Annotated in this window: 94 protein-coding genes, 3 pseudogenes and 1 riboswitch (2 of these 98 cut by a window edge); of the genes and pseudogenes, 52 read left to right on the forward strand and 45 right to left on the reverse strand. The window is 64.9% G+C overall.

Annotated elements, in window-relative coordinates; all coding sequences use genetic code 11:
- The 3 genes from CR105_RS13575 to CR105_RS13585 form a co-directional block, all read right to left on the reverse strand.
- On the reverse strand, positions 1-56 hold the start of the coding sequence (locus tag CR105_RS13575) for a hypothetical protein (RefSeq protein WP_131021728.1). 388 nt of this gene lie to the left of the window's left edge; 56 of the gene's 444 nt are visible here — the first part of the coding sequence; the start codon lies at positions 54-56; the stop codon falls past the left edge of the window.
- 42 nt (positions 57-98) lie between these two features.
- On the reverse strand, positions 99-1,217 hold the full coding sequence (locus CR105_RS13580) for an HlyD family secretion protein (protein WP_180288186.1): 1,119 nt from the start codon (positions 1,215-1,217) through the stop codon (positions 99-101).
- Positions 1,218-2,114: 897 nt separating this feature from the next.
- On the reverse strand, positions 2,115-3,287 hold the full coding sequence (locus CR105_RS13585; protein WP_099788998.1) for a glycerophosphodiester phosphodiesterase: 1,173 nt from the start codon (positions 3,285-3,287) through the stop codon (positions 2,115-2,117).
- 177 nt (positions 3,288-3,464) lie between these two features.
- On the opposite strand from CR105_RS13585, the gene corA reads away from it, so the two are divergent.
- Positions 3,465-4,430: a magnesium/cobalt transporter CorA gene (gene corA, locus CR105_RS13590; RefSeq protein ID WP_099788999.1), complete on the forward strand. Its 966-nt coding sequence runs from the start codon at positions 3,465-3,467 to the stop codon at positions 4,428-4,430.
- Between the two features lie 550 nt (positions 4,431-4,980).
- On the opposite strand, the gene CR105_RS13595 is transcribed toward corA, so the two are convergent.
- The 3 genes and pseudogenes from CR105_RS13595 to CR105_RS13605 form a co-directional block, all read right to left on the reverse strand.
- Positions 4,981-5,808: a choice-of-anchor I domain-containing protein gene (locus CR105_RS13595; protein ID WP_180288187.1), complete on the reverse strand. Its 828-nt coding sequence runs from the start codon at positions 5,806-5,808 to the stop codon at positions 4,981-4,983.
- A 240-nt stretch (positions 5,809-6,048) separates the two neighbouring features.
- The gene (locus CR105_RS13600) at positions 6,049-6,498 is read right to left on the reverse strand and encodes a DUF2244 domain-containing protein (protein ID WP_099789000.1); all 450 of its coding nucleotides are present in this window, start codon (positions 6,496-6,498) and stop codon (positions 6,049-6,051) included.
- A gap of 13 nt (positions 6,499-6,511) precedes the next feature.
- Positions 6,512-6,796 (reverse strand): annotated as a pseudogene (locus CR105_RS13605) (cytochrome c oxidase subunit I); the annotation flags it as partial.
- A 609-nt stretch (positions 6,797-7,405) separates the two neighbouring features.
- On the opposite strand from CR105_RS13605, the gene CR105_RS13615 reads away from it, so the two are divergent.
- Positions 7,406-8,218, forward strand: a complete 813-nt coding sequence (locus CR105_RS13615) for a MipA/OmpV family protein (protein ID WP_099789002.1) — start codon at positions 7,406-7,408, stop codon at positions 8,216-8,218.
- A 329-nt stretch (positions 8,219-8,547) separates the two neighbouring features.
- On the opposite strand, the gene CR105_RS13620 is transcribed toward CR105_RS13615, so the two are convergent.
- The 4 genes from CR105_RS13620 to CR105_RS13635 form a co-directional block, all read right to left on the reverse strand.
- On the reverse strand, positions 8,548-9,714 hold the full coding sequence (locus CR105_RS13620) for an ABC transporter substrate-binding protein (protein WP_099789003.1): 1,167 nt from the start codon (positions 9,712-9,714) through the stop codon (positions 8,548-8,550).
- A 26-nt stretch (positions 9,715-9,740) separates the two neighbouring features.
- Complete coding sequence (locus tag CR105_RS13625; protein WP_099789004.1) at positions 9,741-11,588, reverse strand: feruloyl-CoA synthase; 1,848 nt, start codon at positions 11,586-11,588, stop codon at positions 9,741-9,743.
- A gap of 12 nt (positions 11,589-11,600) precedes the next feature.
- Entirely contained in the window at positions 11,601-13,046 is a 1,446-nt protein-coding gene (locus CR105_RS13630; RefSeq protein ID WP_099789005.1) for an aldehyde dehydrogenase, read from the reverse strand.
- Between the two features lie 76 nt (positions 13,047-13,122).
- The gene (locus tag CR105_RS13635; RefSeq protein ID WP_099789006.1) at positions 13,123-13,956 is read right to left on the reverse strand and encodes a p-hydroxycinnamoyl CoA hydratase/lyase; all 834 of its coding nucleotides are present in this window, start codon (positions 13,954-13,956) and stop codon (positions 13,123-13,125) included.
- A gap of 91 nt (positions 13,957-14,047) precedes the next feature.
- On the opposite strand from CR105_RS13635, the gene CR105_RS13640 reads away from it, so the two are divergent.
- On the forward strand, positions 14,048-14,515 hold the full coding sequence (locus CR105_RS13640; RefSeq protein WP_099789007.1) for a MarR family winged helix-turn-helix transcriptional regulator: 468 nt from the start codon (positions 14,048-14,050) through the stop codon (positions 14,513-14,515).
- 103 nt (positions 14,516-14,618) lie between these two features.
- The gene (locus tag CR105_RS13645) at positions 14,619-16,082 is read left to right on the forward strand and encodes a catalase (protein ID WP_099789008.1); all 1,464 of its coding nucleotides are present in this window, start codon (positions 14,619-14,621) and stop codon (positions 16,080-16,082) included.
- A gap of 125 nt (positions 16,083-16,207) precedes the next feature.
- Here the strand turns inward: CR105_RS13645 and CR105_RS13650 are convergent, their stop codons facing one another.
- Entirely contained in the window at positions 16,208-17,383 is a 1,176-nt protein-coding gene (locus CR105_RS13650) for an ABC transporter substrate-binding protein (RefSeq protein ID WP_099789009.1), read from the reverse strand.
- A gap of 248 nt (positions 17,384-17,631) precedes the next feature.
- Here CR105_RS13650 and CR105_RS13655 point away from each other — a divergent pair, with 248 nt between their 5' ends.
- On the forward strand, positions 17,632-18,723 hold the full coding sequence (locus CR105_RS13655; protein ID WP_099789010.1) for a porin: 1,092 nt from the start codon (positions 17,632-17,634) through the stop codon (positions 18,721-18,723).
- A 146-nt stretch (positions 18,724-18,869) separates the two neighbouring features.
- Positions 18,870-19,322 carry a GNAT family N-acetyltransferase gene (locus tag CR105_RS13660; RefSeq protein WP_099789011.1) on the forward strand — a complete coding sequence of 151 codons (453 nt, stop codon included), beginning with the start codon at positions 18,870-18,872 and terminating at the stop codon, positions 19,320-19,322.
- Between the two features lie 440 nt (positions 19,323-19,762).
- Here CR105_RS13660 and CR105_RS27800 read toward each other — a convergent pair whose 3' ends face one another.
- Both CR105_RS27800 and CR105_RS13670 read right to left on the reverse strand, forming a co-directional pair.
- Positions 19,763-19,969, reverse strand: coding sequence for a hypothetical protein (locus tag CR105_RS27800; protein ID WP_131021729.1), 207 nt, complete (start codon positions 19,967-19,969; stop codon positions 19,763-19,765).
- A gap of 105 nt (positions 19,970-20,074) precedes the next feature.
- Positions 20,075-20,920 (reverse strand): IclR family transcriptional regulator domain-containing protein, encoded by an 846-nt coding sequence (locus CR105_RS13670; protein WP_099789013.1) that lies wholly within the window; start codon positions 20,918-20,920, stop codon positions 20,075-20,077.
- Between the two features lie 210 nt (positions 20,921-21,130).
- Between CR105_RS13670 and CR105_RS13675 the strand changes: the two genes are divergently transcribed.
- The 7 genes from CR105_RS13675 (at position 21,131) to CR105_RS13705 (ending at position 27,083) form a co-directional block, all read left to right on the forward strand.
- Positions 21,131-21,796, forward strand: a complete 666-nt coding sequence (locus CR105_RS13675) for a 3-oxoacid CoA-transferase subunit A (RefSeq protein ID WP_099789014.1) — start codon at positions 21,131-21,133, stop codon at positions 21,794-21,796.
- Entirely contained in the window at positions 21,793-22,452 is a 660-nt protein-coding gene (locus tag CR105_RS13680; protein WP_370660683.1) for a CoA transferase subunit B, read from the forward strand. Before CR105_RS13675 ends, CR105_RS13680 begins: the two co-directional genes overlap by 4 nt.
- Positions 22,449-23,651, forward strand: coding sequence for a 3-oxoadipyl-CoA thiolase (gene pcaF / locus CR105_RS13685; RefSeq protein WP_099789015.1), 1,203 nt, complete (start codon positions 22,449-22,451; stop codon positions 23,649-23,651). Before CR105_RS13680 ends, pcaF begins: the two co-directional genes overlap by 4 nt.
- A 94-nt stretch (positions 23,652-23,745) precedes the next feature.
- Complete coding sequence (locus CR105_RS13690) at positions 23,746-24,612, forward strand: branched-chain amino acid ABC transporter permease (protein WP_099789016.1); 867 nt, start codon at positions 23,746-23,748, stop codon at positions 24,610-24,612.
- Complete coding sequence (locus CR105_RS13695; RefSeq protein ID WP_099789017.1) at positions 24,609-25,619, forward strand: branched-chain amino acid ABC transporter permease; 1,011 nt, start codon at positions 24,609-24,611, stop codon at positions 25,617-25,619. The genes CR105_RS13690 and CR105_RS13695 overlap by 4 nt, the downstream gene beginning before the upstream one ends.
- Entirely contained in the window at positions 25,616-26,389 is a 774-nt protein-coding gene (locus tag CR105_RS13700; RefSeq protein WP_099789018.1) for an ABC transporter ATP-binding protein, read from the forward strand. Before CR105_RS13695 ends, CR105_RS13700 begins: the two co-directional genes overlap by 4 nt.
- A complete protein-coding gene (locus CR105_RS13705) occupies positions 26,382-27,083 on the forward strand; it encodes an ABC transporter ATP-binding protein (protein ID WP_099789019.1) in 702 nt (233 codons plus the stop codon). The genes CR105_RS13700 and CR105_RS13705 overlap by 8 nt, the downstream gene beginning before the upstream one ends.
- A 125-nt stretch (positions 27,084-27,208) precedes the next feature.
- Here CR105_RS13705 and CR105_RS13710 read toward each other — a convergent pair whose 3' ends face one another.
- A complete protein-coding gene (locus tag CR105_RS13710) occupies positions 27,209-27,697 on the reverse strand; it encodes a MarR family winged helix-turn-helix transcriptional regulator (RefSeq protein ID WP_099789020.1) in 489 nt (162 codons plus the stop codon).
- Positions 27,698-27,819: 122 nt separating this feature from the next.
- Here CR105_RS13710 and CR105_RS13715 point away from each other — a divergent pair, with 122 nt between their 5' ends.
- From CR105_RS13715 to CR105_RS13725, 3 genes are read left to right on the forward strand one after another with little or no spacing between them, the layout of a single operon-like run.
- Positions 27,820-28,851, forward strand: coding sequence for an aromatic ring-hydroxylating dioxygenase subunit alpha (locus CR105_RS13715; RefSeq protein WP_099789021.1), 1,032 nt, complete (start codon positions 27,820-27,822; stop codon positions 28,849-28,851).
- Positions 28,848-29,804, forward strand: a complete 957-nt coding sequence (locus tag CR105_RS13720; protein WP_099789022.1) for a PDR/VanB family oxidoreductase — start codon at positions 28,848-28,850, stop codon at positions 29,802-29,804. Before CR105_RS13715 ends, CR105_RS13720 begins: the two co-directional genes overlap by 4 nt.
- A gap of 35 nt (positions 29,805-29,839) precedes the next feature.
- Positions 29,840-31,036 (forward strand): ABC transporter substrate-binding protein, encoded by a 1,197-nt coding sequence (locus CR105_RS13725; RefSeq protein WP_099789023.1) that lies wholly within the window; start codon positions 29,840-29,842, stop codon positions 31,034-31,036.
- 78 nt (positions 31,037-31,114) lie between these two features.
- Here the strand turns inward: CR105_RS13725 and pcaCD are convergent, their stop codons facing one another.
- From pcaCD to pcaH, 4 genes are read right to left on the reverse strand one after another with little or no spacing between them, the layout of a single operon-like run.
- Entirely contained in the window at positions 31,115-32,377 is a 1,263-nt protein-coding gene (pcaCD, locus tag CR105_RS13730) for a bifunctional 4-carboxymuconolactone decarboxylase/3-oxoadipate enol-lactonase PcaCD (RefSeq protein ID WP_099789024.1), read from the reverse strand.
- Between the two features lie 7 nt (positions 32,378-32,384).
- Positions 32,385-33,779 (reverse strand): lyase family protein, encoded by a 1,395-nt coding sequence (locus tag CR105_RS13735; protein WP_099789025.1) that lies wholly within the window; start codon positions 33,777-33,779, stop codon positions 32,385-32,387.
- Positions 33,780-33,794: 15 nt separating this feature from the next.
- The gene (locus CR105_RS13740) at positions 33,795-34,307 is read right to left on the reverse strand and encodes a peptidase associated/transthyretin-like domain-containing protein (protein WP_099789026.1); all 513 of its coding nucleotides are present in this window, start codon (positions 34,305-34,307) and stop codon (positions 33,795-33,797) included.
- Between the two features lie 10 nt (positions 34,308-34,317).
- Positions 34,318-35,010 carry a protocatechuate 3,4-dioxygenase subunit beta gene (gene pcaH / locus CR105_RS13745; RefSeq protein ID WP_099789027.1) on the reverse strand — a complete coding sequence of 231 codons (693 nt, stop codon included), beginning with the start codon at positions 35,008-35,010 and terminating at the stop codon, positions 34,318-34,320.
- A gap of 152 nt (positions 35,011-35,162) precedes the next feature.
- Here pcaH and CR105_RS13750 point away from each other — a divergent pair, with 152 nt between their 5' ends.
- A complete protein-coding gene (locus CR105_RS13750; protein ID WP_229413936.1) occupies positions 35,163-35,948 on the forward strand; it encodes an IclR family transcriptional regulator domain-containing protein in 786 nt (261 codons plus the stop codon).
- Here the strand turns inward: CR105_RS13750 and CR105_RS13755 are convergent.
- A complete protein-coding gene (locus CR105_RS13755; RefSeq protein WP_099789029.1) occupies positions 35,945-36,841 on the reverse strand; it encodes a helix-turn-helix domain-containing protein in 897 nt (298 codons plus the stop codon). The genes CR105_RS13750 and CR105_RS13755 overlap by 4 nt on opposite strands.
- A 124-nt stretch (positions 36,842-36,965) precedes the next feature.
- Between CR105_RS13755 and CR105_RS13760 the strand changes: the two genes are divergently transcribed.
- The gene (locus tag CR105_RS13760; RefSeq protein ID WP_099789030.1) at positions 36,966-38,132 is read left to right on the forward strand and encodes a 4-hydroxybenzoate 3-monooxygenase; all 1,167 of its coding nucleotides are present in this window, start codon (positions 36,966-36,968) and stop codon (positions 38,130-38,132) included.
- Here CR105_RS13760 and aroD read toward each other — a convergent pair.
- Together aroD and CR105_RS13770 are read right to left on the reverse strand one after the other, a co-directional pair.
- The gene (gene aroD / locus CR105_RS13765) at positions 38,114-38,911 is read right to left on the reverse strand and encodes a type I 3-dehydroquinate dehydratase (protein WP_099789031.1); all 798 of its coding nucleotides are present in this window, start codon (positions 38,909-38,911) and stop codon (positions 38,114-38,116) included. The genes CR105_RS13760 and aroD overlap by 19 nt on opposite strands.
- A gap of 1 nt (position 38,912) precedes the next feature.
- Positions 38,913-40,520, reverse strand: coding sequence for a carboxylesterase/lipase family protein (locus CR105_RS13770; RefSeq protein ID WP_218968696.1), 1,608 nt, complete (start codon positions 40,518-40,520; stop codon positions 38,913-38,915).
- A 396-nt stretch (positions 40,521-40,916) separates the two neighbouring features.
- On the opposite strand from CR105_RS13770, the gene CR105_RS13775 reads away from it, so the two are divergent.
- From CR105_RS13775 to CR105_RS13810, 8 genes are all read left to right on the forward strand, one after another.
- The gene (locus tag CR105_RS13775) at positions 40,917-43,853 is read left to right on the forward strand and encodes a TonB-dependent receptor domain-containing protein (RefSeq protein ID WP_099789033.1); all 2,937 of its coding nucleotides are present in this window, start codon (positions 40,917-40,919) and stop codon (positions 43,851-43,853) included.
- Positions 43,853-44,920: an alpha/beta hydrolase gene (locus CR105_RS13780; RefSeq protein WP_099789034.1), complete on the forward strand. Its 1,068-nt coding sequence runs from the start codon at positions 43,853-43,855 to the stop codon at positions 44,918-44,920. The genes CR105_RS13775 and CR105_RS13780 overlap by 1 nt, the downstream gene beginning before the upstream one ends.
- A gap of 108 nt (positions 44,921-45,028) precedes the next feature.
- Positions 45,029-45,673 carry a TetR family transcriptional regulator gene (locus tag CR105_RS13785; RefSeq protein ID WP_229413937.1) on the forward strand — a complete coding sequence of 215 codons (645 nt, stop codon included), beginning with the start codon at positions 45,029-45,031 and terminating at the stop codon, positions 45,671-45,673.
- Between the two features lie 127 nt (positions 45,674-45,800).
- Positions 45,801-46,682, forward strand: coding sequence for a shikimate dehydrogenase (locus tag CR105_RS13790; protein ID WP_099789036.1), 882 nt, complete (start codon positions 45,801-45,803; stop codon positions 46,680-46,682).
- Positions 46,679-47,554 carry a VOC family protein gene (locus CR105_RS13795; protein WP_099789037.1) on the forward strand — a complete coding sequence of 292 codons (876 nt, stop codon included), beginning with the start codon at positions 46,679-46,681 and terminating at the stop codon, positions 47,552-47,554. The genes CR105_RS13790 and CR105_RS13795 overlap by 4 nt, the downstream gene beginning before the upstream one ends.
- Before the next feature lie 13 nt (positions 47,555-47,567).
- Positions 47,568-48,455: a sugar phosphate isomerase/epimerase family protein gene (locus tag CR105_RS13800; protein ID WP_099789038.1), complete on the forward strand. Its 888-nt coding sequence runs from the start codon at positions 47,568-47,570 to the stop codon at positions 48,453-48,455.
- 61 nt (positions 48,456-48,516) lie between these two features.
- Positions 48,517-49,818, forward strand: a complete 1,302-nt coding sequence (locus tag CR105_RS13805; protein ID WP_099789039.1) for an MFS transporter — start codon at positions 48,517-48,519, stop codon at positions 49,816-49,818.
- 15 nt (positions 49,819-49,833) lie between these two features.
- Positions 49,834-50,169 carry a hypothetical protein gene (locus CR105_RS13810; protein ID WP_099789040.1) on the forward strand — a complete coding sequence of 112 codons (336 nt, stop codon included), beginning with the start codon at positions 49,834-49,836 and terminating at the stop codon, positions 50,167-50,169.
- A 218-nt stretch (positions 50,170-50,387) separates the two neighbouring features.
- Here CR105_RS13810 and CR105_RS28340 read toward each other — a convergent pair whose 3' ends face one another.
- A complete protein-coding gene (locus tag CR105_RS28340; RefSeq protein ID WP_180288188.1) occupies positions 50,388-50,555 on the reverse strand; it encodes a hypothetical protein in 168 nt (55 codons plus the stop codon).
- Between the two features lie 276 nt (positions 50,556-50,831).
- Here CR105_RS28340 and CR105_RS13815 point away from each other — a divergent pair, with 276 nt between their 5' ends.
- Positions 50,832-51,479 (forward strand): PEP-CTERM sorting domain-containing protein, encoded by a 648-nt coding sequence (locus tag CR105_RS13815; RefSeq protein WP_099789041.1) that lies wholly within the window; start codon positions 50,832-50,834, stop codon positions 51,477-51,479.
- Positions 51,480-51,545: 66 nt separating this feature from the next.
- Here the strand turns inward: CR105_RS13815 and CR105_RS13820 are convergent, their stop codons facing one another.
- Positions 51,546-53,291 (reverse strand): S8 family serine peptidase, encoded by a 1,746-nt coding sequence (locus CR105_RS13820; protein WP_229413938.1) that lies wholly within the window; start codon positions 53,289-53,291, stop codon positions 51,546-51,548.
- Between the two features lie 142 nt (positions 53,292-53,433).
- A riboswitch (cyclic di-GMP riboswitch) is annotated at positions 53,434-53,522 on the reverse strand.
- Between the two features lie 938 nt (positions 53,523-54,460).
- On the opposite strand from CR105_RS13820, the pseudogene CR105_RS29485 reads away from it, so the two are divergent.
- From CR105_RS29485 to CR105_RS13850, 7 genes and pseudogenes are all read left to right on the forward strand, one after another.
- Positions 54,461-54,802 (forward strand): annotated as a pseudogene (locus CR105_RS29485) (S8 family serine peptidase); the annotation flags it as partial.
- Positions 54,803-54,894: 92 nt separating this feature from the next.
- Complete coding sequence (locus CR105_RS28660; protein ID WP_218968699.1) at positions 54,895-55,032, forward strand: hypothetical protein; 138 nt, start codon at positions 54,895-54,897, stop codon at positions 55,030-55,032.
- Positions 55,026-55,289 (forward strand): Ig-like domain-containing protein, encoded by a 264-nt coding sequence (locus tag CR105_RS27805; RefSeq protein WP_131021730.1) that lies wholly within the window; start codon positions 55,026-55,028, stop codon positions 55,287-55,289. The genes CR105_RS28660 and CR105_RS27805 overlap by 7 nt, the downstream gene beginning before the upstream one ends.
- A 552-nt stretch (positions 55,290-55,841) precedes the next feature.
- On the forward strand, positions 55,842-56,258 hold the full coding sequence (locus tag CR105_RS13835) for a YsnF/AvaK domain-containing protein (protein ID WP_180288189.1): 417 nt from the start codon (positions 55,842-55,844) through the stop codon (positions 56,256-56,258).
- 30 nt (positions 56,259-56,288) lie between these two features.
- Entirely contained in the window at positions 56,289-57,434 is a 1,146-nt protein-coding gene (locus tag CR105_RS13840) for a YsnF/AvaK domain-containing protein (protein ID WP_099789043.1), read from the forward strand.
- A gap of 113 nt (positions 57,435-57,547) precedes the next feature.
- A complete protein-coding gene (locus CR105_RS13845; RefSeq protein WP_099789044.1) occupies positions 57,548-58,438 on the forward strand; it encodes an alpha/beta fold hydrolase in 891 nt (296 codons plus the stop codon).
- Between the two features lie 151 nt (positions 58,439-58,589).
- On the forward strand, positions 58,590-60,497 hold the full coding sequence (locus tag CR105_RS13850) for a hybrid sensor histidine kinase/response regulator (protein ID WP_099789045.1): 1,908 nt from the start codon (positions 58,590-58,592) through the stop codon (positions 60,495-60,497).
- 34 nt (positions 60,498-60,531) lie between these two features.
- Here CR105_RS13850 and CR105_RS13855 read toward each other — a convergent pair whose 3' ends face one another.
- From CR105_RS13855 to CR105_RS13865, 3 genes are all read right to left on the reverse strand, one after another.
- Complete coding sequence (locus CR105_RS13855) at positions 60,532-61,908, reverse strand: ATP-binding protein (RefSeq protein ID WP_180288190.1); 1,377 nt, start codon at positions 61,906-61,908, stop codon at positions 60,532-60,534.
- Between the two features lie 157 nt (positions 61,909-62,065).
- Positions 62,066-62,455: a hypothetical protein gene (locus CR105_RS13860; protein WP_131021731.1), complete on the reverse strand. Its 390-nt coding sequence runs from the start codon at positions 62,453-62,455 to the stop codon at positions 62,066-62,068.
- Between the two features lie 98 nt (positions 62,456-62,553).
- Positions 62,554-63,132: a GNAT family N-acetyltransferase gene (locus CR105_RS13865; RefSeq protein WP_229413940.1), complete on the reverse strand. Its 579-nt coding sequence runs from the start codon at positions 63,130-63,132 to the stop codon at positions 62,554-62,556.
- A 338-nt stretch (positions 63,133-63,470) separates the two neighbouring features.
- Between CR105_RS13865 and CR105_RS28895 the strand changes: the two genes are divergently transcribed.
- From CR105_RS28895 to CR105_RS29375, 3 genes are all read left to right on the forward strand, one after another.
- On the forward strand, positions 63,471-63,971 hold the full coding sequence (locus CR105_RS28895) for a hypothetical protein (RefSeq protein WP_229413941.1): 501 nt from the start codon (positions 63,471-63,473) through the stop codon (positions 63,969-63,971).
- A gap of 244 nt (positions 63,972-64,215) precedes the next feature.
- Positions 64,216-66,630 (forward strand): catalase, encoded by a 2,415-nt coding sequence (locus CR105_RS13875; RefSeq protein ID WP_099789048.1) that lies wholly within the window; start codon positions 64,216-64,218, stop codon positions 66,628-66,630.
- 378 nt (positions 66,631-67,008) lie between these two features.
- Positions 67,009-68,724: a methyl-accepting chemotaxis protein gene (locus tag CR105_RS29375; RefSeq protein ID WP_307189626.1), complete on the forward strand. Its 1,716-nt coding sequence runs from the start codon at positions 67,009-67,011 to the stop codon at positions 68,722-68,724.
- Between the two features lie 250 nt (positions 68,725-68,974).
- Here the strand turns inward: CR105_RS29375 and CR105_RS13885 are convergent.
- Positions 68,975-69,815: pseudogene (locus tag CR105_RS13885) on the reverse strand (IS1595 family transposase); the annotation flags it as partial.
- A 417-nt stretch (positions 69,816-70,232) separates the two neighbouring features.
- On the opposite strand from CR105_RS13885, the gene CR105_RS29380 reads away from it, so the two are divergent.
- On the forward strand, positions 70,233-71,930 hold the full coding sequence (locus tag CR105_RS29380) for a methyl-accepting chemotaxis protein (RefSeq protein ID WP_099789051.1): 1,698 nt from the start codon (positions 70,233-70,235) through the stop codon (positions 71,928-71,930).
- Here the strand turns inward: CR105_RS29380 and CR105_RS13895 are convergent.
- Together CR105_RS13895 and CR105_RS13900 are read right to left on the reverse strand one after the other, a co-directional pair.
- On the reverse strand, positions 71,927-73,129 hold the full coding sequence (locus CR105_RS13895; RefSeq protein ID WP_099789052.1) for a hypothetical protein: 1,203 nt from the start codon (positions 73,127-73,129) through the stop codon (positions 71,927-71,929). The two genes, CR105_RS29380 and CR105_RS13895, sit on opposite strands and share 4 nt — an antisense overlap.
- Before the next feature lies 1 nt (position 73,130).
- The gene (locus tag CR105_RS13900; protein ID WP_180288191.1) at positions 73,131-73,799 is read right to left on the reverse strand and encodes a ribonuclease T2 family protein; all 669 of its coding nucleotides are present in this window, start codon (positions 73,797-73,799) and stop codon (positions 73,131-73,133) included.
- Positions 73,800-73,996: 197 nt separating this feature from the next.
- Between CR105_RS13900 and CR105_RS13905 the strand changes: the two genes are divergently transcribed.
- Positions 73,997-76,084, forward strand: a complete 2,088-nt coding sequence (locus CR105_RS13905; RefSeq protein ID WP_099789053.1) for a DUF6600 domain-containing protein — start codon at positions 73,997-73,999, stop codon at positions 76,082-76,084.
- A 61-nt stretch (positions 76,085-76,145) separates the two neighbouring features.
- Here the strand turns inward: CR105_RS13905 and CR105_RS13910 are convergent, their stop codons facing one another.
- Genes CR105_RS13910 through CR105_RS13925 form a run of 4 tightly spaced genes read right to left on the reverse strand, consistent with a single transcriptional unit; the run spans position 76,146 to position 82,579 of the window.
- Positions 76,146-79,268, reverse strand: coding sequence for an efflux RND transporter permease subunit (locus tag CR105_RS13910; protein ID WP_099789054.1), 3,123 nt, complete (start codon positions 79,266-79,268; stop codon positions 76,146-76,148).
- Between the two features lie 9 nt (positions 79,269-79,277).
- Positions 79,278-80,432, reverse strand: coding sequence for an efflux RND transporter periplasmic adaptor subunit (locus CR105_RS13915; RefSeq protein WP_099789104.1), 1,155 nt, complete (start codon positions 80,430-80,432; stop codon positions 79,278-79,280).
- Between the two features lie 45 nt (positions 80,433-80,477).
- Positions 80,478-81,866: an efflux transporter outer membrane subunit gene (locus CR105_RS13920; protein WP_099789055.1), complete on the reverse strand. Its 1,389-nt coding sequence runs from the start codon at positions 81,864-81,866 to the stop codon at positions 80,478-80,480.
- Complete coding sequence (locus CR105_RS13925) at positions 81,863-82,579, reverse strand: CerR family C-terminal domain-containing protein (protein ID WP_099789056.1); 717 nt, start codon at positions 82,577-82,579, stop codon at positions 81,863-81,865. Before CR105_RS13925 ends, CR105_RS13920 begins: the two co-directional genes overlap by 4 nt.
- 164 nt (positions 82,580-82,743) lie before the next feature.
- On the opposite strand from CR105_RS13925, the gene CR105_RS13930 reads away from it, so the two are divergent.
- Complete coding sequence (locus CR105_RS13930) at positions 82,744-84,366, forward strand: DUF1800 domain-containing protein (RefSeq protein WP_099789057.1); 1,623 nt, start codon at positions 82,744-82,746, stop codon at positions 84,364-84,366.
- A gap of 16 nt (positions 84,367-84,382) precedes the next feature.
- Positions 84,383-85,615: a DUF1501 domain-containing protein gene (locus tag CR105_RS13935; protein ID WP_099789058.1), complete on the forward strand. Its 1,233-nt coding sequence runs from the start codon at positions 84,383-84,385 to the stop codon at positions 85,613-85,615.
- Between the two features lie 135 nt (positions 85,616-85,750).
- On the opposite strand, the gene CR105_RS13940 is transcribed toward CR105_RS13935, so the two are convergent.
- The 6 genes from CR105_RS13940 to CR105_RS13965 form a co-directional block, all read right to left on the reverse strand.
- The gene (locus CR105_RS13940) at positions 85,751-87,106 is read right to left on the reverse strand and encodes a hybrid sensor histidine kinase/response regulator (RefSeq protein ID WP_099789059.1); all 1,356 of its coding nucleotides are present in this window, start codon (positions 87,104-87,106) and stop codon (positions 85,751-85,753) included.
- A gap of 41 nt (positions 87,107-87,147) precedes the next feature.
- Complete coding sequence (locus tag CR105_RS13945; RefSeq protein WP_099789060.1) at positions 87,148-87,891, reverse strand: 2OG-Fe dioxygenase family protein; 744 nt, start codon at positions 87,889-87,891, stop codon at positions 87,148-87,150.
- A gap of 50 nt (positions 87,892-87,941) precedes the next feature.
- Positions 87,942-89,984, reverse strand: coding sequence for a TonB-dependent receptor (locus CR105_RS13950; protein ID WP_099789061.1), 2,043 nt, complete (start codon positions 89,982-89,984; stop codon positions 87,942-87,944).
- Between the two features lie 26 nt (positions 89,985-90,010).
- Entirely contained in the window at positions 90,011-90,502 is a 492-nt protein-coding gene (locus CR105_RS13955; protein ID WP_099789062.1) for a DUF6702 family protein, read from the reverse strand.
- On the reverse strand, positions 90,502-92,892 hold the full coding sequence (locus CR105_RS13960) for a M1 family metallopeptidase (protein WP_099789063.1): 2,391 nt from the start codon (positions 92,890-92,892) through the stop codon (positions 90,502-90,504). The genes CR105_RS13955 and CR105_RS13960 overlap by 1 nt, the downstream gene beginning before the upstream one ends.
- A gap of 80 nt (positions 92,893-92,972) precedes the next feature.
- Entirely contained in the window at positions 92,973-95,357 is a 2,385-nt protein-coding gene (locus tag CR105_RS13965) for a M1 family metallopeptidase (protein ID WP_099789064.1), read from the reverse strand.
- 169 nt (positions 95,358-95,526) lie between these two features.
- On the opposite strand from CR105_RS13965, the gene CR105_RS13970 reads away from it, so the two are divergent.
- The 3 genes from CR105_RS13970 to CR105_RS13980 all read left to right on the forward strand — a co-directional run bounded on the left by CR105_RS13970 (position 95,527) and on the right by CR105_RS13980 (position 99,611).
- A complete protein-coding gene (locus CR105_RS13970) occupies positions 95,527-96,624 on the forward strand; it encodes an HD-GYP domain-containing protein (protein ID WP_099789065.1) in 1,098 nt (365 codons plus the stop codon).
- 10 nt (positions 96,625-96,634) lie between these two features.
- Complete coding sequence (locus CR105_RS13975) at positions 96,635-98,599, forward strand: CHASE domain-containing protein (protein ID WP_099789066.1); 1,965 nt, start codon at positions 96,635-96,637, stop codon at positions 98,597-98,599.
- A 100-nt stretch (positions 98,600-98,699) separates the two neighbouring features.
- Positions 98,700-99,611, forward strand: a complete 912-nt coding sequence (locus CR105_RS13980; RefSeq protein ID WP_099789067.1) for an alpha/beta fold hydrolase — start codon at positions 98,700-98,702, stop codon at positions 99,609-99,611.
- Between the two features lie 327 nt (positions 99,612-99,938).
- Here the strand turns inward: CR105_RS13980 and CR105_RS13985 are convergent, their stop codons facing one another.
- Both CR105_RS13985 and CR105_RS13990 read right to left on the reverse strand, forming a co-directional pair.
- A complete protein-coding gene (locus CR105_RS13985) occupies positions 99,939-100,778 on the reverse strand; it encodes a phytanoyl-CoA dioxygenase family protein (RefSeq protein WP_099789068.1) in 840 nt (279 codons plus the stop codon).
- A 15-nt stretch (positions 100,779-100,793) separates the two neighbouring features.
- Positions 100,794-101,849, reverse strand: a complete 1,056-nt coding sequence (locus CR105_RS13990) for a M29 family metallopeptidase (protein ID WP_099789069.1) — start codon at positions 101,847-101,849, stop codon at positions 100,794-100,796.
- A 125-nt stretch (positions 101,850-101,974) separates the two neighbouring features.
- On the opposite strand from CR105_RS13990, the gene CR105_RS13995 reads away from it, so the two are divergent.
- The 8 genes from CR105_RS13995 to CR105_RS27810 all read left to right on the forward strand — a co-directional run bounded on the left by CR105_RS13995 (position 101,975) and on the right by CR105_RS27810 (position 111,335).
- Entirely contained in the window at positions 101,975-102,454 is a 480-nt protein-coding gene (locus CR105_RS13995; protein ID WP_180288193.1) for a DUF3828 domain-containing protein, read from the forward strand.
- 78 nt (positions 102,455-102,532) lie between these two features.
- On the forward strand, positions 102,533-102,817 hold the full coding sequence (locus tag CR105_RS14000; protein WP_099789071.1) for a prevent-host-death protein: 285 nt from the start codon (positions 102,533-102,535) through the stop codon (positions 102,815-102,817).
- Positions 102,814-103,236, forward strand: a complete 423-nt coding sequence (locus CR105_RS14005) for a PIN domain-containing protein (RefSeq protein ID WP_099789072.1) — start codon at positions 102,814-102,816, stop codon at positions 103,234-103,236. The genes CR105_RS14000 and CR105_RS14005 overlap by 4 nt, the downstream gene beginning before the upstream one ends.
- 195 nt (positions 103,237-103,431) lie before the next feature.
- Positions 103,432-104,913: a hypothetical protein gene (locus CR105_RS14010; RefSeq protein ID WP_099789073.1), complete on the forward strand. Its 1,482-nt coding sequence runs from the start codon at positions 103,432-103,434 to the stop codon at positions 104,911-104,913.
- Positions 104,910-106,400, forward strand: coding sequence for a hypothetical protein (locus tag CR105_RS14015; protein WP_180288194.1), 1,491 nt, complete (start codon positions 104,910-104,912; stop codon positions 106,398-106,400). Before CR105_RS14010 ends, CR105_RS14015 begins: the two co-directional genes overlap by 4 nt.
- A 46-nt stretch (positions 106,401-106,446) precedes the next feature.
- Complete coding sequence (locus tag CR105_RS14020; RefSeq protein ID WP_099789074.1) at positions 106,447-106,875, forward strand: hypothetical protein; 429 nt, start codon at positions 106,447-106,449, stop codon at positions 106,873-106,875.
- Positions 106,876-106,899: 24 nt separating this feature from the next.
- A complete protein-coding gene (locus CR105_RS14025) occupies positions 106,900-110,514 on the forward strand; it encodes a tubulin-like doman-containing protein (protein WP_099789075.1) in 3,615 nt (1,204 codons plus the stop codon).
- A complete protein-coding gene (locus tag CR105_RS27810; RefSeq protein WP_131021846.1) occupies positions 110,511-111,335 on the forward strand; it encodes a hypothetical protein in 825 nt (274 codons plus the stop codon). Before CR105_RS14025 ends, CR105_RS27810 begins: the two co-directional genes overlap by 4 nt.
- A gap of 6 nt (positions 111,336-111,341) precedes the next feature.
- Here CR105_RS27810 and CR105_RS14035 read toward each other — a convergent pair whose 3' ends face one another.
- From CR105_RS14035 to CR105_RS14050, 4 genes are all read right to left on the reverse strand, one after another.
- Positions 111,342-112,715, reverse strand: a complete 1,374-nt coding sequence (locus tag CR105_RS14035; protein ID WP_099789077.1) for a hypothetical protein — start codon at positions 112,713-112,715, stop codon at positions 111,342-111,344.
- Positions 112,712-113,557, reverse strand: a complete 846-nt coding sequence (locus tag CR105_RS14040; protein ID WP_180288195.1) for an ABC transporter ATP-binding protein — start codon at positions 113,555-113,557, stop codon at positions 112,712-112,714. The genes CR105_RS14035 and CR105_RS14040 overlap by 4 nt, the downstream gene beginning before the upstream one ends.
- Positions 113,544-113,942, reverse strand: a complete 399-nt coding sequence (locus CR105_RS14045) for a GntR family transcriptional regulator (RefSeq protein ID WP_099789079.1) — start codon at positions 113,940-113,942, stop codon at positions 113,544-113,546. Before CR105_RS14045 ends, CR105_RS14040 begins: the two co-directional genes overlap by 14 nt.
- A gap of 189 nt (positions 113,943-114,131) precedes the next feature.
- Positions 114,132-115,343, reverse strand: partial view of a molybdopterin-dependent oxidoreductase gene (locus CR105_RS14050; protein WP_099789080.1) — the 3' portion only. It continues 1,005 nt past the right edge of the window; only the last 1,212 of its 2,217 coding nucleotides appear in the window; its start codon lies off the right edge, out of view; it ends in the stop codon at positions 114,132-114,134.

Here is a 115,343-nt window from a genome sequence, read left to right on the forward strand (position 1 = left end):
ATGCGCGAACACTGGCCGGTTGTGAGCCGGGTGATACCAGTACGAATTGTCTTCATGCAGAACTCCTTGCTCTCACATCGAAAAAATAGCGGGCGCTATCAGAGTGCCCGCCCCTTCGCGGCGCCGATCAGTGGCTCAAACAGCCATTCAAACAGCCTCCTGCGATCCTGGAGGATGGCGGCGTCCAGCCGCATTCCCGCTTCTACTGGTCTTGTCTTACCGTCCATGTGGACGGTCTGCGCCGCGAGCGTGACCGTCACCCGGTACATCGGGTCGGTACCCGGCGCAACATCGGTGGCCGGGCTGCGGTCCACCTGCGCCACCGTACCGGCTTGAAGGCCGCATTTTTGATAGGGGAAGGCGTCTATCCGCAGCCACACCTGCTGGCCCGGCGCGATCTGAGCCAGCGCCCGCGAAGGCACTAGCAGCACCGCCTCCATCTTGCTGCCCGCAGGCAGGACGGTGGCCAGCGGCGCTCCGGCCGCCACCGACTGTCCCGGCTTGTAGGCGATCGAGGTGCTGGTGCCGATAACGGGGGAGGTGACGCGCATGGTGAGGCGGCCGTCATGTTCGGCGATTTGCTGTTCCAACTCGGCGAGTGCCTGGCGCGATTCATTGCCAGCCAGCTTGAGCTGGCCGGCGTTGGCTGCAGCGTCCTGCCGCAACTGGGCCAAGGCGCGCGTGGCGGCAGACAAATTCATGGTCATGGCGTCGCGCTTGACCAGTTCGGCGTTCAGGTTGTTTTTGATCTGTTCGAGCTGCGCAGCCGCGATGAACCCTTGGCGACGCAGCTTCTCGTAGCGCTGGAGGTTGGCCCTGGCGCTGCGGATCTGGTCGTTCTGGATCGTGATGCTGCCGCTGTGGGTGACAGTGTCTGCTTCGACTATTCGCTGCTGTGTGGCGAGCGCCCCACCGCGTTCGGTAAGCTGCGCAAGATGCAAGTCGAGCCGTTGCCGCAGTTCGCCGCGGCGCGCGGCCAGCGCGGCGGTGATGCGCGCATCGACCGAGCGTTCACCGCTGACCTCAAACATTACCTGACCAGCCTTGACGGCTTCGCCATTACGCACATGCTGGGCGACGATCCGGCCAAGTTGCGGCGCAACCACGCGGATAGCGCCCGCACTCGGTTCGACCGTACCTGTCACATGCACCTTGCGGGTGTATTCGCAGCAGCCGAGGACAAGAGCAAGCGTGGCCAGCGTAACAGCGGCGGACAAGGCGGCCCGCTTGGCTAGCCTAGGGCACGGCAGCACAATAGTGCTGATGTGGCGCTGGCCGCGCGCTCGGAGCACTTCGTGGCGGATCGGTACGGAGTCATCATCGCGTGGAATGGCAATTCTCCCCAAAAAGCGCACATCCACTTTGCAAGATACGCACTCACGTGGCATGACCAAATAGTATGGCTAGCTCGCGCTGTTACGATTAAATTAATATAGAGAATAAAGGTATTCTTTCAGACATCACACCGGTTTCCGCAAGTCTGGTTAATTTGAGCTTCTGATCTGTACAGGTTGCCGCTTTCAAGGCATTCGGTAGCAGCGGGAAAATGATTCCCCTGGCCGTAGAAAACAGGACAGTGGGGCGATACACATTGACCAGTGAGCGACTCGCCAGATTTGATGACCGAAGCTGCGAGAGCCGTTTAAGGGCTGCGAACGCTTAAAGGGGGCAAGCCCGCTAAGCCGACCAACTTGGCTAGCTCGTTTATCGAATTGGGGAAGCTGCAGCCGGGGGCGGCAACGAAGAAGATGGGGGGCGATCAGTTTCGCGTCGGAAGGTGGGCACTGACCGCTTGGCCGTTACGTCTATGCCGAGGAGGCGCTCATATCGTGGCCGGGTCTGGTCGGCCGAGTCCGCGAGGCCGCCGTCGCCGCCGTGCTGAAGGTTCCCGTCGAGGGAGTAGCAGTAGTCGACGATGGTGTCTGTGTCGCGCCGAATCTGCGCGCGCAAATTTGGAACCCTACACGAATCTACTTTTTTCACACAGTCGAAACGTAGCCGCCGATCCGTTGCGGTGCGCCGCGGCGGCAGTCGCAGCACCACCAGGCGCCCTACTCGCGCCGGCCCAGTCGGCCGTGACCGCCCAATGACATGCTGCGCTCGGTCCAGGACCTCTACTTGTAGGCAGCCACGGCGGCGCGGCCCACCGCTGGATCGTCGGTGAAAAAGCCATCGATGCCGGCCTTCAGGTAAGCGTTGATCTCCGCCGCCGCATCGCCGCGTTGCGACAGGGATGCCACGTCAGGCCGGCGCATGCTCACCGGCAGGAACGGATTTTCCGGCCGCAATGTCCAGGTGTGCACTTTCAAGCCGGCTGCCCGGGCATCGGCCACGAAGCTGGTCGCCGCGCCCAGTTCATTGTTGGCGGTGCGCGCAATGATCACTTCCTTGTACGGCGACACCACGTCGGCATACAAGGCGATTTCCCGCAAGCCGGCCGGGGTCACCAGGTCGGCGTACGTGCGCGTGCTGCCCGACGCCACGAAGTCGTAAGGCGCATTGCGCGGCGCGCCGTTTGGCGCCGGCGGATTCTTCGGATTGTCGATCAGCTGCACGATGCGCATGTCGGTCAGGCTGCGCAATTCCTTCAGGTTGGCCACCTCGAACGACTGGAGGAAAACCGCCGCCGCCTTGCCGCGGTAGCCGCTCGCAACGAGCTGGTCGACCAGGCGCTTTTCCAGCGGCAGGCCGATCGACTTGAAGTAAGTGGGGTGCTTCGTCTCCGGATATATCCCGATGACCTTGCCGCGCGCAACGCTTTCCTTCTTCACCAGGTCGATCACTTCCTGCAGGGTCGGCACGTCGAACTGGCCGTCGTAGGCGGCGTTCGCGGGCCGGTTGGCGGGAATGCGTTCCTTCGCCCTCAGCGTCTTGAGTTCGGCCAGCGTGAAGTCTTCGGTAAACCAGCCGGTGACAGGGATGCCGTCGATGTTCTTGGTCGTTTTGCGCGCGGCGAACTGGCTGGCGGTGGACACGTTGGTGGTGCCGGTAATATCGTTCTCGTGGCGCGCGACCAGCACCCCGTCCCTGGTCGCAACCAGGTCGGGCTCGATGATATCGGCGCCGTCTTCGATGGCCTTGAGGTAAGCGGCCAGGGTGTGCTCCGGACGCAGCGCGGACGCACCGCGGTGCGCGGTGACGGCCTGCGACGGCGGCCAGGCCGCGCCCGGGTTTTGCAGGTCGACCGGCTCGCCGCCGCAGGCGCTCAGCAGCACGGAGGCGAGGACGGCCGCAAGGCTGGTGAGCGTGGGATGGGACGAAGACTGGGCGAGTAGGGCGTTATTCATGGTGGCTCCGTTCAGCGATTAGAAAGTTTGCATACGCTGAGAAGCCTAACAAGCGTTCGTTACCGTAGCGTGACGAGCGCGAGGGTTTGCGCGCCGACCCGTGAAAGCACCCGCCATGCCCCCTGCGTGTAAACTGCACGGCTATCATCAGACTTACTTTTTACTGCAAGGATATCAATGCTCATCAATTGCGTCGCCTACCAGGACGGCAAAAAACTATCCGATATCCCGGTCGTGGATATCAGCGAATTCATCATTTTGCCGAACGCCTTTGTGTGGGTTGCGCTTAAAAATGCCGAGCCGGCCGAACTGGCGGAAATGCAGCACGAGTTCGGCTTGCACGAGCTGGCGGTTGAAGATGCGCGCTCAGGACATCAACGTCCCAAGATCGAGGAGTACGGCGAATCGCTGTTCGTCGTCGTCCACTCGGTCGAGCTGACCGGCGGCGAACTGCGTATTGGCGAGGTCGATATTTTTGTCGGCGACACCTATGTCCTGTCGAACCGGAATAACTACGACCAGGGGTTTGCCGATGTCCGTGCGCGCTGCGAACGCGAGACCAAGCACCTGGAACTAGGCCCGGCGTTCGTCCTGTACGCCCTGATGGACGCGATCGTCGACCGGTATTTTCCTGTCGTCGACGCGCTCGAAGCGGAATTGTGGACAATCGAGGAAAAGATATTCTCCTCGCCCGCGCACCGGTCCACGCTTGAACAGCTCTATCAGCTCAAGCGCAAGGTGGTGCTGTTCAAAAACGCGGTGGCGCCGCTGATGGAAACCGTCGGCAAACTCGATGGTGGGCGTGTGCCGCGGGTGGTGGCCAACACGACCGAGTATTTCCGGGACGTCCATGACCACCTGCATCGGATCAACACCGCCATCGATTCGATCCGCGATACGATCAGTACCGCAATCCAGGTGAACCTGTCGATGATCAGCCTGGAGGACAACAACATCAACAAGCGCCTGGCTGCATGGGCAGCCATCTTCGCTGTCGCAACTGGCCTGGTCGGAGTGTGGGGCATGAATTTCGAACATATGCCCGAACTGAAATGGAAGTACGGCTATCTCGTTGCGGTGTCGGTTGTCGTGACCACCTGCGGCTATCTGTACTATCGCTTCAGGAAATCCGGCTGGCTGTGATCGGCTTGTCCGTTGTCGGTTGATCCGGGAACAGCGTCGATTTTCCCTGGTGGAGTTTCGAAGCGCCTCAATTGGCCAAACTGCGCGGTTAATGCCGTGCAGCCTCGCCTGGAGTCTGGACCGTTCGATGCATACTTTGCAAGGTCAAGTTCGCAAGGTTTGGCATCAAGCCATGCGGTCTTCGCTCTTAAATTAATCGAAAGGACATGTATGAATGCGCTCACCGTCAGTAAATCAGGCACTGCCTGGATACAACACATGCATGCCCACCGCAAGTCACCGGCTGCCAGCTGGAGCTCCAGTCCCAATGCCGCCTACTACGCGTCGCTCGATGAGAATGGTCCGAGCTCGACGTTGCCGCCAGGCCTGCCCAGCTCGTTAGTCGAATTGATGAAGTTGCGGCAAAGCGCCGCGGATGAGAACAATGGGCTGCTTGAAGAGCTGATCAGCAAGGAAATGGCGAGCGTCGCCTCCGGTCGTGGCATAGCGCCGACTGGCAACGTCATCAATGTAAAGGCGTCACCGCAGTGGCCATTGTGGCCTGACCAATCTACAATATGGTCAGGCCAAATAATACCAAGTCGGGCAGGTACATGCCTTTCAACGGCTGCGGACCAATCTTGATCGCCGGCGTGCCGGTGTTGGTATTGACGCCGCCGTCTTCGTCGCTGGGGTCAGGTCCGAAGTGGACCACGTTGTGGTTCTTGATGCCGAGCGGCTTGAGGGAGCTGACCTTGGCGGCGGCGATATCGACGACGGCGATCGCATTGTTTTCCTGCAGTGTGACATACGCCGTTTTGCCGTCGTCGCTAACGGCGATGTATTCCGGCTCGAGATCCTGGGCGGCGTTGGCGCCGGGACTGGCAATGCGAATGCCGGCAGTGCGCAGCGCTGCTTCCTGGCCGATGAACTGTTTGAAGTCGGCGGTGGCGACAGGCGGCGTGGCGCCGCGATTGACCGTGATGACGCTGACCGAGCCTTCCGGGTCGACCGAATCGGTCAGGCCGTAGCGGTTCGGCTCGCCTTCGTTGGCCACCAGCAGGGTTTTGCCGTCGGCGGTGAAGGTCACCATGTCGGGCAGGGCGCCGACGGTGGCGGTATTGAGCAGCTTCAGGTCGGCCGCGTTGTAGAAGGCGACCGCGCCGGCTGACGTTTTCACCTTCGCTTCGACCGCCAGGGCGACCAGGCCGTCATGCACTGCGACGCTGTTGATGCCGCCGCCAAACGCGGACACGTTGATGGTGCCGATCAGCTTCGGCGTGGCAGGATTGGCCAGGTCCAGCACGTCGACCGTGCCGTTGGCGCCGTTGACGACGAAAAGGGCGCTTGCTGCCAGCGTCGTAAGCGGAAATTTCAGCGGCGCCCAGCACGGCGCCATCGTAGGCGCCAATTTTTTTCAGCGCCAGCGATACCGGCGTGGGCGCGGCGGGAGCATCCTCGCCGCCGCACGCCGTCAGCACGCAGGCCGTGAGTACGAAGGACAGCAAATGGCATGGGCTGCGAGTGAACATGATGACCGTATCTTGATTGAAACGTCCAGTATGGTCGCCGTGCAAGACCGGCATATGACACGGCGCGCACCGCAGCTGGCGGCACGCCGGGGTCGACCGCTGCGCCGTCAGGCAAGGTAGGAGCTGCCGCGCAGTTCCTGCTTCAGTTCCGTGGCGACCTGCTGGCGCAGTTTTTCCGACACGAAGGCGCCGATCTCGACTCTCACGCCGCGCGACTCGAGGTGGATCAGCTGGCGGCGCCGCGTCGGCACGGCGATCCTGGTCCAGCACGGATCGAGGTGGATGCGCTGCACCTGGCCGGCCTGCACCCGTTCGACCAGCAGGCAGCCGTCGCCGAGGGCGATATACTCATGATCGGTGGCGTGGCGGGCATAGTGCAGCAGGGCGAACCCCACGCCCGCTGTCTCGAGCACGGCGAAGACAAGCATGAACCACAGCCCGTACAGCGCGAACACCAGGCTCACGCCGAGCACGCCGGCACACAGCGAGCCGTACGCGAGCGCCGACTGGCGCGGCGACATGGAACAGTTGCGCTTCAGGTGCCATTCGCGCTTCATGGCTCGCTGAGGCCTACTTGACCACCGGCGGCGTTTCGAAGGTGTGGAACGCGGCAGGGCTGGGCACTGTCCACTCCAGCCCCTCGGCGCCGTCCCACGGTTTGGCGGCGGCCCTGGCGCCGCCGCGAATGTTGGGCAGCACGATGAAAAACAGGAAGTACGCCTGCGCCAGGCCGAACAGGAAGGCGCCAACGGACGTGAACGCATGGAAGTCGGTAAATTGCGTCGGGTAGTCGGCATAGCGGCGCGGCATGCCGGCCAGGCCGAGGAAGTGCATCGGGAAGAACGTCAGCCGCCAGCCGTGCGGGTGGTCGTGGCATGGACGTCGGCATGTGCGTCGCTGCGGACAAAGCCGTGCTCGCTGGAGCCTGGAATCGAACTCATGTGTCTCTCCGCGCGACTGGTGGAAGGGTGAACGGCGACTATAGCGGCGGGAGAAACGGGCACGATTGCGCTCCGGTGGCGCTTTGAGCGCGATCAAACTTTGACCGCATCCGACCAGAGCCAGGGATGGATGCGCTGGGCGGCTTGCCACACTGGCCATTGCGTAGCCACCGCGCCGATCGTTGTCTTGCAGACAATGCGGCAAATTTACCGGAACGGCAAATCACGAAGATCCAACTCAAGAAACTCAACGAGCGGGTCTGGTGATTACGGGCGCAGCCAGTGGTATCGGCCTGACGACGGCGCGGATGGCCGCGCAACGCGGCGCCGAAGCGCTCGACCAGCTGGCCGGCGATCACGCTTGACCAGATTCGCGCCGTAGCGGCGCTGCACGCGGAGTGATTGCGGCTGCCGCGTGGAACGGTGCAGCCGGGTCATTCTGATGTCCTGGACAGCCGGGCGACGACAAAACGAAACCTGTTGTATTCTCTACATCACGAATCTCTCCAGACTAGGTAAATCAATGAAGCGCTTCTTATTCTCGTTCGTCGCTCTGCTGGCGGCGGCCGGTGTCGCCAGTGCCCAGCAGTCCGGCGCTCCCACTGACGCTGCCGGTCCATCGCAGGGGCAAGGCGCACGCTGGGCGCTGGGCATCGGCACAGCCGTGTCGAGCAGCGTGTACGCAGGCGAAGACACGCGCGTTATCCCGCTGCCTTTGGTGAGCTATCAGGGCGAGCGCTTTTTCTGGCGTGGCATTAGCGGTGGCGCCCACTTGCTAAGGAGCGGCAGCCTTACAGTCGACGTTATCATCGCCGCACGCATGGACGGCATCGATCGAGACGATTTCGGCGCGGCAGAACTGGCCGCGCGCGGCATCGACCGGGCACGGCTCCAGGATCGCAAACGCGGACTGGACCTGGGCGTCGCGGCCACTTGGCGCGGAGCGTTGGGACAGCTGGAGTTGGAGGTCAGGGGCGATGCAAGCGGCACCAGCGAGGGGTACGAAGCGGGCGTGAAGTACGCTTATCCCTACCAATGGGGTAGCACGCGTGTGTCCCCGCATATCGGCATGGCCCATCTGTCGAAAAAGCTGGCCAACTACTACTACGGTACGCTGCCTGAAGAAGTGGCGCGCGGTGTGATCGACTACAAGCCTGGCAGCGCGACGGTGCCGCGCATCGGCGTCGATGTCATGCACCCCTTCGCTGACCGCTGGGCGTTCATCGGTAACGTCTCATACAAGAAACTGCCGGGTCAGATCTCCAACAGTCCGCTGATAGAGAAGGACACGGACGGCACGCTATCGGCTTTCATCGGCGTCTCGCGCGGTTTCTGACGCCACCCCAACGGCGAGCGAACTCGGGTCCGCCGCCAGAGGTACGTCATGGATATCACAGAATGGCTGGATGGGTTTGATGTCGCAGCGTCCCAGCAGATCGCAATCAGCGCCACAACGCCAGAGTCGCCCCGGCGTGCTCGCCAGCGTGGCGCGAGCCTGGATTACCGACCAGGAAGCCGTCGTACAAACCGGCATAGCGCGACGTTGCGGGCGTGATGGTTCGCGCAGCGTTCTGTCGCTGCGTCGGTATCTGGTTTGTTTGCGTGGAATTCTGGCCGCAGCCGGAGCTACAGACCTATAAGCAGGCAGAACTTGCTGCAGGAAGATCAATTCGGCATGACGTCCTTGAGGACGCCGACCGGCTGGTTAATCAGCTTGCCGTTGACCTTCTTGACTTCGCGGATGTACATGTTCTGGATGATGTCGCGGGTGGCCGGGTCGATGCTGATCGGGCCGCGCGGGCTCTCCCACTTCATGTTCGACAGCACCTGCATCGCCGCGTCGCCGGTGACGTTGCCATTGAGCTTGCGGATCGTTTCGTAGATCATGCCCATCGTGTCGTATGCGGCGACGGTGACGAAGGTCGCCGGCGGACGGTTCGGATTGGCGACGGCGTAGGCCTTCAGGAAGGTCTTGTTGGCTTCGTTGTCGAGCGCGGTCGAGTAGTTCAGCACCGTGATGGCGCCAAGCGCCCGCTCGCCCAGCGACTCGAGGGTAGGGGAGTCGCTCGTCATGTCGCCGACGCCGAGGAACTTGACGCCCGCCTTGTCGAGCCCCTTGTCGCTGAACGCCTTCAGTACGCCGATGCCGTCTTCTGCGCCAGGGGCGAAGAAGAACAGCGCGTCCGGCTTTTCATCCTTGACGCGCTGGATGAACGGCGAGTAGTCGGGATTTGCCAGCGGCACCCGCGACGAGCCGACGATCTTGCCGCCGCCGGCGGTAAAGCCCTTGGTGAAGCGCGCCTCGGCGTCGATGCCGGTGCTGTAGTCGCTGACCAGTGTGTAGACCTTGCCGACCTTGTTTTTTGCGGTCCAGGTGCCGAACGGCTCGGTCATCTGCTGCATCGTCATCGCGGTGCGCAGCATGTACGGCGACTTCGACGTAATGCCGGTGGTGACCGCGTTCATGACGATCATCGGCATCTTGGCCTGGGTAGCGATTGGCGCCACCGCCAGCGCGCTTGGCGTCAGCGAAAAGCCGACCAGGAAGCTGACCTTGTCGCGCGAGACCAGCTCCTGCGCGGCGCGCTTCGACAGTTCGGCGTTGGTGCCGCCGTCGTCGCGGTAGATGATCTCGATCTTCTTGCCGGCCACCTTGTCGCCGTTTTGCTGCAGGAAGGTCTTGATGCCGTCTTCGAACGGCTTGCCGGTATTGGCAAAGGGACCGGTGAGCGCGGCGATGACGCCGATCTTGATCGTATCCTGGGCGTGCGCCAGGTTACTGGCAAACGGCAGGGCAGCCAGCACGACGCAGGCGAGGGTTTTCATTTTCATATCGTCTCCTTTTATAGTTATGCTGGTCATGCCAGCTTTGCTGCGAATATCGTCTGAGCTTCGGTTCCTTCGTACATCGATTCGATCAGCGCCGCGCGCCGTGTCAGCACGGCAGCCTGGTTGACCGACCCCTTGTCGGTCAGCTCGCGCTGGTCGATCGACGGCGGCTCCGCCAGCAGCAGCAGGCGGTCGACCCGCGTAGCCGATCCACTGGCGTCGGCGTTGAGGGCGTCGACCAGCTGCTGGAAAAATGCGCGCACCGGCGCGCTTGCCAGCACGTCGGAAGCGCTTGCGCCGGCCGGCAGGCCTGACAACGCGTGGCAGTTCTCCTGCCGCGGAAAAATCAGCAGACCGATGGCGTCGCGGTCGATGCCGGTGACCACCGCCTCCATCACGTACGGCGCGCCCTGGCTGATGACGCGCGCCCGCAGCGGCCCGACGCTGACGAATGTTCCGGTGCTGAGCTTGAAGTCTTCGGCGATGCGGCCGTCGAACATGAAGCCGAGCTCCGGGTGCTGGTCGTCGGCGAAGCGCAGCGCGTCGCCGGTGCGGTAAAAGCCGTCGTCGTCGAACGCTTCAGCGGTCAGGCCAGGCGCGCGCCAGTAGCCGGGCGTTACATGGGGGCCGTGGAAACGCGCTTCCATCTTGGCGCCGACCGGCACCAGCTTGACCTTGCAGCCAGGCGCGGGAACGCCGACGTAGCCTGCCTTGACGATGGCGCCGGTGCCGAAGGTGCAGGACGGCGACGTCTCGGTCATGCCAAGCCCGGTCATAATGCGGATCGATTCGCCGCAATGGGCCACGGCGATGGCGTCGAGCCGATCCCACGCCGCCTGCGACAGGCCGGCGCCGGCGCAGAAGAACAGCTTCACGCGCGAGAAGAACGTCTCGCGCAGCGCCGCGTCGCGTTCCAGCGCTTCGGTCAGCATCTCCCAGCCTTTCGGGATGTTGAAGTAGATGGTCGGCGCGATCTCGGTCAGGTTGCGCAGCGTGACGGGAAAGTCGCGCGGCATCGGCTTGCCGTCGTCGAGGTACAGCGTGCCGCCGTTATACAGAACGATGCCGACATTGTGGCTGCCGCCGAAGGTGTGGTTCCATGGCAGCCAGTCGAGCAGCACCGGCGCTTCGTCGGCCATGAACGGGAACGTCTGCAGCAGCATCTGCTGGTTACTGCACAACATGCCGTGCGTCGTGATCACCGCCTTCGGCTTTTTGGTCGAGCCGGAGGTGAAGAGGAACTTGGCGATGGTGTCGGGCCTGATGGCGGCGTTGGCCTGGTCGACGCTGCCCGTGCTGGCGCCGAGCAGGCTGGCAAAGCGCGTGACCTCGCGGCCGGAAAAGTCGCCTTCGTCGAGAATGAGTTCGGCGTCGGACGGCAGCACGGCCGACAGCGCGCGCCCGAACGCGGCGCCATCGGTGGCGTACACCGCGCCGGGCGTGAGCTGGGCGATCAGTTCGGCCAGCTTGCCGTAGTCGGTCGCCACCAGCGAGTAAGACGGCGACAACGGCGCGTACGGCACGCCGGCATACATCGCGCCGAGCGCCAGCTGGAAGTGCTGCACGTCGTTACCGGACAAGATCACCAGCGGCCGCTCGGCCGACAGGCCGCGATCGAGCAGCGCCTGGCCGATGCGGCGCGCGCGAGACAGCACGTCGGCATACGACAGGCGGATCCATTCGCCGTCGGCGCCGCGGCGCGCGACCAGCGTGCGCTCCGGATGGGCCGCGGCGCCCTGCACCAGGCGGTCGGTAAAGCGCGCCGGAAAGTCGCCCAGCGGCGTTACGGCGTCGACATGCCAGACGCCGTCGGCCTGCCAGGCGGCGATCTCCGGCTCGCCGAGCCTGACGGGCCGGCGCTTGACGGGTTGGTTCATCGTCCCCCTCCGTCAGATCGGGTAGTGGCGCGGCGTGGTCTGGATGGTGATCCAGCGCAGGTCGGTGAATTCGGCGATCGCCGCCTTGCCGCCGAACCGGCCGTAGCCACTGCCCTTGACGCCGCCGAACGGCATCTGCGCTTCATCGTGCACGGTAGGGCCGTTGATGTGGCAGATGCCCGACTCGATGCGCTGCGCCACCGCCATCGCGCGGCCGATGTCGCGGCTGAAGACCGCCGACGACAGGCCGTATTCGCTGTCGTTGGCGAGGCGGATCGCTTCCTCGTCGGTGTCGAAGCGCAGGATCGACACGATCGGGCCGAACGACTCCTGCTGGTAGATCGCCATGTCGGGCGTGACGCCGTCGACTATCGCCGGCTGCATGATGTTGCCGACCACGCCGGCGCTGGACTGCATCACCGTGGCGCCGCGCTCGCTCGCGTCGTTGACCAGCGCGGCGACGCGGGTTGCCGCCGCCGGATCGACCATGCCGGCCAGCGGCGCGTCGGACGCGGCGGCGCGCAAGGTGGCCGTCTTGGCGGCGAATTTTTCGAGGAAGACCGGCGCGATCTTGCGGTCGACCAGGATGCGGTCGGCCGACATGCAGATCTGGCCCTGGTTGAAGAACGCGCTGAAGGCGGCCGCTTCGACGGCGGCGTCGAGGTCGGCGTCGTCGAGCACCACGACCGGGTTCTTGCCGCCCAATTCGAGCAGCACGGGTTTCAGGTGCAGCGCGCATTGCTGGGCGATGATGCGGCCGACGTGGGTCGAGCCGGTGAAGTTCACGCGGCGCACGGCCGGATGCGCGATCAGGCGCTCGACGACGGCCGCCGCGTCCTGCGGCGCGTTGGTGATGACGTTGACGACGCCCGGCGGGAAGCCGGCTTCGTCGAACACGGCGCCGATCAGGCGGTGCAGCGCCGGGCAGATCTCCGACGCTTTCAGGATGACGGTATTGCCGCACGCGAGCGGCATGGCCAGTGCGCGCGTGCCGAGGATGACCGGCGCATTCCACGGCGCGATGCCGACCACCACGCCGCAAGGCTGGCGCACGCCCATCGCCAGCGAGCCTGGCAGGTCGGACGGAATGACTTCGCCGCTGATCTGGGTCGTCATCGATGCCGCTTCGCGCAGCATGTTGGCCGCCAGCGTCGCGTTGAACTGATACCAGACCGGCGCGCCGCCGGCTTCGGCGACGCCGCGCGCGACGAAGTCGGCGCGGTGGCTCTCCATCACGTCGGCCGCTTTTTGCAGCAGCGCGCGGCGCGCGCCAGGCAGCATCGCCGCCCACGCCGGAAAGGCCCGCTGGGCGGCATCGATGGCGCGGTCGACGTCGGCCAGTTGCGCGGCGGCCGCGCGCGTGGCGACCTCGCCGGTGGCGGGATTGCGCCGCTCGAATACGGCTTCATTGGTGGCGGCATGCGACTCGCCGCCGCTCAGCAGATCGGTATTGAACATCAGAGGTCTCCTCTGTTAATTGGATGATTGGCATGCCGCCGGGGCGGCTGCCGCTTCTATCGTTGGATTGCGTGCTTCAGCTGCGCTTGTACGTCTGCAGGCCCGGCTTGATCGTCTTGTCGTCGAGGAACTGCTTGAGGCCTTCCTTGCGGCCCTTTTCCGGGTCGCGGTAATTCGACTGGTCGGTCTTGGCGTACAGGTAGTCTTCGCCTTGTTCCCACGTCAGTTCGCGCGCGCGCTTGAAGCCCTGCTTAGCATAGCGCAACACGACCGGGTTCTTTGCCAGCAGCTTTTCGGCCAGCGCGATGACGCTCTCGCGCAGCTGGTCTTTCGGCACGCTCTTGTTGATCAGGCCCATTTGCGCCGCCTGCACGCCGGTGAAAGTCTCGCCCGTCATGATGTAGTACAGCGCTTCGCGGTGGCCCATGGTGTCGGCGACCGCCTTGCTGACCAGGTTGCCCGGCGGGATGCCCCAGTTGATTTCCGACAGGCCGAACACGGCGTCATCGGCGGCAATGGCCAGGTCGCAGGCGACCAGCGGCGAGAAGGCGCCGCCGAAGCACCAGCCGTTGACCATCGCGATGGTGGCCTTGCTGTACATGCGCAGCAGTTTCCACTGCCACTGCGAGCAGTCGCGGCGCATGCGTTCCTGCATGATTTCCGGCTTGCCGTCGGTCTCGCGGAAGTATTCCTTCAGGTCCATGCCGGCGGTCCAGGCATCGCCGGCGCCGGTCAGCACGATAACCTGTGCCTCGTCGTCGAGTTCCAGTGTTTCGAGCACGTCAATCATTTCGCGGTTGAGCGTAGGGCTCATCGCGTTGCGTTTCTCGGGCCGGTTCAGGGTAATCCAGCCGATGCCGTTCTCGACATCGACCTTCACGGTTTGCCAGCGCGCTGCATATTTGGACATACAATGTCTCCTCTTGAGTAAGTTTGTTATCAGGCTACCTGATATGCAACTTATACTATACGCACCTGTCCCGCTTTACAAGTTGAATTTTATGGTCCCCGCAAATTTATCCCCATCGCATGACGACGGCGTCAAGCCGCTCGGCCTGGCTTACCTGGTTGGCCGGCTCGATCACGTGCTCAACAAGCGCCTGCGCGATTGCCTGGCGCCGTTCGGCCTGTCGGTGTCGCAGTACACGGCGCTGTCGGTGTTTCGCGCCCAGGGTGCGCTGTCGAATGCGCAGCTGGCGGTACGCACGATGATTTCACCGCAGTCGGCCAACGAAATGGTCAAGACGATGGAAGTGCAGGGCTGGATCGAACGTAATCCCGATCCGACGCACGGCCGCATCATCCAGATCAGCCTGACCGAACGGGGCCAGGCGATCCTGCGCGAGTGCGACGCCAAAGTGAGGGCGGTGGAGATGGTCATGTTTCCCGACATGAAGGACGACGAGCGCGCGCGCCTGCATGCGCAGCTGCGCGCCGCGGTGCGGGCGATGAGCCTTGATGGCATTTAACTCTTCTTAGCCTGTGGCTATTAGTCCAATACACATAATTGCCAGCGACTATTGCCTGCGTGCGTTACTATTGCCAGACTGAAACGCACCCAAAGGAATCATCGTGAACGAGCCTATCCTCACCACCGCCTCCGGCATCCCGGTCGACGACAACCAGAATTCGCTCAGCGCCGGCCCGCGCGGCCCGCTGCTGTTGCAGGACTTTCACCTGATCGAAAAGCTGCAGCGCTTTAACCGCGAGCGCATTCCCGAGCGCGTGGTGCACGCAAAAGGCTCCGGCGCGTTCGGCACCTTCACCGTCACCGAAGACATCACCGCGCTGACCAAGGCGAAGCTGTTTTCCGAGATCGGCAAGAAAACCGAGACGTTCCTGCGCTTCTCCACCGTGGGCGGCGAGCGCGGCAGCGCCGACACCGAGCGCGATCCACGCGGTTTCGCGATGCGCTTTTATACGGAAGAAGGCAACTGGGACCTGGTCGGCAACAACACCCCGGTGTTCTTCATCAAGGACGCCATCAAGTTCCCCGACTTCATCCACACCCAGAAACGCGATCCGCAATCGAACCTGAAGTCGCCCAACATGATGTTCGATTTCTGGAGCAAGGCGCCCGAAAGCCTGCACCAGGTGACGATCCTGTTTTCCGAGCGCGGCACGCCGGACGGCTACCGCCACATGCACGGCTTCGGCAGCCACACCTACAGCATGGTCAACGCCGCCGGCGAGCGCGTGTACGTGAAGTGGCACATCAAGACGCGCCAGGGCGTCAAGAACCTCAGCGCGGACGAGGCCGGGCGCCTGGCGGGCAGCGATCCGGACTACGCGCAGCGCGACCTGTTCAACGCCATTGCAGCCGGCAACTTCCCGCAGTGGGACGTCAAGCTGCAGGTAGCGACCGAGCAGCAACTGGTCGACTGGGAAGCGCGCACCGGCTGGAACCCGTTCGACGTGACCAAGGTCTGGCCGCACGGCGACTTCCCGCTGCGCCTGGTCGGCGTGTTCGAACTGAACCGCAATCCCGACAACTATCACGCTGACGTCGAGCAGGTGGCTTTTTCGCCGGCCAATGCGGTGCCGGGCCTGGGCTACTCGCCCGACAAGATGCTGCAGGGTCGCCTGTTCGGCTATCACGATGCGGCGCTGTACCGGGTTGGCACCAACCACCAGCATCTGCCGGTCAACGCGGCGCGCTGCCCGGTCTACAACCAGCAGCGCGATGGCGAGATGGTGGTCGGCAATGGCGGCGCAGCGCGCAACTACGCCACCGTCGTGGCGGCCGGCTTGCCTGACAGCGGCATGGGCAATGGCGAACCGCCACTCGCCTTGAGCGGGCCTGCCGGACGCTACGATGGCCGCGGCAAGGAAGACGACTTCACCCAGGCGGGCAACTTGTTCCGCTTGATGACGGCGTCGGAAAAGCTGAGCTTGTGCAACAACCTGGCCGGACCGCTGAGCCAGGTCGACGCGGACATTTTGCAGCGCCAACTGGGCCACTTCGACAAGGCCGACCCGGCATACGGCGCCGGCGTGCGCGCGGCGTTGGCCGCGCGTGGCGCCAACGTCGCTTGATGTAACGGCGGCAGCGACGTGCTGCTGCCACTCGCCTTCGCCCATGCCGTAACGTAAAAGCGTCGAACGCTACGGCATCGGCCTGCACCGGGGTCAGACCAGTTGGTCTGACCCCGGTTTTGCGTTTACTTGCCCGGATCTTTGACGTCGGTGAACTTGTCGAACTCGACGTTGTAGAGTTCGCCGCCGACCTGCTCGACCTTGCGCACATACACCGTCTGCACGACGTCGCGGGTGGCCGGATCGATCATGATCGGGCCGCGCGGGCTGTTCAGCTTCATCCCCTTCAGCACTGCCATCGCCTTGTCGCCGTCGATATTGCCGTTCAGCTTGCGCGCTACTTCGTAGATCGCCGCCATGCCGTCGTACGCGCCGACGGCCATGAAGTTCGGCCGCCCGCCGCTTGGGTTGGCGCTGGCGAAGCTCTTCAGGAACGCCGCATTCTCAGGCGATTTGTGCGCCGCCGAATAGTGGAACGTGGTGATCACGCCCAGGGTTGCCGGGCCCATCGCCGGCAGCACGTGATCGTCCGTCAGGTCGCCGGTGCCGATGACCTTGATGCCGGCTTCGGCCAGGCCGCGCTCGCGGTAGCCCTTCATGAACGCGATGCTCTGCTCGCCGGCCGGCACGAACACGAACACCGCATCCGGCTTGGCATCCTTGATGCGCTGGATGAACGGCGAGAAATCGGGATTCTTCAGCGGTACGCGGATCGCCTCGGTCACGGTGCCGCCGCCTTTTACCAGCGTCTCCTTGAACGCGGTTTCGGCATCGATGCCGGGACCGTAGTCGGCCACCAGCGTGACCACTTTGCGGATGTTGTTCTTGCTCGCCCAGGTGCCCATCGGCGCCGAAATTTGCGGCAGCGTCATCGAGAAGCGCGCGATGTAGTTCGACTTGGTGGTGATGACCGACGTCGCCGCATTCATGATGATCATCGGCGTCTTCGACTGCTCGGCAATCGGCGCGACCGCCATCGCTTCCGGCGTCAGGCCGAAGCCGGCCAGGAAATCGACCTTCTCGCGCACCACCAGTTCCTGCGCCAGGCGCTTGGCCACTTCCGGCGCCGGGCCGGTGGTGTCCTTCATGATGATCTGGATCTTCTTGCCGCCGACGGTGTCGCCATGCAACGCCATGTACGCCTTGATGCCGCCTTCCATCTGCTTGCCGTAGTCGGCGAACGGGCCGGAGAACGGCGCGATCAAGCCGACCTTGATGGTGTCCTGCGCCTGCGCCAGCGGCGCGCCGAGCATCGTCGCTGCAGCCAGCGCTGCCAGTGCCGCGGTGTTTTTGATTGTCATTTCTGTCTCCGGTGTGTTTGATTTGGGGCGCGCGGCGCCTGCCAATCGAAACCGGCATGCATTGTCGCGCGCGGACGACACTGTCTCATGAACTAACGGAACTGTGTTCTTGACAATGCGTCGCGGTAACAATAGTATCCAATCAGCGTTCGATAAACAACCGATTGTTCGATTACCGCACAAACAATTTGGTAACTAATATCCTGCTTCAGCAGGGCCCAGTTCTACAACCCGGAGGAGACAACACAATGAATAACACGATTCGCAGCGCTTGCGCCTTGCTTTGCGGCCTGTGCGCAAGTGCGGCCATGGCCCAGAGTTCGGTGACCGTATACGGCATCGTCGACAGCGGCCTGGTCTACACCACCAACATCAACGCGGCGGGCGACAATATCCTCAAGATGCCTTCGCTGACCAGCTCGTTCCCGTCGCGCATCGGCTTTCGCGGCACCGAAGACCTGGGCAACGGCCTGCAGGCGTTCTTCGTGCTGGAAAACGGCTTCGGCCTCGACAGCGGCGCCATCGGCCAGGGCAACCGCCTGTTCGGCCGCCAGGCCAACGTCGGCCTGAAAGGCGCCTTCGGCACCTTCACGCTGGGCCGCCAGAACAACATGACCTACCTGGCGCCGCAGAAGGCCGACGTGCTCGGACCGAACCTGTTCGCCATCGGCAGCATCGACGGCTACCTGCCGAACTCGCGCAGCGACAACGCCATCGGCTACCTCGGCGTATTTTCGGGCGTGACCGTGGGCGCCACCTACAGCACCGGCCGCGATACTTCCGCCGCCGGCGGACCTGCCGCCACCAACTGCGCCGGCGAAGTGGCCGGCAACTCGAAAGCCTGCCGCCAGGTCACCGGCATGCTCGCTTACGACACCAAGGCATTCGGCGTCAGCGCCTCGTACGACGTTTTGTACGGCAACACCGGTGCAGCAGGCGGGCTCTCCAGCAGCGCCAACACCGACAAGCGCACCACGCTGAACGGTTACGCCATGCTGGGCGCCACCAAGCTCGGCGCCGGCATCATCGCGCGCGAGCTCAATGCCGTCACCGGTCCCTCCGATTCGAACCTGTATTACTTCGGCGTGAGCCACCCGCTGACGCCGGCGGTGGTGATCGACGCCCAGGTCGCAAAGCGCGACACCAAGGACAGCCCGAACGACGTCACCTTCATGGCCGCGCGCGCGACCTACAACTTCTCCCGTCGCACCGCAGTGTACGCTGCGATTGGCCAGATGAAGAACAAGGGTACGTCGGCAGTGGCGCTGGATGCCGGCGGCACGGTTGGTGCGGGCAAGACGCAAAATGGCTTGATGGGCGGCTTGCGCCACATGTTCTAAGCGTTGATGAAAAAAAAGGCGGCTTCGGCCGCTTTTTTTTGGTCTGGCATCGTCAGGTATCGAGCGGCCGCCCCGCCGGTTGCCGGCGCCTGGGCAAGGCAGTGATAAACTGTTTCAATCCCCCACAACGATAGCGGAAGCGGCTCATGCAGATTGCATTCGAAACCCCAGATCAACCTGATGTACACGAATTGATCGGTGAACTGGATGCATACTTGTATTCGCTTTATCCGCCCGAAAACGTCTACGCGCTGGACATGGCATCGCTGCTCGATCCTAGTGTCCTGTTTGCGGTAGTTCGCACTACCGACGGCGCGCCGATAGGCTGTGGCGCCATCGTCATCAAGCCGGAATATGGCGAAATCAAACGGATGTATGTGCGCCCGACGGCACGTGGCAAGGGAGTCGCGCGCAGGCTGATCGAAAGCCTGGAAGCGAAAGCAGAGCAGCAAGGATGCCGCACTTTCATGCTGGAGACGGGCCCGACGATGCGTGAAGCGCTCATCCTGTATGAGCGCCTGGGTTACCAGTGCCGCGGGCCGTTTGGAGATTATCCGGAGGATCCGCTTTCGGTGTTCATGCAGAAGGGTGCAAGCTAAGGGTGACAGATGCGTTACATGACTATTTCATGTTGCCCCATTCTTATTTTCATAAGCAGGTAAGTATGATTGAAGACTTCGGCCTGCACGACGCCACGTTAGTTTCGGTTCACTTCGTATGGGTAGATGGCACATGCATCCTGACGGTCAGGCACAGTCAGTTATCAGACTGCATGCTGACGTTCTCGGGTGTCTCGAGGGTCACGTTGCCGCGCACTTACCCATGGGGACGATCCCAGTCAATCAACTCGGCGTGCCAACCAAAGGCTGGGCAGTACGAAATCGAGATGCAATCGGGTGATGTACTAGAAATTCATGCGTGCCAGGTAAAGCTCACCGTCATTTCATAAGGGCCGCGGGGCAACTGTCGTACTTCTAGCAACACACCAGCGGGATTCACTGCCGGTAGAGTGATTGGGTTGAATCCTTGCGCTGCAAGCTTAAGGACGGAAGAACATCAGAACGCTGGCCACCGCACCTGTTGACGACTCAAAACAAGCGGACAGAAATGAAAATGTGCCTACGCAGGCAATCAGCACCCACTGCCAGGTGGTGACAGCCGACCCGGAAAAATACAAGGCTGCACCTAACGCAAACGCGCCCAGTGCTAAAACTAGCAGTAGGCCGTGCGCGAGGAAACTGGCCATTGGGTGGATCTCTGATGACATCGGTGAACCCTTTCATCTAGCTGGGCTTTACTACGCTAAAGCAGCGTCCCGAATAATGGTCGTTGGAACAACTATCGGCCAACCTTAGGGCAGCAGTATCGACAGCTCCTGCGCCCCACGCTGCAGCACCGGCAAAAACTCCGTCTCCATCTGCGTTGTGCTCACGCGCGCCGCCTGCGCGCCAACGTTCAGTGCCGCCAGCACCTTGCCCGACGCGCCGCGCACCGGCACCGCGATCGAGCGCAGTCCCAGTTCCAGCTCCTCGTCATTGATCGCGTAACCCTGCTGCCGCACGCCGGCGAGAATCTCGCGCAGGCGTTTTTGCGACACCACCGTGCGCTCGGTCATCGGCCGCAGCTTGGTGCGGGCGAAGTAGGCGTCCAGTTCATCGGGCTCGAGATGGGCCAGCATCACGCGCCCTAACGAAGTGCAGTAGGCCGGCAGCCGGCTGCCGGCATTGAGCGCCACCGACATCACGCGCGACGTCGCCGAGCGGGCGATGTACAGCACCTCGCTGTCGTCGAGCACCGCCAGCGAACACGATTCGTTGAGCGCGCGGCTGACGTTATTCAGGTAAGGCTGCGACGACACCGCCAGCGGCGTAGACGACAGATACGAGTAGCCGAGCGTGAGCACTTTTGGGCGCAGCGAAAAATTGTTCATCTCCGCCTCGGCGTAACCGAGCTGCTTGAGCGTGTGCAGGCAGCGCCGCACGGCCGCGCGCGGGATGCCGGTCTTCTGGCTGATCTGGGCGATCGTCAGCGCGCGCCGCGAATCGCTGAACGCGCGCAGCACCGCCAGGCCGCGCGCCAGCGACGTCATGAAGCTCGGATCGGTCAGCGCATCGATCTCTTCGGCGATGCTGCGCTCGGGCGCATCGGCCACCGTCGCCGGTGTGGCCGCTGCTGGTTTGGGGGTTGTCTTGGCCATGTGCTTGTCAGAGTCCTTGCGGGCGCCGCCTTGCCGCGCCAGTGGGCGTGATTCTAGTCGAGTGGCCGCCGTTTGTGTTCATCGCATGTTTCGCTTGACCGCGGCGGGGGCGGTTCGCTACACTTCATTTGTGCGGTAGTAAAACATTAGTTCGATTATCGAACACATTTCGACGATTTACAAGCGAACACTTAATAGAAGAGACAACTCGTGATCGACAAGACCTATGAATCCCTTGAGCGCGCCGTGGCCGACGTGCCCGACGGCGCCACCGTCATGATCGGCGGCTTCGGCAACGCCGGCATGCCGTCCGCGCTGATCGACGCGCTCATCGCGCAGGGCGCGCGCGACCTCACCATCGTCAACAACAACGCCGGCAATGGCGAGACCGGCCTGGCCGCGCTGCTCAAGGCCAGGCGCGTGCGCAAGATCATCTGCTCGTTCCCGCGCCAGGCCGATTCGCAGGTGTTCGATGCGCTGTACCGCGCCGGCGAGATCGAACTCGAACTGACCCCACAGGGCAACCTGGCCGAGCGCATTCGCGCCGCCGGCGCCGGCATCGGCGGCTTCTTCACGCCGACCGGCTACGGCACCCTGCTCGCCGAAGGCAAGGAGACGCGCCTCATCGACGGCCGCCACTACGTGCTCGAGTCTCCCATCCACGCCGACTTCGCGCTGATCAAGGCGCACCGCGGCGACCGCTGGGGCAACCTGGTGTACCGCAAGACGGCGCGCAATTTCGGCCCCATCATGGCGGCCGCCGCAAAAATCACCGTCGCGCAGGTGCGCGAAGTAGTGGCGTTGGGCGAACTCGATCCGGAAGCGATCGTCACGCCCGGAATTTTCGTTCAACGTGTCGTCCGGGAGGCTGTGTGATCGTTCCTTTTACGCGTGACCAGATCGCCGCCCGCGTGGCGCAAGATATCCCCGAAGGCGCCTACGTCAACCTCGGCATCGGCCTGCCGACCAAGGTCGCCAACTACCTGCCGGCCGACCGCGAGATCTTCCTGCACAGCGAAAACGGCCTGCTCGGCATGGGCCCTGCGCCGGCGCCCGGCGAAGAAGACGAAGACCTGATCAACGCCGGCAAGCAGCCGGTCACCCTGCTCACCGGCGGCGCCTACTTCCACCACGCCGACGCGTTCGCGATGATGCGCGGCGGGCACCTCGACATCTGCGTGCTCGGCGCCTTTCAGGTCTCCGCCAACGGCGACCTGGCCAACTGGCACACCGGCGCGCCGGACGCCATTCCCGCCGTCGGCGGCGCCATGGACCTGGCCCTCGGCGCGCGCCAGGTGTTCGTGATGATGGACCACCAGACCAAGACGGGCGAAAGCAAGATCGTCGACCAGTGCAGCTATCCGCTGACGGCCGTTGCCTGCGTCAGCCGCATCTACACCGACCTGGCCGTGCTCGACATCACGCCGGCCGGCCTGGCGGTGCGTGAAATGGCGCCCGGCCTCGACTTCGCCGAACTGCAGTCGCGCACCGGCGCCACATTAATCAAACAAGCACCTGGAGCACAGCCATGAACGACGCCTTTATCTGCGACGCCATCCGCACCCCGATCGGCCGCTACGGCGGTGCGCTGAAAGACATCCGCGCCGACGACCTGGGCGCGCTGCCGCTGCGCGAACTGATGCGCCGCAATCCTGGCGTCGACTGGAGCGCCATCGACGACGTCATTTACGGCTGCGCCAACCAGGCCGGCGAAGACAACCGCAACGTCGCGCGCATGTCGGCGCTGCTGGCCGGCCTGCCGCAGGATGTGCCCGGGTCGACCGTCAACCGCCTGTGCGGCTCCGGCATGGACGCTGTTGGTTCGGCGGCGCGCGCAATCCGCGCCGGCGACTGCGACCTGATGATCGCCGGCGGCGTCGAGTCGATGACGCGCGCGCCTTTCGTCATGGGCAAGGCCGACACGGCATTTTCGCGCCAGGCTGCCATCTACGACACCACCATCGGCTGGCGCTTTGTCAACCCGCTGATGAAGAAGATGTACGGCACCGACGCGATGCCGGAGACGGCCGAAAACGTCGCCGAGGAGTTTTCCATCAGCCGCGCCGACCAGGACCTGTTCGCGTTCAACAGCCAGACCAAGGCCGCGCGCGCGCAGAAGGACGGCATCCTGGCGCAGGAGATTGTCGCGGTGCAGCTGGCCCAGAAGAAGGGCGACCCGATCATTTTCGAACACGACGAGCATCCGCGCCTGTCCGCCATGGAAGCGCTGGCCAAGCTCAAAGGCGTCGTGCGCCCTGACGGCAGCGTCACCGCGGCCAATGCGTCGGGCGTCAACGATGGCGCCTGCGCCTTGCTGCTGGCCAGCGCCGCCGCGGCCGATCGCCACGGCCTGACGCCTAAGGCGCGCATCGTCGGCATGGCCACCACCGGCGTGGCGCCGCGCGTGATGGGCATCGGCCCGGCGCCGGCCACCCAGAAGCTGCTGGCGCGTCTCGGCATGACGCTCGACCAGATGGACGTGATCGAACTGAACGAAGCGTTTGCCTCGCAGGGCCTGGCGGTGATGCGCATGCTCGGCCTGCGCGACGACGACGCCCGCGTCAACCCGAACGGCGGCGCGATCGCGCTGGGCCACCCGCTCGGAATGAGCGGCGCGCGGCTGGTCACCACGGCGATGTACCAGCTGCATCGCAGCGGCGGCCGCTACGCCCTGTGCACGATGTGCATCGGCGTGGGGCAGGGCATCGCCATCGTCATCGAACGCGTTTGATCCGCCGCTGGCGGAAATAATAGACATACAAAAGAAGAGAAGGAGACAGCAATGACAATCACACTCGCGTCACGCGCAAGGGGAGGGCCCGGCCATGCTAGGTAACTTCATCGGCGTGCTGTTCGACGGCATCGCCTACGGCAGCCTGCTGTTCCTCATCAGCGTGGGCCTGTCGGTCACGATGGGCATGATGAACTTCATCAACCTGGCGCACGGCGCCTTCGCCATGTTGGGCGGCTACGTCAGCGTCATGCTGCTGTCGCGCCTTGGCGTGCCGTTCATCGCCACGCTGCCGCTGGCGTTCATCGCCGCCGCGCTGGTCGGCTTCGTGCTCGAGCGCCTGCTGTACCGGCGCCTGTACAAGGCCAGCCATCTCGACCAGGTGCTGTTCTCGATTGGCCTGACCTTCATGGCGGTCGCGGGCGCTACCTTCTTCTTCGGCCCGACCCAGCAACCGGTGGTGCTGCCAGACTGGCTGCGCGGCCAGGTGCCGCTGTTCGGCATGGACGTCGGCGCCTACCGCCTGTTCCTGATCGGCGTCGTCGTGCTGGTGACAATCGCACTCGGCCTGCTGATCGAGCGCACCCGCTTCGGCGCGCAGATCCGCGCGTCGGTCGACAACCAGACCGCCGCCGCCGGCCTTGGCATCAACGTCAGCCGCGTGTTCAGCCTGACGTTCGCGCTCGGCTCCGGCCTCGCCGGCCTTGGCGGCGGCCTCGGCATCGACGTGCTGGGGCTCGACCCGACCTTCCCGGTCAAGTACATGGTGTACTTCCTGCTGGTGGTGGCCGTCGGCGGCGCCGGTACCATCAAGGGCCCGCTGCTCGCCGCGATCATCCTCGGCGTGTTCGACGTGGCCGGCAAATACTACGTGCCGCAGGTTGGCGCCTTCGTCATCTACGGCCTGATGGTCGTGCTGCTGATCGCCTTCCCCGCTGGCCTGATCCGGAGGAAAGCATGAGCATCATGAATGAAGCACCGGTGTCGGCGAAGTTGGCCGCGCCTGTACCGCGGCTGGCCAACGGCCGCTGGTCGGCACTCGAAATCGCCTTCTGGCTGCTGCCCGTCGCGGCGTACTTTGCCTTTACCGGCTACCTGGTTTTGATCAGCCAGATCATGATCGTCGCGCTGTTCGCGCTGTCGCTCGACCTGATTCTCGGCTACGCCGGCATCGTCTCGCTCGGCCACGCCGCGTTCTTCGGCCTCGGCGCCTACACCGCCGGCCTGCTGGCGGTGCACGGCTGGGGCGAGCCGATCAGCGGCCTGCTGGCGGCTGCGGCGGTGGCCGCGCTGTTCGGCTATATCACCGGCTTCCTGGTGGTGCGCGGCCAGGACCTGACGCGCCTGATGGTCACGCTCGGCATCGGTCTGATGCTGTTCGAAGCGGCCAACAAGGCCGCCTTCATCACCGGCGGCGTCGACGGCCTGTCCGGCATGATGGTCGGCAAGCTGTTCGGCGTGTTCGAGTTCGACCTGGAAGGCAAGACGGCGTACGTGTACAGCTTCGTTGTCCTGTTCCTGCTGTTCGTCGTCATCCGGCGCCTGGTGCAGTCGCCGTTTGGCCTCAGTCTGGTCGGCATCCGCGAAGGTGGACGGCGCATGCCGGCCATCGGCGTCGACGTCAACCGCCGGCTGCGCGCGATATTTACCGTCAGCGCGGCGGTCGCCGGCGTGGCCGGCGCCTTGCTGGCGCAGACCACCCAGTTCGTCGGGCTCGATGTGCTGAGCTTTCCGCGCTCGGCCGAACTGCTGATCATCCTGGTCCTGGGCGGCACCGGCCGCCTGTACGGCGCGCTGATCGGCGCAATCGTTTTCATGGTGGCGCAGGATTATATCGCCGGCCTCAATCCCGCCTACTGGCAGTTCTACATCGGCCTGCTGCTGGTGCTGATCGTGCTGTTCGCGCGCGGCGGCGTCCTTGGCGGCCTCGATCGCCTCAAGCAGTTGTTCGTCAAGGAGAAAGCATGAATCCCGCCTCCAATCCGGGCGCGCAGACGCTGCGCACCGAGGCGCTGTCGAAAAGCTTCGGCAGCTTCGCCGCCAACAGCGACGTCAGCCTGGCGTTCCAGCCGGGTGCGCGCCATGCGCTGATCGGTCCGAACGGCGCCGGCAAGACCACCTTCATCAACCTGCTGACGGGCGGCCTGGCGCCGACCGCCGGCAAGGTCTGGATGGGCGACACCGACATCACCCACCTGGCGCAGCACGAACGCGTCAAGCTGGGCATGACGCGCACCTTCCAGATCAACACCCTGTTCGCCGGCATGACGGTGCTCGAGTCGGTGGTGCTGGCGGTAAGCGAGCGGCGCGGCCTGCAGGGCGTCTGGTACAAGACCGTGGCCAGCCACCAGGACGTGGTCGACGAGGCGATGGCGCTGCTGGCGACGCTGAAGCTGACGGCGGAAGCTAACACCGTCACGCGCAGCATGGCGTACGGTAAGCAGCGGCTGGTGGAAATCGCGCTGGCGCTGGCGACCCAACCGTCGATCCTGCTGCTCGACGAGCCGGCCGCCGGCATCCCGTCGGCCGAAAGCAAGGAGCTGTTCGAGGTGATCGCCCAGCTGCCGCGCGACGTCACGGTGGTGTTCATCGAACACGACATGGGACTGGTGTTCCGATTCGCCGACCGCATCACGGTCATGGTGGGCGGCAAAGTGCTGACCGAGGGGACGCCTGCCGAAATCTCGGCCGATCCGCGCGTCAAGGAAGTCTATCTGGGGGAGGCCGAACATGCGTGAGTTGCTGGCAGTGGAGAAGGTCAGCGCCGGCTATGGCGAATCGATCGTGCTCGAAGACGTGTCGTTCGCGATGAACGAGGGCGACAGCCTGGCGCTGCTGGGCCGAAACGGCGTCGGCAAAACCAGCCTGCTGGTGACGCTGATGGGCATTACGCGCCTGCACCGCGGCGCGATCCGCTGGGACGGCGGCGACCTGGCCAAGGTGCCGACCTGGAAGCGCTCGCGCGCGGGCCTGGGCTGGGTGCCGCAGGAGCGCCACATGTTCCCGACCTTGACGGTGGAAGAGCACCTGACGGTGGTGGCGCGTCCCGGTCCGTGGACGCTGCAGAAGGTCTACGAAGTTTTCCCGCGTTTGCTGGAGCGGCGCCAGAACATGGGCAACGAACTCTCCGGCGGCGAGCAGCAAATGCTGGCGATCGCGCGCGCGTTGATGACGAACCCGCGCATCCTGCTGCTCGACGAGCCGATGGAGGGCCTGGCGCCGATCATCGTGCAGGAGCTGGTGCGCGTGGTGCGGCGCCTGGTGAAGGACGAAGGCATGTCGGTCATCGTGGTCGAGCAGCACGCGCGCCTGGCGCTGTCGCTGACCGAGCGCGCCATTGTGCTCGACCGCGGCCGCATCGTACACGACTCCGACAGCGCCAGCTTGCTAGCCGACGGCGACAAACTCGATCGCCTGGTCTCGGTGGCATAACAGCAGCAGCAGCAGGGGCCTGACCCGTTGCTTCTCTTAGGGGCTGACCCCGGATTCGCAGGCGCCGGCGACACCGGGGTCAGACCCCAACAGAAAAATCGGGTCGGACCCCTCGGTCGACAGCCCTACCGATCGCGCCTGGCCAGCGGCGCGCGGCTTTGCTCGTTGTTGTCGCTTACCAGCCGGTCGAGCAGCTCCATGAACAGCTGCTGCTCGCCCGCCGTCAGCGGCGCCAGCAAGCGGTCACGAACGCGCCGCGTGGCCGGCACCAGGCTGGCCAGCAGCTGCTCGCCTTCGGCCGTAATGGTCAGCGCTCGCTGGCGCCGGTTGTGCGGAATTACCTTACGCTCGAGCAGGCCCTTTTCCTCGAGCCGCGCGCACACAGTGGCGCCGGTCGAGGTGTCGATCGCGGCGATGCCGGCCAGCGACACCTGGTCGATGCCGGGGTGGTCGGCCAGGCAGCGCAGCATGGCGAATTGCACCGGCGTCAGCTCGCCGCCGACTTCGTCGTGGAACATGGAGACCGAGATCTGCTGGGCGCGGCGCAGCAGGTGACCCGGGTGCTCATCAAGCCGGGTCAGGTCGGTGTCGTCGGTAGGAAGCTTGCTGGTCATGGTCCTGTGCGTCGCAACATGGAAAGTTCGAATCGGGCGTTTACTTCGCCGGTCAACGCAGTATACTTGGCTTCATATTCAGTGTACTGAATATTCGAATAAATATGAAGGAGGAGACCAGCATGTTCCCTAAAAACGCATGGTACGTGGCGTGCACCCCGGACGAAATCGCCGACAAGCCGCTCGGGCGCCAGGTATGCGGCGAAAAGATCGTGTTCTACCGCGGCGCCGAAGGCAAGGTGGCCGCGGTCGAGGACTTCTGCCCGCACCGCGGCGCGCCGCTGTCGCTCGGCTTTGTCCGCGACGGCAAGCTGGTATGCGGCTATCACGGCCTCGAGATGGGCTGCGACGGCAAGACCGTCAGCATGCCGGGCCAGCGCGTGCGCGGCTTCCCATGCATCCGCAGCTACTCAGTCGTTGAGCGCTATGGCTTCATCTGGGTCTGGCCGGGCGAAAAGGAGCTGGCCGACTCGGCGCAGATCCATCACCTCGAGTGGGCCGACAATCCCGAGTGGGCCTACGGCGGCGGACTGTTTCACATCAACTGCGACTACCGCCTGATGATCGACAACCTGATGGACCTGACGCACGAAACGTACGTGCATGCGTCTTCCATCGGTCAGAAGGAAATCGACGAGTCGCCGGTGGCCACCCGCGTCGAAGGCGAGCAGGTGATCACCAGCCGCTACATGGAAAACATCAGCGCGCCGCCGTTCTGGCGCGCCGCCCTGCGCGGCAATGGCCTGGCCGACGACGTGCCGGTCGACCGCTGGCAGGTGTGCCGCTTTTCGCCGCCGTCGCACGTGATGATCGAAGTCGGCGTGGCCCACGCCGGCAACGGCGGCTACGATGCGCCGGCCGCGGTCAAGGCGTCGTCCATCGTGGTCGACTTCATTACGCCGGAAACCGAAACGTCGCACTGGTACTTCTGGGGCATGGCCCGTAACTTCAAGGCCGACGACGCCGCGCTGACGGACACGATTCGCAACGGCCAGCACCAGATCTTCAGCGAAGACCGCCAGATGCTCGAACTGCAGCAGGCCAATCACCTGAAGTACCCGGACCGCAAACTGCTGGCGCTCAATATCGACGCCGGCGGTGTGCAGTCGCGCAAGGTGCTCGACAAGTGGCTGGCCAGGGAGCAGCTGTCGTGAGCACGCTGCAGGTGCGCGTCGCGCGCAAGGTCAGCGAGGCGGACGGCATCAGCAGCTTTGAGCTGGTGGCCGCCGATGGCGCGCAGCTGCCGGCGTTCGAGGCCGGCGCGCACATCGACGTGCACCTGCGCGACGGCCTGCTGCGCCAGTACTCGCTGTGCAATCCGCCGCAGGAGCGGCATCGCTACCTGATCGCGGTGCTGCGCGATCCATCCTCGCGCGGCGGCTCGACCGCGATGCACGACGAGATCGAAGCGGGCCACCTGATCACCATCAGCGCGCCGAAAAACCACTTCCCGCTGGAGCCGGCTGCCCGCAGCCTGCTGTTCGCCGGCGGTATCGGCGTCACGCCGATCCTGGCGATGGCCGAAGCATTGGCCGGCGCCGGCGCCGATTTCGAGATGCACTACAGCGCGCGTACGCCGGAACGCGCCGCCTTCCTGCAGCGCATCGCCGCGGCGCCATATGCCGCGTGCGTGCACGTGCACTACGACAGCGGCGACGCCGCGCAAAAACTCGATTGCGCCGCGGTGCTCGGCGCGCCGCGCGCCGACACGCATATCTACGTGTGCGGACCGGGCGGCTACATCGACCATGTGCTGGGCGCGGCCAAAGCGCTCGGCTGGCCGGCCGCGCAAGTGCACCGCGAGTACTTCAGCGCAGCACCGGTGGACGAAGCCGGCGACACCGCGTTCGACGTCAAGCTCGCCTCCAGCGGCCAGGTGTTCACGATTCCACCGGGCCGCACTGTGGTCGAGGTACTCGCCGAACACGGCATCGACATTCCGGTGTCGTGCGAGCAGGGCGTCTGCGGCACCTGCCTGACGCGCGTGACGGGCGGCGTGCCGGACCACCGCGACGTCTACCTGACGGACGAGGAACGTGCCGCCAACGACCAGTTTACCCCTTGCTGTTCACGCTCGAAAAGCGCAGTGCTGTCGCTTGACCTGTAAATCCCCCGCCATCCAAAAACGATAATGGAGACAACATGACTGAACCAATCAACAAACAACGCCGCCACCTGATGCTCGGCACGGCGACCGCCGCGCTGTCGGCCGGCCTGCTGCCGTCGCTCGCGTTCGGCGCCACTGCCGGACCACTGAAGGTCGGCCTGATCGTGCCGATGTCCGGCCCGTTCGCCTCCACCGGCCGCCAGATCGAAGCCGCCGTCAAGCTGTACATCCAGAAGCACGGCTCCACCGTTGCCGGCCGCCAGATCGAGATCCTGCTGAAGGACGACGGCGGCGTCGCACCCGACACCACCAAGCGCCTGGCGCAGGAACTGGTTTCGCGTGACAAGGTCGAAGTGCTGGCCGGCTTCGGCCTAACTCCGCTGGCGTTCGCCGCGGCGCCGGTTGCCACGCAGGCGAAGGTGCCGATGATCGTGATGGCCGCCGCGACGTCGGTGATTCCTCAGCGCTCGCCGTTCATCGTGCGCACCGGCTTCACGCTGGCGCAGGTCACCGCGCCAATGGCGGAGTGGGCGGCGAAGAACAAGATCAAGACGGTAGCGACCTTCGTCAGCGACTACGGTCCCGGCATCGACGCCGAGAAAGTGTTCATCAGCCGCTTCTCCGAAGGCGGCGGCAAGGTGGTCGAATCGCTGCGCGCGCCGCTGCGCAATCCGGACTACGCGCCGTTCCTGGCACGCGTCAAGGACGCCAAGCCCGATGCGCTGTTCGTGTTCGTGCCGTCCGGCGAAGGCGCCGCGGTGCTCAAGCAGTTCACCGACCGCGGCCTGGCCGCTGCCGGTATCCGCCTGATCTGCACCGGCGACGTGCTTGACGACGACCTGTTGACCTCCATCGGCAGCGCCGCCAACGGCGTCGTCAGCAGCCACCACTATTCGGCCGCGCATCCGTCGCCGGAGAACAAGGCGTACGTCGACGCGTTCATGAAGGCGAACAAGGGCATGCGGCCGAACTTCCACTCGGTTGGCGCGTACGACGGCATGCACCTGCTGTACCAGGCGTTGATCAAGACCGGCGGCGACAGCGATGGCGAAAAGCTGATCGCGGCGATGAAGGGCATGGCGTGGACCAGCGTGCGCGGCCCGGTGTCGATCGACGCCAACACGCGCGACATCATCCAGAACGTCTATATCCGCCGCGGCGAGATGGTTGGCGGCGCGATGTTCAACGTCGAATTCGACAAGGTCGAGAAGGTGCGCGATCCGGGCGTGTAGTCACTGCGTTGACCCATAAACCGTCGCGCCCGTCAAATGGCGGGCACGACGGTTTGTACGTTAACGATATCTATCGCGCTAGATGGTAGCGAGGAAGCGGACTATGGCTGCGGCAAATGCCTGCGGCTGCTCGATCGCGCTCAGGTGCGACGCGTTGGCCAGCACCTGCAGCTGCGCACCGGGGATGCCGTCGGCCAGCTGCTGCGCCATCGACACCGGCGTGCCCTGGTCGAGTTCACCGACGATGACCAGCGTCGGCGCCGCGATGGCGCCGAGCCGCGCGGTGGTGTCGACGCTGCCGACCGCATTGCAGCAGGCGATGTAGCCTGGCGCGTCAGTCGTCACCAGGCGCCGGCGAAAACGCGCGACGATCGGTGCGTGCTCGGCGCGGAAAGCGTCATGGAAATAGCGCCCCATCACGGCGTCGCCAATCACGTCCATCCCTTGTTCGCCCACTGTCGCAATGCGCTGCTCCCATACCGCGCGCACCGCTTCCGGATAGCCCGAGGTGGTATTGGCCAGCACCAGCGCGCGCACCAGCGACGGATGGCGCAGCGCCAGTTCCTGGCCGGCCATGCCGCCCATCGACAGGCCGATCCACACTACCGGACCGGAATCGAGTTCGCGCAGCAGGCGCGCGGCGTCGTCCGCCAGATCGGCCATCGTCGCCATGCCGGGCAGCGTGTCCGAGCTGCCGTGGCCGCGATGGTCGTAGGCGATGACGCGGCAGTCGGCGGCCAGCTCGTTGGCCAGCTGATCCCACATGGTCAGGTCGCAGCCGAGCGCGTGGCTCAGCACCACGGTGTGGCGCGGCGCCTTGCCGCTGCGCGGCGCGCGCACGCTGTAGTGCAGCGCCGGCAGGCTGGTGGTGCGGCCTTCGTGGCCGATGCCGGGATGGCAGACTGACGCCGGCGACATCGGCTCGAGCGCGTAGCCGATTTGCGGCGCAAGCTCGCGCAGGATTTTCTGCGCATGGCTGAAGGCGGTGTTGGCGGCGGGGACGCCGGCGTAGATGGCCGACTGCATCAGCACTTCCTTGATGTCGTCGGGCCCCAGCCGGCTGTCGTCGGGCGCCAGCAGCGCCGCCCGCACGTGCAGCTCGAACTCTTCCCAGCAGCCCAGCGCCGTGGTGATCGCCAGGACGATGGTGCGGCGCGTCTTGTGGTCGAGTCCCGGGCGACCCCAGATGTCGTTCCACGCATTGCGAGTGATCATGTCCTGGAATTCGGCGGTGAAGCTGTTGGCGTTGGCGATCGACTTGTCGACCCAGGCGTCGCCCAGCACGGTGCGGCGGTTGTGCATGCCGCGTGCGAATTCATGGTCGAAAGGATCGTAGCTCATGCTGGCATCACTTTGTAAAAGGGTGGACGGAATCAAGGGCGGCGCTGCTGGTGCGCAGCGCCTGCAACTGGCGTTCTGCCAGGCGCCGTGCGGGCGCAGTGGCGGCGACCGGGTCGAACAGCGCATCGAGCTGCGAGAGGTCGATGTGTGCGCGCAAGGCGGCATCGGCCTGAACGGCGTCGCGCAGCACCTCGGCCAGCGGCCGGCTGCTGGCCAGCGCTTGCTGCGTCAGCTGCTCGAGCAGCGCGTGCGCCTGCGGCCGGCCAATCGCGCCGGCCAGGTAGATCGACGCCGCTTCGGCGAACACCAGGCCTTGCAGCGCATCGATATTGCGCAGCATGCGGGCAGGGTCGACGACCAGCGCCGCAAAGGCGTCGTTGAGTGCGTTCAGGGCGCCGTGCGCGCTGAGAAAAAGTGCCGGCCATTCCGCCAATTCAGCCTGCCAGTTGCCCAGGCCCCGCTCGTGCTGCTGGCCCATGCTCGCCAACAGCGCCGCCGCATGCTGCGGCGTGCGGGTGGCGGCGGCCAGCGCGATCATGGCCGACACCGGATTGCGCTTGTGCGGCATGGCGGACGAGCCGCCGCGGCCATTGCCGGACGGTTCGGCCAGTTCGGCGATTTCGCCTTGCGCCATCAGACTGAGGTCGGTCGCCACCTTGCCCAGGCTGCCGGTGAGGACGGCCACTTCGAGGCCGAGGCGGACCCACTCGTCGCGCTGCGTGTGCCAGGCGGCGTCGGCAAGCCTGAGTTTCAGGTCGGCCGCCATGCGCGCCGCCACCGCGGGGCCGCGCTCGCCCATGACGGCGAGCGTGCCGACCGCGCCGCCGAGCTGCAGCTGCAAGGCCCGTTCGGCGCATTCGCGCAAGCGTGCGCGCGCGCGCACCAGCGGCGCCAGCCAGCCGACCAATTTGAAGCCGAAGCTGGTTACCTGGGCGGGCTGCATCAGCGTGCGCGCCAGTACCGGCGTGCAAAGGTGGCGTTCGGCCAGCGCGAGCAGGTGGCCGCAGAAATCATGCAGGCCATCGTCGAGCAGTTGCAGCGCCTCGCGCGTGGCCAGCACCATGGCGGTGTCGATCACGTCCTGGCTGGTGCTGCCCCAGTGGACGTGGGTTGCGGCTTCGGCGTCGTACAGCGCGACAGTGCGTGTCAGTTCCTTCACCAGCGGGATTGCCAGGCTGCCGGCGCGGCGGCCGGCACTGACGATGGCGCCGATGTCGTACAGCTGCGCCTTGCAGACGGCGCCGATGGCGCGCGCGGCGGCCGCCGGCAGCAGTCCTTCATCGGCCTGCGCCTTTGACAGCGCCTGCTCGAAGTGGAACATGGCCTGCACGATCGCTGCGTCGTCGAACACCGCGATCATGTCGGACGTGGTGAGAAAACTGTCGAAAATCGAAACGCTCAATGCCGCTCCCGTTATTTATACGTAGTCGAAAAAGACCGTCTCTTTGTCGCCCTGCATCCAGATATCCCATTGGTATTCGCGCTCGCCCACCTTACGCGCAACCAGCGTGGCGCGGCGTGGCGCCGCGACCTGGCCAAGGATAGCCGATTCTGCCAGGGCGCTGTCATCTTCCAGGAAGACGGCGGTGAACTGGTGCTTGACCAGGCCGCGCGCGAACACGGTGACGTACATCAGCGGCTCGCCGATGGAAGCCGCCGGCAGCGGCGCATGAAAGGTGAAGCTGCCGTCGGCGCCACTTGGCACGCGGCGAAATCCGGGCATCGGCTGCTGCGCCTCGGCGGCAGCGGCGTCGGGTAGCCATGCCTCGAGCTGGGCGTCGTCGATGGGAACGCCGGCGCCGTCGTAGATGGCGCCGCGGATAAGGACAGCGGGTGCGTCGGCGTCAGTTGCGGCCGTCATGTCGGCCGCCCACTGGAAGGCTTCATGCGAGAACGGCCCGATGGTTTGCGAAGTCGTGATGGTGCTCATGTCATTCTCCTTAGATGCCCATCGGCGTGGCGTCGCGGCCGCGCAGCACGATGTCGAATTCGTAGCCGAGCATTTCGCTGCCGACCGTCTGTTCCATGCTGAAGCGCGAAATCAAGCGCTGGCGCGCGGCCAGGTCCGGGATGCTCTGGAAGATCGGGTCGTAGTCGAACAGCGGGTCGCTCGGAAAATACATCTGCGTGACCAGGCGCTGCGCGTAGACGTTGCCGAACATGGAGAAGTGGATGTGCGCCGGGCGCCATGCCTTTTCGTGGTTGCCCCACGGGTAAGGACCGGGCTTGATGGTGACGAAGCGATAGCGGCCGTCTTCGTCGGTCAGCATTTTTCCCCAGCCGTTGAAGTTCGGATCGAGCGGCGCGTTGTGCTGGTCGCGCTTGTGGCGGTAGCGGCCCGCCGCGTTGCACTGCCAGACTTCGAGCAGCGAATCGCGCACCGGCTTGCCGTCTTCATCGAGGACGCGGCCGGTGACGACGATTTTTTCGCCGAGCGGCTCGCTGTCGCCCTGCGCCGTCAGGTCCATATCGTGGGGCAGCAGGATGCGCGGCGCCGGCCGGACATTGTCGCTGACCGGGCGCGGCGCTTCGATGCGCAGCAGCGGCTGGGCAGGTCCGCGCTTCATGGTCGACTTGTAAGGCGGGTAGATCAGTTCGGGATAGACGCCCGGTTCGATAGCATCGAATTTCAAAGCAGGTCTCCTGGCAGGTGACGTTGGACTGAGGGGGGAGCCAGGTCATGGTAGGCAAATCGTCCACCCTCAACAAGATGGTAGCGATGCGCGGCATTCGCAGATCGCACAGATTGTGCGACAATCGCCCAAACCACCGAATGATTGCGATTATGCCGGCCTCTATCGACAGTACAGCCGACGCGCCTGCCACGCGCGACCTCATCGCCGGCCTTGAGAAAGGGCTGCAGGTAATCGAGGCGTTCGACCAGGAACGCGCGCGGCTGACGATTGCCGAGGTGGCGCAGCGCACCGGCCTGACGCGCGCGGCGGCGCGGCGCTACCTGATCACGCTGGTGCACCTGGGCTATATGCGGCACGAGAACAAGCTGTTCTCGCTGACGCCGATGGTGCTGCGCCTGGGCCAGTCGTACCTGCATTCGGCGCGCCTGCCGCGCATCGTGCAGCCGCTGCTGTACCGGCTGGCGTACTCGCTGGAAGAGGCGGCGTCGGCCGGCGTGCTCGATCACGATGACCTGGTGTGCGTCGCGGCGGTCAGCGCCGGGCGCCTGGTGTCGGCCACGCTGCAGCCGGGCACGCGGGTGCCGGCATACTGCACCGCGAACGGCCGCGTGCTGCTGGCCAGCTTGCCGCAGGACGAAGTCGAGCGCTTCCTCGAACGCGCGCGTCCGGAGCAGATGACCGGGCACACGATCGTCGACAAGGAGCGCCTGGCGCTGGAGATCGGACGCGCCCGTGCGCAGGGCTACGCGCTGGTGGACCAGGAGCTTGAACTGGGCCTGCGCACCATCGCCGTCCCGCTGCGTAATTTTCGTGGCGAGACGGTCGCCGCCATCAACGTCAGCGTGCACGCCGCGCGCATCGCCGCCGACAGCATGGTCGAACGCTGCCTTCCGGCGCTGCTCAAGATCCAGGTCGAGATGAGCGCCTTGCTCTAGGATGCCTGGCCGCGGAACTGCTTGGGCGTGACGCCGACGCGCTTCTTGAACAGGCGGCTGAAGTACGCCGGATCCTGGAACCCCAGCTCGTAGGCGACGCTGGCGATCGACGACGGCGCATACGTGAGCTTGCGGCATGCTTCCAGCATCAGGCGGTCCTGGCCGATGTCGAATGCCGATTTACCGGCCAGTTTGAGGCACAGGCGGTTCAGGCGCGTCGGCGTCACCCGCAGCGCGTCGGCATACTGGCCCACCTGCCACTGCTGCCTGAAGTTGCGCTCCACTTCGGCGCGAAAGCGCGTGAACAGCTCGAACTCGCCGTGCCCCGACTGGCCGGCAAAGCGGTGCTCCGCGTGCACCCGCAGCAGCAGCAGCAAGGCGCTGCGCGCCAGCCATTCGAGCATCAGGGTGTGGCCGTAGTGCGGCCACGAGGCCTCGGCGATCAGGTTCTTCAGCAGTCCCTCGATGCGTTCGCGCGCTTGCGGCACCGGCGCCAGATCAATCGCCAGCGGCTGCACGAACAGCGCCGAAAAGATGTCGCCGTCGCTGCCGCCGGCGGCAAACACGACCTGCTCGTCGAGCGTCAGCACGTAGCCTTGCGCCTCCTGCGAGAACGCGAAACCGTGCACCAGCGACGGATGGATCGTGATCGCTGTGGGCCCCTCGCGCTCCCACAGCGCGCCGTCGACGCTGGCGCGCACATGGCCGGCGTAGAGAAAAAGTACCTGAAACAGGCCGCGATGGGTGTGATTGGAAATGTGCCAGTCGTGCAGCCGGCTGCGCGTCTCGATCAGTTCGATATGGACGAACTCGGCGTTTTCCGCTCTGGCGGCTTCGCCGTAAAGCGCAAACTGGGGAACTTCCGGCGGCAGGGCTGGTGCGGTGGTCGGCATGGAAAGGTGAGGGCAGCAACGGTTGCGGGCGTACAAATAGTACAAGTTATTTGCGGTTTTCTCCATTTTATTCGGGGCCTTGCGGCGCTAGCATAGCGGCACACGAATAACATCAGGAGACTTCATGCGCACCCAGATCGCCATCATCGGCGCCGGCCCGGCCGGCTTGCTGCTATCCCACTTGCTGCACCTGCAGGGCATCGAATCGATCGTGCTCGAGTCGCGCAGCCGGCCGGAGATCGAGGCGACCATCCGCGCCGGCGTGCTCGAGCAAGGCACCATGGACCTGCTGACCGAAGCGGGCGTGGGCGAGCGGATGCGCGCGGAAGGCGCGCTTCATCACGGTATCGAACTGGCGTTCGGCGGCCGCCGCCACCGCATCGACCTGACCGAATTGACGGGTAAGGCGATCACCGTCTACCCGCAGCACGAGGTGATCAAGGACCTGGTGGCCGCGCGCATTGACGCCGGCGGCCCCTTGCTGTTCGAGGTCAGCGACGTGGCGCTGCATGGCGTCGACACGGACAAGCCGTCGGTGCGGTTCTCGCACGCCGGCGCCGAGCAGATTATCGAGGCCGACTTCGTCATCGGCTGCGATGGCTTTCACGGGGTTTCGCGCGCGGCGATTCCGGCCAGCGTACGCCAGGACTACCAGCGTACCTATCCATTCGGCTGGTTCGGCATCCTGGTCGAATCGGCGCCGTCGTCGGAAGAGCTGATCTACGCGCACCACGAGCGCGGCTTCGCGCTGGTCAGCACGCGTTCGCCGACCGTGCAGCGGCTGTATTTTCAGTGCGACCCGAGCGACCATGTCGACAACTGGTCCGACGACCGCATCTGGAACGAACTGCACAGCCGGCTGGAGAACAATGACGGCTGGCGCCTGAACGAAGGGAAGATCTTCCAGAAAAATATCATCGGCATGCGCAGTTTCGTGTCGGCGCCGATGCAGTCGGGCCGCCTGATGCTCGCCGGCGACGCCGCGCATATCGTGCCGCCGACCGGCGCCAAGGGGATGAACCTGGCGATCGGCGATGTCAAGTTGCTGGCGCGGGCGTTCGAACAGTTTTACCGCGACGGCAGCGAGGATCGGCTGAACAGCTATTCGGCCGATGCGCTCAAACGCGTGTGGCGCGCCGAGTATTTCTCGTGGTGGATGACGAGCCTCTTGCATACGTTTGCCGACGCTACGCCGTTTCAGCGCGAGATCCAGCGCGCGGAACTGGAGAACGTCGTCAGCTCGCGCGCGATGGCTACGGCCCTGGCGGAGAATTACGTCGGCGCGTTCTGAGTTGGCCGGGACGCGCCCAGCGCCGCCATTGCTGCGCGCAGTTCCTTGATCGGGATCTGCCCTGGCGCCGATACGCGCTGGCCGACCGCGAAGGTGACGCTTGATCCGTACTGCCAGCCGCAGATTCGGGTGATCGCGCCGAGCGCGCCCATCGACATCGTGATCAGCGGGATGCGCAGCGCGGCGCCAGCTTGCAAGGTTGCGTCGAGCAGGTGCAGCACGTCGCTAGGCGCGCGTGGCATCACCGCGAGCTTGGCGATGTCGGCGCCTTCGCGTTCGGCGCGCAGCAGTGTGGCGACCATCTCGGCGCTGCCAGGCGTGGCATGGAAGTCATGGCACGACACGACCAGCGCCACGCCATGCGCCTGCGACACCGCGCGCACCTTGCGGCGGTGGTGCTCCAGCTGGCTCAACTCATAGTCGACGACGTCGATGGCGCCGCTGGCGCACAGCGCGCCGTACAGCGCCACGACCGCGTCTTCGTCGATGGCGATCTGCTCGCCCCCTTCATGCGCGGCGCGCCGCGTGAACAAGATCGGCACGCCGCCGGCCAGCGTGCGCAGTTCCGCCGCGGCGGCCAGCACCTCGCGCTGGTTGGCAATCGCATCGAAAAAATCGACGCGCCATTCGACCAGGTCGGGCGCCTGCGGCAGGATGGCCGTCAATTCTGCCTTCAGCGCGGCAGTGGTGCGGCCCACCAGCGGCGTGCAGATCAGCGCGCGGCCATGGCCGCCGAGGAGGCGTCCGCCAAAGTCGAGCGGTTTCGGGTGCGTCGGCATGTCAGTCCCGGGTCAGGCGAGGCACTACGGCGCCGGCCGGCACAAACTGCGCCGGCACGTCGTGGAAGTCCAGCTGCGCGGCGTTCTGGCGCGCGACTTCCACCTTGTCGCCAAAGTCGATGATCTGTTCGTCGCCTCGGCGCCAGGCCGGCCACGGTATCGCCGGCGTGGCCGGATTGCCGCTGCGGGCGAACGCCAGCATGCTGTCCATCATGCGCGCCGACAGGGCGCGGTCCTGCTGGCCCCACAGGCGCGTCGGCTTGAACATGTTGAGCGCGTCCTGGGTCTGGAACCAGTAAGGCACGTCGGAGGTGTGATACGCGCCCTGCGGAGCGTCGAACAGCGGCGCGGCCGGATTGAACGGGTGCACGCGCGAGAACATGTAGACATAGACGGGCGCCTTGCCGCTCGCCGTTTGGGCCTGCGCCAGCTTGCGTGTGCCTTTTTCCATCATCGCGTGGCGCGCCGCCAGCTTGCCCATCGCCGGCGCGTCGGCGTCGGCCGACACCGGATACAGCGCCATGAAGCGTTCGGCGTTGGCGCCGTAGACCTGGCGCGCCTTGTCGGCGTAGTCCGCGGCTGTTTTCGCCAGCCGCAACGGGCTCGGACTGATATCGTCGCGCGTAAAACCGGCAAGGGTCGGCACATCGTTCTGGCGGCCGGCGGCGAAGATATTGGCGATCGAGTCGGGCAGGAAGTATCCGTCGATGTTGGGACGCACGTTGACCGAGCCGGAGTCGCCGAACTGGAAGTCGCGCTGCACGACGAACACGCGGTCTGCCGGCAGCTGGCGCATCGCCGCGAGCGACGTGGCGCCGACCGCTTTCTGCACATCGAGCCCGGTCTGCTCCGACTCGGCCAAGGTAGGGGAGGCGCCGCCGATGGCAGGGCCGCTTTGCACGAAGGCGCGCTGGAACAGGCCGCGCGCCAGCGGGCTGGCCACCAGCGACACGACCGACGCGCCGCCGGCGGACTGGCCGGCGATGGTGACGTTGGCCGGGTCGCCGCCGAAGCGGGCGATGTTGCGCTGGACCCAGCGCAGCGTCTGCACCTGGTCGAGGAAACCGTAGTTGCCCGATGCGCGATGCGGCGATTCGGCCGTCAGCTCCGGATGGGCCATGAAGCCGAGGATGCCGAGCCGGTAATTGAAGTTGACGAACACGGCGCCGCGCGCGGCCACGTTCGGCCCGCCGTACAGCGCCATGCCGCTCGAGCCGACCGTGAAGCCGCCACCGTGAATGAAAACAATCACCGGCAGCTTTTTCGCCTTTGCTCTGGCAGCGGCGGGCGCCCAGACGTTCATGAAGAGGCAGTCTTCGCTGGTCGCTTCTTCGCCGAAGTAGTGATTGATGTCCTTGCGGCGCAGAAGCTGGATGCATTCCGGGCCCTTGCGGTCGGCGTGCAGCACGCCGCTCCATGGCGCGGCCGGCTGCGTTTCGCGCCAGCGCAGTTCGCGCACCGGCGCGGCCGCGTACGGGATGCCGTACCAGGCGTTGACGCCGTTGGCGAGCCGGACGCCTTCGAGCCTGCCGCTGTCGACAGTGACGTTTTGCGCCGCGGCGGCGCCGGCGCCAAACACGGCCGCCAGCGCCAGAACGCGCCAAAACAACGGGGTCAGACCCCGATTTTGTTTAATAAAAAGGCGATGAGGCCGGCAAACAAACGAAAAAAATAGGGTAAGACCAAAATTTTGTTTGCTAATAGTGCGGTCCGGCCGACGAAAAAACGGGTCTGACCCCAATTTTTTGATCGCGCGATGATGTCTCGTTGGCATGGTGTTGTCCTGTCGGAGGTGGGGTCGTTGAAGAATACATTAACTATTTAGTTAAGGTCAACCGGACGCTGGCGCAGGCGGTGCCTTATTGCGCCGCAGCGAATGAAACACGGGGCCGTGACCGTTTAATTAAAACAACAAAAATGCCTATTTAAATATTGTTGTTAACTATCTGGTTAGTGTATATTTACTCAAAATAACAAGCGAAGTACCCCTTCCTCAGGAGACAAAATGAAGCGCAAGCCCCGTAGCAATGTATGGATCAATCTGTCGAAACCGCTCGCTTACGGCAGCGCCGTCGGCTTCTCCATCCTCAGCGCCCATGCGCAGACCGCGCCTGATCCGGCGCCGGCAGACGTCGAGGCGAAAGTGGCCACCGTCGTCGTCACCGGCTCGAAAATCGCGCGGCGCGACTATTCGTCGCCTAGCCCGATCGTCACCACCGCCAAGGAAGTGCTGCAGGAAAGCGGCAACATCACGCTCGAAGCGACCCTGAACCAGATGCCGCAGTTCACGCCATCGGGCACCGCCTCGACCGGCGGCCAGGGACTCGGCGCACGCGCCACGCTCGACCTGCGCGGCCTGGGCGACAACCGCAACCTGATCCTGCTCGACGGCCGGCGCCTGCCGCTGTCGTCGGCCTTCGGCCAGGTCGACATCAACACCGTGCCGCAGGCGATCGTCGACGGCATCGAAACGATCAGCGGCGGCGCCTCCGCCGTGTACGGCTCGGACGCGATGTCGGGCGTGGTCAACTTCAAAAGCCTGCGCAAACTGAAGGGCGTCGTCCTTGACGTCCAGTACGGCAATTCGCAGAAGAACGATGCGCGCCGCCTGAGCCCGTCGATCACGGCCGGCACCGAGTTTGCAGAAGGCAAGGGCTACGCGCTGTTCTCGGTCAGCTACGACGAGCGCGAGCGCCTCACCGGCGCCCAGCGCTCGTTCTTCAACCTCGGCGTGCCGTCCGGATTCATCGGCACCAGCACCTATCTGCCGAACGCGTCGAACCTGCCGACGCAGGCAACGCTCAACAGCGTATTCTCGCGCTACGGCGTGACGTCAACGGTGCCGCGCACCAACAACCTCGGCTTCAACGACAACGGCACCCTGTTCAGCCAGACGGGCGCGCTGAACTATCTCGGGCCGGTCAACCAGTCGTACGCCATCGTCGGCGGCAACGTGCGCATGCCGGTCAGCGTCCAGAGCGACCTGATTAACGGCATGCGCCGCGAGAATTTTTTCAACAAGGTCGAATATCGCTTCACCCCTAACCTGACCGGCTACGCGCAGGTGCTGCACACCCATTCGGTGACCAAGACCAACACCGGCGCGACCTTGACCCAGTTCGGCCTGGGCGGCAACACCACGGTCCCCTTGAGCAATCCCTTCATTCCGGCCGACCTGCGCACCATCCTCGCCTCGCGCCCGGATGCCGGCGCGCCGTTCCTGTGGAACACCCGCTTTGTCGGCATCCCAAACCGCGTGTTTAACGAAGGCTACAACACCGACCAGCTGCTGGTGGGCCTGCGCGGCAACATCCCGTACAAGGACTGGACCTGGGATGCCTACGTGTCGGCCGACCGCTCGGTGCACGACCAGATCCTGCACAACGCCATCCTCAGTTCGCGCGTGCAGGAGTTGCTTAACGCGCCAGGCGGCGGCACGGGCCTGTGCGCGGGCGGCTACAATCCTTTCGGCATCGGCAACAACACGCGCATTTCGGAAGCCTGCCGCAACTACATGACCACCACCGCGGCCAGCACGGAAGACCTGACCCAGCGCGTGGCCGAAGCGAGCGTGCAGGGCGCGCTGTTCGACCTGCCGGCCGGCGAGCTGCAGTTCTCGGCCTCGGTCAATTACCGCAAGAATACCTACTCCTACCTTCCCGATTCGCAACTGGCGGCGCAGAACATCCAGGCCGTGATCGCCTCGCAGCGCTCGTCCGGCGCCACCTCGGTCAAGGAAGCCGCGCTCGAGTTGCGCATCCCGCTGCTGCGCGACGCGCCGTTTGCCAAGACGCTGGCGGTGTCGCCGGGCGCGCGCATTTCCGACTACGACATCTCCGGCATCGCCAAGACCTGGAAGGTCGACGCCGAATGGTCGCCGATCCAGAGCGTGATGGTGCGCGGCGGCGTGCAGCATTCGATCCGCGCGCCAAATATCGGCGAGCTGTTCAGCGCGGCGAGCGGCAATCAGGTCCAGTTCGGCAGCCCGCCGAACGGCGGCGAGCCATGCGATTCGCGCACCGCGGCACGCCTCGGCGCCGGCGGCGCCCAGCTGCGCGCGCTGTGCATCGCCACCGGCGTGCCGGCATCGGTCGTCGATTCATACACCTTCCCGACGGTGGCCACGTCGACCCTGAGCAGCGGCAACCCGAACCTGACGCCGGAAGCGGCCGACACCCAGACGCTGGGCGTGGTGTGGACGCCGCAGTTCGCCTCGCCGCTGTTCTCGCAGGTGTTCGCCTCGGTGGACTTCTACAAGATCAAGATCGAAGACACGATCTCGGCGGTGCCGGCCGCATCCGCACTGAACAAGTGCTACAACCTCGACGGCAGCAACCCGACCTATTCGGCCACCAATCCGTTCTGCCTGCTGGTGTCGCGCGACTCCAACGGCCTGCTGACGCAAGTGGCGGCGCCGTACCTGAACCTGGGCCAGCTGAAGACGTCCGGTGTCGACGTGCAGGTCGACTGGCGCTTCAAGTTAGGCGCCATCGGCCTGTCCGATGCGTGGGGCACCTTCGGCGTCAACAGCGCCGTCAGCTTCGTCAATTCGTACCAGTCGCAGGCGCTGCCGGGCGACGCCATCCAGGAATTCAAGGGCACCGTCGGCACCGTGATCCGTCCGACCTGGCAGTCGACCACGACGTTCCGCCATGAAATCGGCGCCGCGTCGGTGAACCTGCGCTGGCGCCATATTCCGGCGATGAAGGACATCACGTCCGTGACGCGTCCGGCCAGCCCGGCCGCCGGAGTCGAGAAGTACGACATTGTCGATCTGGGCGTGCGTTACGCGCTGAACAAGAACGTCGACCTGCGCGCCGGCGTCACGAACCTGTTCAACCGGGATCCGGCTTTGGTGCCGGGCAACCAGAACCTGACGATTCCGTCGACCTACGACATCGTTGGCCGCTCCTACTACGTTGGCGTGCGCACCAAGTTCTGATGATGATTAACGTTGAAAAAAGCGTCCTGGCGGCTGTGCTGGCACTGGCCGCCGCCGGGGCGCTCGCGCAGAACACGGTCACGGTCGACGCCGACGGCACCGCCCGTATCCAGGGCGGCGCGATTCCCCTGTCGGCCATCCTGAGCGACGAGTCAAAGGCGATCGTGCGGCGCGCGCGCCCAACCGAAGGGCCGGGCGCGGCGCCGCAGCCAAAGCTGGAAGACATGGCCGAGTTGCGCCGCCGCATGAACGAGACGCTGCAGCCGAACGTCAAGCACATGCGCGAGCTGTTCCCGGTCGACGTCGAGGAAACCACCATCGACGGCATCTCGGTGGCGATCGTCACGCCGAAGGGCGGGGTGCCGACGCGCAACCAGAACCGGCTGATGATCAATGCGCCCGGCGGCGGCTTTCGCACCGGCATCCGCGCCAACGGCCTGTTGATCAGCATTCCGGTGGCGGCGGTCGGCCAGTTCCGGGTCGTGACCCTGCTGTACCGCCAGGGCCCGGAACACCGGTTCCCGGCGGCGACCGAGGACTTCACCACCGTCTACAAGGCGATGCTCAAGCGCTACAAGGCGCCCAACATCGGCCTGGTCGGCTGTTCGGCGGGCGGCTCGCTGGTGGCGCAAAGCGTCGCGCACTTCCAGCAGGCCGGCTTGCCGCGCCCGGGCGTGCTCGGCATCTACTGCGCCGGCGCCGACGCCAAGTTCATGGCCGGCGACTCGGCCGCGTTTGCCGCGCTGGCGAACGGCGTGGCCGTCGCCATGCCGCCGGGGCCGGCTTACCTAGCCAACACTAACCCGGACGATCCGGCGGTCAACCCGTCGGTCGACCTGAAGGTGCTGGAGAAGTTTCCGCCAACCTTGTTCGCCACGGGCACGCGCGACTTTGCCATGAGCGCCGCTGCCTACGGCCACCGCCGCATGCTGCGCTCCGGCGTGGCGTCGGACCTGCTGATCTTCGATGGCCTCGGCCACGGCTTCATGACCAATCCGGATTATCCGGAGTCGCGCGAGCTGTACGAGATTGCCGCGAAGTTCTACGACAAGCACCTGGGACGTTAAGGTGACGATGCTGTTTTTACCCGCCGCCGGCAGTGCCGCGCGGCACACTTGTCGAGTAAAATCCTGTGTATGAATGCTAAGACCACGACCGCTGCAAAGAAAACACCGGTGAAAAAAGCCAAGGCGCCGCGCGCCGAGGCCGCCGAGGAAGACGGCACCCGCGCCACCATCCTCAACGTCGCCATCCAGGAGTTTTCGCGCCATGGCCTGTCGGGGGCGCGCATCGACACGATCGCCGCCGAAACCGGCGCGAACAAGGGCATGATCTATTACTACTTCGGCGGCAAGGAAGGCCTGTACGTGGCCGCGCTGGAGGAGAGCTACCGCCGCTTTCGCCGCGTCGAGAGCGAGTTCCACCTCGACGACTTGCCGCCGGTGCCGGCGTTGCGCACCATCGTCGCCTCGACCTTCGACTACCACGCCCAGCATCCCGAGTTCATCCGCATGGTGATGACCGAGAACATCAATAACGGCGAGTACGTGCGCAAGATCGCCGAGCTGCAGCAGATCAACCGGCCGGCCATCGCGCTGCTTGACCGGCTGTGCAAGCGCGGCATCGCCGAAGGGGTGTTTCGCAGCGACCTCGATCCGGTCGACCTGCACATGTCGATCAGCGCGCTGTCGTTCTACAACGTGTCGAACCAGCATACCTTCAGCTTCATCTTCGGCCGCGACCTGACGGCGCCGGCAGTGCACTCGGCGCGCCGCGATTCGGTCGTCGACATGATCTTGCGCTTCGTGCGCGCGCCCTGACGCCGGCTTGAATCGCAAAGCGCGCCGGCGGCACCGATTTGGCTTGCGTTTAACTAAATAGTTAGTCTAGAATGATTTGCAAGGGATTCTCCTTTCACTGCAGCACCCATGACCTGATCGGTTCACCATGACGACACCTCGACAACGCATCCTGCTGGGCCTGATCGGCGCCGGCATCGGTCGTTCCCTCACACCGCCGATGCACGAGCAGGAGGGCGACGCCAACGGCCTGCGCTGCCTGTACCAGATCATCGACCTCGACGTGCTCGGCAAGACTGCCGACGACGTTCCGGCGCTGCTCGACGCGGCCGAGGCAATGGGGTTCTCGGGGCTGAACATCACCTATCCGGCCAAGCAGAAAATCATCCCGCTGTTAGATGACGTCAGCGACGAGGCGCGCGCCATCGACGCCGTCAACACCGTGGTGTTCAGGGACGGCAAACGGATTGGCCACAACACCGACTGGTCCGGCTTTGCCGAGGCGTTCCGCCGCAGCCTTCCCGGCGTGGCGCTGGGCCGCGTTGTGCAGCTGGGCGCCGGCGGTGCCGGCGCGGCCACCGCGCACGCGGCGCTGGCGATGGGGGTCGAAGAGTTGAGCGTGTTCGACGTCGACCAGGCTAGAGCCGCAGACCTGGCCGCGGCCTTGTGCGCGCGCTTCGGCGCTGGGCGCGCGAGCGCCGGCACCGACCTCGCCGCGGCGATGGCGCGCGCCGATGGCCTGATCCACGCCACGCCGACCGGCATGGCCAAGCATCCCGGCCTGCCGCTGCCGGCCGAACTGCTGCGTCCTTCGATGTGGGTGTCGGAGATTGTCTATTTCCCGCTGCAGACGGCGCTTCTGCAGGCGGCCGACGCGATCGGCTGCCGCACGATGAACGGCGGCGGCATGGCGGTATTTCAGGCGGTCCACGCCTTCGAACTGTTTACCGGCGTGGCGCCCGACAGCGCGCGCATGCTGGCCCATTTCGCCGCGCTGCAAGCGGCCCGCATCGAGGAGGAGAAGGCATGAAAACACAGGAAAACCATCCCGAGCCGAGCAACCCGCTGGGCATCGACGGCGTCGAATTCATCGAGTACGCGACGGCCGAGCCGCTGGCGCTGGGCGCCGTGCTCGAGACGATGGGCTTCGTTCAGGTCGGGCGGCACCGCTCGCGCGAGGTGGTGCTGTATCGCCAGGGCGACATGAACGTGGTGGTCAATGCCGATGCCGATTCGTGGTCGAGCACGGACGCCGAACATGGCGCCACCTCGCTGACGGCGATCGCGCTGCGGGTGCGCAATGCCGGCGAGGCCTACCAGCACGCGCTCGACCGCGGCGCCTGGGCGATTCCGACCCGCGCCGGCGCGATGGAGCTCAACATCCCCGGCGTGCACGGCGCCGGCGACTCGGTAATCTACTTCGTCGAGCGCTATCCGGACTTCTCGATCTACGACGTCGATTTCAAGCTGGCCGACGCGGCGCGCGCGCATCCGCCGGCGCTGGCCGGTCTGCACTTTTTCGGCGTGGTGCAGGCGATCCGGCGCGACCGCAGCGCCGAGTGGATCGATTTCTATCAACAGCTGATGAATTTCCAGCCGCTGCCAAGCGGCACCGGCTTCGGCATCCTGCCGCGCGGGACCATGCTGGCCAGCCCGTGCGGCAAATTCTGCCTGCAGCTGGTCGAGCCGCCGGAAGGCACCGACGACGTCCACTGGGACGAAGAACTGATCCGGGTCGGCTTCGGCACGCCGGACGTGGCGTCGGCGATGGCGCTGCTGGCCGAGCGCGGCGTGACGTTCGTCGACCGCCCGCCGGTGCAGCCGAGCGAGAAGGGCGCGCTGACGCAGATGTTCCGCGGCAGCGTGAACTTCGAGCTGGTGGCCAGTCCGGCCTTGAACTGACAGGAAGGGCGCCATGAACCTGTCAAACTTCGGGATGGACACCGTCACCCTGGCCGGCACGCTGGAAGCGAAACTCGACGCCTCGCGCGTGGCCGGCTTTTCGCAGCTGATGTTGTGGGCCAAGGACCTGGTCAATTATCCGGGCGGCCTCGATGCGGCGGTGCAGCTGGTGCGCCGCAGCGGCGTGCGCGTCACCGGCATCCAGGTGATGCGCGACTATGAAGGCCTGTCCGGCACCCTGCACGACTACAAGGTCGATGTCGCCAAGAGCATGATGGAAATTTGCCGCGCGGTCGGCTCGCCCTTGCTGATGGTGTGTTCGTCCACGTCCAAGCACGCCAGCGGCGAGCCGGCAAAAATCGCGCGCGACCTGGCCAAGCTGGCTACGCTGGGCGTGCCGCTGAACGTCAAGGTCGGCTTCGAGGCGCTGTCGTGGGGGCGTAACATCAGCGAATACCAGCAGGCGTGGGAAGTGGTCGAAATGGCCGACCATTCCAACCTCGGCATCGTGATCGATTCGTTCCACATGCTGGCCAACGGCGCCGAACTCGATAGCCTCGGGCAGATCCCCGGCAGTAAAATCGCCATGGTGCAGCTGTCGGACTTCATGTGGCGCGAGATCCGTTCGTCGGAGGAGCGCATCGAGACGGCGCGCCACCTGCGCGTATTTCCCGGCGAAGGCGAACATTCGGCCGAGCTGTCGGCGCTGGTGCGCTCGATCGACCGCGCCGGCTACCGCGGCGATTACAGCTTCGAGGTGTTCAACGACGACTTCCTGCAAATGGCGCCGGAGCTGGTGGCGCTGCGCGCGCGCCGCTCGGCCAAGTGGGTGACCGACCAGGTGCTGCGGCGCAGCCTGCAGATCCGCGCGCCGGCGCGCGCAGTGCAGATGTCTTCATAGCCGCAAAATTCGCCGGCACCGGGATAACCCGGGCGGGCGCCATAATAATAGTGGAGACAACATGAATTTATCGAGTAACCCGGCCAGCGCGCTGCTGGGCGCAAACACCGGCAGGGGCAGGGTACGCTGGGGCATGCTGGCGCTGGTGTTCTTCGCCACCACCCTCAACTACATCGACCGCGCCGCGCTCGGCATCTTGCAGCCGGTGCTGGCCAAGACGATGCAGTGGACGGCGCAGGACTACGCCAACATCAATTTCTGGTTCCAGGTCGGCTACGCGATCGGCTATGTCGCGCAGGGCCGCTTCATGGACGCCGTCGGCGTCAAGCGCGGCTTCGCGCTGGCGGTGCTGGTGTGGAGCATCGCCGCCGCGGCGCACGGCTTTGCATCTAGCGTGTTCGGCTTCATGATCTGCCGCTTCATGCTCGGATTGTCCGAGGCCGGCAACTACCCGGCCTGCATCAAGACCACGCGCCTGTGGTTCCCGGTCGGCGAGCGCGGCGTCGCGGTCGGCATCTTCAACGCCGGCACCAACGTAGGCGCCATGGTCACGCCGATGCTGGTGCCGTTTGTGCTGGCGGTGTGGGGCTGGCAGCAGGTGTTCTGGGTGATCGGCGGCGCCGGCGCGGTGTGGCTGTTTTTCTGGTGGCGCAACTACCACGATCCGGACCAGCATCCAACTGTCAGCAAGGCCGAGCTGGCGCACATCCAGGGCGCGGCCGAACCGGCCGGCGAGAAGATCGCGTTTCGCGACGTGATCCGCATGCGCGCAACCTGGACCTTCGCGATCGGCCACATGCTGACGGCGCCGGTGTTCTGGTTTTACCTGTACTGGCTGCCGCCTTACCTGAACCAGCAGTACCAGCTCGGCATCAGCATCACCCAGCTTGGCGCGCCGCTGATCGTCATCTACCTGATGGCCGATATCGGCAGCATCGCCGGCGGCGGCTTGTCCTCCTGGCTGATCGTACGCGGCATGCGCGCCATCCCGGCGCGGCTGGTGACGATGCTGCTGTGCGGCCTGTGCATCGCGCCGATCATGTTCGTCTCGTCGGCCAAGGGGCTGTGGATGGCGGTAGCCTACATCTCGGTGGCGATCGCCGCGCACCAGGCGTGGACGGCCAACATCTGGAGCCTGGCGATGGACATGGCGCCGAAGAACGCGGTGGCGTCGATGTTCGGTATCGGCGGCACCTGTTCGGCCATCGGCGGCATGTTCATGACGCAGATCGTCGGCTTCGTGCTGACCCGCAGCGACAACAACTACACGCTGCTGTTTACGATGATCCCGGCCACCTACTTCATCGCACTGGTGTGGATCTGGCTGATGCACCCGCGGGCGGCAAAGCCGGCCAGCGCGTGAACGGTCGGAGCGATCATGAGACCGTCTTCACTGCTGCGCATCGAACGGCTCGATGCGCTGATCGCCGAACTGTCGGTACGCGGCCTGGGTAACTTCGCAGTCGTCGATTTTCTAGACTGTTCGGCCTCTTCGGCGCGCAACTACCTGCTCGAGCTGCGCGATGCCGGCGTTGTCGTGCCAGTTCCGGGAAGCGCGCCGGAGTGCGCCGACAAGACCGTCTATCGCCTCTCCGGCGACCATTTGCTGGTCGACGGGTTCAAGGTGGTGCTGGCGCGCGCGCGCGGCGGCCCCTGCGCCATGCCGATGCGCGATCCGCTGGTGGCCGCCCTGTTCGGCGGGGCGCGGCAGTAAAGCATCGACGCGAAAAAGCGCCTGGCGGAACGCCCGGCAGGCGCCGTTTACCTGTGAACTGTTGCTGCCGTAGGAGATGCCGTTTTCAGCCGGTGCGGTGACGTTGAAAAACGCCAGCAACGGCACGTTTTGAGCGTTGAATACCATGGCCAACATAGGCGGAAGCGCCGTGCAACGCACCGCTGACGGTCGGATTGACCGAATTAACGCCGCAATCTTCAAACAGTACGGTTGCGCACACGTTCGAAGCTGACGTGGTCGGCGTTAGCGTGCCGTTGAAAAAATCTGGCGTCCGAAAAGTTAATGCTGACTTGACCTGTCATGGCCGTTGAATGTGCCAGAGCTTCACCGGCAATCATGGTAATAAGGCCATGTTTCAGTTTCATTATTTTTCCCGTGTTTGGTTTGATGACAGTTTTCAAGCATACATCGTGCCTAACAAGATAAACCGATAAAACGGGGCACTTACCATAGGTCGACAAACATGCCAAATATTAATCCTTGTCGATAAATTTTACAGAATGTCGTCTGAAACCTTTTTCGAAAAATAAACATTGAAAAAAATCATAGCGTTGCATGCAATGGCACAATTAATGCTTGGATAAATACACCATGGACGAAAAAGACGGCATGGAAAAATCGAAACTTTCTTGAAAGGGAAGATGATGAAACAACTAGGGATGCACCATACCAACACAAAAACCAAATCATTAACGATCGCCGTCGTGTTGGCGACCGTATTCGGATTCGGGTCTGCGCATGCAGCCCTGATGAACTGTCCAGCTTCATTTGTCACGGACGCGACGGCCAAGGTCGAAAATGCGGCCGGAACCAACACGGCGGCGAGTGCTTGTCAATATCTCACCCCAGCGGATCCTAGTAACGTGGCATCGATTTCCAACATCAATGCAGCTGGCTTCTTCGGTTCTACTAACTGGACCCTGAATACGGGGAATCTTCAGGTCGAGCCCACCAACGGTGAGTTAGGGACGTGGGCAATTACAACAGCCAATTTTGCCCTGAACGATTACATTATTGTTTTTAAGGATGGCCAGGACACCAACCTGGTTGCATTCCTTTTCAACGAGCTGTTCACGAGCGGCGTATGGTCGACGCCGTTTACGAATCCACCGTTCGACGTGAGAAATCCAAAGGATGTTTCACACTTCACGATTGCTCAGCGTCCTGGGGAAATTCCATGCACGGTCAACTGCGACCCGCAGGAAGTGCCGGAACCAGGCAACGTCGCGCTGTTTAGCATCGGCATCCTGGGAGCTGCTGCGGCACTGCGCCGGCGGCGCCAGAAATAACTCAGGCATGCATTAAAAATGCCGGTCAGCTTGTGAGCTGACCGGCATTTTTTTCGGCGAACCGTTTTAGCGATTGACCTGGACGGTCTTGCCCGATGCGTTGCCTGCCGCGTCGCTTGCGACCGCCTGGATCGTATGCGTGCCACGCGAAGCCTTGCGCGCATTCCAGTTGTAGGATAGCGAAGCATTGCCGGTCGCAACCAGGGCGCCGTCGATGTACAGGCGGACCGAGGTGACCGCGACGTTATCGCTGGCGCTGACGCTGATGCCGACGTTGCCGTTCACGGTTGCACCTGCTGCAGGATTAGCGATAGTGACGGAGGGAGCGACGGTATCGGCGGTGACCGTGTTAGCCACTGTGACATTGACCGTGCTCGACGACGAGTTGCCGGCTGCGTCGTACGCCTTGGCGACCAGCGAGGTTACGCCATCGGCACGCGAGGTGGTGTCCCAGCTGAAGCTATAAGGCGAGGCGGGTTCGGTGCCCACCAGGGCGCCGCCGGCGTACAGTTCGACGCGGGTCACGCCCACGTTGTCAGCGGCGCTGGCGTTCACGACCACAATGCCCTTGACGGTGCTGCCCGGTGCGCTGACCGACACGGTCGGCGCCTGGAAATCGGTCGTTACGCTGCCACGCGCAGCGGCCACGGCGCGCGCCGCGTTGATGCGGCCGGCGCCGGAGTAATCGTCGCGGCCGGCCACGCCGATGTCGTCGGCGCTCGAGGCAAGGATGCTGTCGACTTGTGAAGGTTGCAGTGCAGGATTGGCGGACAGCATCAGGGCCACCACGCTTGCCGTCAGCGGGCTGGAGAACGAAGTGCCGTTGACGGCGCCGTAGCCACCGCCGGCGGTGGTGGTATAGATGCCCTCGCCAGGTGCCGCAACGTCGACGGCCGGGCCGTACGCCGACCAGCTTGGACGCCCGTCGGCGGAGTTGGTCGCTGCGACGGTGATGATGTCCAAGGTGTTGGCACTGCCGTCGTAGGCGCCGGTGTTGCCGGCTGAAGCGACTACCAGGCCGCCCCTGCTGCGCATGTACTGCGCTGCAGTATGCACCGCTGCCACGTTGGAAACGATATAGCTGATGTTGGCAACGCGCGCGCCGTTGTCGGCGGCGAAGGTGATGGCGTTGGTAACGGTGCTGTAGTACGAAATGCCGCCCGACGCGTTGGCAATACGTAGTGGCATGATTTTGGCGTTCCACGCGCCGCCGGTTACACCGGCCGCGTTGTTGCCGATTGCTGCCGCCACGCCCGCAACCTTAGTGCCGTGGCCGTTGATGTCGGTGGTGTTGTTATTGTTGTCGAAGAAGTTCCAGCCCGGGACCATGCGTGCAGCCAGGTCGGGATGGGTGCTGTCGACACCACCGTCCAGAATGGCGATGGTGATACCCGCGCCGGTGGCGGTGTCCCATGCCACCGATGCGCCGATTTTCGGCAGGTGCCAAGCGCTGGCGTAATAGGTGTCAGAAGGCGTCATTTGCGGCGGCAGTTCGCCGTCGAGTTCGACGAACTTGATGTGCGGATTGCGCTCAAGCGCCTGCAGCAAGGCCGTCTCGCGGCCGGCAGGCACGTCGACGAGATACATATTCACACCCCTCATCTTGCGCGCGCCCTGGGCGCCGTGAGTCTTGATGATCTTGTTGAACTCGGCAACCGGCAGGCCCGCGCGCGGCGCCACCAGGATGCGGCCGGCGGCGAAGCGCTCAGGCTTTGCGGCATGGGCCGTCGCTGGAACCATGGAAGCGGCGGTGGCGGCAAAGGCGGTGGCCAGGGCGAGGCGTGCTGGGGAGAAACGGAAGAAGTGGTGCATGGTGAGTCCTTAGTTCGAATGAGTTTCGGAACAGGACGACTGGAGGACGCTGCATGAGGAGGCACCTTGATGGAGGATGCTCATCCGTTTGGTGACAAAATTCCATGCTCCGTCACGCGGCGATGTGCGCTCAGGTTGCGATTCTGGCAGTCCTGCCGTCGTGGGGCCGATGGGCCCGTTAGACCGATGACTTTGCGTCGCCTGCTTTCGCAGGCTTTGCGTTTTACAGATTGCTTGGATGCAATGCTAACGCGAAATATTCCTAGAAACAATTGAATCGACAAGAATGTTTGCGATTTTCGGCACATTGTTCGCAACGAGATGCCGCGCAACAACAAACTTCGCCTTTATTAACTTAATTTCTACCGGAATTGGATACAAGAAAGGTTTCTTTATTCTTAAATATATTGACGATCTGGCTAGCTATTAGCTGTCCGCTATTCTGTTTGTATAATCAATAGCCAGTCAGTATCGGAAACTAAAAAATTTTAAAAATAGTTCAGGTCATGCGCACTTTGGCGGCAGCAACACCGTGTTGACGCGGTCGCGGTCGCGGTCGCGATCGCGATCAAACGTCAACGCAGCCGATAACGTGGGCGTCGCGCGCGGCAAGCTCAATGGAACGGTACTTTGGTTGCCAATTGTGCATATTACCCGCACCGATACAAGAGAAAATGTTCACTGAAAACAATGCATGTACGTGTTGTTTGTTAAATCCCCGTCGTCTTAGATGACGGCATTAGTAACAATTTGTTAGGGGTGGTCAGTCTCGGTTATCGCATTACCCCGGTTGCGGCTGCCTATTATTGTTCATTGTTAATATCACGATAAGGGGAAACCTGGAAAGAACGGAAATCGCGTTCTCCGAAAATATCGTTTTGCCTATAAACGTTTGTAGGATGCCAGACGATGTTGGCGATGATTAATATAACGGTTATCAAGAGAAGCTCTTAAATATGTGCGGAAACATCAGTATGCCTGCGGCCGCATTCTGACTACCTGAAATCGAAGGGCGGCCTGGTGTTCGTTTCGGCCGGTAACTCCGGCACCGATCAAGCCGCCTCCGTGACGAACTTGATGATCGTCGTCTCCGCCACCGATTCGTACGATGCCAAGGCCGGTTTCTCAGCTTCGGCGCTTTCGTCCACCTGTCGGCGCCGGGCGCCGGCATCTGGACCACATCGCGCGGCGGTGCTTACCAGGCCTGGAACGGCACCTCGTTTTCGAGCCCGCTGGCCGCCGGCGTTGCCGCCGTGATGATGGCGGCCAACCCGGCGCTCGACGGCGCCAGGATCGAGCATCTGCTGTATTCGACCTCGGTCGACCTCGGCGCCGCCGGCCCCGATCCCGTGTTCGGCTTTGGCTGCGTCGATGCCGGCGCCGCCGTGCTCGCCGCCGCCGCCATGGTGGTGGTGGCCGATACCCGGGCGCCATCGGTAGCGATCAACGCGCCGCTGGGCAGCAGCTCGGTGTCCGGCCTGGTCGCCGTCCAGGCCAGCGCGGTCGACAATGGCGGCGTGGCGCGGGGCGACCTGGCGGTCAACGGCACCACGGTGCCAGCAATGCCAACGCGCCTTATGACTTCAGCTGGAATTCGGCCGGCGTGGCAAACGGCATGGCCTACCTGGTGGCAGTGGCGTATGACGCCGCCGGCAACAAGGGCCAGTCGGCCACGGTCGCCGTCAACGTCGCCAACGCCGTCGTGCCGGTAGGGGGGGCGATACGATCGCGCCGGTGGTAACGATCAATAACCCGGTCGGCGGCGCTGTCTCCGGCACCGTGTCGATCAGCGTCAGCGCTTCGGACAATGGCGGCGCAGCCGGCATCACCCAGATGCCGTACATCGACGGCAAGCTGGTTGCCAAAGGCAGCGGCGGCACCCTGTCGTACAACTGGAACTCGCGCAAGGCCAGTTCCGGCGCGCACTCGATCCAGGCTGTTGCGACCGATCGCGCCGGCAATTCCCGCACCGCCAGCGTCAGCGTGACGACGCGCTGACCTCGGTCTGGCTCGCTCGCTTGAGCGACGCAGTAGCACAGCGAAGCCGCCTCAAGGGCGGCTTCGCCATTTCCGGCCTGAGCGCGGTGCCGGAGCCCGAGGTTGCGGTTGGCCGGCACGGCGATGTCGATCAGCTTTGGCTTCGGCAGGTTCAGCGCGGCCATCAGTCGGGTCAGAGTCGGGTGGGGTCAGTGCCGACATTCGGACACAAGCCCATCCTTCACGACGCACCTACAGCAGAGGCCGTGTCCGGATGTCGGCACTGACCCCGGAGTGTGGACCCCGGAGTGTTCGACCCCGGAGTGTTCAAGGGCGCCGTCATCTCGCATCACCAGACCGCTGAGCTGATGCCGGGACGCGGATTCGTTGTAGCCTGAGCTTGGCTCAAAAAAGTCCATTGGAAACTTGATTTCCGCATTTCAATGTAGCGCGGAAATCGAAAATTCTCTCTTCCGTTCATATCAATTGAATGGATTCAACAGTGTGGGGTCAGCCTGGATTTTGGGCTACGCTTGCGTGTCGATTTATCAGTTTTTCCCGAGGATCAATTGAATGACCAGTGACGCAAAGCAGCCCGCGGTGGAAGGCGACCTGACAATTCCATTGCATCAGGAACAGGTCGACGTTTCCATTCGTACTGTCGATACCGGCCGCGGTGTGCGTGTCACGACATCGGTGAGCGAGCACCCGTTCGAAGTCGATGAAACCTTGCATCACGACGACGTCGAGATCAGCCATGTCGCGGTCGGCCAGTTCGTCACCGGCACCGACGTGCCGGCGCCGCGCTACGAGGGCGACACCTACATCATCCCGATCATCGAAGAGGTGCTGGTGGTGGAACGGCGCTTGCGCATCAAGGAAGAAGTTCACATTACCAAGGTCAAGCGCGAAGACCGGCATACCGAAACCGTGTTTTTGAAAGCGGAACAAGTGCGCGTCGAGCGGTTCGACGACGCATCTGACACCTGATCACTTTGAATGAACCATTGGAGGCTTACCATGCAACACACTCTCGTAGCCGTTTTTGATAACCGTACCGATGCCCAGTCTGCGATGGATGAGTTGCTGGCATCTGGCTTTTCGCGCCAGGAAGTGCGCCTGAGCGAAGGCACCACCGCCGGCACCACCGGCACCACCGACACGCTCGGTACTACCGGCACCACCGGCAGCACGGCGTCGAGCGACGACGGTTCGTTCACCGGCAGCATCAAGCACTTCTTCAGCGACCTGTTCGGTTCCGACGACGATACGCCGGCCAACAAGTACTCCGAAGCGGTCACCCGCGGCAGCCATGTGCTGACCGTGGTCACCGCCAGCGAGCCGGAAGTCGAGCGCGCGGCCGACCTGATCGAGCGCTTCGGCCCGGTCGACATCGACGAGAAGGCCTCGCAGTGGGGTGGCGCGGCGTCCACCGGCCAGGCACAGTACTCCGGCGCCGGCGCCCAGCAGTCGGCGCTGTTGTCGGCGCAAAATACGCAAGGCATGCAGCAAGGCACGCAGCAGACGATGCAGCAGGGTTCGCAGCAGCTCGCCACCGGCGAGAGCGCCGCGATCCCGATCATCCAGGAAGAGCTGCAGGTCGGCAAGCGCGAAGTGCAGCGCGGCGGCGTGCGGGTGTTCCAGCGCATGGTCGAGACGCCCGTTAGCGAAACGGTCAACCTGCGCGAAGAGCATGTCCACGTCGAGCGCCGTCCGGTAGACCAGCCGGCCAGCAGCGCCGACCTGGCCGGGTTCCAGGAAAAATCGATCGAGCTGCGCGAAACGGCCGAGGAGGTGGTCGTCCAAAAGTCGGCCCGCATCGTCGAGGAAGTGGTGATCGGCAAGGAAGTGACCAGCCACCAGGAGCAGGTCTCCGACACGGTGCGCCACACCGAGGTCGACGTCCAGCAGCTCGGCGGGCAGGAGAACGACCTCTACTACCGCAACCACTTCGACACCAATTACGCCACTGGGGGCGGACGCTACGAGGATTACGCGCCGGCCTATGGCTACGGCTCGACGATGGCCAGCAGCCAGTACCGCGGCCGCTCGTGGGACGAGGTGGAGCCGAACCTGCGCAGCGACTGGGAAACCCGCAACCCCGGCTCGACCTGGGATAAAATGAAGTCCGCCGTACGTCACGGTTGGGACCGCGTTACTTCCTGATGCGGTCCTGATGCGCTGCTGCTGCCGCGGCTTGACGGCCGCGGCAGTATGATGTCGACACCGGCACGCCATTGGGGCGCTGCGGTTGTTCGGCGTTGACGACAGGGGAATACATGTTCGATGGTTTCGACAGTGGCACGGCAATCGTCGATGGCATCGCCATCCGCTATGTCAGGGGCGGCTCCGGCCCGCCACTGCTGCTGCTGCACGGGCATCCGCAAACCCATGTCATCTGGCACAAGGTGAGCGCGCAGCTGGCGCGCCACTTCACCGTGGTGGCCGCCGACCTGCGCGGCTACGGCGACAGCGACAAGCCGGCCGGACTGGACGACCATGGCAACTACGCAAAACGCGTGATGGCCAACGACCAGGTCGGCCTGATGGCCCAGCTCGGCTTCGAGCGCTTTGCCGTGATGGCGCACGACCGCGGCGCGCGGGTGGCGTACCGGATGGCGCTGGACCATCCGCAGCGCGTGACCAGGCTTGTCACGCTCGACATTGCCCCCACCCTGGCGATGTACGAGAACACCACGCTTCAATTCGCGACCGCGTATTACCACTGGTTCTTCCTGATCCGCCCGGCGCCGTTTCCCGAAACGTTGATCAATGCCAGCCCGGACGCTTACCTGAAGTATCACATGGGCTCGCGCAACGCTGGCCTGGCGCCGTTTACCGAAGCGGCGCTGGCCGAGTATCTGCGCTGCATCCGCGATCCGGCCACCGTGCACGGCATCTGCGAGGACTACCGCGCCAGCGCCGGCATCGACCTGGCGCACGAGCGCGACGATATTGCCGCCGGCAGGAAGATCGAGTGCGAGCTGCTGGTCTTGTGGGGCGCCGACGGCACCATCGCCAAATGCTCCGATCCACTCAAGGAGTTTGGCAAAATCGCGCGCAAGGTCAGCGGCAAGGCGCTGCCGTGCGGCCACTATATTCCGGAAGAGGCGCCACAGCAGCTGCTCGACGAAGCGTTGCCGTTCCTGGTGGGCGCGCGCGAGGTGTAATATCACGTCACACTGTGCCTGGTCAAAAACGACGGATATTAACGTCGGGCAATTCAATTGACAGTTGTCCGAGGCACCACTTATGTCAAACTAGTATATGGTTGAGCCTTCCAATACGAGCGGAGCGTCCCCAAGCCTGACCCCTACCAACATGCCAAGCACTTCTGCCACTCCCTTTCACGTCGCCACCGACCGGTTCCGCCTGTTTGTCGACGGCGTGACCGATTACGCCATCTACATGCTCTCGCCGGAAGGCATCGTCAGCAGCTGGAATGCCGGCGCCCAGCGCTTCAAGGGTTATGCGCCGGACGAAATCATCGGCCAGCACTTTTCCCGGTTCTACACCGAGAAAGACCTGGCGACCGGCCTGCCGGCACGAGCGCTGGAGACGGCCTGCTCGCAGGGCAAGTTCGAAGACGAGGGATGGCGCGTGCGCAAGGACGGCACGTCGTTCTGGGCCAGCGTCGTGATCGATCCGATCTACGACGGCGGCGGCGCGCTGCTCGGTTTTGCCAAGATCACCCGCGATATCACCGCCCGCAAGCGCGCCGCCGAAGCGTTACACGCCAGCGAGGAGCGCTTCCGCCTGCTCGTGCAGGGCGTCACCGACTACGCCATCTACATGCTGTCGCCGGAAGGCCTGGTCACCAACTGGAACGCCGGCGCCAGGCGCATCAAGGGTTACGAGGAAGCGGAGGTGCTCGACACCCATTTCTCGCGCTTCTATGTCGACGAGGATGTGGCCGCCGGCGCGCCGATGACGGCGCTCAAGCGGGCGGTGGCGGAAGGGCGCTATGAAAGCGAGGGGCTGCGCGTGCGCAAGGACGGCTCGCGCTTCTGGGCCCACGTCGTCATCGACCCCATCCACGACGAGCTCGGCACGCTGCTGGGCTTTGCCAAGGTCACGCGCGACATTACCGAGCGGCGCCAGGCGGCGCAGGAACTGGAGCGGGCCAATCTGGCGCTGTTCCAGTCGCAAAAGCTCGAAGCGATCGGCAAGCTGACCGGCGGCGTGGCGCACGACTTCAACAACTTGCTCAGCGTGGTCGTCAACGGCCTCGGCATCCTGCAGCGCCGCTTGGTCGAGCCGGAAGACGTGCGCATCCTCGACGCCATGACGCGCGCGGCCGCGCGCGGCGCCACGTTGACGCAGCAGTTGCTGGCGTTCGCGCGGCGCCAGCCGCTCAAGCAGGAGAACCTGGACCTGAACGAGGTGATCGGCTCGTTCGAGGAAGTGCTGCGGCGCGCCGGCAAGACGTCGGTCGATTTCACGCTGGACCTGGCGGCCCAGTTGCCGGCGGTCAGGATCGACGCCGCCCAGCTCGAAGCGTCGCTGCTGAACCTGATCGTCAACGCGCGCGACGCCACCGCCGACGGCGGCACCATCTGCCTGCGCACCGCGGTGGCCGACCTGGCCGCCGGCGAAGTGAGCACCCTGCCGGCCGGGCGCTACGTAATCGTCGAAGTGGCCGACAGCGGCGAAGGGATGAGCAGCGAGACGCTGGCCAGGGCAGTCGAGCCGTTCTTCACCACCAAGCCGGTCGGCAAGGGAACCGGCCTGGGCCTGAGCCAGGCGTATGGACTGGCCCAGCAATCGAAGGGCGACCTGGTGCTGCGCTCGGTCGTCGGCGAGGGCACCCAGGTGGCGTTCTATCTGCCGGCGCTGGGCGACGGCCAGCCGGCCACCGCGGTGGCGTCAACGGCCGAAAAAGCCTTGGTGGTCGACGACCAGGATGACGTGCGCGAGATGGCGGTGGCGCTGTTCGGCACCCTCGGCTATCACGTGATCTCGGCCAGGAACGGCATCGAAGCACTCGAGGCGCTGAAAAACGACAGGCAGATCGACGTGCTGTTTTCCGACGTCGTGATGCCGGGAATGAGCGGCATCAGCCTGGCGCGCCAGGCGCGCCTGCTGGCGCCGTCGCTGAAGATCATCCTGGCGTCCGGCTATGCGTCGGACGCCGCCGGCGACGAGAAGTCCGCCGTCGACGAGTTCCCGCTGATTGCCAAGCCCTACACGCTGGCGCAGATCCTGAAAGAACTGCGGGCGGCGCCATGATGCCGTTCGGCTGCCGCGACGGCGCCGCCGCCGCTTAAGCCGGCTGGGAGCAGGCCGGCTCGATCACCGGCATGCGGACGGTAAAGGTGCTGCCGCGGTTCCTGCCTTCGCTCTCGGCGGTGACGGTGCCGTCATGCGCTTCGACCAGGTTTTTCACCAGCGCCAGGCCGAGCCCGAGGCCGCCGCCCTGACGGTCGGACGTCCGCTCGGCCTGCACGTACAGGTCGAACAGGTTCGGCATCAGGTCTGCGTGCACGCCGATGCCGTTGTCGACGACCCTGATCGCCATTGCGCCGACGTTCACTTCCAGCGTCACGTGGATGCGGCCGCCGTCCGGCGTGTAGCGGATCGCGTTGGTCAGCAGGTTGCTGACCACCTGCAGCATGCGCGTGCGGTCGCCGTGGACGATGACGGGCCCGTCCGGCAGCGACACACCGAGGGCGTGCCCCTTGCCGGCAGCGGCGGTGGCGACCTGTTCGACCGCACCGCTGATCACTTCGGCGATGTCGAGCGGCGCCTTGTCGATGACGACCAGGCCACGGCTGACGCGCGAGACGTCCAGCAAGTCTTCCACCAGCCGGCTCATGTGGCCCACCTGGCGGCTGATCACCTGGCTCATCTTGGCTGTCTTGTCCGGCTCGTCCGGTCCGGCCTGCAATAATTGCGCGGCCATGCTGGCGGCCGACAGCGGCCCGCGCAGTTCGTGGCTGAGGATGGCGAGGAACTCGTCCTTGCTGCGGTCGGCGCGCAACAGTGCGTCGGCCTTCTGGTCGAGCTGCACGTTGAGCGCCTCGATGCGGCGGTTGGTCTCTTCCAGCCGGGCGGTGACGATCAGCAATTCGTCCTGCCTGGCCTGCAGGGCATTGAGGGCTTCGGTCAGCTCGCGGTTCTGCTGGTTCGCTTCCGACAGCGCGACATTACTCGGCAGTACGTCGAGCTGGGACAGCAGCTTGTCGATCGCCGCCGACGTCATCCGCGCCGTGCCGGCCGGCATCGTCTTGCACATGAAAATGGCCGTGCCGATGTCCTCGCCGGTGCGGATGTCGAAGCGGTCCATCAGGCGCCGCGCCGCCAGGATGCCCAGTCCCATGCCGGTCGTCGACCGGTAGCGCCCGCCGAGGATCTCGTCGATATTGCCGATGCCGGGCCCGCGGTCTTCCACCGCCATCATCAGGTGCTGACGGCCATTGTCCTGCGTCACCGAAAACGTCACCGTGCCGATCACCGCATAATTGAAGATATTGCGCGCCAGTTCCGACACGACGGTGGCGATGCGTGCCTGGTCGAGCGCGGTAAAGCCGCACAGCGAGGCAATCTGGCGCGCCCGCTGGCGACTGGCGATGACGTCGAATTCGCTCTGGACGGCAAGCGTCAACACCGCCTGGGTCGCTGCGAAAGGAAATGGGGACACGGCACTTTGCATGGTTCAGTTCGTAACGAACGAGGAGGACAACGCCGAAACGACCCGGCCTGGCGGACATCGCGTTCAGCGGCGGAAAAGGCTTGTCGCAGGAATTATATCCGAGCGCCACGGCGTCGGTGCCGCCGCGCCCATTTCGGCTTGGCGATCAGCTGATTTCGATGATGAAGTAGGTGTCGGCGTTTTCGCTCGACATTTTCCACGGTCCGTCGCGTTTTACCGCCGGCATGGAAAACGGCCGCACATTGCCGGCGGAATTGCTTTTCCACTGATCGAGGAACCAGCTGCCGTCCGGATCCTTTTGCAGGATGTAGGAGTCTTGCGGTTTGTTCGACGCGTCCAGGCCGTTCGGTTCGATCGGCGTGACGCGCGCGATATTGGCCCAGAAGATACGGTCGCGGTTGGCGTCGTCGCTTTTAATCCAGCGGCCCGTATGCGGCATGCCTGGCGACAAGAATCGTCCCAGCGTACCGAACTGGCGTGAGCCGCCCTTGCCCTGATCGGGTGGCGTGGCGACTCTGGAATAGTGAAACGTCATGGCTGATTTCCTCTTAGCTGCAACAGTATGGCGATTATTCCACTCGGTTTCCAGTGGAAATTGCGAACGATCAGATCGATTGGTCATCGTAGCCACACTCAAGCGTGCACATCGAGCCGCAAACTCATGGTGGTATAAGAAAAGGAGTTGCCATCTATTCTATACATGTCGGCGATCTCGCCGGCCGTGATGAAGCCGGCCCGCCGGTACAGCGCCAGCGCGGCCCGGTTCTCGCTGATCACTTGCAGGTCGATCCAGGCGAGCCGCGCTTCCTCGGCCGCCCAATGGCGCGCATGGCCGATCAGCGCGGCGCCCAGTCCGGCGCGGCGGCTGCCGCGGTCGACCCCGATGCCCAGCAGGCAGCGGTGACTGGTCAAGCCATCCGCGTGCGAACGCAAATCGATATGGCCGATGATGCGGCCCCGCGGCGAGCGCGCCACCCAGGCGCGGCGCCAGCCGCGGCTGCCGACGGCAATATCGAGTCCATCGCGAAAGGCGCGCGCCCGTTCGGGCGGCATCGACGATGCGCGCTGCGGCAATGGCTGAAAGTAGCCGGCCTCGCCGCCGTTGTCGGCCAGGTGGTCGTTCAGGTACGTGACGAATTCGCTAAAGTCGTCGGTGCCGAGTGCTTCGATAGCACAGCCGCTGTGGTTGGCGGCGTACGGCTCTGTTTTCACGTTCCCCCCGAATGATCGCGTGGTGCTTGTAGTTTATGCAATTCAGCAACTGATGTCTACATGGCAATAGGCATTTAATTTAGAAAATATTCGGACCGTGTGTAACAGGAATTTGTACTTTCCTGCTAGAAAGCCGACGTTAGCGCTATTTTCCGATCTGTTAGCTACCGCACGGTGACAACATTGCAAATCCGTTATTTTTTAGGTTCGATGCAAAGAAATGGGATAAGTACCTTAGGCGTCCGCGAGAAGCGTGCGCAATCAGGGAAAGAGAAAGTAGTGAGGGGTCAGTTTTCGCTCCACGCCGTGCAGGTTAATTTTATAAAAGGGAATACATCATGGATAACCAAAAAAACAACGACGGTAGCGCGCGCGACACCGGCCGCGAAGGCGCAGGCAGCAGCATGGGCAAGGACATGAGCAAAGACATGGGCAAGGATTCCGGCCTGCCACGCAGCACCGGCGGCACGGGCGGCAGCACCGTCGGCGCGACCAGCGGCGCCAGTGTCATCGACAAGGCCAAGGACATGGCGCGCGACGCCACCAAGGACATGCCGACCAGCGCCGACATGCACAAGTCGATCGACAAGGCGGCCAATGCTGCCCAGCCAGTGGTTGACCGCCTCGCCACTTCGGCCCACGCCGGCGTCGACAAGCTCACCGGTGCGCTGTCCGGTGCCGGCGCCACGATGGACGAAAAATCGCGCCAGCTGACCGAGGCCGCCCAACGCCTGACCGACAGCGGCCGCGAATACGTGCGCACCAGCCCGATGACGTCGCTGGCCGTGGCTGCCGGCGTCGGCTACCTGCTGTCGAAGATCTTCGGCGGCCGCCGTTAAATAGTCCCGCCTGACGCAGTACGCTCCCGGTCGGACAGACCGGCCGGGAGCGTTTGCCCGCAACAACGCACGAACGTAGATCCACGACGAACCACAATGCAAGCTCAATTGGCCACTTCAGACATCGATCCGCGCGCCGTCAACCATGCGCGCGAGTTGCGTTCAGGTGTGTCGTGGCGTGTGATCGCCCTGTTCACCTGATTGCCAGGTGTCTCAATGTTGAAATCAATATCCGAGGTGTTTAATGGTTACACGTAAGAAAAACGGCACGTCGGTCGACGGCGCTGGATCAATTCTGAGCACGGTGTCCGGTCCGTCGACCGCGCAGCCGCCGACGAGCATGGGTTCGAAGAACCCGGTGGCCGAGCTGTTGCGGGTCAAGACCGTCGCCGGCCAGGAGCTGTCGGCCGAAATGCCGTTCAATCCGACCAAGCCAGGTGAATATGGCGAGGCGTCGCGCAACCCGCAGCCGGGTGACACGCACACGCCGGCGACGCCGGCTGCCACCGGCAGCACCAATACCGAGACGATTCCCTCGGCCAAGGTCGGCAGCGGCGTGCCGCCGGCCGGCGCCAACCCGACCAACGAACCGCTCGACCGCGTACGCGTCGACGGCGCCGGACAGGGGCTGACCACCAACCAGGGCGTGCCAGTTGCCGACAACCAGCATTCGCTGAAGATCGGCCTGCGCGGCCCGACCGCGCTGGAAGACTTCATCCTGCGTGAAAAAATCACCCACTTCGACCACGAGCGCATTCCCGAGCGCGTGGTGCATGCGCGCGGTTCAGCCGCGCACGGCTACTTCGAGGCGTACAAGGACCTCAGCGAGCTGACCCGCGCTTCGCTGTTTAGCGAGGCGGGCAAACGCACACCGGTGTTCACCCGTTTTTCCACCGTCGCCGGCGAGCGCGGCTCGGCCGACACTGTGCGCGACGTGCGCGGCTTTGCCGTCAAGTTCTATACCGACGAAGGCAACTGGGACCTGGTCGGCAACAACATGCCGGTCTTCTTCATCCAGGACGCAATGAAGTTCCCCGACCTGGTGCACTCGGTCAAGCCGGAGCCGCACCACCAGATGCCGCAGGCGTCCAGCGCGCACGACACGTTCTGGGACTTCGTCTCGCTGATGCCCGAATCGACCCACATGCTGATGTGGGTAATGTCTGACCGGGCCATTCCGCGCAGCTACCGCACGATGCAAGGTTTCGGCGTGCACACCTTCCGCATGCTCAACGCCGCGGGTGAATCGCGCTTCGTCAAGTTCCACTGGAACCCGGTGCAAGGTACCCACTCGTTGGTGTGGGACGAGGCCGCCAAGATCACCGGCGCCGATCCCGACTTCCACCGCCGTGACCTGTGGGAAGCGATCGAGGCGGGCGCGTTTCCGGAATGGGAACTGCAGCTGCAAGTGTTCACCGAGGATCAGGCCGCCGCGTTTGAATTCGACGTGCTCGATCCGACCAAGATTATCCCCGAGGAAATGGTGCCGCTGGTCGCAGTGGGCAAGATGGTGCTGAACCGTAATCCGGACAATTTCTTCGCCGAGACCGAGCAGGTGGCCTTCTGCACCGCGCACATCGTGCCGGGGCTCGACTTCTCCAACGATCCGTTGCTGCAGGGACGCATCCACTCGTACGTGGACACGCAGATCAGCCGCCTTGGCGGACCGAATTTCCATGAAATTCCGATCAATGCACCGGTTGTCCAGGTACAGAACAACCAGCGCGACGGCATGCACCGCCAAGCCATCAACCGCGGCCGCGTCAACTACGAGCCGAACTCGCTCGGCGGCGGCTATCCGGCCCAGGTCGGTTCACGCGGCTTCACCAGTTTCCGTGAGCCGGTGGCCGAAGACAAGGTGCGCGGCAAGCCGGAACTGTTCGCCGATCACTATTCGCAGGCGCGCCTGTTCTACAACAGCCAGACGCCGGTCGAGCAGTCGCACATTGCCGCCGCCTACCGCTTCGAGCTGACGCGCGTGCAGACGCCGGCGGTGCGCGAACGCGTGCTGGCGAACCTGGTCAATGTCGACCCTGTGCTGGCCGCCGCGGTCGCGCACGGGCTTGGCATGGAAGTGCCGCCGGCGTTGCCGATGGCCACCGACCGGCCGCTGCCGGAGTACGATCCGTCGCCGGCGCTGTCGCTGCTGAGCCGGCCGGGCGAGACCGGCATCAAGACGCGCAAGGTGGCCATTCTGGTCGCCGCCGGCGTCGACGGCGCTAGCGTGCGCACGATTTACGCGTCGTTGCTGGCCGACGGTGCGGTGCCACGGGTGGTCAGCAGCCAGCTCGGCAAGGTGAAGACGTCCGACAATGGCGCCCTCGACATCGAGATCACGCTCGAAGCCGGCCCGGCGGTGCTGTACGACGCGGTGGTGGTGCCTGACGGCGAGGATAGCGTGAGCGCGCTGAGCCGTGACGCCAACGCGCTCGACTTCGTGCGCCAGCAGCATCGCCACTGCAAGCCGATCATGGTGGTGGGCGCCGGCGCCGGGCTGTTGCAGGCAGCCGGCGTGCCGGCCACCTTGCCGGACGGCTCGGAAGATCCGGCGCTGATCGGCACCCACAGCGAGACCTTGCCAAACGCGCTGGCCGCGTTCAAGGACGCGCTGGCAGGGCACCGTTCGTTCGGCCGCGAGACCGATCCGCCGATGGTGTAAGCCGATCGGTTGCAATAAAAAACGCCAGCATCATGCTGGCGTTTTTTTTTAACCCCGCCTTCGCGCGAACATGCAGGCGCCGTGCCGCTGGGTGCGGGAAAGCCACATATTTACCACTTCGTCAATATATTCATAGGCATTTCGCCAATAACCCTTTTGTTTCCTTTGGTAAATGTATAAGATCATTTCGGTAGCGTTGAAGGTGACCGCCTTCGATGGCCCAGATCCCACTTTCCAGCCTAAACGCCGCTGCGAGTGAGCATCACCTTCCCTGCGAACAATCGGTTCGCCCAGTTCTCCCTTCTTCCTCTGCCACGTCCCCCATCATTGGACGGGTCGCCCCCCTATGCCCCTCCGTTCGCGGCACAGCGTCAACCAATGAAAGAACAATCCACAATGTTTAACGACCTGACCATTAAAACCCGGCTCGCCTTCGTCATCGGACTATTGTGCCTTGTTTCACTGTCGATCGGACTGCTGGGTCTGCGCGGACTCGGCCAAACCAAAGATGCGCTAGAAACGGTCTACAACGATCGCCTGGTGGCCATGGGGCAACTGAGCGAAGCGTTAACGCTGATCCAGCACAACCAGACCGTGCTGGCGCTTGCCGTCGGAGGCGATCCGGAGCAATTCGCTGCGACAATCGATGATGTGGAGCAGCGCTCGAAGGCCGCCACCATAGTCTGGCAGCAGTACATGGCAACTTTCCTCACGCCCGAAGAGAAAGTACTGGCATTGGCGTTCAGCGACAGGCGCATGAAGTATCTCGACGACGGCCTCAAACCGGTGATCGCCGCATTGCGCGCCAAAGATGTACCGACCGTTGTGGCGTCGATGCACGGCGCCATGACAACGTCGTTTCAGCCGGTGCAAACGAGCATGAAAGCGTTGATGCAGCTGCAACTCGATGTCGGCAAGAGCGAGTACGACGCCGCTGGTGCGCGCTACCGAAGCGCGAAGATGGTCGTGGCGGGCCTGATCGGTGTCGGCCTGCTCGCCGGCATGTCGGTCGGTTACTTCCTCATCAGCGGCATTACCCGCTCGCTGGGCGAAGCGCTGCGCATCGCCGAAAACGTTGCCGCTGGCAATCTGACTGAACAGATCCGCATCGAATCGAATGACGAAATCGGCCATCTGCTCGCCGCGCTGGCCAAGATGAACGACGGGCTGGTGTCTATCGTCTCCGAAGTGCGCAGCGGCACCGACATGATCGCCACCGCGTCAGGCGAGATCGCCGCCGGCAACCAGGATCTGTCGAGCCGTACCGAGCAACAGGCCAGTTCGCTCGAAGAGACCGCCGCGTCGATGGAAGAACTGACCTCCACCGTCAAGCAGAATGCCGACAACGCGCGCCAGGCCAACGTGCTGGCCGAATCGGCGTCGGCAGTGGCCTCGAAAGGCGGCGAAGTGATCGGTCAGGTGGTGGCGACGATGGAGGAAATCAACGATTCGGCGCGCAAGATCGTCGATATCATTTCGGTGATCGACGGCATCGCGTTTCAGACCAACATCCTGGCGCTGAACGCGGCGGTCGAAGCGGCGCGCGCCGGCGAACAGGGCCGCGGTTTCGCGGTGGTGGCCACAGAAGTGCGCAGCCTGGCACAACGCTCGGCGGCCGCGGCGAAAGAAATCAAGACGCTGATCGGCAATTCGGTCGAGCGCGTCGATGCCGGGAGCAAACTTGTCAACGAAGCCGGCGCGACCATGACCGATATCGTCGACAGCGTGCGCCGCGTCACCGACATCATGGGTGAGATCACCTCGGCCAGCCAGGAGCAGACCGCCGGCATCGACCAGATCAACGTGGCGATTTCGCAGATGGACCAGGTCACCCAGCAGAATGCAGCGCTGGTGGAACAGGCCTCGGCTGCGTCGGAAGCGATGCAGGAGCAGGCCGCCAAGCTGGCGCTGGTGGTCAGCGTGTTCCAGCTCGACAATTCGACGATGACTGCCGCGCGCATCGCGCCGCGTCCGGCCAGGCGCGCCGTCAGCGCGCCGCCGCGTCCGGCCAGGGCTGCGGCGTTGGCGCGCATCGCCCCGGCGAAAGCGCGCGTGGCCGCCACCGTCAAGGCGGACGAGTGGGAAGAGTTCTAAGGGCTTGGCCCGTCCAGCGCCCGCAGCAGGACCGCTTTCTGTTCCTGCCCGGGCCATCCGGATTGGCACGACAACGCCGGCATCGCGCAGCTCGAGCAGATAATTTCGCGCCGACGACACCGAACAGTCGAGACAGGCGGCGACCGTTAAGTCACCCAGGCCGCGTACCGACAACTCGGCGATCAGCGCATCGAGCCGTTCGATGCGCAGCAGGCCGCGGCGGTCGCGCCAGATCACTCCGGCATCGTCCACGCGTTTCCGCTCCACGCAGCCATTGCTTGAACCGGCTGTGATAGGCGTTGACGTTTTGCACGTGCAGCTCGCCGTCCACCCGCACCCCTGCCGACAGGGTTGAGCGCGTGGTGAGCGATACCGCTCACCCTGGCAAACACCCGGTAGGCAGCATGGCCGTCGGTCACCAGCAGGATAGCGCTGTCCACCGCCGGTCGCAGGCAACGCTGCAATTGGGCGTGCCGGAGCGGGGCCCGGCCGGTGACGAAGTCGACCGTTCTGCCGCTGCGGTCACGCGCCACCAGGATGCAGTCGTGCTCACGCGAGATGCCGCGACGCCGGGCCGATCCGCCACGCCGGCGCGGCTGCCGGTCCATGTTGCGCGATTCCTTTTGCGACTCGAGCAGGTACGTCTCGTCGGCTTCGGTGATGCCAGACAGGGGGCCAACGCGGTCGTGCCTGGCTTGCATCAGGAAGCGGTGGCGCCAGCGAAAACTGGTGTTCTTGTGGACACCGGCTAGCGCCGCGGCGCGGCGTACGGTGTTGGAGTGCAGCATGCTGTCCAGGTAGGTCAGCCATTTGCCGCGGTGGCGCAGTCTGGCCAGCGGCGTGCCGGTCAATGCGTTGCAGCTGCGGGCGCAGGCGACGCAGCGGTGGCGTTGCAGCCCGTGCGCCTGGCCGTGGCGTTGCAGGCGCCTGGAGCCACAATGGGGACACGCTTGGCGCCAAGTCGTTTCGATCAACGCGCAAGTCTGCTCGCGCAGCGACGTACTGTTCAAGCAAGCAGCAAGGTCGGTTCGCTGACGCAGCGTCAGCGTAGCGGCCTGCTCGATAAACTGCCTGAACTTGCGCGACTCCACCAGGTCTCCCAACGCGATAAGTTTGGTTCAGACCTCAACGGTTGAGCGTTAGTTCAAAATCCCCCACCTAACGGTGACATAGCCATTTTTTCGCAGGTGCCGGCATTCCGACAAAAAACGACACTTTTGCGACTTCATTGAAAATTTGCGAGGCAATTGCCAAGAGGATATTTTGTTTCCGCAGATAAATGGGTATCCTGATTTTCACGCAGCATCCACGGCCTATCCAGCCCGCGATGACGACATCCATGTTCCGCGGCCTAAAAGCCGCTGCCGCTGAACATTGCCTGCAAGCGACCTATCCGGTCGCCCAATCTTGCTCCATTCGTCGTCGAAGCGTCCGCCATGGCATGGCCGGCGTCAGCACTTTTCTGCCCCCTTTATCTGCGGCGTTGCGTTATTTAGTGAGAATTCACCATGTTCAAGAACCTGACCATCAAAACCCGGCTTGCCTTCGTCATCGGCCTGCTGTGCCTTATTTCGCTGGCCATCGGCCTGTTCGGCCTGCGCGGCCTGTCCCAGACCAACGATGCGCTCGAAACGGTCTACACCGATCGCCTGTTGGCCGTTGGCCAACTTGACGAGACGCTGACATTGGTCCAGCAGAACCAGACCACGCTGGCGCGCGCCGTCAGCGGCGATCCGGAGAAATTCGCCGCGGCGATCGACGACGTCGAACGGCGCTCGCAGGCCATCGCCGCCGTCTGGGACCAGTACATGGCAACGTCCCGGACGCCCGAGGAAAAGACACTCGCATCGACATTTGCCGAAACGCGCAAGAAAAATATGGAAGACGGCATCAAGCCGACCATCGCCGCGCTGCGTGCCAACGACGTGCCCGCTGCGGTAGCGCTGATCCAAGGCGCCATGGTGACCACGTTTCCACCGGTGCGGGCAAGCATGAAGGCGCTGATCAAATTGCAGCTCGATGTCGGCAAGAGCGAGTACATCGCCGCGGTTGCGCGTTACGAAACGGCCAAGATCGTCTCGATCGGCCTGATCGGCGCCAGCGTGCTGGCCGGCCTGTCGATCGGCTACTTCCTCATCAGCGGCATTACCGGCTCGCTGGCCGAAGCACTGCGTGTGGCCAATAGCGTCGCCGCCGGCAACCTGACCGAAGAGATCCGCATCGACAGGAACGACGAAATCGGCCAGCTGCTCGCCGCGCTGGGCAAGATGAACCAGGGCCTGGTCGACATCGTGTCCGAAGTGCGCAGCGGCACCGACATGATTGCCACCGCGTCAGGCCAGATCGCCGCCGGCAACCAGGACCTGTCGAGCCGTACCGAGGAGCAGGCCAGTTCGCTCGAAGAAACCGCCTCGTCGATGGAAGAACTGACCTCCACCGTCAAGCAGAATGCCGACAACGCGCGCCAGGCCAACGTGCTGGCCGAATCGGCATCGGCGGTGGCGTCAAAGGGCGGCCAGGTGATCGGCCAGGTGGTGTCGACGATGGACGAGATCAACGATTCGGCGCGCAAGATTGTCGACATCATCTCGGTGATCGACGGCATCGCGTTCCAGACCAACATCCTCGCGCTGAATGCGGCGGTCGAAGCGGCACGCGCCGGCGAACAGGGCCGCGGCTTCGCCGTGGTCGCCACCGAAGTGCGCAACCTGGCACAGCGCTCGGCCGCCGCCGCCAAGGAAATCAAGACGCTGATCGGCAACTCGGTCGAGCGCGTCGATGCTGGCAGCAAGCTCGTCAACGAGGCGGGCACCACCATGACCGACATCGTCGACAGCGTGCGCCGCGTGACCGACATCATGGGCGAGATCACCTCGGCCAGCCAGGAGCAGACGTCCGGCATCGACCAGATCAACATGGCCATTTCCCAGATGGACCAGGTCACCCAGCAGAATGCAGCGCTGGTGGAAGAGGCCTCGGCTGCGTCGGAAGCGATGCAGGAGCAGGCCGCCAAGCTGGCGCTGGTGGTCAGCGTGTTCCAGCTCGACAATTCGAAAGTGGCTGCCGCGCGCATCGCACCGCCGCCGGCCAAGCGCGCCGTCAGCGCGCCGCCGCGTCCGGTCAAGGCAGCCGCTCCGGCGCGCATCGCCCCGGCCAAAGCCAGCGCGGCCGCGACCGCCAAGGCCGACGAGTGGGAAGAGTTCTAAGGGCTTAGCCCGTCCAGTGCCCGCAGTAGGACGGTTTTCTGTTCCTGCCCGGGCCATCCGGAGATCGTTTTCCGCACCCGGCCGTTTTCGAGAATAAAAAAGGCCGGCACGCCGACGACATCGACATCGGCCCATTCCTCCGCATTAAACGGTGCCCGCAACGCAAGTTGCGGGTATTTTGCGTTCCAGTCGGCCATGAATCGCGTCGGCACCGGCGTGCGTGGCAACGTCATCACCAGCAGGCCCGCGCCGCCCAGCCGCTCGTGCAGGGCGCGATCGCTACCGATCGCCTTCAATGCTTCCTCGGAAAATTTGCAGCCGGCATCGACTACCAGCACCACCTGAGTGCCGTACATGGGCGCTACCGCGTGCCGTTCCAACGTGTTGGCCGCGGCATCGAAGCGGTACAGGCTGCGACCGCGGAAGGACGCGCCGAGGGAATCGATTTCGCCGGGAATCGCTTCGCGCCCTCGGCGTGGATGCGCGTCTGCCACGGCACGCGCCTCGCCGAAACGGCGCCCGGCCAGCAAGGCGCGCACCATCGAATCGTCCAGCGTGCGCCGGGTATCGATGCCGCGGCGCCCGAATTCTGCGTAGATCGCACGCATCTGGCCGAGCGCCTGCGCGTCGCCGCTGCTCAAGACGACCTGGCTGGCCACATCGAACAGCAGCAGCAGGTCGGCGTGCTGGCGACTGCTCAGCGTTTGCGCTTGCAGGTAGGCAGCGAACGCAGCGTGGTAGTAGCGCGCCAGGTCGTCAGTACCGAGCGCGGTGCCCGCGTCGACGCTGGCCCAGCGTCTCTTTTCGTTGTCCTCATAATATTGTTTGAAAGCCTTGCCGGCCGCTTCGAGCGTGGTGGACGGCGCCGCAAAGCGCAGCGGCGCGCCGTCGTTCAGCATGCGGACCAACATGTCGGCGTAGCTTGCCGAATCGAGCAAGCGCAGCACACCGGCAATCTGCGCGGCGGTCAGTTCACGCACCAACGGCGTCGGGGAAAAACCGGATAGATCGCGTTCGCCCCACTTCAGGCTGTCGAGAAATACCTGTTTGCCGTGCGGCGTCAACGCGTCGAGCGCGGTCGGACCGGACGCCATCAGCATGGTCAGTTCGGCGCGCGAATGCACGGCCGGCTGCGCGCGCGCCGCGCCGGCCACGTACAGGGCGGCGAGCACGGCGCAGGCCACTGACCGGGCGATCATCTCAGCGCACGTTTTGCATGACGAACGTCGGCTGGCGGCAGGTGTTCATCGACCGGCGGATTTCGCCGTCGCTGCAGCTGGCCGAGGCGCCGCGCTTGTCGTAGCAGACGTGAATTTCACGCAGGAACCTGCCGCCGTCGGCGCAGAACGGCAGCACAGACTTGTCCGCGAGGCGCGGATTGGCGGCGCGAAACGCCTGCACGAATTCGCCGTAGCTGGCGCGCACCGGCTGCGCCGGACGCTGGTAGGGCGCCGGAATCGCCAGCTGTTTTTGCAGCTTTTCCGACAGCTCGAAGTAAGCCGCCGGATTGAGCCCGGAGCAGGTGCCGTGCTTGCTCCACTGGTGTCCGATCATTTTCGGCGACGGAAACAGCGGCGCATATCTCTGCTTGTCGCGCTCCGGCAGCCGCTCCGTCGAGCATTTCTGCGGATACCCTTTTTCATACTGCGGCCACAGACCGTGCAGCACGAAGCCGAGTTGCCGCCCGGTCGAGCACTGGTTCGCATCGTCGTGCGTGGCGCAGTACGACGGCGACCAGCTCAGCGCCACCGCGTAATGGTCGAAGCGCCCCGGTTCACCGGCGTCGCGTTCGTGACCAAACTGCTGGGCGCTGGCGCCGAGCGCGACGCACATCAAGGCGCTGGCAAGCAGTGTTCGCGCAAACGGCATGGATGACTCCTGGTGGTGAATTAGTTAACTAAAAGAAAAGTTTTACGCGTTACATTTTATAACGAGATGCGGTGCGCGCCCGGCTGTTTTAAACGTTAAATGGTGACATGGCAGCGTTCGCTGTCGAACCGAATTTTCTCAAGCTGGCCGCACGATGACGATGCGTTCCTGCCGCCCAATTCTTCAATCGAGGCGATATGAAAAATAATCCGACCTTCAAGCGCATCGCCTTTGCCGGCATTGGCGCCGTCCTGCTCGCTGCCGGCGCCCCGGCGCTGGCCGATCCACCGAGCCGCATCGCGCGCCTGGCATACATCAGCGGCCCGGTCAGCTTTGCGCCGGCCGGCGAAAACGACTGGGAAAACGCTGCCCTGAACACCACCCTGATCCCGGGCGACTGCCTGTGGGTGGAAAACGGTGCGCGCGACGAGGTGCAGATCGGCGGCGCCGCGCTGCGCATGGGCGGCGGCACGCTGGTGACGCTGGCGCAGCTGGCCGACCGGATGACGCGTCTGCAAATGGCGCAGGGCCGCATCAACGTGCGCGTGCGCTCGCTGCGTCCCAACGAAGTGGTTGAAATCGATACGCCCAACCTGGCATTGTCGATCCGGCAGCCGGGCGAGTACCGCGTTGAAGTCGACCCGGTCGGTAACGCCACCATGGTGGCGGTGCGGCGCGGCCAGGCCGACGTCTTCGGCGACGGCAATGCGCACCGCCTGGCCAGCGGCCAGGCCTACCGCTTTGGCGGCTCCGACCTGCGCGGCGCGCAGTACGCGCGTGCCGACATCGACGAATTCGACCGCTGGTCGACGTCGCGCGATCGCCGCCTCGAGCAGTCGCGCGCGGCGCGCTACGTCTCGCCGAACCTGGTCGGCTACGAAGACCTCGACGAGCAGGGCACCTGGCGCAGCGTGCCCACTTACGGCAATGTGTGGATGCCGTCGAACGTCGGCCGCGACTGGGCGCCGTACCGCGACGGCCACTGGTCGTACGTGCAGCCATGGGGCTGGACCTGGGTCGACAAGGCGCCGTGGGGCTTCGCCGTGTCGCACTACGGGCGCTGGGCGCGCTTTCCGCGAGGGTGGGGCTGGGTGCCCGGCCCGCGCGCGGCAACGCCGGTGTACGCGCCGGCGCTGGTTGCCTTCATCAGCATCGGCGGCGGCGCGTATTCGCAGCGCGAGCGTCCGGTCGCCTGGTTCCCGCTGGCGCCGCGCGAAGCCTACCGGCCGTCGTACCGTGCCAGCCCGGCCTACGTCACCAACATCAACATCACCAACACCACCTTTGCGCGCAACCAGGTGCCGCGCGACGGTCAGCGTGTCGACTACGCCAACCGCCGGGTGGGCGGCGCAGTGACGGCGGTGCCGCGGACCGCATTCATGCGCGAGCAGCCGGTGTCGCGTGCGGCCATCGCGCTGCCGGTGGCGGCGCTGGCCGGCGCCGCCATCGCCAACGCCGGGCCGGCAGCGCCGGAACGCGGCGCGCGCGGCCGCGGCGAAGCTGGCCGCCCGCCACCGCAAGCGGTGATCGCACGGCAGGCGCAAGCCAGCGCGGCGCCGCCTCCGGCGGCATTGCGGCGTGCTCCGACTCCGGTACCGCCGCCGGTCGCCGTGGCGCCGGACGCGCCGACCGAGCGTGCCGCGCGGCGCCAGGACAGGCGCGAGGCGCGCGATGAACGCAATGGGCGCGATAATCGCGATGGCCGGGATGATCGCGTTGACCGCAGCGGGCGCAATGACCGTAGTGGCCGCGAAGACCGCAATGACCGCAATGACCGCAATGACCGCAACGGCCGCGATGCGCATCCGCCTTCACCGCCGCCGCTGCCCCGCGCGCCCACGCCAGTAACGCCCGCGATCCCGGCCACGCCTGCCGTTCCGGCTGTTGCAGCTACCCCGCTGGCCCAAGCAAACGAGCGAGGCAACCGCCGCGAGGAACGGCGCGAGGCGCGTCCACCTGCGCCGCCGCCACTGGCGAACGCACCGACTCCACCGGCGCCGCCGCCGGCCGCGGCTCCAATTGCGCCGAACGACCGGGCCTCGCGGCGCGATGAAATCCGCCAGGCGCGCGAACAGCAGCGCCAGGAACGGCCGGCGCCAGCCGCGCCTCCGCCGGCGCCCCCGGTTGCGGCGCCAGCTGCCGCGCCGGTTGCCCCGCGTCCGCCCGAGCCGCCAAAGCCGGAACAGCCGCGTGCCGAACAGGCGCAGCAGCAAGCCGGCCAGAATGGCCGCGGCAATGAGAAGAGGGGAGAAAAGCGCGACCGGGATCGTCCCGAAAAGGACTGATGCCGGCGCTGAAAAAACGCGGCGCCAGTGATGCTGGCGCCGCGCGGTTTGGAAGAACTGCTTACTTCATCATGTCCACAACCGGTTCCGTCTTGACGACCACCGGCGGATTGCCGCGCATGCGGCGCATCGTCCGGCCGAGGAAGTGTTCGAAGTCGTCGACGACGGTGAACACGGCCGGCACCACCAGAAGGCTCAGCAGGGTCGACGTGATCAGGCCGCCGATGACCGCAATCGCCATCGGCGAACGGAAGCTCGGGTCGGCGCCCCAGCCCAGCGCCAGCGGCATCATGCCGGCGCCCATCGCAATGGTGGTCATGATGATCGGCCGGCTACGCTTGTGGCAAGCGTCGACCAGCGCGTCGAACCGGTTCATGCCGGCCTGGCGCGCCAGGATCGCGTAGTCGACCAGCAGAATCGAGTTCTTCGTCACGATCCCCATCAGCATGATCAGGCCGATCATCGACGGCATCGACAGCGCCTGCCCGGTGATCAAGAGCGCCACGAAGGCGCCGCCGATCGACAGCGGCAGCGCGGCCAGGATCGTGATCGGCTGCATGAAGTCCTTGAACAGCAGCACCAGCACGCCGTAGATGCACAGCACGCCGATCAGCATGGCGACGCCGAAGCTGGCAAACAGCGCCGCCATCTCCTGCGCGTCGCCCAGTTCGGCGATTTTCACCGATGCCGGCAGGTTCGCCATCGCCGGCAGCGCGCGCGCCTCGGCGTTGACTTCGCCCAGCGAGCGTCCCGACAGTTCCACTTCGAGCGTGACGTTGCGGCTGCGATTGAGCCGGTCGATCTGCGCCGGTCCGCTTTCCATCGTGATGTCGGCGACGTTGGCCAGCATGACCGGGCCGTTCTTGCCGGGCACCGTCAGGCGTCCAATGGCGGCCAGGTCGGCGCGTACCGCGTCGGGCAGCTTGACGCGGATCGGCACCTGGCGCTCCGACAGATTGAGCTTGGTCAGCGCGGTGTCGTAGTCGCCGGCGGTTGCCACGCGAACGGTCTCGCCGATCGCCGACGCCGTCACGCCCAGGTCCGCGGCCCTGGCGAAATTCGGCCGCACGATGATTTCGGGGCGCACCAGCGACGCGCTCGAGCTGACGTTGCCGACGCCCTTCAAGGTGCGCAGCTCGCGTTCGACCTGCTGCGCCGATGCGGTCAGGGCCACCGGGTCTTCGCTGCGCAGCACCAGCTGCATCTTGACGCCGGTGTCCGGCGGGCCGACGTTAAAGCGCGCGCCCGGAATCTGGTCGAGCCTGGCGCGGATCTGGCGCTCCAGCGCGTCCATCGATTCCTTGCGGTCGGTGCGGTGCAGCGTGGTCAGGGTCAGCACAGCGCGCCGTGCTTCGGCCGCCGCGCCAGGGGCGAATGCGTCGCCGCTGGAGCCGCCGCCGATCGAGCTGAATACGCCGGTGATGCCTTTCACCTGCATCGCCGCCAGGCGCGCCTGCTCGGCGACGACCCGCGTTTCCGCCAGCGTGGAGCCGGGCGGCAGTTCGAGGTTGATCTGCGTCTGGCCGCGGTCGGCCGGCGGCACGAAGCCGGTCGGCAGCAGCGGCACCAGCGCAATCGAGCCGATGAAGAACAGGCCCGACGCAATCGCCGTGATCAGGCGGTGGTTCAGGCACCACTTCATGGCGCGCATGTAGCGCTGCATGATCCAGCCGTCCTTTTCCTCGCGGTGCGCGGTCGGCTTCATGATGTAGGCCGCCATCATCGGCGTCAGCAGTCGCGCCACCACCAGGGAGGCGAGAATCGCCAGCACCGCGGTCCAGCCGAACTGCTTGAAGAACAGGCCCGGGATGCCGCCCATGAAAGCGGTCGGCAAAAACACCGCCACCAGCGCGAACGTCGTGGCGATCACCGCCATGCCGATTTCGTCGGCCGCTTCCAGCGCCGCCTGCATCGGCGTTTTCCCCATCCGCAGGTGGCGCGAGATGTTCTCGATCTCGACGATCGCGTCGTCCACCAGCACACCGACCACCAGCGCGAGCGACAGCAAGGTGACGGTGTTGAGCGTGTAGCCGAACAGGTACTGGCCGAGGAAGGCCGGAATCACCGACAGCGGCAAGGCGGCGGCCGCCACCAGCGTGGCGCGCCAGTCGCGCAGGAACCACCACACCACCAGGATCGCCAGCAGTGCGCCTTCATACAGCAGCTCCATCGAGCCGACGAAATTCTCTTCGACCGGCTTGGCGTTGTCGATCACTTCCTTGAGCACGACGTTGGCGTGCTCCGTCTGCAGCAACTTGATCGCTTCGCGCGCGCCGGCCGCCACTTCGACTTCGCTGGCGCCCTTGGTGCGGAATACTTCAAAGCCGACCACCCGCTTGCCATCGTGCTCGGCGAAAGAGCGCGGCTCGGACACCGTGTCGGTGACCTTGGCGACCTGGTCGAGGCGCACGCGGCGCCCGTCGGCCAGTGGAATGTCGAGCGCCGCCAGTTCGGCCGCGCTCTTGACGGTGGCGATCGTGCGCACCGATTGCTCGGCGCCGCTGACGTCGCCGCGCCCGCCCGGCGCTTCGCGCTGGACATTGCGCAGCTGGCGCGAGACGTCGACCGCGGCGACCTGCAAGCCGGCCATGCGCGCGTCGTCGAGTTCAACCCGCACCTCGCGCGTGACGCCGCCGACCCGCTTGACGGCGCCCACGCCGGGAACGCTGAGCAGCCGCTTGGCCACCGTGTTGTCGACGAACCAGCTCACTTCCTGGTCGTCCAGCCCGGCGTTACCGCGCCCTGCGGCCGCCTGCGCCACGAACGTCAGCACCACGCGCCCGGCGGTGGACGCCTTGGTGACGGTCGGGTCGCGCATCTCGGCCGGCAAGTCAGCCTTGACGCGCGCCACCGCGTCGCGCACGTCGTTGACGCCTTCGGCGATATTTTTCTCTAGGATGAATTCGACCGTGACCGTGGCCACGCCGTCGAGCACCTTCGAGTAGATGTTCTTCACGCCCTGCAAGGTGGCGACCGAATCCTCGATCTTGCGCGCCACTTCGGTTTCCAGCTGCGCCGGGGCAGCGCCGTCGAGCACCGCCGTGACGGTGACGATCGGCAGCTCGATGTCGGGGAAGTCCTGGACCTTGTTGGCCTTGTAGGCGAGCAGGCCCGCCAGCGACAGCAGGATGAACAGCATGATCGCCGGGACCGGGTTCTTGATCGATAGTGCGGAAAAATTCATGGCCAGTCCTTATTTCGCGGCGACGGCGGCGGCCGGCGCCGATGCTGGAGCGGGCACGTTGCGTACCAGGTCGCCGTCGTTGAGGAAGCCGGCGCCGCCGACCACCACCAGCGTCTCGGGCGTGAGGCCGCTGACCACTTCGATGCGGTCAGCCACGCGGCGCCCGGTCTGCACCTTGAGCTGGCTGACGCGCTGGTCGGCATTGAGGCGGAACACGTAGCTGAAGCCGTCGCGCACCACCACCGACTGCTGCGGCACCGTCATCGCGTCCGATATGCCCAGTTCGAACTGGCCGCTGGCGAACATGCCGGCCTTGAACGGCGCGCTCGCGCCCAGCATCGGCGGCAGGTCCACATATACCAGCGCGGAACGGGTCTGCGGATCGATGGTCGGCGCAATCATGCGCACGCGCCCCGTCAGCTCGGACCCATTGGCCGCCTTCACCAGCGCGCTGGTGCCCGGCTTGACGCGCGACAGTTCGGACGCCGTCACTTCGGCGCGCCACTCGAGGCGGCCCTGGCGGATCATGCGGAACAACTCGGTGCCGACGCCCACCACCGAGCCGACGGTGGCGGTGCGTGCCGAGATGACGCCGCTGTCGGGCGCCACCACCTGCGTGTACTTCAGGCGCAGCTGCTGCGCCGACAGTGTCGCTTGCGAGGCGGCGATGCGGGCATTGGCGGTCTGCTCGGCCGTCATGTACTGGCTGATCTGCTGTCCGCTGAGCGCGCCCGACGACTGCAGGGTGCGTGCGCGCGCCGCATTGGCCGCCGCTTCGGCAGCGTTTGCGCGCGTTTCCTGCAGCGCCGCGCGCGCCTGCGCCACGTCGGCGTTGACGCTGTCGGCGGAGAACACGGCCAGCACCTGGCCCTTCTTGACGATGTCGCCGACGTTGACGCGCACTTCGGTCAGGCGAAAGCCGCCGGTCTCACTGCCGATGATCGCTTCCTGCCACGCCACCACGTTGCCATTGGCGGCAAGCTTGATCGGCAGGCGCGCCGGCGACGCGCGCACGGTGGTGACGGTCAGCGCCGGCTTGGCCGCGCCGGGCTTCTTGTCGTCGGCCGCGATCGAGCTTGGCGACACGAGCAGCGTGGCGGCGGCGCAAGCGGCAACGACGCCGAGGACGAGGGCCGATGCAGGGTTGAGTAACAGGTTTTTCATGGTCTTGTTTCCGGGTTCGAGGCGCATCATGTTGATATCGGGATCTTAGTTAGCGGCTGCGGCGTTCCAGCCGCCGCCGGCGGCGCGGTACAGCGCGATCCACGCGCCGTTGCGTTCGCGCTGCAGGTTTACCAGCGCGATTTCGGCGGCCAGGTAAGTGCGGCGCGCGTCTTCCAGCTGCAGCAGGCTGGCCAGGCCGTTCTTGTACAGGTCTTCGGTGGCGCGGAACGAATAGCGGTAGCCTTCCAGCGCCACCTGGGCGTCGCCGCTGCGGCCGGCCGTGCTGTGCAGGGTGACCAGAGCATCCTCCACTTCGCGCACTGCCTGGCGCGCCACCGCGCGATAGGTGACGACGGCGTTGTCGTAGCGCGCACTGGCCGCGTCGACGTTGGCGGCTCGCGCGCCGGCGTCGAACACCGGTACCGTCAGCGCCAGCGGGCCGATGCTCCAGGTGTCGATGGTGGTGTTGACGCCGCCGCTGCGCAAGTTGCCGGCGCCGACCGATCCTTGCAACGTCAGGCGCGGATAGCGCTGCGACTGGGCGCTGCCGACGTCGAAGCTGGCCGCGGCCACTTCGCGTTCGGCGTTGAACACGTCGGGACGCTGCGCCAGCGTGTCGGCCGGCAGCGCGCTGATCTCGATCGGCGCCGCCGGCGTTGCCACCGCACTTATCAGCTTCTGGCGCAGTTCCGGTTCCGGCAGCGCCGTCAGCGCCACCAGCGCCTTGACGTCGAGGTCGCACAGCGCGCGCTGCAAGGTGGCGCGGGCCTTGCCTTCGGCCGCGCTGGCGCGCGCCAGCGCGGCGTTGGCCGGCGACTGGAAGCCGGCGTCGGTGGTCAGCTGGGTCAGGCGCGCGCTGTCGGCGCGCGAGGCCGCATCCTGGTCGGCCACCGCCAGCAGCATGCCGCAGGCGCGCAGCGCGTAGTACTGGTTGGCCACCTCGGCGGCGACCGAAACGCGCGCCTCGTGCCAGCCGGCCTGCGCGCCGACGAAGCGCTCGTCGGCGGCGCGCCGCTCGGCGCGGCGCCCGCCAAACAAATCGATCTCCCACGCCGCCTGGAACGCCGCCTGGCTGGTGGTACCCATCGGCAGGGCGCTTTGCTGGTTGCTGCGGATGATGCTGGCGCCGGCGTCGACCGACGGCAGCAGGGCCGCGCCGGCCGCCACGCGTTCGGCGCGCGACTGCGCGATGCGCGCGCGCGCCGTCGACACGTTCGGGCTGGCGCCCTGCGCCGCATCGATCAGCTGCACCAGCAGTGGATCGCCCTGGCGCTGCCACCAGCTGGCCAGGTCGGTCAGGCTGCCGTTGTGCGCGGGCGAGGCGAACCATTGCGGTGGCACCGGCGCGGCGACCCTTTGCGGCGGCGGCGACAGCGCGCAGGCGCACAGCGCGAGCGGAGCGGCAGCCGTCATCAGATTGCGAAATATCGTCATGCGTTCTTCTTTCGTGGCGGTGATGTTGGTGTCGTTGCGGCGGCGGCCAGGCGCGCCTGGTCGGCGTTGACCATCGCCTCTGCATAGTCGACCATGCGCGCCACCCAGCTGTCGAGGGCCGTGTCGCTGGCTAACAGCTGCGGGGAGATCTGGTCGATGACGTCGCGCGTGATCATCACCTGGGTGGCCAGGCCAACCACGCAAAACGCCAGCCGCGCCACGTCATCGCCGGTTTCGGCGATTCCCATGTGGCGCGCCAGCACCCGCACCAGGGCGGCGTGGGCCGGCTTGATGCCGTTGTCGATCTCGGCCAGCCACATGCCGGTCGGCTCGACCATTTCGCGGAACCACATGCGCATGCAAAGGCGCGCCAGGTCGCCCTGCTTGAGCGGCTCGAGCAGCATGACGTAGAAGCCGTGGAGCGACTCGCGCAGCGAGGCCTGCGGATTGGCAAAGACGTCCGTGTCCGAGGCGGTGCACGCATTGATTTCGCCGAACGCGGCGCGGTACAGGCCGGCCTTGTCGCCGAAGTAGTAGCTGATCGAGGCGATGTTGGTGCCGGCGGCGAGCGCGATTTCGCGCGTCGAGGTCTTGGCGAAGCCCTGTGCGGCGAACAGGCGCATCGCTGCCAGCAGCAAGCGCTGGCGCGACTGCGCGCCGTCCGACCGGGTCTTGCGGCCTTCGTCGTGGGTGTTGGTGCCGGATTCTTCCATTGACGGATTACACCACAAAAATGAAACGGCCGATATAACTAAATCGATTGTTTGATGTGCCGTTACATCTGCTTACGATTGAAACACGGAAACCTTTAACGACGATGACAATTAGGATATCTTGGTACAGCCGGGATTGACCGGCTGCCTCGATTGGGCCGACCATGAAAAAAACACTATCCTTCGCCGTCATCGCTGTCCTGCTGCTGGCGGTTTCCCCGGCACGCGCCGCCGATGCCAGCGCACCTGGCGCCGAGCAGCAGGCGGTGCACGTCCTGAACCGCATCGCCTTCGGTCCGAAACCGGGCGACATCGGGCGCGTCACGCAAATGGGCGTGAAGCGCTACATCGACAGCCAGCTCGAACCGTCATCGATTGCATATCCCGAGGCGCTCAGCGAGCGCCTCGCCTCGCTCGACAGCATCAACCGCAGTGCCGGTGACGTCGTCGCCGAGTTTACCGAACTTAGGAAGGAAGTGCGCGACGAAGAAGAGGGCGCCAGGCAGCGCCGCCGCGCCGGCATTGGCGCCATCGCGCTGCAGACGGCCGAGGCGCGCGTGCTGCGCGCCATCGACAGCCCGCGCCAGCTCGAGGAAGTGCTGGTCGACTTCTGGTACAACCACTTCAACGTTTTTGAGGGCAAGGGCGTCGACCGCGCGCTGGTGGCCAGCTACGAGCGCGACGCCATTCGCCCGCACGTGATGGGCTCCTTCCGCGCCATGCTCGGCGCCACCGCGAAGCATCCGGCGATGCTGTACTACCTCGACAACTACCTTTCCACCGCCGCCGGCTACACGCCTGGACCGCGGCGCGGCCCCGCCGCCAAGGCGCGCGGCCTGAACGAAAACTACGCGCGCGAGCTGATGGAACTGCACACGCTCGGCGTCGACGGCGGCTACACCCAGAAGGACGTCACCGAGCTGGCGCGCATGCTGACCGGCTGGACCTACGATCAGCGCGCGCTGATACGCGACAACCAGACCTTCCGCTTCGATGACAAGCGCCACGACCAGGGCGTCAAGCTGTGGTTGGGGCGCGAAGTGGCGCCGCAGGGCCAGCTCGAAGGCGAGATGGCGCTCGACGTGCTGGCGGCGCATCCGGCGACCGCGCGCAATGTCAGCTTCAAGCTGGCGCAGTACTTCGTGCAGGACAACCCGCCGCCCGTGCTGGTCGAGCGCATGGCGAAGACCTTCCTCGATTCGAAGGGCGACATCCGCTCGGTGCTGCGCACGCTGTTTGCCAGCGCCGAATTCATGGCGCCGGCGGCGCAAGGCGCCAAGTTCAAGACGCCATATCAGTTCGTCATTTCGGCGGCGCGCGCCAGTGCCGCGCCGATGGTCAATATCGCCCCGCTGGTGGCGACGATGGGCCAGCTCGGCATGCCGCTGTACGGCTGCCAGACCCCGGACGGCTACAAGAATACCCAGGACGCCTGGCTGAATCCGGACGCGCTGTCGCGCCGCATCACGTTCGCCACCGCGCTGGCGGGCGGCCGCCTGCCGCTGGCGAGTGTGCCGAAGCGGCCGGTTCCGCTGCGTCAGATGAACGGCTCGAAGGACGGCGCAATGAGCGGTGCGATGGACGGCGCGATGGATGGCGCCATGGTCGCCGCGGCGCCGGCTGCGGTCACGGCGCCGGCTGCCGCCGCGCCGGCGCTCGATCCGCTGCAACTGCAGGCGACGCTGGGCGGCGGCATTTCCAGCCGCACGCTGGCGACGGTCGCCTCCAGCGCCGCGCCGCTGCGCGCGGCCATGCTGCTTGGCAGCCCCGACTTCATGCAACGCTAAAACGCGGAGAACAACAATGAAACGCAGAGACTTCCTCAATTCGATGGCGCTTGGCGCCAGCATGGTGGTGCCGGTCGGCCGCGGCGCCTGGGCCGCCACCAGTGCCAACCCGACCAAACAAAAGCTGGTGGTGATCATGCTGCGCGGCGCAGTCGATGGCCTTAACGTGGTGGCGCCGGTCGGCGACGAAAACTACCTGCGCCTGCGCCCGACCATCGGGCTGTCGGCACCTGGCCTGGACGGCGGCGCGCTCGACCTGGACGGCTACTTCGGCCTGCACCCGACGCTGGCCATGCTGCAGCCCTTGTGGCAGCAGAAGAAGCTCGCCTTCGTGCACGCCAGCGGCTCGCCCGACAGCACCCGCTCGCACTTCGATGCGCAGGACTACATGGAGTCGGCCACGCCGGGCCGCAAGAACACGCCGGACGGCTGGATGAACCGCCTGGTGGCCACGCTGCCGGGCGCCTCGACGCCGAGCCGCGCGCTCTCGATCGGGCCGGTCATGCCGCGCATCCTGTCGGGTCCTGCGGCGGCGGTCAACCTGCCCAACGGCGCGGCCGCCACGCGCGCCAACATCCTCGACCGGCCGGCAATCGGCGCCGCGTTCGACCAGCTGTACGCCGGCCACGAACGCTTCGGCCGCGCCTACAAGGACGGCAAGGATGCGCACAAGGAAGTGATGGATGCGTCGATGGCCGGCGAAATGAACATGGCCGATGGCGGCGCGCCGCTGCCGAATGGCTTTCCGGACGACGCCGCGCGCCTGGCGACGCTGATGCGCAATAACTCCAAGCTGCAGCTGGCGTTCGTCGCGCTGGGCGGCTGGGATACCCACGCCAACCAGGGTGCCGGCCGCGGCCAGCTGGCCAATCGGCTGGCGCCGCTTGGGCAGGGCCTGGCAGTGCTGGCGCAGCGCCTCGGCCCGATGTTCGAGGACACCACCGTCATCGTCATGTCCGAATTTGGCCGCACCGCGCGCGAGAACGGCAACGGCGGCACCGACCACGGCCACGGTAACGTGATGTGGGTGATGGGCGGCGCGGTGGCCGGCGGCAAGGTGTACGGCGACTGGCAAGGCGTGGCCGACAGCGCGCTCAACGAAGGGCGCGACCTGCCGGTGACGACCGATTTCCGCTCAGTGCTGGCGCAGGTGGCCGAGCGCCATTTGCGCCTGTCGGACCGCCAGCTGGCGCAAATCTTCCCGGCCATGCCGCAGCGCAGCGCGGGTTTCCAGATTATAACAGGCTAGCCTAGTAGTTTTACGGTATTGCACTGCACCATAAAACGGATTATATTGGAATTGTCTCCTCCAATTTTCCAGCAAAATTGGATTGCCGCCCGCCACCGCAAGGTTGCGGGCGTTTTTTTTCCGGCGCGTGCGCTGCTAGTTGGAAGCTGCCGGCAGCCGCAGCGTGAACGTGCTGCCGACGCCGAATTGGCTCGAAAACACCAGGCTGCCGCCCATCAGGCCGGCCAGGTTGCGGCACAGGTAGAGCCCCAGCCCGGCGCCCTCGGCGTGGCGCGTCGAAGTCGAGTCGAGCTGTGAAAACGCCTCGAACAGCTTCGACTGGTCTTCCGCCCGGATGCCGGCGCCACTGTCGGCGACGCTAAATTCCGTCACCGTCGCGCCGTCGATCACGCGCTGGCCCAGCGTCACCCGCACCGCGCCCTGATCGGTAAACTTGATGGCGTTGTTGACCAGGTTGATGACGATCTGCGTCAGCGCGCGCTGGTCGGAGTTGACGACGATCTGCTCGGCCGGCATCTCCACCGTCAGCGCCAGACCCTTTTGCGCCGCCAGCGGGCGCAGCGAATCGACCGTTTCGACCAGCAGCGACTGGCACTGCACGGGCGCCAGCGACAGCGTGACTTTGCCCGCCTCGATCTTGGCCATGTCGAGCAGGTCGTTGATCAGCGACAGCAGGTGGCGCGCGCTGGTGCGGATCGTCGTCAGCTGCTTGTCCTGGTCCACCGTCAGCGGACCGGGTAGCTTCATCAGCAAGGTGCCGGTAAAGCCGATGATCGCGTTGAGCGGCGTGCGCAGTTCGTGCGACATGTTGGCGATGAACGCCGACTTCATGCGGCTCGCTTCGGCCAGCTCCAGATTCTTCTTGGCGATCTCGCGGTTCTGCTCTTCCAGCTCGGCCGCGTGATGCGACAGCCGTATATTCAGTTCGACCACCTGGCGCTCGCGCGCCTGCAGCTCGGCGTTGACCTGCACCGCCTGCTCGTAGGTGGAGATCAGCAGGTCGAGCATCTGCTGGCGGCTGGCGGTGATGAAGTGCTTCTGCTCGCCGAGGTAGACGCCGATGCCGGTCTCGGGCCCAGCATCCTGGCGCAGGCGCTGGTTCTGCAGCACCTGGCCGATGCGGTTCAGCAGGTAGTCTTCCGAGTAGGGCTTGCGGATGAAGTTGTCGGCGCCGCTCTCGATGCCGCGAATGATGTCCTTGGCGTCGTTCAGCGCCGTCACCAGAATGACGGGAATAGCGGCCAGTGCCGCATCGGCCTTCAGCGCGCGGCACAGGTCATAGCCGTTCATTTCCGGCATGACGATATCGGACACGATCAGCTGCGGCAGCCGCTCGCGGATCAGGTTCAGCGCGCGCTGGCCGTTCGAGGCCACGCGCACGCGGTAGCCGGCCGACTGGATCAGGCGGCGCAGCCGTTCGGCCTGGGTCGGGCTGTCCTCGACGATCAGGACTTCGAATTGTTCCGCTTGTATTTCGTGTGCTTGTTCCACGTTGTGCCCTCGGGGTGACTGGTTGGATGTGGCGCCAGGCGCTAGCTGTCCTCGCCCTGGAAAGCGCCGGCGCGCCAGGTCAGCACCAGCGTGTCGCGGTAGCCGTTTTCGCCGGTCGGCTGGATCGGCGTCGATTCGTGGATCACCGACGCGTCGTCGAGCAGCAGCAGCGTCCACGGCTGTTCCATCGTGAAGCGCTTGCCGCCGCTGCCGGCCGCCTCGAAGATGCGCGTCTCGCCGCCCTTGATGCGATGGCGCCCGACCAGCAGCACGGCGACGAAGTCGACGCCGTCGCGGTGCGCGCCTTCCGGCGTCGGCCGGCCGATGCCGCCAAGCGTATCGATGCGGAACTGGTGCGCTTCGACGTGCCACACCGGCACCTTCTTCACCTGCGAGCAGGCCTGGCCGAGCGCGTGCAGCAGCGCCGTCCACGCCGGCTGCGCGATGGTGGCCGGCTCGATCGGTTCGAACAGCCGGTGCATGCCGCCGTGCAGCGCGTTGTATTCGACCGGCTGCCAGTGCGCGCGGTGCGCCGTCAGCGCCAGCGTGGCGCCATCGTCGAGGAAGCAGGAGTGGCGCCGGCGCCGGTAGTTGCCGCGGTCCTTCAGGTAGTTGTCGAGCGCCAGATGGTCCCAGCTCGGCGCCAGCGCGCTGAGCTCATCGATGCTGCAGCCTGCCAGCGCGGCTACATCGGCAGGCCGCAGCAGCGCGTAGCCGGCAGTGCGCAGGTCATCGGCCAGCTGGGCCGGGTCGGTAAAGGGGGGCAAAGGGTGCGCAGTGTTCATCGCGCTAGCGTAGCATTTTTGCCCGGCCCGCGTAAGACCAGGTCCCGGCGCTAGAAGTTCTTTACCAAGGTGAGGCGCGCCGAGCGCGATTCGATCGGATGGAAGTGGATGTCGTCGCTTCCCTCTGCTTCGCCTTGCAGGCGCGAGGCATACAGGTATTCGATCGCCGGAGCGCGCCGGTTGGCCAAGTTGAATCCCTCCAGCTCGACCTTCATGGTCTTGTTGATGCGGTAGGCAATACGCCCGTTGATGGTCACGCTCGGCGAGGATCGCACGCTGTTGTCTTCGATCAGCGGGCGCGGACCGAAGTAGCGCAGCCGTAGCGCGCCCGACCACGGACCGAGCTGGTCGACCGTGAGGGCGAGCTGGCCCACGCCTTCCACTGCGCCCGGAATGCGGTTGCCCTCGGGCGCGAAATCGCGCGAACGGGCACGCGCGAAAGCCAGGTCGAAGTCGACCGACAGCCACTTGAGCGGCTTGTAGTAGTTCGAGAACTCGATGCCGTGGCGCCGGCTCGGGCGGCCCGCCTCGGTCGTGCCGGCGTCGCCGACGAAAGTGAGCTCGGACTCGAAGTCGAGGCGGTACAGCGACAGCGAGGTTTGCAGCTGCGGGATGATTTCGCTGCGTACGCCCAGCTCCATCCCGCGCGAGCGCACCAGTCCCGGCACTTTCTCGGTCGCTTCGCCGGTGCGCGGATCGATCGTCGTCAGCGTGCCGCGCGCGTCGTTGCTGTGAAAGCCGCTGCCCAGGTTGACGTACAACTCGGTCTGGCGCCACGGGCCGAACGCCGCGCCCAGCGAAGGGCTCAGCTGCTGGTCGCGCGAGTTGCCTGAATTGGCCGCCAGGTCGCTGCGCACCTTGAAGCGATAGCTGTCGCTGCGCAGGCCCGCCACGGTGCGAAACGTCTCGCTCCAGCGCGCGTGGTGTTCGGCAAACACGCCGGCGCTGGTTTCGACGACATGGTCTTCGCGCGTGGTGGCCAGGCGCTGCCGCGCACGGGTGTTATACAAGCCGTTGAACGCGTTATCGTTTTGCAGTTGCACGCCAACCGTCAGGTCCGAGCTGACGCCGCTCGCATGTGCATGCCACGTGTGGCTGGCATTGACGCCGCTGGTGACGCGCCGGTCCGGCTGGCTGAACTGGTCGCCGTTGACCGGATCGTCGAGGAAGTAGGTGAAGTTCGAATACAGGTCGAGCTGGTTGCGGATCACGTAGGCGCTGACCTTCGACGAGGCGTCGGTGGCGCTCTTGCGCCACACTCCCGACAGGCTGAAGCGTCGCGCGTTGCCGCCGTCGGTTGGATCGATCGTGTCGAAGCGGCCGAGCGAGCCGTCGGCCACCGCGCGCAGCGGGATCTGGTCGGTCGAGTTCCATTTGCCGCGGTAGGCCATCGCCGTGACCGAAAAGCCGTTGTTGTCGAAGCCCTGGCTGTAGCGCAGCACGCCGTTGAGTTTCTGGTAGTCCTCGGGATGGACGAACGGGCCGTCGCTGTGCAGCGCTTCGAGCGCATACAGCAGGTGCCCCTTGCCCACTTCAGGCGACGCCGCCACCATCGTGCGCGCGTAGCCGTGGCCGCCGACGGAGGCGGTGGCGACGCCCTGCGCCAGCCGGCTCGAATACGTCATGGCAGCGCTGCCGGCGGAGGCGAAGTCGCCGTCCAGCGCGGAGTAGGGCCCCTTCTTGTAGTCGAGCCGCGCGGTCAGTTCGGGGATCACGAAATTGAGGTCGGTCCAGCCCTGGCCGTGCGCATGGCTGCGCTGGTTGACCGGCATGTCGTCGATCGTGGTGCGCAGGTCGGTGCCATGATCGAGGTTGAAGCCGCGCAGGTAGAACTGGTTGGCCTTGCCCTCGCCGCTATGCTGGCTGACGATCAGTCCGGGCGTCGCTTCCAGCAGTTCGCCGGGCCGGTACACGGTGCGCATCTCGAGCTGCTTCTGGCTGACGGTGCCGGCATTGGCCGAATCGGCAACGCCAAGCTGGCTGGCGCGCGAGCCGGTGACGAGCACGCGCTGCGGCACTTCGTCATCGGCCTGGCAAGGGAGAGGGAGCAGCAGCGCGGCCAGCGCGCACGGAATGGGACTCAATCGCAGCATGGAGGGCAAGCAGGATGTCCGCGGAATCAGCGCACGGCCTGGTCGGTCTTCTTTCGGTCGAATATTAGTGAACGGATCATACCCTTGTCCTGGACGTTGAGTGTGTTCGATTGCTCGGCGATGAAGTCGATCAGCACTTCGTCGTGGATCGACACCGCTTTCGACAGCGGCGTGTTCTCGATCTCCTGGTAGATCACGACCTTTTGCGCATCGACCGACAGCCCCACCCAGCGCAGCGGCAGGCGCGCCTTGTCGGCGGCCTCGACCCAGAACTTCTTCTCGACGTACTTGCGAAAGATCTCCTCGTCTTCCGGCTGCGACAGGTCGAACTGGCGCTGATACAGGTTCGCCAGCAGAGCTTCGACGTCGTGCGTCGTGTACGTGTGGACGAACTCCGTGCTGCCGGTTTTCTGGTTGAAGGAGACGTCGGTGATCCCGACATGGAACAGGTGTGCCTGCGCCGCCATACAGCAGCAGGCGATTGCCGCGGCCAGCAGCGCGCGGACACGGCGCGCCATCACTGCGCCGCCTTCGGCGCCGGCGTCGCGTCCTTCTTCTCGTTCTTGCCCTTCAACGGCGTCCTGAAATCCTTCATCAGGTCGTTGGTGCCGCGCTCGGTCTTGAACAGCTCCACGCGCGACGGCGTGATCTTGCGCGGCCAGGCGTTGTTGCTGACGTCGGTGTCGGCCGTTTCCCAGTACGGGTCCTGCACCAGGCCGACCATCGGCTCGTCGGTGACGATCAGCTTGGTGATCTTCTTCGACGAGTAGCGCCACACTTCGGCCGGGATGCGCTCGATGTACTTCTTGCCGCTCTTGAGTTCAATCTCCAGCACCAGCGGCGTCACCAGCCCGCCGATGTTCGAGAAGTCGACCAGGTACAGGTGCTTGCCCTGCGCGAGCAGCGCCTTTTCCCAGGGTTCCAGCGTTTCGATCGTCTCGTTGTACTTGTTGCGGTCCTTGTTGGTGACGGTGAAGTCGCCGTTCTCGTTGTAGAAGTCCTTCAGTTCCGGATGCGCCTCGACCCGGCGCGCCATGCCCTTGTTGCGCTGGTTGGTCAGCGACACCGGCTCGGCGTCCTTCTGCGCCTTGCGCCATGCCTTCTCGATTTCCGGGTTCTTGCTGCTGACGCCATACTCGCTGATGCCGTCGACGCTGACGTCGACCGCGTCGGTGGTATAGAACCAGCCGCGCCAGAACCAGTCAAGGTCGGTGCCCGAAGCGTCTTCCATGGTGCGGAAGAAGTCCGACGGCGTCGGGCGCTTGAATTTCCAGCGCTGTGCGTATTCGCGGAAGGCGAAGTCGAACAGCTCGCGACCGAGCACGGTCTCGCGCAGGATGTTGAGCGCGGTGGCCGGCTTGGCGTAGGCATTGTTGCCGCGCTGGAGCACCGACTCCGAGTTCGTCATGATCGGCACCTGGTTCTTGCTGCGCATGTAGTCGACGATGGCGCGCGGCTCGCTGCGCGAGCGCGGATACTCTTCTTCCCACGCCTGCTCGGCGAGATACTGCACGAAGCTGTTGATGCCTTCGTCCATCCAGGTCCACTGGCGTTCGTCGGAATTGACGATCATCGGGAAGTAGTTGTGGCCCACCTCGTGAATGATCACGCTGATCAGGCCATACTTGGTCTGCTTCGAGTAGGTGATTTCGCCGGTCTTCTTGTCCTTGGTCGGGCGCGGGCCGTTAAACGAGATCATCGGGTATTCCATGCCGCCGACCGGGCCGTTGACCGAGATGGCCGTCGGGTAGGGATAGTCGAACGAATACTTGTTGTACTGGTCGATGGTGTGGACGATCGCCTGGGTCGAATACTTCTCCCACAGCGGATTGCCTTCCTTCGGGTAGTACGACATCGCCATCACGTCGGTGGCGCCGTTCTTGTAGCCCTGCGCATCCCAGATGAACTTGCGGCTCGACGCCCATGCGAAGTCGCGCACGTTCTTGGCCTTGAAGTGCCACGTCCTGGTAGCGGTGCTGCGCGATTTCTCGGCCAGTTCGGCCTCGGCCTGGGTGACGATGATGACCGGCTTGCTGGCGCTGCGCGCCTGAATCAGGCGCTCGCGCTGGGCGGCGGAGAGCACCGAGCCCGGGTTTTGCAGTTCGCCGGTGCTGGCGACGATGTGATCGGCCGGTACCGTCAGTTCGATGTCGTAGTCGCCGAATTCGAGGGTGAATTCGCCGTCGCCGAGATACTGCTTGTTCTGCCAGCCGGCGGCGTCGTAGTAGGCCGCCATGCGGGGATACCACTGGGCGATTTCGAACAGGTCGTTCTTGTCTTGCTCGTTGAAGCGCTCGAAGCCGCTGCGCCGTCCAAGCACGTTCAGTTCGGCCACCTTGAAGCTCCACTCCATGCTGAATGAAAAGCGCGCGCCCGGCTTCATCGGTTGCGGCAGATCGATCCGCATCATCGTCTTGTTGATCACGTGGCGCAGCGGCTGGCCATCCCCGGTCTTGACCGACTTGATGTTGAAGCCGCCGTCGAAGCCGCGGCTTTCGAGATTGAAGCGCATCGCCTCGAACTTCAGGCCGTCCGCTTCGCGCGTGCTCGCCCATGCTTCGCGCGAAGGCACGGTGGCGATCTTGCGGTTGTCCGAATCGGCGCGGAACATGTTCTGGTCCAGCTGCACCCAAAGGTAGGACAGCGTGTCGGGCGAATTGTTGTGGTACGTGACGGTTCCGGCGCCGCTGATCGAACGCGCCGCTTCGTCCAGCGTGGCGCGCAGCTTGTAGTCGGCGCGCTGCTGCCAGTAGGCGTTCCCCGGCGCGCCGGAAGCGGTGCGGATTGCGCCTGGCGTCGGCAGCAGCTCGTCGAGCTGGCGGAACTTGTCGTCGAACGGATCGGCCGCAAGCGCGGAGAACGACAGGAGCAGGGTGGCGATGGCGGCGTGGAGGTGTTTGAGGGTCATGGCGAATAGACTGGTCTGGAACGAGAACCGGCAGCGGCGCAAATTGCGCGGCTGCCGGCATGCTTTCAATGTGGTCGGGCTTACTCCGCTTTCTTCTCTTGCTTGGCTTCTTTGTCTTTGGCGTCCTTCGACTTGAGCGGCGTCCTGAAATCCTTCATCAGGTCGTTGGCGCCGCGTTCGGTCTTGAACAGCTCCACGCGCGACGGCGTGATCTTGCGCGGCCAGGCGTTGTTGCTGACGTCGGTGTCGGCCGTTTCCCAGTACGGGTCCTGCACCAGGCTGACCATCGGCTCGTCGGTGACGATCAGCTTGGTGATCTTCTTCGACGAATAGCGCCACACTTCGGCCGGGATGCGCTCGATGTACTTCTTGCCGCCCTTGAGTTCAATCTCCAGCACCAGCGGCGTCACCAGCCCGCCGATGTTCGAGAAGTCGACCAGGTACAGGTGCTTGCCCTGCGCAAGCAGCGCCTTTTCCCAGGGTTCCAGCGTTTCGATCGTCTCGTTGTACTTGTTGCGGTCCTTGTTGGTGACGGTGAAGTCGCCGTTCTCGTTGTAGAAGTCCTTCAGTTCCGGATGCGCCTCGACCCGGCGCGCCATGCCCTTGTTGCGCTGGTTGGTCAGCGACACCGGCTCGGCGTCCTTCTGCGCCTTGCGCCATGCCTTCTCGATTTCCGGGTTCTTGCTGCTGACGCCATACTCGCTGATGCCGTCGACGCTGACGTCGACCGCGTCGGTGGTATAGAACCAGCCGCGCCAGAACCAGTCAAGGTCGGTGCCCGAAGCGTCTTCCATGGTGCGGAAGAAGTCCGACGGCGTCGGGCGCTTGAACTTCCAGCGCTGCGAATACTCGCGGAACGCAAAATCGAACAGCTCGCGACCGAGCACGGTCTCGCGCAGCACGATCAAGGCGGTGGTCGGCTTGGCGTAGGCGTTGGCGCCGAACTGCAACAGCGACTCCGAGTTCGTCATGATCGGCACCTGGTTCTTGCTGCGCATGTAGTCGACGATCGCGCGCGGTTCTCCGCGCGACTGCGGATAGTTCTCTTCCCACGCCTGCTCGGCCAGATACTGCACGAAGCTGTTGAGGCCCTCGTCCATCCAGGTCCACTGGCGCTCGTCGGAATTGACGATCATCGGGAAGTAGTTGTGGCCCACTTCGTGGATGATGACGCCGATCAGGCCATACTTCGACTGCTTCGAATAGGTGATCTCGCCGGTCTTCTTGTCCTTGATCGGACGCGGGCCGTTAAACGAGATCATCGGGTATTCCATGCCGCCGACCGGACCGTTGACCGAGATGGCGGTCGGGTACGGGTAGTCCAGCGAGTACTTGTTGTACTGTTCGATGGTGTGGACGATCGCCTGGGTCGAGTACTTCTCCCACAGTGGATTGCCTTCCTTCGGATAGAACGACATCGCCATCGTGTCGGTGCCGTCCTTCTTGTAACCCTGTGCGTCCCAGATGAACTTGCGGCTCGACGCCCATGCGAAGTCGCGCACGTTCTTGGCCTTGAAGTGCCACGTCTTGCTGGTGCTGCTGCGCGATTTCTCGGCCAGTTCGGCTTCCGCCTGGGTGACGATGATCACCGGCTTGGTGGCGGTGCGCGCCTGGCGCAGGCGGTCGCGCTGGGCGGCTGTCAGCACCGAGTCCGGGTTTTGCAGTTCGCCGGTACTGGCGACGATATGGTCCGCCGGCACCGTCAGCGAGATGTCGTAGTCGCCGAATTCGAGCGTAAATTCGCCGTTGCCGAGGAACTGCTTGTGCTGCCAGCCATAGACGTCGTAGTAGGCGGCCAGGCGCGGGAACCACTGGGCGATCTCGAACAGGTCGTTCTTGTCGGCGTCGTCGAAGCGCTCGTAGCCGGCACGCCCGCCGAGTACCTTGGCGTCGTTGATCTTGTAGTTCCAGTCGATGCTGAAGACGTACTTGGCGCCAGGTTTCAGGCCACGCGGCAGGTCGATCCGCATCATCGTCTTGTTGATGACGAACTTGAGCGGCTGGCCGTCGGCCTTGACCGAGGCGATCTTGAAGCCGCCGTCGAAGGTGCGGCTCTCGAGGATCGAACGCATGGCGTCGAAGCGCATGCCGTCTTCGGCGCTGCGGCCCTTGGACCACGCCTCGCGCGACGGCACGGTGGCGCTGGTGCGGTTGTCCGAGCCCGGGGTGAACAGGTTCTGGTCCAGCTGCAGCCACAGGTAGTTCAGGGTGTCGGGGGAGTTGTTGTGATACGTGATGGAGCCGCTGGCGCTGATGGCGCGGTTCGCTTCGTCGAGCGTGGCGCGGATCGTGTAGTCGGCGCGCTGCTGCCAGTAAGCGTGTCCTGGCGCGCCCGACGCGGTGCGGATCGTGCTTGGCGTCGGTAACAATTCGTCGAGCTGGCGGAACTTGTCGTCGAACGGTTCAGCCGCAAATGCGGACACGGTGAGGCACAAGGCTGCCAAGCTAAGCGGCAAACGTATCATCTTTACCCTGACTTTTTAATTAAATTTGGGATAAGTATTCTAATGCTAGCCTAGTGGCAATTGTTAGCGCGAATTGTAAAAAAGCTGAAACAATCCGGCTATCGGCAACGTAAAACGCGGGCCGGCGCGGTATCATAGATGAGGCCGTTATTACAGGAGTCGCGCGGGGATGGAAATTAAGTTCAAGGCAACCGTTCTGATTGTCGACGCGTCGCCCGACCATTTGGTGCTGATGAAAGATCAATTGCAGGGGCGCTATCACGCCAAGCTTGCCCGCACCGGCGCCGAGGCGCTGCAACTGGCCAGGCTGGCGCCGCGTCCCGACCTGATCCTGCTTGACGCCGACCTGGCCGACATGGATGCGCGCGACGTGCTGCGCGAGTTGCGCGGCGAGTTTCTCAACGAAGGCACCGCGGTGGTGTTTCTCACCGAGGGCGACCGCGACGCCGAACAGCGCGCATTTCGCGGCGGCGCCAGCGACGTCATCGCGCGGCCGGTCAGCGCCGAAGCGTTGAAGGCGCGCGTCGCGCTGCACCTCGAGCTGATGGCGCTGCGCGGAGCGCACCAGGAGCGCGACAGCCAGCTCGAATTCCAGGTCGCCGAACGCATACGCGAGACAGTGTCGATGCAGGACGCGACCATCATGGCGATGGCCACGCTGGCCGAATCGCGCGACGCCAGCATCGCCAACCACCTGCGCCGCACCCAGCTGTTTTTCACCGTGCTGGCGCGCGAGCTGCGCTTCCACGGCCGCTTCAGCACTGAACTGACCGACGCCAGCATCGCGCTGATGGCGAAGGCGGCGCCGCTGCACGATATCGGCAAGGTCGCCGTACCGGACGCCATCCTGATGAAGCCGGGCCGCCTGACGCCGGACGAATTCAATTTGATGAAGCAGCACACCGTGCATGGCCGCGATGCGATCGCCGGCGTCGAGAAAACGCTCGGCGGCACCAATCCGTTCCTGCGCTACGCGCGCGAAATCACCTATTCGCACCAGGAGAGATGGGACGGCTCAGGCTATCCGCAGGGCCTCGAAGGCGAGGGCATCCCGCTGTCGGCGCGCTTGATGGCGGTGGCCGACGTCTACGACGCGCTGATTTCGAAGCGCGTCTACCGCCCGGCGTTCACCCACGAGACCGCGGTCGAGCTGATCCGCCAGAGCAGCGGCGAGCACTTCGATCCCGACATCGTCGACGCAATGCTGGTCGTCGAAGAGCAGTTCCGCGCGATCGCCACTGAATTCCCCGACGCCGCCCAGGCGTAGCGGCGCCGCCATGTTCAAGGACCAGATCCGCACCCACGGCTTGCTGGCTTTTGCTGTCGGCATCTGCATCACGGTGTGGACCTGCTTCATCGTGGTCGAGGCGCAGGATGCCCAGATCCGCGGCAATTTCGCGCGCGATACCGAAAAGGTGGCGACCGACACCAGCGTGCGTCTGCGCACCTACTTCGACGTGCTGCTCAGCCTCAAGGGCCTGTTCGCCGTCACCGGCGAAGTAGACCGCAAACAGTTCGAGCGCTTCGTGCAGCAGTTGCGCCTGGCCGAGCGCTATCCCGGATTTCGCGCCATCCAGTTCGTGCGCGCGGTGCCTGACGCCGAGCTTGAAGCGTTCACCGCCGACGTGCGCGGCGAATCGGGAGCCGGCACCGGCAGCATGCCGGCGTTCGACGTGCACCCAACGCTGCAAAGCGACGAGCACTTCATCATCGAGTTCAATGAGCCGATGAAGGGCAACGAAAATGCCTTCGGCCTCGACCTGGCCAGCTTGCCGCCGCAGCTGCAGTCGGTGCATGCCGCGCGCGACAGCGGCAAGATCGTCGCCACCGGCCGCACGATGCTGGTGCAGGACTCCTCGCGCCACCCCGGCTTCGTGGCGCGCGCGCCGATCTACCGGCAGAACATGCCGGTCGATACGCTCGAGCAGCGCCGCGCCGCCTTCATCGGCGTGGTGGCGATCGTGTTCCGCGTCGACCACCTGATGCGCGAAGTGATCGAGCCTTCGCTGCTCGAGCACATCGCGCTGCGCATCGTCGACACCGGCGACAGCGCCACACCGCTGCCGGCCACCCCGGAAAACACCCTGTTCGACAGCGCCGCGCCCGGCGGACTGAGCTTGTCGAAGCGCGTCGCACTGGGACATATCGGGGTCGCCCAGCGGCACTGGCTGGTGCAGTACAGCGCGCTGGTGGGCAGCCGTTACAGCCGCGACTTCACGCCGCCGGTCCTGGTCGGCGCGGCCGGCATCCTGATCAGCGCGCTGATCGCCGCCTTGCTGGTGGCGTCGCGCCGCAGCCGCACCCTGGCCGGCCGGCTGCGCGCCACGCTGGTCGAGCAGCGCGCCAGCCTGGCCGAACTGGAGCAGCAGAAGGCGCATGTCGAACTGGCGCACGGCGACCTGTCGTCGGTGCTCGAGACGCTAAAGCAGGCGCAGGCGAGCCTGATCACGTCCGAGAAGCTCGCCTCGCTCGGCGCCCTGGTGGCCGGCATCGCGCATGAACTCAACACCCCGATCGGCAACAGCCTGCTGACCGCCACCACGCTGTCGGACATGGTCAATGAGTTCGAGAAAAAATATGCCGATGGCGGCATCAAGCGCTCGGCGCTCGAAGCGCACATGGCCGACACCCGGCTCGCGTGCGGCATCATGGCCAGTTCGCTCAGCCGCGCGGCTGACCTGATCACGTCCTTCAAGCAGGTATCGGTCGACCAGACCAGCGACAAGCGGCGCTCGTTCGAGCTTGGCGACGTGGTGCGCGACACGCTGGCCACCTTCGCCGCCCAGCTGCGGCGCGCCAACTGCCGCATCGAGGTCGACGTGGCGCCCAAGCTGGTGCTCGACTCCTACCCGGGCGGCATCGGCCAGGTGCTGTCGAACCTGATCAACAACGCGCTGCTGCATGCATTCCAGGGCGAGGCGTCGCCGAAGATCGTGATCAGCGCGCGCGAGATCGAGCAGGGCCAGGTGATGCTCAATTTTAGCGACGATGGCGTCGGCATGACGCAGAAAACGCTGCACCAGGTGTTCGATCCGTTCTTCACCACCAAGATGGGGCAGGGTGGCTCGGGCCTGGGCATGAATATCGTCTACAACGTCGTCACCGGGATACTGGGCGGGAGCATCGGCATCGCGTCGACGCCGGGCAACGGCACCAGCGTGACGATCATGATGCCCAAGCATGCGCCGGACCAGCCGATGGTCGACGTGGCCGGGCGCCTGGGCAGGCCCGAACTGGCCTGACATGCATACACCGCCTGTGCGCGCTGCGTGTTGATGATATCGGCTTGACAATGTACGACATCCTGGACGAGTATCTCCCTATCGAAAAAAGGGAGCTCCCATGTCGCTGTCTATCCTGTCAGTCTTTAGCCGCCGCACCTTGCTGACGTCGCTGGTGGCCGTGGCCGCCGGCGCGTTGATGCCGGCGTTTGCCGCCGAATTCACGTCCGACCGCATCAGCGTCACGGCCGAAGGTGCCGGTACCGATGTAGTGCTCATTCACGGCCTGGCGTCGTCGCCGCGCGTGTGGCGCGAGATGGTCGCGGCGGTGCCGGGCTACCGCTATCACATGGTGCAGATTGCCGGCTTCGCCGGCCAGGCCAGAGGCGGCAACACGGAAGGCGCGGTGGCGGCGCCGGTGGCCGAAGAAATCGCGCGCTACATCGCGGCGCGCGGCCTGGTCAAGCCGGCCGTTATCGGCCATTCGATGGGCGGCACGATCGGCATGATGCTGGCGGGGCGCCATCCCGATTCGCTGTCGCGGTTGATGGTGGTCGACATGGTTCCCTTTCTTGGCGCGCTGTTCGCGCCGCCGGGCGCCAGCGCAAGCACCGTCAAGCCGATGGCCGACGCGATGCTCACGCAGATGCGCACGTCCGATCCTACCGCGCGCAGCATGCGCAACACCGCCACCATCAACTCGATGGTGGACAACGTCGCCATGCGTCCGGGCGCGCTCGACGATTCAGTCAAGAGCGACCCGGACGTGACGGCGCGCGCTTACCACGAGTTGATCGTCACCGACCTGGCGCCGGAACTGGCCCGAATAACCGTGCCGACAACGGTGCTGTACGTGGTGCCGAAAGCGCCCGGCATGACGGACGAAAGAATCGACGGCGCGTACAAGGCATCGTTCGCGCCGCTGAAGAACGTTACGCTCAAGCGCATTGCGCCCAGCGCCCACTTCATCATGTGGGACCAGCCGCAGCAGTTCCAGTCGGAAGTGAAGGCGTTCCTGGGCCAGGCGAAGTAGCATGACGCCGACGCCGGAAGCGGGGTCAGTGCCGGCAATCGTACACAAGCTCAGCGGTGTTACGAAGCGGAAGCGGGGTCAGGGAAGCGGGGTCAGTGCCGGCAATCGTACACAAGCTCAGCGGTAGCAGCTTGTCCGACGGACGTCGCAGCGGGTCAGGCAGCGGGGTCAGTGCCGGCAATCGTACACAAGCTCAGCGCTGTTGCAGCGCAATCCAATCGGGGTCAGTGCCGGCAATAGTACGCAGGCTCAGCGTTAGCAGCTTGTCCGACTGACGAGTTCGTGTACGATTGCCGGCACTGACCCCGCTGGAAAAGAAGCGGCAACTTATTCGAAACCGCGCGCCGGCAAAGCGGAATCGCGCTGAATCCAGTTTTGCGGCGAATACGCGGTGCGGCCATCGGTCGCATGCAGCGTGTACGCGTGGCGCGATACCGCCGACCGGTTTGGCGCGCTGTAGTGCGGCAGCAGGCCATGGAAGCACACCAGGCTGCCGGCCGCAGCCTCCAGCGGCACCGCCACGCTGTCGTCGGGCCACGGCGTGGCGTCCAGCTTTTCCATGTTGATGGCGTCGCCATTGCGCACGAAGCGCTCGCGCATCGGGCCACGATGCCCGCCCGGCTGCACCCACAGGCAGCCATTGTCGACGGTGGCGTCTTCGAGCGCGAACCAGAACGTCGTCACGCTGATCGGAGTCGTCTCGAAAAAAGTCGCGTCCTGGTGCCAGCGCACCTCGCCGCCGATGCCGGGCTGCTTGAAGATGTACATCGACTGCCACACCAGCGCCTCGGCCAGGCCAAGGTCGCGCGCCACCGCGGCCAGTTTCGGATCGCGCGAAAAGCGCTCGAACACCGGATCGAGGTCGTGCAGCGCGTGGCCGATCTTGTTGATCGATAGCGATTTGTCCTGGCGCAGCCGGCCTTCCGCATCGAAGGCCTCCTCCTCGAAGAAGCAGCGCACCGTGTTGTCCGAGCGGAGAAAGTAGTCGTCGGTGGCGGTGGCCTGGTTCCGCGTGGTGAAAATGCCGCTGCCCTGGCCTGGATCGAAGGCGTCGACGATCTGGGCGGCGCGCTCGCGCACTGCCGCAATTTCCTGCGCGCTCTTGAAGCCAGGGAGGACTATATAGCCGTCGAGGGCGTAGCGCGCGCGTTGTTCTTCATTGAGCATTTCAAGTTCCCCTGATCAGACCTGCCAAGCTCCGTCACTGTACACCAGGTCCTCGTCGAGATAAACGGCCTCGGTGACGGCGAAGATGTCGACGTGGTAACGCGCGTCCTTGCGCTTGAAGCCGGGCTTCGGATAGACGCCGTGCTTGGCGCCGAGCGACAGGTGGATGCCGCACATGCGTTCATACGTGCCGATGTCGTTGACCCGGCGCTCGCGCGTGAACGCGCGGTTCATGCCGAAACCAAGTTCGCGCACCCACACCTCGCCCTCGTCGGCGCGGATGATGTCGAGCAGGCGCTCGAATTCCGGCGTAGCGTTTTCAAAGCCGACCACGCGGCCGCGTTCGATCACCAGCGTGATCGGCGTGGCGGGGCGGTTCACCAGGTAGGAAGTGTCGCCAAATACGTGAATCCGCACGCGCCCGTTGACCGCTTCGAGGTCCTGCGCTTCGGTGAACACTTCGCCGATCGGGAACTGGCCGCCGACGTTGTTCATGCCGCTGTAGTCGCCGATATTGAGCTTGGCCGGCTCCAGCTCCGACGCAAACACCAGCGTCTCGCCGCCGCTGTCGACGGTGGCCGACAAGGCGCCGTCGATGCGCGCCTTCAGCGCCTGGCCGACTCCGCGGTAGTAAGCCGGATCGTAGGCGAGCGACTCGATATAGTGCGCCCCCTGCGCGCCCGGCATGCGCGACAGGTGCACGTGCTCTATGACCTTCAGGCCAAGCTTGAACAGCTCGACGCGGATGCGAAATGCCTCGAGCCGGAAGCTGGTCGACTGCACCAGTACCACCAGGTCGGAACGGGCCATGCGGCGGAACTGCGCCAGCACGTCGTCCGGCGCGACGGTGTCGAAGTCGATGAAGGTGGCGCCGGGCAGGTTGCGGCGATAGCCTTCGGCCAGCGCCCGCGCCAGGTCGCTGCGGGTGTCGTAGACCACCAGGGCGGCGTGCGCCGGGCCGTGTTCGACCACCAGCGCGAGCACGTCGCGCAGGTGCGCCGCGGCGGCGTCGACCTCGTGGGCGGGTATCTCGCCCCAGGGGGAATCGGCAGTGTCGGCGGTGGAGGTCATGGCGGCAGGCGGTGAAGTTGAGCCCGCAATTATACGTAGATGCCAGAGCGCTTGCGCTAGATCAAGGCGAAGCGCCCATGTTGCTGCACAGTTGTTTGTCGGAAATCACACTTTGCGGGGGAATCATGAGAAATTGCCGCTGGCCATTTTCGGCCAAAGCGTTGCGCGCGGCCGTCGTGACGGTGCTGGCCGCGTTGATCATCGCGGCGCAGTTCGCGCTGGCAGCGCCGGCGATGGTCGCGTCGTCGCCGCCCGAGGAGGCGGCGGTCCAGTTCTATCGCTGGTACATGCAGTCGCTGGCCAACAATCAGGACCCGCTGAAGCAGTCGTCGGTGCAGATGTCGGCGTACGTCGAGAAGTCACTGATGAAGGAACTGACGCGCCGCATGAGCCGCAAGGGCCTGCACGCCGACTACTTCGTCCAGGCGCAGGAATTCATGGACGACTGGCCGACCCACATCAAGGCGGTGCGCCCGACGGTGCAGGGTAACGTCGCCAGCGTCGTCGTGCTGCTGGGGGCCACGCCCGACACGCGGCGCATCCTGGCGCTGACGATGTTCCGCGAACAGGGCGACTGGAAGATCAGCATGGTGCGGCTGGTGTAGTCGTGTAGCGGTCGTAGGAGCAGCATAGAATGTCTTTTCCGGATTTGAGCTTAAGCGTATGCGCAACCAAGGAATTCTATGGACACGAAAGAGGTTGATATTCAGGAGTTCGTTTCGGTTTTTCTTAAATATACCGCTGGCAATTCACCCGTTGCCGTGATTGAGGATGGGAAAGCAATTGGCTATTTAATCCCAGTGGCCAAGTATTCTGATGCAGACGTCGCCGCACTGAAAGATGCTGGCGCCGCGCTTGATCAGCTTCTCGGCACCGGCGACATCGATATGGATGAGGTAGTCGCCGAAGTTGATGAGCTACGAAAAGAGTCTAGCCGACAAAAGAAAACTGGGACAAAAGCGGCATGAGCAACAAGGCGATCGTCCTTGATGCCAATATCTTGATTGGGGCAGTTCTAGGGCATCGGATCCGAAAACTTGTGGAACAGTATGGAGTGACGGTCTCGTTGTTCACACCAGACTTGGCATGGGCGGAGGCAAACCGATATGTGCCCGCCTTGCTGACGAAACGTTCCAAGGGTACCCAAGATGGAATGCAATACCTGAACAGGCCTAGCCAAATCGTTCGAATTGTTGGAAGTGATAGTTACCGAGGTCTGGAGCGCCAAGCACAAGCCCGAATTGGGGCGCGCGACCCGAATGATTGGCCTGTTCTTGCGTGCGCGATGTCGCTCGGTTGCGCAATTTGGACAGACGATAAGGATTTTTCTGGTGTCGGTGTCCCGGTCTGGCGGACCGGCCTGGTAGAAAACTCTTTCTCGACTTGATTCGTCCCTGACGCCCCGCAACCCGGGGCGTTTTCTTTCATGCATAGGCTACCAGCCGCTCCCCGCGAGCGCGTCTGGCGATACCGGCCAATCAAACTTCCTCTGCCACTCAGTTGCGCTATGATTTGAATGGCAATAGCGGGCCCCGCAGTAGTAAGCACGGGCCGCCTTCAACATGCATACAACGGCGAGCAAATGGCATATCGATGGGAAACGCCAGCAAGTGTCTGGCTGGAAGACGACAAGAGCGGCCAGTTCGAACTGGCGGCAAGCGAAGGCTTGTCGCGCATCGACTGGCAGGGCCAGGCGCGCGCCCGCCTGCCGGACGTCGCCCACCTGCTCGGCGCCTCGCTGCCGTCGACCTGCAATTGCGCGCGGATCTACCCCGAAGGCTTCGCCTTCTGCCCCACCTGCGGCCGCGCGCTGGTCAAACTGGCCGGCCAGGTCAAGTCGCAGCCCGACTGGTGGGGCCCGTGGTCCGATCAGTTTGTGCCGCGCCATGTGCCGCATGGCCTGCCGGTGACGTCGCTGGCGCTGGGCGACGCGCTCGAAGAGCGGCCCGCCGCTCCCTTCGTCGGCCGCTTCGACGCCAGCATGCCGGCGCCGCCCAACGCACAGTGCGTGTTCGCCGCCGGCAGCTACGGCTTCCCGACCCAGCGGCTGCTGGCGCTGGCCTACACCCGCAACGTGCTGCAGTACTGGGATCCGCTGGCGCAGCTGTGGCACCTGATGGCGCCGGAAGACTTCAGCGTCGACCTGACCTTCAGCAGGTCGGCGTATGGCTGGCTGCCGGTTGCCAATCCGCGCCGCGGCGAAGTGGCGCTGATCCCGACCGACAAGGGCCTGTGCCGCCTGTGGATCAATCCTGTCAGCGAGACCTGCCGCGCCGAGCCGGTGTTCGACGCGGTGCTGGCCAGCGCGCCCGGCGCAGTGCGGCGCCACGTCGCCTGCCTGTTCGTAAGCGCCGCCGGCACGCGCATGTGGACCGCGCACAGCGACCTGTCGCAGGTCGAGCTGCTCGATTGCGGCGCCGCTCCCGCCAGCGGCTGGATGCGCCCGATCAGCTATGACGGCCGGCTGCTCTGGCTGCACCAGATGGGCCAACTGCTTTGGCAGCCGGGCGCGCCGCCGCAATGGCTGCCTTGGCCGCGCGGTTTTTCGCCGCGCCTCGAATTCGGCGGCCCGACCCAGAGCCGCGACGGCCGCCTGTGGCACATCGGGCATACCGGCCAGGAGTATTCGTTCATCGAGCTTGGCAAGGACAATCCGCAGTCGGAAGCGATCAGCGGCGCGCGGCTCGGCTTCGCCAACTTCCTGTTCCGCCGCGGGCACGAGGTGGTCAACGAACCGTGGGAAGTGGAAAACGTCGAGGACCTGCACGAGGACGATTCGCTGGTGCTGCCGCTGCTGCGCGGGTTTAACAACAACCGCAGCCAGCCCAGTGGCCTGGTGCTGCGCTTTCACAAGTACACCGGCCGCGCCGAAGAGGCGCTGGCCGGGCGCACCATCCCGCGCACGACGGTCGAGTGGATCGGCCGGCGCAACGTCATCCTCGACGAGATCCCGCGCTTATCACGCCCGCTCGAATGCATGCCGTTCGTGTATCAACACTGCCTGTGGCTGCACCACCCCGACTGGAACCAGATCCGCGGCTGGCGCCTGGAAGAGCTGCCGTGAAAACGCTCATCGCCAACACCGCCGCGTTGACCGCGCTGCTGTGCGCCAGCGTGCCGGCGTGCGCCGGCTCGCACGTGTTCCTGGTCCAGAATTCGGGCTGGATGGATCCGTTCTATACCGATCCGGCGTCGCAGTACAAGCCGCTGGTGACCGAGCTGGTGATCGCCGCCACCGAGCCCGGCGACCTGATGGTGCTGGCGTCGTTCAACCAGCGCCTGCCCGGCGCGCCATCCCCAAAAGCGCTGCTGTCGCAAAAGGTCAGCGGCGCCGCCACGCGCGCCGACGTCGGCGCCGCGCTGGCATCGCTGCAGACGGCGAAAAAGCCCGGCAGCAGCGCGCTGGCCGACACCGACCTGGGCGAAGCGGTCAGCTCGGCCATCGGCACCGCGCTGGCCGGCAAACCCGGCCTGGTATGGCTGTTCACGAACAACCGCAACAGCCCGAACAACGACCAGGCCACCGCGCGCCGCAACCGCGAATTCTACGAATTGATTCACCAGGGCGGCGCGATCACCAAGGCGCTGGCGTTCCCGTTGAAGATGGCGGTCAAGGGCGAGCACTACCGCGCCAACGGCTTGATGGTGTACGTGTTCGCCGTCGGCGAGCAGGGTGCGCGCGAACTTGATCGGCTGCTCGCGTCGGGGCGCATCGGCGCCGTCATCACCGAGCCGCCGGCACGTCTGAAACCGCTCGACCGCGACACCGTGCGCCTGGTGCCGCGCCGGGTTGAAGACGCGCCCGGCGTATCGTTCTCGATGGGCCCGGGCGGCATGCTGCGCGCCGACGTTGATTCAAGCGCCCGCACGCCGGCCGCCAAGATCGGCTGGAACCTGGAGAACACGATCTACCCGTACACCATCGCCAGCGCCCGCATCGGCGCGCGCTCGGTGCTGGCGCAGCAGGACCGCCCGATCGCGCTCGCCAGCGACAAGGTCGGCGCCCTGGCGCCGGGCAAGAGCGCGCCGCTGGCATCAACCATGCAGCTGCCGGTGGCGCAGCTGCCGGGCAAATGGTCGATGCAGGCGCTCGGCTCGGCCGGCTCGGCATACGTGATGCCGGGCCGCATCGAGCTGCAGCTGACCGACCAGCGGCTCGAACTATCGCAGGCCTTCCGCCAACGCATGGAGGCGCTGTTCCCCGGCGATCCGTTGCCGGAGATTTTCACGCCGCCGGAGCGCATCCAGGGCTCTCTAGCGGTGCTGCCGATCGAAGTGCGGGTCCATTACGGTATTGGGCCGCTGCTCGCGCTGATTGCCGCCGGACTGGCCTTGGCCGGCGCCGCCGGCGCCGCCGCACTGGCCTACGGCCGCCCGCGCCGCACCTTCCTGACGGTGGAAGACGAGCTGCGCACCGTGCATACGCGCGCCGGCGTCACCCAGCCGATATTCGACAAGGCGGGCAACAAGGTCGCCCAATTGAAGACCACCATTTTCGGACACCAGCTGATCGACCTGCGCGAAGGCGCGCAGGTACGGCTGGGCCGCTGATGTTTTCGCATTTTTTTACTTGCTGAACCCGAAGGAACGACAGACCATGCAAAACGACCAGGCTCCCGCATCCGCCCCCGCCGCCGATCCAGGCTTCAAGCTGCCCGGCCCGGCCGGCGACGCCTTGCCGAAACAAGGTGGCACGCCGATCGAGGTGGCGCCGGCGCCGGCTCCCGTCGCCACCGATACCTCCACGCGCGACCTGGCGATCGGCGGCGCGGTGTTCCTCATCCTGCTGGTGATCTACTTCTTTGTCCGTAACGCCTACGTCCATCACCTGGTGGTGCGGCGGGTGGCGCCATCGACTGCCGGCAGCGCGGGCTGGCTGATGTTCGTCGGCCTGTGCTTCCTCAGCGCGGCCGCTGTGCTGGCGATGATCAATGCCAGCAAATTCCTCACCTTCGCGGTGACCGGCCCGCTGGTGGCGGTAGGCCTGATCGCGCTGGTCGCGACGCTGTTCGTCGGCCGCCGCTGATCCACTTCCACCTGAAAGAACGACATGGCTGAATTTCCCAACACCGCGAGCGCCGACAAGAAGGCCGAGCTGAAGGTCGACCTGCGCCCGACCCTGTTCATCGGCGCCGGCGGCACCGGCATGGAAGTGATGATGCGGATCCGCCGGCGCATCATGTCGGAAGTGTGGAACCGGCATAACCCGACCCGCGTCGAATCGATCGCCGAGTTCCCCGTGGCGCGCTTCCTCCACTTCGACCTCGACAACCACGCCATCATCGACGAAGGCAAATCGCTGCGTACCGACCCCTGGTACGAGCTGGTCAAGCTGTCCGACGAGGAGCGCCTGGTCGAGCCGCTCGACCTGCCGCAGTATCATGAGTCGGACGACAGCCTGGCGCGCTTTCCGCTGATCGAAAACTGGATGCCGCTACGGCCGAAAAAACTGCGCTCGCTCGGTATCGATCCGTCCAAGGGCGCCGGCCAGATCCGCGCGCTGGCACGCCTTTACCTGTTCGACAAATATCCGAAACTGCGTGGCCGCATCAAGGGCGCGCTCAATTTCTTGAGCAGCAATGCCGGCAACGAGCGCAAGGAAACCTATCAGCGCCTCGGTCTTCAGGTCGACACGTCCAAGTTCCGCATCGTCGTCATCGCCTCGTGCGCGGGCGGCACCGGCGCCGGCAGCGCCATCGACCTTGGCTGGATCTCGAAAGCGATCGCGCGCCAGGAAGTGTCGGACAACCAGGTCGACCTGGTGATGTTCATGCCGTCCGGCTTCGCCAAGGCCAACAAGGAGCGCACCGAGGCGAACGCCTACGCCACCTTGATGGAGCTCGAGACGACCATGCGCGACATGAACGCGCAAGTGCGGTGGATGGATCCGGACAGCGTGGTCGGCAAAGGCGCGCCGTTCGACGACGTCTATTTCGTCGATACCGCCAACCTGGCCAACAAGGCGACCCAGGACATCAAGGACGTCTACCAGATGGTGGCCGACACGCTGTTCGAGGACTTCGCCTCGGCCGATTTCGCCAACCGCAAGCGCTCCATCGCGGTCAACCAGCAGCAGCACAAGCTGGGGCCATTCAATCCGCGCGTGCCGGAACAGCGCTTCGGCGACATGCGCCTGTCGTACTCGAAAGTGTATTCGGCATTCGGCCAGGCGGTGCTCGACACCCAGCAAAGCCTGCGCGACGACATCCGCGCCTACGAGCTGTCGGCGCTGATGGTGAAGGCCTTCTTCGGCCTGGTCGGCACCGACGGCGCCGCCGCCCGCCGCGCCGGCGACCAGGAGCGCGACATCTTCATGCGCGAGCATATGGCGATGAGCGAGCGCCCGTTCGACGAGTTCCCCGACTTTAAGAAGGGCACGGTCGACGTCACGCCGTTCCAGGAATACGCCCTGACCGACCAGCTGTTGATGGACAAGGACCAGCGCTCGCTGCTCGAGCGCGTCGAGAGCAAGGTGCAGCTCGAGGTCGACCGCATCATGGGCGCGTATGACCTCAAGGTATGGCGCGAGAAGGTGGCCGAACTGCTGCCACAGCTCGAACGCGACGCCATCCGCGAGGCCGGCGCCACCGCCGAGACCAGCGAAGACCGCATCAAGCGCCACACCGCCGAACTGATGACGCGCCTGAAGGGCCGCTCGCGCCAGCAGCTGTATGCGCTGCTGGACGACCGCAAGCAGGGCGGACTGGAGTTCGTGCTGTCGCTGCTGGAACAGGTCAAGGCGCGCCTGCTGCAGCGCGACCTCGCCAGCGCCGAGCGCAATGGCCGCCACTATCGCGACATCCGCGACGCGCTGCGCACGCGCCAGGTGGAGGAGTCTCTCAATAACCTGTCGCAGGCGGCGGGCAAATTGTTCGGCAAGGACGCGCAGGCGCGCGAGGTGATGACCCACCTCAAGCGCGACATCGCCGACTACCTGCGCTTCCACCTGCTGGCGGTGGCGGCCGGCCAGGCGGTCGAGGTGATGCGCGGGATGTCGGCCTGGCTGGGCGATCCGCAATCGCTGGACGAACATGGCCAGCCGGTGTGGAGCGGCATTGCCGGCGAATTCCAGGAAGGGCGGCGCAGCGTGCAGGCCATGCTCGGCGCGGTCGACCAGCGCATCGGCCAGTTGCGCGCCGATGCCCAGCACGAGCATGCCACTTACATCAAGCTGGCCAGCGACGTGCTGCCCGAGCCGGTCGAGCTGACCGGCGACATCAGTGCCTGGAGCGAAGAAGTGCTGCTTGAATTCGGCGGCTCGGCGCGGCTGTTCCCGCAGCTGGGCGACGATCGCCTGCGCGCCAGCCTGCTGCTTAAACTGTTCCGCCGCGCGCAAACCCAGCTCACGGTCGAACAGATCAACGGCGTCGAGCCGGCCGACCCGCTGCTCGAACGGCTGGCGGCGATGTCGCCACAGGAGCGCCAGCGCGTCTTTAACGAGTGGCTCAAGAGCGCCATGCCGTGGATTAATGCGCGCTTTTCGGCCGAGTTCACGCCGCGCGCCGACCAGTTCAAGTGCTTCATTGGCGTAGGCGACGCCAACGCGTGGCGCCGCATGGAGGGCGAAATCCGCGCCGCCGTGCCGACCGGTTCCTTCCACGGCGACCTGGTCACCATCGTCAATACGGGCATTCCCGGCAAGGCGGTATGCTACATCGAGCTGTCCGGCTTTCCGATGACGGTGCTGCGCGGCCTGCCGACCTGGCGCACCTCGTACCAGATCGAGAACCCGAAAATCCCGACCCACCTGCATTTCGATTCGACCCGCTTTCGCCACCCGATCTCGCCGTCGATGGACGAGCTCAATCGGCTGGCCGACGACTACGAATGGTTCCTGCAGGCGAACGCGCTCGGCGTCATCAAGCGCAAGGCGGACCTGGCCGATCGCGAGGCGTCGTTCCAGCCGCGCGGACAGTACCTGTTCGAAGTCGAACCGGGATCCGGCGAGTGGCTACAGATCGGCAACGAGTTCGCGATCCGCTCGAACGGCTTGCCGGCTTACTACCGCGACCAGGTCATCATCGCCGTGCAGCGCAAGCTGGCCGCGATGGGGCCGAGCCAGCTGGTGCTGCTGGCCGCGCTGATGCGCCATTACCAGCAGCGCGTGTACGAGCCCAAGCTCGAAGTCGACGAGACCGGCGCGCAGCTGCCGTCGCCATCGCTGCCGAACATCACCGCGCGGCGGCTGTACGAACAGTGGCTCAAGCGCGCCCGCGCGCTGAACCCGGGCTTGGCGCCGGCGCAGGTCGACACGGCCGCCAGCACGCTCGTGCAATGGTCCGAGCTGGTGCCAGATTCGGCCAGCGACGCCTATCACTGGGAAGTGGAAAAGGCGGTCGACAAGCGCGTGATCCGGCATGACGTGCTGGCCAGCGAAGAGCGCGCGGCGCAGGTGCTGGAGACGCCAGCGCCGGCGGTAGCGTACATGCCGGCGGCGCCACGCTACAAGCTGTTTTCCGGCGGCGCCCAGCACGGGCCGTATTCGCTCGACGACATCGCGCTGCGGATTGCGCGCGGCGAGGTCACCGCCGACACCCGGGTCTGGAACATGGGGTGGAATCCGAAGGCCGACAAGTGGCAGAGTGCGGGCCAGATGGCGGAACTGGCGGAGCTGTTTGGCGACACAATTCCGGACCCGGATGACGGCATCCCGGATCCGCAGTGAAGCGAGACGACGTGCAAGATGAAGTGATTTACCGCTGCGTCAATGGCGCTTGTGTGCGGCCGCTGCCGCGCAGGGTCAACTATTGCCCGTACTGCGGCACCAGCCAGAGTACCGGCCTGCTGCGGCCGGCCGACGCTGCCGCCGCCGTTCCTGTTGTTGCCGCTGCTCCACCGGTATCGTTCGCCAAGCCGGCGCCGGCTGCTCCCGCGCCAGCGGCGGTGCTTCCGCCTCTGCCTCCGCCGCCGGTCCGCAAACCGGCGCCAGGCGCGTCGCCTCCGCGAGCGGCAGTGCCGGCTCGCCCGCCGCAGCGCGAACCGGTCCGGCTACGTTACTGGCTGCTCGCGCTTGGGGTGCTGTGGCTGATCTGGATCACCCAGCGCCCGACGCCGCAGAAGATCGATGCCCGCATCGACAGTGCGATCGCACTGGCGACGGCTTGCAAGGCCGGAGAAGCGCAGGCCGAACTGATCGCGCTGAAGGACAGTACGGCGACACCGGCGCAGCTGCAGCGACTGCAGTCGGCGCTCAACGACGCCGATGCCGCGTGTGCCCGCAAGCGCGCGCGTCCCGCGCCGAAGGCGGCGCGTCCGCTCGCGCGCGAACAGGCGCAATCGGCGCGCAACCTGTTGGCCGATGCGCGCCAGGCGATGGCGCGCGGCGACTACGCGGCCGCTTCGAGCAAGATGGAGGTGTGCGCGGCGATGGTCGACGCGGGCAACCGCGAGTGCAGCGTGCTGAAGGCAAAAGCCGATCGCCTGCAAGATCAATTGCGGCGCTGCCTGGCCGACGGCGCCGAGTGGGTGGCCGACCGTTGCCAGTAGCTTTTTTCAGCCGCCGCCGCGGGCGCAGGCCATCAGCTTTTCCTTGGTCCAGAGGCGATCGGCCACACGCAGAATTGCGTAAGTGGCCGCGACCAGGACCAGCGCATGCATCAGCCAAGCAGTCTGTCCACGCCATGCAGCCGCGTAGCCGGCAATCCAGTGGTAGTACGCCCAGATGCCCAACATCGCGATGGCGGTGACGGCGCTGACGATTGTAGGCCAAGGCAGTGCGCGGATCACCAGCGCAACGCTGATGGCGAAGGCCAGTTCCGCCAGCACCACGACGTTCGCAGCAATGGTATCGAACAGCGCCGCCCCGGACGTTTCGTTGAAGAGGCGGCTCCACAGCATGTACGCGAGCACCAGCACGGCCAGTGTGACGTAGTGCAGCCTCAGGGTCGCAGCGAAAATATCGGAGGCGATGCGGCCGGTGCGCCAGGTTCCCGGGGTCAGTAGCCACCGCCAGTGCAGGTCACGGGCGGCCAGAGCTTCTGTCATCATAAGACACAGCAGGCCGAGTGAGAGCAGGTGGCGTATATCGGGCTGCTGCCCTACACGCAGCGGCACCAGGTGGTCCGACAGCACGAATACGAAGAATAATATTTTCCCTATCCAGCCGATGCGGCTGCCGATGGTGGACTGCAGGGCGGGCGACTGCCTTGCCCATGCCGTGTCCAGGGGCGAGTAGCGCAGTATATGGCCGGCCAGTGACGAAAGCCGCCGCTTGTGAGGAGCTGCGCCACGACCTGGGGAAAACGCCGGTTGGCCGCGCCACTCGCGCGCCAGTGCGTGGCCCAGCATCGGCCATGTCAGCGCCAGTACCGCCAATACCGGCAACGGCAAGTTGACGAACCACGCAAGCAGGCCGGCCGCGCCGAAGTAGAGCGCCGCCAGCAGCCCCGCGACTGCGACCGCGTTGGCAAGCCATGCGAGCGGTTTTGGCACCATCGAATGCCGCGCCAGCGTGCACAAGGCGCCGAGGCACAGGCCCGAGGAAATCAGCGCAAACGCGCCGGCCCAGGGCAGGTGCGACGCCGGCGATGCCAGCAACGCGCTCATGGCCGCGCCGACCAATGCCCACGCGATGGTGGTCTCGACCAGGCATGCACGGGCCCACCGGCGCCAGAGCGCCTGGGGCATTGGCTGCGCGCCGATCACTTCGCGCGCCCGCGCCAGCGCCTTCATCTGCACCGCGCCAACAGCGACGATGAGCACGAAGCTGGCCTGGAGGACGATGCGAATGCCGGTGGCCACTCCGCTAAAGTCGTGCAGCGAGGCGAACATCATCCCGATCCAGGTGACGAACAGCAGCAACAGCAGCGCGTACATTGATTCGCGTTCCCGCAACGGGAACTGCTGCAAGGGGACGGCGCCGTTCATGCGTTGAGCTCCACGAACAGCTCGTCGAGGCTGAGCGTGCGGCCTTCGCTGGCGCCCGGCGCGGCGCGCCGCATGTCGGCGATGCGGTCGCCCGTGTGCTTGTTTGTCGAGACAACCGCTTCCTGCGGAATGCCGGGTGCGTTGGCCGGCTGCAGCCGGAAGTATTCGAGCAGCGTGTCCCATGCTTCGAACAGCTGGATCGCGCCGTCGCGCATGAAGGCGACGTGCGACACCACGCGTTCGAGGTCGGTGAGGATGTGACTCGATATGAGGATAGTGCGTTCGCGTTCGGTATCGTCGCCCTCGGCGCCGAACAGCGCGCGCATGAATTCGCGCCGGGTCAGCGGATCGAGGCTGGCGACCGGCTCGTCGAGCAGCAGCAGGGCAGGGTCGTGCGCGAGGGCGAGGATGACGGCGAGCTTTTGCTGGTCGCCGCCGGATAATTCGCTCACCTTGCGGTCGATGCGCAGGTCGAGTCGGCCGGCAAGTTCCTTGACGCGCGCTTCGCTCCAGCGCGGATAGGCGCTGCCGATCGCTGCCAGCATTTCGTCGGCCCGCATCCAGTTGAACAGGTCAGGCGTCTGCGCGACGTAGCCGAGGCGTTCGCGCGCGGCGTCGGTCATGTTCGATGATGGGCAGCCAAGCAGGGATGCGCTGCCGCTCGACAGCTCGATCAGGCCTGCGAGGCAGCGCAGCAGCGACGACTTGCCTGCGCCGTTGCGTCCGACCAGGCCGACCACCGAGCCGGCGGGAATGTCGAGCGTGATGCTCTTGAGGATATTGGCATCGCCGCGCACGAGATTGAGCCTGGTGGTGGCGATCGCTGCATCAGTCGGATTCATTGTCATCCTTGCTGGAAGGTTGGTGAAGACAGGTTTGGAACAGCGCGAGAGCGTCGGCGTCGGACATGCCGAGCTGGCGGGCTATGCTGGCGGCGGCGTCGAGTGCGGGCCGCAGCATCGCGGCCTTTTCCGATTTCCCGGACTTCCCGCGCTCCGCGATCACCATGCCAAGGCCGCGCACCCGCAGCACAAGGCCTTCGGTTTCGAGCAGGCTGTACGCTTTGCTGACGGTCATCGGATTGATCGCGTGGTGCAGGGCCTCGGCGCGGACCGACGGCAGATAGTCGCCCGGGCGCAGCTGGGCGCTGGCGACCATGCGATGGACCTGTTCGACGATCTGGCGGTAGATCGGGGTCGGGGCGGCGGGAGTGATCTCGAAGTGCATGTGAATTACTGTATCACTGCATTAATACACATGACAAGCAGATTTTTGCGCCACTTTGCGCCGCGCCCAAACAAACGGCGACCCTCTGGTCGCCGTGTTTGGTCTCTCGCTGAATTTCAAAATGACTATGTCATTTTGACGTTTTGCGAGGGCCTTTGGTTCGGTTGAAGCGCGATTTTCAGCGAATCCCTACAGCGGCGATATTTGCACCGGCACGCCCGACAGCACCGCATTGCCGGACAGCGGATCGCGCAGGTGTTCGTCGAGCAGCGCGTTCAGGTTCGCGCCAGGCCGCTCGGCGGCGACGTTCAGGCGCACGCCAGGCAGGCTGTGGCCCCAGCCGTGCGGCAGGCTGACCACGCCAGGCATCATCTCGGCGCTGACCTCGACCTGCGCTTCGATGCGGCGGGCGCCGTTGCTGATGGCAGCCATGGCGCCGTCGGTAAGCCCGAGGCGCTGTGCATCGCTCGGATGGACCAGCGCGGTGCAGCGGAAGGCGCCTTTCGCCAGCACCGGCAGGTTGTGCATCCAGCTGTTATTCGAACGCAGCTGGCGGCGCCCGATGATGACCATGTCCGGCGCCGGCGCGGCCAGTTCGGCGCCAACGCGCGAAAGGTCGTCCAGCAGCGCCTGCGGCGCCAGTTCGATTTTGCCGGACGGCGTGCGCAGCACTTCCGGCACGCGCGGCGTCATTGCGCCCAGGTCGATGCCCGATGGCGCGGCCTGGATCGCAGCCAGCGTCAAACCGCCCGGATTGCGGCCGAACTGGTCGCCGTAGGGACCGGAGCGCAGCGCCAGTTCGAGCATCCGCTCGGCGCCGCGCAAGTGAGACAGCGCGGCCAGGATCTGCGGCGCTGAATCACCGGCGGAGCGCTGCAGATCCTCTTCCAGCGCGGCATCGTCGAGCGCATCGATGTCGGCGTTGGCGCCCAGTCCCTTGACGATGGCGGCGATGCGCAGCATGCTTTCCCACTCGTCCGGCTGGCCTTGGGTGCGCGCCAGCACCGGCGCGCTGTAGCGCGCGTGATTGCGGTGCGAGAACTGGGTGAACGACACGTCGTAGTGCGAATCCTCCAGCGGCGAAGGGCCCGGCAGGATGACGTCGGCGTGACGAGATGTCTCGTTGAGGTAGATGTCGAGGCTGACCATGAAGTCGAGCTGCTCAAGCGCGGCGGCCAGGCGCGGACCGTTCGGGCTCGATAGCACCGGATTGCCGGCGATGGTGATCAGCGCGCGGATCTGGCCGGGACCTGGCGTATCGATTTCTTCGGCCAGGCAGGTGAGCGGCAGCTCGCCGCCCACTTCCGGCGCGCCCGACACGCGCGACGCGTAGCGCCCGGTGACCACGCCGCGGCCCACGCCTGGTTTGCCGCGCGTGTTGGCAGCGAACGCCGCCGCCTT

The sequence above is a fragment of the Massilia eurypsychrophila genome, from assembly GCF_002760655.1.
GTDB lineage: Bacteria > Pseudomonadota > Gammaproteobacteria > Burkholderiales > Burkholderiaceae_D > JAFCUW01.

What these genes read in the sequence shown, in the direction of transcription:
- CR105_RS13585 (WP_099788998.1), bottom strand. Translation starts at nt 3,287, where the DNA reads ATGAATAACGCCCTACTCGCCCAGTCTTCGTCCCATCCCACGCTCACC.
- corA (WP_099788999.1), top strand. Translation starts at nt 3,465, where the DNA reads ATGCTCATCAATTGCGTCGCCTACCAGGACGGCAAAAAACTATCCGAT.
- CR105_RS13595 (WP_180288187.1), bottom strand. Translation starts at nt 5,808, where the DNA reads ATGGCGCCGTGCTGGGCGCCGCTGAAATTTCCGCTTACGACGCTGGCA.
- CR105_RS13600 (WP_099789000.1), bottom strand. Translation starts at nt 6,498, where the DNA reads ATGAAGCGCGAATGGCACCTGAAGCGCAACTGTTCCATGTCGCCGCGC.
- CR105_RS13615 (WP_099789002.1), top strand. Translation starts at nt 7,406, where the DNA reads ATGAAGCGCTTCTTATTCTCGTTCGTCGCTCTGCTGGCGGCGGCCGGT.
- CR105_RS13620 (WP_099789003.1), bottom strand. Translation starts at nt 9,714, where the DNA reads ATGAAAATGAAAACCCTCGCCTGCGTCGTGCTGGCTGCCCTGCCGTTT.
- CR105_RS13625 (WP_099789004.1), bottom strand. Translation starts at nt 11,588, where the DNA reads ATGAACCAACCCGTCAAGCGCCGGCCCGTCAGGCTCGGCGAGCCGGAG.
- CR105_RS13630 (WP_099789005.1), bottom strand. Translation starts at nt 13,046, where the DNA reads ATGTTCAATACCGATCTGCTGAGCGGCGGCGAGTCGCATGCCGCCACC.
- CR105_RS13635 (WP_099789006.1), bottom strand. Translation starts at nt 13,956, where the DNA reads ATGTCCAAATATGCAGCGCGCTGGCAAACCGTGAAGGTCGATGTCGAG.
- CR105_RS13640 (WP_099789007.1), top strand. Translation starts at nt 14,048, where the DNA reads ATGGTCCCCGCAAATTTATCCCCATCGCATGACGACGGCGTCAAGCCG.
- CR105_RS13650 (WP_099789009.1), bottom strand. Translation starts at nt 17,383, where the DNA reads ATGACAATCAAAAACACCGCGGCACTGGCAGCGCTGGCTGCAGCGACG.
- CR105_RS13655 (WP_099789010.1), top strand. Translation starts at nt 17,632, where the DNA reads ATGAATAACACGATTCGCAGCGCTTGCGCCTTGCTTTGCGGCCTGTGC.
- CR105_RS13660 (WP_099789011.1), top strand. Translation starts at nt 18,870, where the DNA reads ATGCAGATTGCATTCGAAACCCCAGATCAACCTGATGTACACGAATTG.
- CR105_RS27800 (WP_131021729.1), bottom strand. Translation starts at nt 19,969, where the DNA reads ATGGCCAGTTTCCTCGCGCACGGCCTACTGCTAGTTTTAGCACTGGGC.
- CR105_RS13670 (WP_099789013.1), bottom strand. Translation starts at nt 20,920, where the DNA reads ATGGCCAAGACAACCCCCAAACCAGCAGCGGCCACACCGGCGACGGTG.
- pcaF (WP_099789015.1), top strand. Translation starts at nt 22,449, where the DNA reads ATGAACGACGCCTTTATCTGCGACGCCATCCGCACCCCGATCGGCCGC.
- CR105_RS13690 (WP_099789016.1), top strand. Translation starts at nt 23,746, where the DNA reads ATGCTAGGTAACTTCATCGGCGTGCTGTTCGACGGCATCGCCTACGGC.
- CR105_RS13695 (WP_099789017.1), top strand. Translation starts at nt 24,609, where the DNA reads ATGAGCATCATGAATGAAGCACCGGTGTCGGCGAAGTTGGCCGCGCCT.
- CR105_RS13700 (WP_099789018.1), top strand. Translation starts at nt 25,616, where the DNA reads ATGAATCCCGCCTCCAATCCGGGCGCGCAGACGCTGCGCACCGAGGCG.
- CR105_RS13705 (WP_099789019.1), top strand. Translation starts at nt 26,382, where the DNA reads ATGCGTGAGTTGCTGGCAGTGGAGAAGGTCAGCGCCGGCTATGGCGAA.
- CR105_RS13710 (WP_099789020.1), bottom strand. Translation starts at nt 27,697, where the DNA reads ATGACCAGCAAGCTTCCTACCGACGACACCGACCTGACCCGGCTTGAT.
- CR105_RS13715 (WP_099789021.1), top strand. Translation starts at nt 27,820, where the DNA reads ATGTTCCCTAAAAACGCATGGTACGTGGCGTGCACCCCGGACGAAATC.
- CR105_RS13725 (WP_099789023.1), top strand. Translation starts at nt 29,840, where the DNA reads ATGACTGAACCAATCAACAAACAACGCCGCCACCTGATGCTCGGCACG.
- pcaCD (WP_099789024.1), bottom strand. Translation starts at nt 32,377, where the DNA reads ATGAGCTACGATCCTTTCGACCATGAATTCGCACGCGGCATGCACAAC.
- CR105_RS13740 (WP_099789026.1), bottom strand. Translation starts at nt 34,307, where the DNA reads ATGAGCACCATCACGACTTCGCAAACCATCGGGCCGTTCTCGCATGAA.
- CR105_RS13750 (WP_229413936.1), top strand. Translation starts at nt 35,163, where the DNA reads ATGCCGGCCTCTATCGACAGTACAGCCGACGCGCCTGCCACGCGCGAC.
- CR105_RS13755 (WP_099789029.1), bottom strand. Translation starts at nt 36,841, where the DNA reads ATGCCGACCACCGCACCAGCCCTGCCGCCGGAAGTTCCCCAGTTTGCG.
- CR105_RS13760 (WP_099789030.1), top strand. Translation starts at nt 36,966, where the DNA reads ATGCGCACCCAGATCGCCATCATCGGCGCCGGCCCGGCCGGCTTGCTG.
- aroD (WP_099789031.1), bottom strand. Translation starts at nt 38,911, where the DNA reads ATGCCGACGCACCCGAAACCGCTCGACTTTGGCGGACGCCTCCTCGGC.
- CR105_RS13775 (WP_099789033.1), top strand. Translation starts at nt 40,917, where the DNA reads ATGAAGCGCAAGCCCCGTAGCAATGTATGGATCAATCTGTCGAAACCG.
- CR105_RS13780 (WP_099789034.1), top strand. Translation starts at nt 43,853, where the DNA reads ATGATGATTAACGTTGAAAAAAGCGTCCTGGCGGCTGTGCTGGCACTG.
- CR105_RS13790 (WP_099789036.1), top strand. Translation starts at nt 45,801, where the DNA reads ATGACGACACCTCGACAACGCATCCTGCTGGGCCTGATCGGCGCCGGC.
- CR105_RS13795 (WP_099789037.1), top strand. Translation starts at nt 46,679, where the DNA reads ATGAAAACACAGGAAAACCATCCCGAGCCGAGCAACCCGCTGGGCATC.
- CR105_RS13800 (WP_099789038.1), top strand. Translation starts at nt 47,568, where the DNA reads ATGAACCTGTCAAACTTCGGGATGGACACCGTCACCCTGGCCGGCACG.
- CR105_RS13805 (WP_099789039.1), top strand. Translation starts at nt 48,517, where the DNA reads ATGAATTTATCGAGTAACCCGGCCAGCGCGCTGCTGGGCGCAAACACC.
- CR105_RS13810 (WP_099789040.1), top strand. Translation starts at nt 49,834, where the DNA reads ATGAGACCGTCTTCACTGCTGCGCATCGAACGGCTCGATGCGCTGATC.
- CR105_RS28340 (WP_180288188.1), bottom strand. Translation starts at nt 50,555, where the DNA reads ATGAAACTGAAACATGGCCTTATTACCATGATTGCCGGTGAAGCTCTG.
- CR105_RS13815 (WP_099789041.1), top strand. Translation starts at nt 50,832, where the DNA reads ATGATGAAACAACTAGGGATGCACCATACCAACACAAAAACCAAATCA.
- CR105_RS13820 (WP_229413938.1), bottom strand. Translation starts at nt 53,291, where the DNA reads ATGCACCACTTCTTCCGTTTCTCCCCAGCACGCCTCGCCCTGGCCACC.
- CR105_RS13835 (WP_180288189.1), top strand. Translation starts at nt 55,842, where the DNA reads ATGACCAGTGACGCAAAGCAGCCCGCGGTGGAAGGCGACCTGACAATT.
- CR105_RS13840 (WP_099789043.1), top strand. Translation starts at nt 56,289, where the DNA reads ATGCAACACACTCTCGTAGCCGTTTTTGATAACCGTACCGATGCCCAG.
- CR105_RS13845 (WP_099789044.1), top strand. Translation starts at nt 57,548, where the DNA reads ATGTTCGATGGTTTCGACAGTGGCACGGCAATCGTCGATGGCATCGCC.
- CR105_RS13850 (WP_099789045.1), top strand. Translation starts at nt 58,590, where the DNA reads ATGCCAAGCACTTCTGCCACTCCCTTTCACGTCGCCACCGACCGGTTC.
- CR105_RS13860 (WP_131021731.1), bottom strand. Translation starts at nt 62,455, where the DNA reads ATGACGTTTCACTATTCCAGAGTCGCCACGCCACCCGATCAGGGCAAG.
- CR105_RS28895 (WP_229413941.1), top strand. Translation starts at nt 63,471, where the DNA reads ATGGATAACCAAAAAAACAACGACGGTAGCGCGCGCGACACCGGCCGC.
- CR105_RS13875 (WP_099789048.1), top strand. Translation starts at nt 64,216, where the DNA reads ATGGTTACACGTAAGAAAAACGGCACGTCGGTCGACGGCGCTGGATCA.
- CR105_RS29375 (WP_307189626.1), top strand. Translation starts at nt 67,009, where the DNA reads ATGAAAGAACAATCCACAATGTTTAACGACCTGACCATTAAAACCCGG.
- CR105_RS29380 (WP_099789051.1), top strand. Translation starts at nt 70,233, where the DNA reads ATGTTCAAGAACCTGACCATCAAAACCCGGCTTGCCTTCGTCATCGGC.
- CR105_RS13895 (WP_099789052.1), bottom strand. Translation starts at nt 73,129, where the DNA reads ATGATCGCCCGGTCAGTGGCCTGCGCCGTGCTCGCCGCCCTGTACGTG.
- CR105_RS13900 (WP_180288191.1), bottom strand. Translation starts at nt 73,799, where the DNA reads ATGCCGTTTGCGCGAACACTGCTTGCCAGCGCCTTGATGTGCGTCGCG.
- CR105_RS13905 (WP_099789053.1), top strand. Translation starts at nt 73,997, where the DNA reads ATGAAAAATAATCCGACCTTCAAGCGCATCGCCTTTGCCGGCATTGGC.
- CR105_RS13910 (WP_099789054.1), bottom strand. Translation starts at nt 79,268, where the DNA reads ATGAATTTTTCCGCACTATCGATCAAGAACCCGGTCCCGGCGATCATG.
- CR105_RS13915 (WP_099789104.1), bottom strand. Translation starts at nt 80,432, where the DNA reads ATGAAAAACCTGTTACTCAACCCTGCATCGGCCCTCGTCCTCGGCGTC.
- CR105_RS13920 (WP_099789055.1), bottom strand. Translation starts at nt 81,866, where the DNA reads ATGACGATATTTCGCAATCTGATGACGGCTGCCGCTCCGCTCGCGCTG.
- CR105_RS13925 (WP_099789056.1), bottom strand. Translation starts at nt 82,579, where the DNA reads ATGGAAGAATCCGGCACCAACACCCACGACGAAGGCCGCAAGACCCGG.
- CR105_RS13930 (WP_099789057.1), top strand. Translation starts at nt 82,744, where the DNA reads ATGAAAAAAACACTATCCTTCGCCGTCATCGCTGTCCTGCTGCTGGCG.
- CR105_RS13935 (WP_099789058.1), top strand. Translation starts at nt 84,383, where the DNA reads ATGAAACGCAGAGACTTCCTCAATTCGATGGCGCTTGGCGCCAGCATG.
- CR105_RS13945 (WP_099789060.1), bottom strand. Translation starts at nt 87,891, where the DNA reads ATGAACACTGCGCACCCTTTGCCCCCCTTTACCGACCCGGCCCAGCTG.
- CR105_RS13950 (WP_099789061.1), bottom strand. Translation starts at nt 89,984, where the DNA reads ATGCTGCGATTGAGTCCCATTCCGTGCGCGCTGGCCGCGCTGCTGCTC.
- CR105_RS13955 (WP_099789062.1), bottom strand. Translation starts at nt 90,502, where the DNA reads ATGGCGCGCCGTGTCCGCGCGCTGCTGGCCGCGGCAATCGCCTGCTGC.
- CR105_RS13960 (WP_099789063.1), bottom strand. Translation starts at nt 92,892, where the DNA reads ATGACCCTCAAACACCTCCACGCCGCCATCGCCACCCTGCTCCTGTCG.
- CR105_RS13965 (WP_099789064.1), bottom strand. Translation starts at nt 95,357, where the DNA reads ATGATACGTTTGCCGCTTAGCTTGGCAGCCTTGTGCCTCACCGTGTCC.
- CR105_RS13970 (WP_099789065.1), top strand. Translation starts at nt 95,527, where the DNA reads ATGGAAATTAAGTTCAAGGCAACCGTTCTGATTGTCGACGCGTCGCCC.
- CR105_RS13975 (WP_099789066.1), top strand. Translation starts at nt 96,635, where the DNA reads ATGTTCAAGGACCAGATCCGCACCCACGGCTTGCTGGCTTTTGCTGTC.
- CR105_RS13980 (WP_099789067.1), top strand. Translation starts at nt 98,700, where the DNA reads ATGTCGCTGTCTATCCTGTCAGTCTTTAGCCGCCGCACCTTGCTGACG.
- CR105_RS13985 (WP_099789068.1), bottom strand. Translation starts at nt 100,778, where the DNA reads ATGCTCAATGAAGAACAACGCGCGCGCTACGCCCTCGACGGCTATATA.
- CR105_RS13990 (WP_099789069.1), bottom strand. Translation starts at nt 101,849, where the DNA reads ATGACCTCCACCGCCGACACTGCCGATTCCCCCTGGGGCGAGATACCC.
- CR105_RS13995 (WP_180288193.1), top strand. Translation starts at nt 101,975, where the DNA reads ATGAGAAATTGCCGCTGGCCATTTTCGGCCAAAGCGTTGCGCGCGGCC.
- CR105_RS14000 (WP_099789071.1), top strand. Translation starts at nt 102,533, where the DNA reads ATGGACACGAAAGAGGTTGATATTCAGGAGTTCGTTTCGGTTTTTCTT.
- CR105_RS14005 (WP_099789072.1), top strand. Translation starts at nt 102,814, where the DNA reads ATGAGCAACAAGGCGATCGTCCTTGATGCCAATATCTTGATTGGGGCA.
- CR105_RS14010 (WP_099789073.1), top strand. Translation starts at nt 103,432, where the DNA reads ATGGCATATCGATGGGAAACGCCAGCAAGTGTCTGGCTGGAAGACGAC.
- CR105_RS14020 (WP_099789074.1), top strand. Translation starts at nt 106,447, where the DNA reads ATGCAAAACGACCAGGCTCCCGCATCCGCCCCCGCCGCCGATCCAGGC.
- CR105_RS14025 (WP_099789075.1), top strand. Translation starts at nt 106,900, where the DNA reads ATGGCTGAATTTCCCAACACCGCGAGCGCCGACAAGAAGGCCGAGCTG.
- CR105_RS14035 (WP_099789077.1), bottom strand. Translation starts at nt 112,715, where the DNA reads ATGAACGGCGCCGTCCCCTTGCAGCAGTTCCCGTTGCGGGAACGCGAA.
- CR105_RS14040 (WP_180288195.1), bottom strand. Translation starts at nt 113,557, where the DNA reads ATGAATCCGACTGATGCAGCGATCGCCACCACCAGGCTCAATCTCGTG.
- CR105_RS14045 (WP_099789079.1), bottom strand. Translation starts at nt 113,942, where the DNA reads ATGCACTTCGAGATCACTCCCGCCGCCCCGACCCCGATCTACCGCCAG.